Genomic DNA, 115,343 nt, shown 5'->3' on the forward strand with positions numbered 1-115,343 from the left:
ATTGCGCACCCTGCGGTTATCGATGTAGAAGATAGGATTGCCTTTGCCAAACACCTCATAACCTCCACCGGTGTAGGAAGTGCTCACTCCAGGCAAGAAGTTGATAAGCATTTCGGCTTTGGGTAGGTTCTGCAAGGTCGATTGCGCCACATTGGTACTGATGCGCGTACCCTTTTGTTCTAATATCGGGCGACGTGCCGTTACCACCACCTCGCCTAACTGATTGGTAGCAGGGGTTAAAACAACAGTGCCCAAGTTACTCCCCGAGGGTGTTAGCACCTTATCCTGATATTCCAAATGTGTGATTTTGAGGATTACTTTCTTACCCTCAGCGGGATTGGGCAGTTCAAACACACCGCGTTCATTGCTAATAGCCCCTTTCACGAGCGTAGAATCAGGTAGGGACATTAGGAGTACATTAGCAGCACTCACGGGCTGTTGGTCAGTTCCTACTAAAGTACCTTTAAAAGAAGATTGTGCGAAGCTACTTGCTGTTACTGCTAATAGCAGTGATAGGATAATCTTTTTCATTTTTATATGGTTTTTGGTTACTAAATGTAATCTAATTAATTTCTCGGTGCAAATATACAACAAACAAAGGTATTGTGCAATACAAAGTACCATTAAATTAGCGTTCTTATGCCATTATTTTCTCATTACACTGATTATCAATTATCTTTTCTTGATTATTTTTTGAGGAAGAAAGTCCATTTCTTCCTCTTTCCTCTCTATAAACGAAGATTTTTTGTAAAGGTTGGAATTGAGGTATAAACTTTGCCAAAGTTCTAATTGCTCGTCGTGCTACGACTTGCCTGTGTGGCTCGCACTGCCTGTCGTGCTACGACTTACTCATTGTTCTCCACCGTCTTATACGCCTCAATAATGCTCCGTACGAGTGGGTGGCGCACTACGTCCTTATCGTCGAGGTGTAGGAAGGCGATACCCTCTACATTCTGCAAAATGAGCATTGCCTCTTTGAGGCCTGAGGATACTTTGCGGGGTAAGTCAATCTGACCGGGGTCGCCAGTGATCATAAACTTGGCATTGCGCCCCATACGGGTGAGGAACATCTTCATTTGGGCGTGTGTGGTGTTCTGCGCCTCGTCGAGAATTACAAAAGCATTGTCAAGCGTGCGTCCGCGCATAAAGGCAAGGGGAGCAATCTCAATGATGCCCGCTTCGATAAAGGCGTTCAGCTTTTCACCGGGAATCATATCGCGCAAGGCATCGTACAGTGGTTGCATATAGGGGTCGAGTTTTTCCTTGAGGTCACCAGGGAGGAAGCCGAGGTTCTCGCCTGCTTCTACCGCTGGACGGGTGAGGATAATGCGGCGTACTTGTTTTTCTTTGAGGGCTTTCACCGCCAAGGCTACGCCCACATAGGTCTTACCAGTACCCGCAGGACCTACGGCAAATACCATATCGTTCTTGCGCATCAGCTCCACGAGTTTCACTTGGTTTTGGGTTTGCGGACGAATAATCTTACCGCTCACCCCGTGTACGATGATGTCCTCCTCGCGCACTTTTTCGGTTTTCTCAGCATCGGTAGCCGAGAGAATACTATCGATAGCGCGTTCATCAAGGCGGTTGTACTTAGCACAGTACGCAATGAGCTTTTCTATTTGCTTTTGGAAATCTTTCAGTAGCTGTTCTTCGCCAAAGGCAATGAGTTTTGAGCCCCGCGCTACGATTTTCAGCTTCGGGAATAGCGTTTTGATGTATTTGATATTGTTTTCGTCCTCGCCACAGAATACCTGTGCGCTCACGTCAGTAAGTTCTAATGTTAATTCGTTCACTTTATTTAGTTATTAGTTGAGAGTGATGAGTTAAAAATTTGGGCAAAGATACAACATTTTTGTCAATGAACCAATTTGTGAATAAGCAAGTCACTCGTTAGATAAGTCCGTCCCCTCTGCCCTGTCCGACAGCTCTCCCTAAGTCTCTCTCACTAATTTTCTAATCTATTAATTTTTCACTTCCCCTTTCCGTCGCTACATTCCCCCTTTGGAGGTCGCCAGCGACAGCTGGGTATGTGCACAGCGAGAGCAGAGTATGTGAATAGGGGGAGGTTTTCTCCATTTTTTTCTCGGATTCTCTCCATCACATCTCCCCCCTTGAGGGGGCAGGGGGGATGTTTATACAATACTAAAAAGATGTTTATACAACAATAATAACTGTCACAACCCTAACACCTCTTCCTCTTTCTTTCGCCTCGAAACCCCATTATTGGCATTTTTAGTATTATTGTATTACAGTATGAATCAATTACTTATATGCCCTTTGTATAACAATCGTCCAAGATTCGTATAAGCATCCTATAAGCTTTGTATAAGCTAACCATACCCATTTTACCTTTTACTTTTATCTTTTACCTAAAAACTCTCTTCCGAACTTCTTCGTTTTTTTCTACAACGCCAATATCCCATTTTCCATCACATACTCCCCCTCTCTGAGGGTTGTCCGCGATAGCGGAGTAAGTGAATTAGGGGGAGGTTATTTCCTTCAGACCCCCTCAGAATTTTTGAAACTTTCTCCAACAAGTCTGAAATGTCCGACTTGTCCGACTCCTCCAACCAATCTCCCCTTTACAGCCTGTCGTGCTACGACCTCGCACCGTGCTACGACCTCGCACCTTTGAATTATCTGAATTATCCGAAAAATCCGACAGCCCAATAACTATTTTTGACTCTTTTCATTTGCTCATTTCCTAATTACTTCCTACCTTTGCCAAAAAAACATCAATAATATGAAAAAAATATTTTTACTCCTCACCATCTTAGGTACTTTGCTATCACTCTCCTGTACCAAAACTAATAACTCTGAACCAGGAGGCTGTGTGCTCCCTGAGTTTCCTTCTTCTCCTTTAGACAAAAAAGCCCTCACAGGCACCTTTGTACAGCTTTTTGGCAAAGGCGATTGGAGCGAAGCACAATGGGATAGCTTCTTAGGCGAAATAAAAGACTTGGGTATGAACACCCTCATCGTGCAATACATAGGATATATAAATCCTTCTAATAACCTCACTTGGTTCGACTCAAACAATAACTTTACTACCACCAAAATCAAACCTACCCTACAACGCATTCTTGCTTCAGCTCAGCGCAAGGGCATAGAAGTACACATAGGCTTACTCTTTGATGAAAGTTATTGGCAACATCAAACCGATAGAGCGTGGCTACAAACTCAAGCCAACTATTGTATTGCCATTGCCACAGATATTCAGAAACAGTTTGGAGCTCACCCAGCCTTCAAAGGTTGGTATATCCCACACGAACCCGAGCCTTATGCCTATAATACCGATGATAAAATCGCTCTCTTTAGAGAAGTTTTTATAGATCCCATTTCCAATCATTTGCACCAGCTGAATAATAAGCCTGTTTCAATTGCTGCTTTTTGGAACAGTGCACTTTCGTCTCCCGAACAGTTACAGCATTTTATGGCAGAACTCGCTAAGAGTAACCTGCAAATCATAATGTTACAAGATGGGGTAGGGGCACAACACGTAACCCTCGAACGCCTTGCCAGCTATTATGAAGCTGCCCAACGCGGATTATTCGAGGAAAACAAAAACTACAAAGGCGTATTTTGGTCAGACCTCGAAACTTTTGCCTCTCCTAATGGCCAGGTACCTTTCTATCCCGCCACTTTCGATAGAGTCAAACAACAGCTCACCACCGCTCTTTCTATCCCCAAAGTAACCAAAGTAGTGTCTTTTGCTTACTTCGACGATATGTACACCCAAAGCCCCAATAAAACCCAAGCCGATGCCCTACGTGAAGCCTACAAACAATACATAAAAAGCAATTAATAATTTAATTATAAAAAAATGAAAATAGCCATAGGAAACGACCACGCTGGAGTCGATTATAAAAAAGCCATTGTAGCCAATTTGGAAAGCAAAGGCATAGAAGTATTGAACTGCGGAACTGATACTTCTGAAAGTGTAGACTACCCCGATTTTGGTCACGCAGTAGCCAAAGCCTTAGAAGAAAACAAAGCCGACCTTGGTATTGTGATTTGCGGTAGTGGTAACGGCATTGCAATGACGGTTAACAAGCACCCACACGTGCGATGTGCGGTATGTTGGACGAAAGAGCTCTCTGCTCTTGCCCGCGCCCATAACGATGCCAATGTGCTCAGTATTCCCGCACGCTTTACAGCCATTGAACAAGCCGTAGAAATAGCCAACACTTTTCTCAACACCCCTTTTGAAGGCGGTCGCCACGAAAGAAGAGTAAAGAAGATTTAGGAATTTATCTTTTACACAAATATTAGTGCTTAAAAAGAGTAAAAGCCCCTTATTATAAGCAGGTTTTTTTGAAGAAGTAAATAATACTTTGTTAAATAAAAAAGATTTTATACTTTTGCCGAAAAATAGTAGTATTATGAATACAATCACATTACAAGCAACTATCAAAGAAGCTGACTTTCCTACTTTCTTAAGTTTGTTCGAAAAGTTCAAAGTAAAAACAGTTCTTTTGAGTAAAAAAGAAGGAAAAAAGACATATCCTATTGAAACAGCTATTCCTAACGAGGAAACACATAACGCTTTTCTGGAGGTGAAAGAAAAAGGTCACCTTATGAAAAGATATAAAGATGTTAGACAGCTTTTTAAAGATATAGATGATGAACAGCTTTGAAGAAGAAGAAGAAATAATTTTTGATGTTGTAGCAACTGTAGCTTTCAAAAAAGACAAAAAAAGATATAACAATAGCTCTAAGAAGATTGAAAAAGTTCTTAGTGTAATTGATATTTTACAGAGGAAAGGAGTAGAAGGTATTCCTAATGATATGAAGCCTCATTATCTAAAAGGGCAATATAAAGGCTGTTTAGAGTGCCATATAGAAGGAGACTTTCTTATTATATGGATACAAGATAATGAAGAAAAAGTAATTTATTTGATGAGGCTTGGGAGTCATTCTGAATTGTTTAAAAAGTAAAAAGTGTACTTGCTTGCAAGTACAAAGTGAATTATAAGCCCCTTCCATTGCGATGGGGCTTTTTTTGAATATGAACAATAATTGGTTAGAACGTACAGAACTTTTAATTAAACAACAAGGCATCGCTACTTTGCAGAAAGCCCATATCCTTATTGTAGGCTTAGGAGGTGTGGGCTCCTATGCTGCCGAATTTGTAGCTCGTGCAGGCGTGGGCGCTCTTACCATTGTCGATGGTGATACCGTTGCCCTTTCTAATATCAATCGCCAGTTGCCTGCGCTTCATTCTACGGTAGGGCAAGCAAAGACCGAGGTAATGAGAGCTCGCCTTCTCGACATCAACCCCAAGCTGAAACTCACCGTCATTCACGAATTTCTCACCCCTGAGCGCGCTTGGGAAATCGTAGCCCCAGAGTTCGATTATGTCATTGATTGTATTGATAGTATTACCCCTAAGCTGAACCTTATACTTGCAGCTAAACGCAAACACGTAAAGCTCGTGAGCTGTATGGGTGCGGGGGGCGCTACCGATGTCTCTCAAATTAAAGTAACCGACCTTATGAAAACCTATAACTGTCCGCTGGCGAAGTTTATTCGTAAACGCCTCAAGAACGAGCGTATACACTCTGGTATCAAAGCTGTATTCTCTTCCGAAATCGTTTCTAAAGATACTATGCAACGCACCGAGGGTTTAGATTATAAGAAATCGTTTTACGGCACTATTAGCTTTATGCCAGCAGCTTTTGGATTACACGCAGCCGCTACTGCGGTAAATTACTTATTGGCAAAATAGCAAAGTTAAGGCTAAGCAGTGAGAAACTATCAACGTATAATACAAACAAGAGATTTTGTTTATAACGAAGCTCAGGTATCACTTTCTTTAAAACATAGAAGTCCTTTTTTATGCTGATTATGAAAACTTTACGCCTGTAGGTTTCATTTATTTACTAAAAATAATTGTTTTTTCAAAAAAAATAGTGTATTTTTGCCCCAAATATACAAAGTTCGCTGTTTGATGAGTGATTTAAAACAATTGGTAGCGTTATTAGAAGAAAAAGCTATTGCCTTACAAACCAAATTCAATAGTCTTAAGGATGAAAATGGCAAGCTAAAACACACCATTGATGAGCTTCGCAGTGAGAAACAGTCGCTTGAAGGCACTATTGCTACACTAAAGGAGAAGAACGAAACACTCGCCATCGCCAACCGTATATTGGGCAGTAAAGAACACAAGAGAGAAACCAAATTAAAAATCAATACACTCATTCGCGAAATAGATGCGTGTATTGCTCAGCTCACAAAACAATAGCAATGGAACAGGACGAATTGAGAATTAAACTTTCGGTAGCCGATAGGCTATATCCTTTAACCATTGCTCCACAACAAGAAGAGGGATTTAGAAAAGCCGCCAAGAAAATAAACGATATGATTCAAGAATTTGAAACAGTTTATGAATTGCGCGATAAACAAGATGCTTTAGCAATGTGTGCTATCGCTTTGGCAAGGCAAATAGAACAAGCCAAGCTAAATGAAACACACGAAGATGAAGCCCTCAAAGAAACCTTAAAGCAGGTGTATAACACCTTGAACCAAATAGGTTAAACACACGTTCTTTTACATAGAAAACTTACTGCCTATATTGATTGTCCTTTCGGTAAACTCAACATTAACATTTCACAAAAGGGTGAGTTGCAGCGGCTAAAGCGTGCCGGTCTTCGTAGCCGGATACTTGCCCCACTGAGTATCCCTAAACCTGTTTTTCAGAGTTTTACGTGAAACACTCTAATCAATATAGGCATTTTTTATATCAATATATTATTTTTTAAACAACAAAGATGGATAGTACAATTATTATAAGTATTGCAGTTTTTATCATTGCCCTAACCATAGGGTTTGTCATCGCCAAAGTGCTGGAAAAGAAGAATGCCTCAAAAATCATTCTCAACGCTAAGAATGAAGCCGACATTCTTCTGAAAAACGCTAAAGCTGAAGGCGAAAATATTAAAAAAGACAAAATTTTCCAAGCTAAAGAAAAGTTTCTCGAACTAAAAGCCGAACACGAAAAAACAATTAATGCCAAAGATAAGAAAATGGCAGAGGCTGAGAAACGTATCCGTGATAAGGAATCGCAAGTGTCTAATGAATTGGCACAAAATAAACGCCTAAAAGACGAATTAGAGACTAAAAACCAAGAGGCTGACCACCGCTTGCTTTCGCTCGACAAGAAACAAGAAGAAATAGACCGCTTACACAAAAGTCAGGTGCAACAGTTGGAAGTTATCTCAGGTTTGTCAGCTGAAGAAGCTAAAAAGCAACTCACTGATTCCTTGCGCAGTGAAGCCCAAGCCGATGCGATGGCATATATCCAAAATACCATTGAAGAAGCCAAACTCACCGCTCACCAAGAGGCGCGCAAAATCATCATCAACACCATTCAGCGCATAGGCACTGAAGAAGCGGTAGACAATTGTGTATCAGTATTCAACCTCGAATCCGACGAGGTAAAAGGTCGCATCATCGGTCGTGAAGGTCGCAATATCCGCGCTCTTGAAGCTGCTACTGGAGTGGAAATTATCGTAGATGACACCCCCGAAGCCATTATTCTCTCTTGCTTCGACTCGGTACGCCGCGAAATCGCTCGCCTTTCATTGCACAAACTCGTAACCGACGGCCGTATCCACCCTGCTCGCATTGAGGAAGTGGTAGAAAAAACTACCAAACAAATAGAAGAAGAAATCGTAGAAATAGGCAAACGCACCGTGATCGACCTCGGTATCCACGGTTTGCACCCCGAATTGGTGAAATGCGTAGGCCGTATGAAGTACCGTTCATCCTACGGTCAAAACCTCTTGCAACACTCACGCGAAGTAGCCAAACTCTGTGGCGTAATGGCTGCCGAATTGGGCTTGAACCCTAAACTCGCCAAACGCGCCGGACTCCTCCACGACATCGGGAAAGTGCCTCAAGTAGAAACCGAAACCCCTCACGCACTCCTCGGTATGGAATGGGCTGAGAAATACGGAGAAAAACCCGAAGTGTGCAACGCCATCGGGGCTCACCACGACGAGATTGAAATGACTTCATTGCTATCGCCTATCGTACAAGTGTGCGACGCTATCAGCGGGGCTCGTCCAGGAGCACGCCGTCAAGTACTTGATTCGTATATCCAACGCCTCAAAGACCTCGAAGATGCTGCCTTCACTTTCCAAGGTGTGAAGAAAGCTTACGCTATCCAAGCCGGTCGCGAGTTGCGCGTAATCGTAGAAAGCGAAAAAGTAACCGACGATAAAGCCGCTGAACTATCATTCAACCTTTCACAAAAAATCCAAACTGATATGACCTATCCTGGTCAAGTGAAAGTAACGGTCATCCGCGAAACCCGCGCCGTGAATATCGCGAAGTAATATGGACTATATACACAATTATCTATACCAAATTATCGCTACTGCCATTGCCTTGGTGGTCTTTACCGCCTTACGCTATTTGGTGAACTCTATCATTGAACGCTTTGGCAAACGCGCAGGATTAGGTGTGAACCGTACTCATTTGGTAAAGAAGTATATTGACTATTTTATCTATGCGTTGGCTGTTCTTACAATCGTTTCTATCTGGGGAATAAAAACCGAACAGCTCTTCCTGTTCGTCACTTCGGTGCTTACCGTTATAGGGGTAGCGTTCTTCGCCCAATGGTCGATACTGAGCAATATTACAGCTGGTATCATCGTGTTCTTCTCTTCTCCGTTTAGGATAGGAAATATAATTAAGATTTTAGATAAGGACTATCCTATTGAGGCTAAAATAGTAGATATAAAATCTTTTTATACCCTTTTGAAGACTGCAGAAGGTGAAGAAATTAGTTTACCGAACAATCTCTTGTTACAAAAGGGGGTTGTAATTGTCTCGGAAGAGGAATGGGGTACGCGGTGAAAATAAATCCCTAATACCACAGTAAATTAACTAAAACCTAAATAATATGCTAACCAAACACATCAAAAGTTCTGTGATTATTGCCATCGCTTTGGCGGTGAGCATCTTGCTCTATACGGTACTTCCTTATGAAGACCCTACTAACAAAGGTTTGGCTTTATTGACCTTTGTAGCGATTTTGTGGCTTACCGAAGCCATTCACATTACCATCACAGCACTCTTAGTGCCTGTGGCGGCGATACTCTTGGGCTTAGAAACCACTAAAAGTGCGTTGCAAGCCTTTGCCAACCCTACTATCTTCCTCTTCTTTGGAGGTTTTGCCATTGCTACAGCGCTTAGTGTACAGCAACTGGACAAGTACATCGCTCACAGGGTGATTGCCTTGGCGCGTGGTAACTTCCTCTTAGCGGTTTTCCTTCTCTTTTTGGTTACAGCCTTGCTCTCTATGGGGATTAGCAATACAGCCACCGCAGCTATGATTATCCCTTTGGCTATCGGGTTGCTCAAGAATATCGATTACGAGAGCAACAAGGGCACTTACGCCTTTGTGATCTTGGGGATTGCCTATAGCGCGAGTATAGGCGGGATGGCTACCTTAGTGGGCAGTCCGCCGAATGCTATTGTCGCTTCGCAATTACACATTACTTTTGCCCAGTGGTTGCGCTACGGGATGCCTACTTTCTTAGGTTTGTTCCCTTTGATGATTGGCACAATGTACGTGGTATTTCGCCCTAAACTGAACTTCAAAGTAGAAACCGAGCAGGTAAGTCAAAAGCTCAATACCAAGCAATATCTCACCATTCTCATTTTTGCCGTTACAGCCCTATGCTGGATTTTCGGTGACCCTATCAATGAGACGTTCACTTCGCTTGTGGGCATTGAAAAAATCAAAGATTTCGATGCAGTAGTAGCGATGATCGCTGCGGTGTTCGTGTGCTTATTTGGCGTAGCCGAGTGGAAACAAATACAAGAACACACCGATTGGGGCGTGCTAATGCTCTTCGGCGGTGGACTCTCATTAAGCGTTATCCTCACTCAATCAGGAGCGAGCAAAGCTTTGGTGGAATCAGTACAATTCCTCATCGCCGATAGCAATTATTTCATCATCGGTTTGGTAGTGGCTACTTTTATTATCTTCCTCACCGAGTTCACCAGCAACACGGCCAGTGCAGCTCTTTTGGTGCCTATCTTTATTTCGGTAGCCGAAAATATGGGACTCAATCCGCTGGGGTTGGCACTCATCATAGGTTTGGGAGCTTCGTGTGCCTTTATGTTGCCCGTGGCTACCCCGCCTAACGCAATTGCTTATGGCACTGGCAAAGTAGGACAACGCGATATGGTGAAAGCGGGCTTTGTACTGAATATATTAGCGGTTATTTTTATCTCGGTAATTGCCTTTTTCTTCTGGAAATAAAATAGAAATTACATAAAATAAATAGGCTGTCTAAAAATCTTAGACAGCCTATTTTTTATTATATTTAGGTTACCAACCTGGGTTTTGTTGCCATTTACCGTTTTCATTTTGAACATCATCAGGAGGAAGTGGCCAAGAGAGTTTGTAAAGTTGAGCATTTCCTGCTGGTACGTTCAGTTCGTATAGGTTTGTAGGGTCATCGTTTACTAAAAGATTGACGTTTTGAGGGGTGCCACGTACTATGCCCAATCCCCAACGTTTGATATCAATCATACGATAGCCTTCAAAGCAAAGTTCACGGCTGCGCTCGTTTTGTATTTCAGTCCACAAATCGCTATAGGTAACGCTACCGATACCGCGAGCGGTACGGAGTTGGTTCAAATAGGTTTGTGCATTGGTTTGGTCACCCAACCTATAAGCGGCTTCGGCGGCAATGAGGTATTGCTCGGCTACGCGGAAGATTTTAGGACGGTGCAAGTAGGAAGGGTCATCTCTTGGACTATTTTTCAAGACATCGTTATCGGGAAATTTATAAGCTAAATAGATGTTTGAATATCTGGTTGAGCCGTAGTTTGCCCACAAATCTTTTATATATACATTTTTCCTGATATCAGCAGAGTCGAAGAGATCTACAAAAGTTTGTGTAGGAATCATAATAGGGAAATAATTGACTACAAGCCCTGTGATATAGCTTTTTTCTTCACCTATATAGACATTCATCCTTTCAGGCAGTTCAGCTTCACTTCCTACAGCGTATCTTGCTACTAAAAGGGTAATACTTTCGGCAGAGCCGTCATTAGCCCATACGGTAGTAAGGGCGCTTTCGGTGGTGGTGAGGGGGTATCTGTTTGCGGTTATCAAGCTGGTAGCGGCAGCATAAGCACCTGCCCAATCACCTTTGTAGAGCATTACACGCGCTTTGAGGGCTGTTGCGGCATCTTTAGAAAAGGTATACAATCCAGGGGTTCCTGTTACGTTACTTAAGAGATTTTCGGCACGAGTGATATCGGCTAAGATAAAATCAAATGTTTCACTTACAGAGCTACGCGCGGGGAAATCACTTGTCATAAAGTGATCCATTATAGGCAATCCATAAGCGGAACTCTGGTCGTTAAAAAGGCAATAATGGGTGAGCAAATAGGCGTGATAGAAGGCTCTTCCTAAGTATAGTTCCCCCATATTGCGATTGATTTGAGCGGTTTCGGAGGCAGTATATTGTGTAGAGATAGGAATAGAAGGAATACCTTCAATAGCCATATTGATATCTTGTATTGCTCTAAAATATCTTTGCCAGATTGACAGAAGCGTAGCATTGGACGAGGTGAGTAGAGACCAGTTGTGCAAATCTCTTTGGATATCAGTATCGCCAGAGCGGCGTGCTAAATTCAAATAATCGGTTTGGATATCGGAAGCATACATAGCGCTTCCGTAGAAATTAGCTCTTAAATTATTGTACATTCCGTTAACCCAAAACTGAGCGTCTTGAGGGGTTTGGAATGAGTTTTTTTGGCTTAACTCTACATAAGGTTCTTGGTCGAGTTTGAAGCAGCTGGTTACAGAGAGTGTTACAGCTACCGCAAGGCATATTTGATATATTTTTTTCATTATTTTTTGTGTATTAAAAACTAAGTTCTACTCCTAAGGTAAATTGGCGTGAAGGAGGGTATCCGCCTAATGAAATTGCGCTTCCGAACTCGGGGTCGGCACCTTCATATTTGGTAAGAGTAAAGATATTACGAGCCGTTGCATAGAGGCGCAAACCTTGGAAAAGTTTAATTTGGTCGATCACTTCTTTAGGTAAGCGATAGCTGAGTGAAATGCTTTTGAGTCGCATAAACGAAGCGTCTTGAATCAATCAAGAGTCGTTAGATTGAACGAATATGCTGCTATTGATTCTTGGGAGGCGGGTGTCATCGCCTGCTTGTTTCCAATAGTCGAGGACATTACGACTGAGGTTGTAAGCGCCAAATCGGCCAGGGTTTTCTGTATACATTACGTCTTCATTTCTCATCCATTTGCCCAATGAGAAAGAGAAGGCCATATCTAAGGTAAAAGTTTTATAGCCTATATTCCAACCGAACCCACCATTGATAGGAGCCTGCATTTTCTTACCGGTAGTTTGTATCAAATTGGCAGCATTATAAGTACTGGTTACGTTGTTATCATCAGTTACTTGTTCCATACGGTCTTCGCCAGGCACGTAGTATTCAGTTTGACCTGTAGTGGGGTTTACACCTTTGCGGATCACAGCAGCCCATTCTAACGGACGTCCTAATTTATAACCAAGTCCACGCCCTGATGCTACAAACCATTCTCTATCGGTGAAAAGGGAGGTGAGTTCTTGTTTATTGTAATTGAGGTTAAAGTAAGGGCGAATGGAGAGGTCTTCATTAGGACTTTTATAAACCACTGATGACAAGGTAATATCGACACCACGGTTTCGCATTCCACCTGCATTATCAAAGAGCTGAGTAAAACCACTCACCGTATTGATTATTCGGCTGGTGAGCATTTCATAAGTTTCACGGTCATAGTAATCAACACTTAACGAAGTGCTTCGGTTAAACCATTGACACCTACAGAAGTTTTTCGCTGTTTTTCCCATCCTAAATTAGGATTTCCTAACCTGTAGATAGAGTAGGCAGTTTTTTGATCATAGTAATAGTCGGCCTCAATAGTAGTAAGGTGGTTGTAACTTCCTGCACCTGCGTTACCTGAGCTACCCGTACTGAAGCGCAAGTTCAAGTCGGTAAGCCATTTTACATCTTTGAGGAAGTTCTCTTGTTTGATTTTCCACATTGCCCCTATTGCCCAGAAATTACCATATTGGTTATTGCGACCAAAAGCTGATGAGCCATCACGGCGGGCAGATAAATCTAAGAAAAACTTACTGTCATAGGAGTACTCTAATCGGCTAAAGAAAGAGTTTAAAGTGCTCACAGTTTTGCTGTTGTCTATAGACTTATTTTTATTGCCGTGAGAAATCATAGAAAGTCCATCTGCAGGTTGTCCATAAGTAACTATTGAAATGCCTTCAGCACTATTTTCAACAGATTCTTGACCTAAGAGGGCATTGAAGCTATGATGTTTACCCAATCTAAATCGGTATTCTAAGGTATGGTGAGTGTTTTTCTCAGCGACCTATTGCTACTATAAGAGGTAGATGGATTGGTAATAGGTGCAGGATTGCGTTGGCGATAATTTATAAAAGAAGGCAATTCTTTATTTTCATTTTGGCTATAAGAGTACTGTATACCTCCTTGCGTTTTAAAAATGAGATTTTTAATAGGTTCAATAGTGAGGTACATACTGGGCAAAAAATCATCTCCTAAGCTAAAAGAGGGGTGCTTTTCAGCATAGTACTCAGGGTGATAAAATCCTGAAGAACTACTTCTTGTGATGTTAGAAATATAGTCTTTTCGAGTGCCATCAGGATTGGTAGGGGAGTACAAAGGTAAAGCAGTTACCCTTGCATTACTATCGTTACCACTTCCTTCGCGCTCGTTATGTCCTGCAGCAAATGATAGTCCCATTTTCAGCCATTGGGTAATTTGGGTATCAATGCTACCATTGAGGGTATAGCGCGTATGGTTAGAAGCTGGATTATTAGAACCTTCTTGAGTAAAATGGCCTAATGAAATGTAGTAGGAAGTGTTGTTAGACCCTCCTGAAACCGATACATCAGTACGGTTCAATGGCACAAAATCACGGAAGAAGATTTTATCCTAACGAGTGTTATAAGGGTTCTCGGCTAATATTTTTTCTACGGCAGCTTGAGTATCGGCCTCAGTAGTACCAGTAATTCCAGCTACGTTACGAACAGAACGAGGGTCTCTTTGCCCCCAAAATTCCAAATACTCACGAGGGGACATCATATTATCGAAGAACTTACGGCTGGCATTGGTAAGAGCTGAAAATCCTAACTGGTGACTGATAGTGACGTTCATACACGCTCATTTCTGCGACCTTTTTTGGTAGTAATGAGTATGACGCCATTGGCAGCACGCGCTCCATAGATAGAAGTAGAGGCAGCGTCTTTGAGTACGGTAACGCTTTCAAAGTCGTTAGCATTAAAGGTGTTGAGAGTGTTAGCACTTACAGCTACCCCATCCATTATCACTAAAGGATCTATATTGTTAATGCCTGTTTTTCCTGTAAAAGCTCCTTGGAAGTCATTGAAACCGTGAATAGTGATTTGGGAGCCACTACTGCTACCATTAGTATTATTAATCACCAAACCCGCAATACGTCCTTGCAAGGCATCGGTTACGTTGGCAGTAGGAGCTTGTGCAATGTCTTTGCCTTGTACTTGTTCTACTTGTGCTACAGTACGACTCGCGCTATCTTAGGAGCTCCATAGCCCGTAACCACTAACTCCTCAAGCTCTTCTACATCTTCTTTAAGCACTATGTTCAATTGCTTGGTTGTAGCGGTTACTTTCCGCTCTACCGTCTGCATTCCTAAGGTCGAAAAACTCAATGTTTCTCCCACTTTGGCTTGGATAGTATAATTCCCGTCCATATCTGCTGAGGTTCCTCTTTGTGTCCCTTTTACAAGAACAACAGCACCTATTATAGGCTCGCCTTTCTCATCTTTTATAGTCCCTGTGACTTCTATATTCTGTGCAATAACCGAGAGTGTTGCTAACAAGAAAAAAGCCCACGTATACAATAGCTTTATCATCTTTCTGCTTTAATTTTTTAGGGCGCAAAATTAGTAAAAAATTGCGAATTATGAATCACTAATAACAAAATCTTACAGATTGTTATATTTTTCTCGCCTTTCCTTATCTCTCATTCATCTTTATTTTGTACCTTTGCCCCGCTGTAACAAAACCGCCTAAATGTTTCTTTATGTCAAAAAAACTATTGATAGCTGCAGTCTCTCTATTATGCCTTGCTGGCTTTGCCTTTCTCTTTTTTAAAAACACTAATCACGAACCCTATACCCCCGTAGACGAAGTTCCTAACCAAGCTCCTCAAAGCTATGCAGCCTCAGCTTCCTGCCAGCAATGTCACGCGAAAGAATATACTGAGTGGTCACTTTCTGACCATCACAAAGCAATGCAAATCGCTAATGATACCACCGTGCTTGGCAACTTCAATAACACCTCTTACTCCGCCGACGGCATTACCTCTCGTTTCTTCAAGCGCAATGGCAAATTTTTTATTAATACACAAAGCGAAGATGGTTCTTACAAAGATTATGAGGTACTGTATACCTTCGGCTATTACCCCCTCCAACAGTATATCACCGATTTCCCTAACGGCAAAAAACAAGTATTCCGTCAGTCGTGGGACAGCCGTCAAAATAAATGGTTCCACCAATACGCCGGCGAGACCATCCCCCCTGATGATTACCTCCATTGGACGCAAGCAGGACAGAATTGGAACCTAATGTGTGCCTCTTGCCATAGCACCAACCTCCAAAAAAATCTCAACCCTTATACCGACTCCTATCACACTACTTATAGCGAACTCACCGTAGGTTGCGAGTCCTGCCACGGAGGAGCCAAAACGCACGCCCAAAGTAACGGAAAAACGCGCACATTCCCGCTCACCTCGCAAACACAAGAACTCAACGCCTGTATGCCTTGCCATACCCGTAGGGGAGAGGTAACCCAGCACCACGCTATGGTAACCGAGGTAATGGACGAATATCTCCCCGAAGTGCCCGTAACCGACCTCTATTTTCCCGACGGACAGGTGCTCGGCGAAAACTATAAGTATTCCTCTTTCTTGCAAAGCAAAATGTACCACCAAAACGTGCGCTGTACCTCTTGCCATTCGCCTCATACAGGCAAGCTCAAAGCCGAAGGAAGCAAAGTGTGCTTACAGTGCCACGCACCTAAGTATGCATCTGAAGCCCACACTTTCCACAAAGGCAACACCGCCGAAACCGATTGCCGTGTGTGCCATATGCCCACCCGCACTTATATGGGCAACGATGTGCGCCACGACCACAATTTCTACGTCCCTCGTCCCGATTTGTCCGCCAAATACAATACTCCCAATGCTTGTAACACTTGTCATACCGATAAAACTGCTGGCTGGGCTGCTCAAGCCGTTACCAAGTGGTACGGCAAACAGCGCAAACCGCATTTTGCCGAAAATTTTATTAAAGGAAGTAAAGGAAATATCACCGCACTCAGTAGCCTGTTAGAAGACAAAACTACCCCCGCCATTGTGCGTGCAGGAGCCATTCACTATCTCGGCAATCACCCTTCTGAAAAAAGCTTTACGCTTATTAAAAAAGAACTCCACAATGCCGACCCACAAACGCGTTATCGTGCCGTGGTCGCTATTAGCGAATATCCTCTGAACCTATATCAAAATGATTTGTTGCCCTTACTTACCGATAAAGTGAAGGCGGTGCGTATGCTCGCGGCTAATGCCTTGCTCACCCAAAAAGGATTAGAGGCTTGCAAGGTCTATAACGGATTTGAACAAGCGCACCAAGAGTATAAGGAGTTCGTGCTCTCACAGTCCGATTTTCCATTAGGTAGTGCTACCGCAGGCGACTATTTTGTCAAGATTAACGATACCGATAACGCCATTCGTTTCTACGAGCGCGCTCTGCAAAAAGACAAACAACTGAACTACTTGCGCCTAAACCTCGCGGTGCTTTACAACGGCAAAGCTCAAAACAACAAAGCCGAAAACATCTTAAAGGAAGCCTTGCAATACGAACCCAAAAACGCCCAAATCTACTACGATTTGTATTTGCTCTACAACGAACTTGGGCGCGAGGCTGAAGCTAAAACTGCGCTTAGTAAAGCCAAAGCCTTAGGAAGTAAGAGCCGCTTTTAATCTTTAAAGCACACCACTTACAATACTCCTACCACTCACAACCGTCACAACCTCCTCCTGTCTTGACCTCCGTCCGAAATTTCCGACCCCTCACAACCAGCCCTTCTCCGTCTCTTAATCATTGACCATTAACCATTAATCACTAAGCATTAACTCCTAATTGGTATATTTTTTGCAATTATCTTGTCACTAATCTGAATCAAGGTTTGAAAAACAATAATATAGGGTTTATAATGAGTTATGATGACCATCGCCACAACTCCCCCTTTGAAGGGGGGTAGGGGGAGGCTTTCTCACGTTCTCTTCATCGCATCTCCCCCTTTGAAGGGGGCAGGGGGGATGTTTCTCCCTTTTTTTCCGTCACTACACTCCCCCTTTGGAGGGGGTTAGGGGGAGGTTATCCCCCTTTGAAGATAGCCAGCGAGGGCGGGGTATGTGAATGAGGGGGATATTTATAGTCAATAAGTTAATTCAACCCTTGATTTACACTTGTAATAATTTTATCTTATGGAAATACAATTAAAACGCGTGTACGAAACAGAAAGCCCCGATGACGGCTTTCGCATCTTAGCCGATAGGCTCTGGCCTCGTGGTATCAAAAAAGAAACGCTTCATTTAGATTTTTGGGCGAAAGAAGTAGCCCCCTCCACAGCTTTGCGCAAACGCTATCATCAAGACGGCAAATTCGAAGATTTCAAAGCAGATTATACCCAAGAACTCTTGGTAAACCCCGCTTTTGCCTCCTTCTTGGAAATGCTCAAACCCCACAAAATCATCACCCTGCTCACCGCCTCCAAGCTCATCGAAAAAAGTGCCCTCCCTATCCTCAAAGACGCAATCTCCAAAAATCTCCTCAAAACCTCTTAAAATACCACCTTTATATCATCATCATATCATCATATTTTTCCTCTATTTTTTCGTCATACATCCTCTTAATATCTTCACTCGCTCCCTTTTCCCGCCACTACATTTCCCCCTTTGGAGATAGCCAGCGAGGGCTCACAGCTGGGTATGTGCACTGCGAGAGCAGAGTATGTGAATAGGGGGATGTTATCCTCTCTCTAAGGCTTATCAGCAAATACCGAGTAAGTGAGTCGGCGACTATACTCAGAGTTCTTCCAAATTTCTCCAAGTGCTCAAAGCCTCTCCTACTTGTCCGATTTGTCCGACAAGTTCCCCGTCGCTTTTGCATCGCATTTCCCCCTTTGAAGGGGGCAGGGGGGATGTTTATCCCTCTTTTCCCGTCACTACACTCCCCCTCTCAGAGGGGGCTAGGGGGAGGCTTCTGCACATTTTCCTCGTAATTCGTCCCTCGTAATTCGTCCATTTCCCCCTATTGCCTATTGCCTAAGGCCTAACACCTCTTCCTCTTTCTTTCGCCTCGAAACCCTATTTTCGGTATTATTGACATTATGGTATTACAGTATTAATCAATTACTTATACGCCTTTTGTATAACAATTGTCCAAGATTCGTATAAGCATCCTATAAGCTTTGTATAAGCTAACCATACCCATCTCACAGTCCATCTTTTATCTTTTACCTAAAAAACCTCTTTTGAATTCCTCCGAAACCTTTCTCCTTCCTCATCTCTCTTCTGAACCCCCCAGAATTTTCGATAGTTCCCCCAACAAGTCTGAAATGTCCAACTCGTCCCACTCGTCCAAACAAACCTAACCAATCTCCCCTTATTGCCCGTGCGGCTCGCACCGTGCTACGACCTCGCACCTCATTTTCAAAATTCTTAATTCCCAAATTTGCCTATTTTCCAATTAATTCGTATCTTTGCAAAATAAAGAGTTTTTTATACCACACTTCATTTAATTTACTTTCTGCTTACTCCTTTGAAAAATCAGACGTTAATAACTGTAATAAAACCCATTAAATCATATAACAAATGAAAAAAACAATTATCACTTTTGCCGTGGCACTCGCCACCATCATTACCGCTAATGCCCAAGAGTTTAAAGTAGGCGTTAAAGCGGGCTTTCTCTTGTCGAACCTTTCTTTTGCCGAAAGCCCAGTAGCCGAAGGTATAACAAGACAATATGAAAAATTCAATACCGCTTTTAAACCAGGTTTTCACTTCGGTGGCTTTGTAGAGTACGGGTTTAACAAACACTGGTTTGTTGAAGCTGGGGTAGACTACGCATTCCAAGGCGCTAAAATCAAATCATTAGAAATGATTGAAAAAGACAGCTATGGCGATGTAGTAAATACAAACGAAATGAACTTTAAAAATGCTAAGCTCAATGCCCAACAGCTCAACGTCCCTATTTGGGTAAAATACGATATCGCCGGGTTCCGCCCCAAAGTAGGCGTGAACTTAGGATTCCTTACCAAAACTGAGTTTAAAGGAGAATTAGAACAATACGCCGGTACAAGCTTAGACAGTTCTTTAACTCCTGATAAAAAGTTCGACCTAAGCTTAGGCTTTGGTGCCGAATACAATCTGCCCTTCGGTCTCTTCTTCGATGCTTCCTTCAATTTAGGACTCACCGAACTATCAAATAAAGGAGATGAAGAAAACAATGATAATTTAGTTTTTACCACTTCTGATAAATTCAAAAACCGCGTAATTCAAGTAGGCGTAGGGTATAAATTCTAAAAAACATTAAAATATATTACAAATGAAAAAAACACTTATAGCTTTTGTTGTGGTTCTTACAACCATCGTTACTGCCAGTGCCCAAGAGTTCAAAGTGGGTGCTAAGGCTGGCTTCCTCTTGTCTAATACTTCTGAACTTAAACATTCTGAAACAAACATCGTAGGAAATGTAGAAACCACTAAGTATAATACCGTTTTTAAACCAGGCTTTCATTTCGGAGGCTTTATAGAGTACGGTTTTAATAAACACTGGTTCGTTGAAGCTGGACTCGACTACGCTTTTCAAGGAGCTAAAATCAATTCCTATCAAGTAATAAGAGAAGATAAAAATGGAAATGTTTTTTCTGATGTTAAAACAGACCTTAAGGATAGTAGTAAATGGAATACCCAACAATTCAATATCCCCATTTGGATAAAATACGACATTTCCGGTTTCCGTCCCAAAGTAGGAGTAAATTTAGGCTTCCTTACCAAAGCTGAAGTAAAAGTTGAAGAGCAACAGTTTGCTATACATTCTTTTAAATATTCCTTAGACCCCAATAAAAAATTCGATATAGGTTTAGGAATCGGTGCTGAGTACAACTTGCCCTTCGGTCTCTTCTTCGATGCTACCTTTAATTTAGGTCTTACCGAGTTATCAACTAAGCAAAAACAAATATTTGAAGAAGGTGAAGAATTATTACCTTTCCCTTCTTTGACATTCAAAAACCGCATAATTCAAGTAGGTGTAGGTTATAAGTTCTAAAAACCCATTAAATCATATAACAAATGAAAAAAACAATTATCACTTTTGCCGTGGCACTCGCCACCATCATTACCGCTAATGCCCAAGAGTTTAAAGTAGGCGTTAAAGCGGGATTCTTAATGTCCAGCGTTTCCAACCCCCAAGCCTCAGTGTCAATAGGAGGAATTACAGGAACCGCCGAAATTACCACAGGGTATCGTCCAGGCTTTCACTTCGGAACTTTTATCGAATACGGCTTCAACGAGCAACTATGGGTCGAAGCAGGTCTCGACTACTCGTTCCAAGGTGCCTATATCAATTCTTTAACTGGCAATGTGAACAACATTTCCCTTGGTGAAGTTGATATTAAGGACGGTAAATTAAAAATCGAGCAATTAAACATCCCTCTTTGGATTAAATATGACTTCAACGGGTTTCGCCCTAAAATAGGACTAAACTTAGGCTTCCTATCAAAAGCTAAAGTCAGCGCTGAAGACAATTCTACCTACAAGATCATAAAGGTAGATGATGAATCTATAACGCTCGATAAAAAATTCGATTTAGGCTTAGGCTTAGGTGCTGAATATAACTTCAATTCAGGATTCTTCATCGATGCCACCTTTAATTTAGGTCTTACCGACTTATCTACTAAGCTGTATTCAGAAGGAGGTAACCTTCCTCCGTTAACATTCAAAAGTCGCGCATTCCAAGTAGGCGTAGGCTACAAATTCTAAGTGTACATCACACAACCATAAAAAAGGCTGTCTAATACTTTTAGACAGCCTTTTTTATCTCTTACCTGCTACCTGTTTCGGACTGCTACCAAACTTCTTCTTAAAAGCACTTGAGAAATGCGATACATAGTCGTAACCACAAGCGAGGGCTATTTCACCTATATTCTTATCGCTGTGGAGGAGCAGTTGCTGGGCAAGTTGCATTTTGTAGTCAAACAGATAGCCAAAAACGGTAGTGCCAAACACTTCTTTAAAGCCGTAACACAATTTCTTCTCATTCACTCCTACGGCGCGCGCCAGTTCGGCAATGGAGGGAGTAGCGTCCAACTGTGCCGTGATGCGGTCGCGCACTTCGTACATCTTTTGGATATCATTTTGGGTTTTGCAATACTGAAACACCTTTTCTTGTTGGGCTTCTATTTGTTGCAATTGCAAGAGGAGGAGTTCCTGCACTTTCAGGTCGGCGTACGGACGTGCGGCTTTGCCTAAGAGCGGGGCTTGTTGCAGTTGAGCTAAAGCCGTTTGCATCGCAAAGTTGATAGGCAACGAGTGCTCAGCCAGCACAAAATTACCCCCACGCTCATAGCGTTCATACCAATCCATAAAGGCTTCGGGATAAATGTTCGCCATTTGCAAAAACTGTTCTGCGCTAATAGCCAGCGTAATCACTTCTATAGTATCCCCTTGGTGCAACACATCTTTGCCCAAGCATTCTTCGCGCCCAAAAAAGATGTTGTGGGTGCCTGCTTTGGCAATATAAATGCGATCGTCAATGTCTATTTCTAAGCCTTTGCGAGTTTGGGTAACAAAATATAAGCGCAAAGAAGGAATATCCATACGCCCTTCAAAAACGACATCCTCTTTCATTTGCGCTTGCCACCTATAATAGGTATGGCTTCCCAAGCGCTGCTGTTCTAATTGAAATAGCGCTATCTGCTCATTAACCCCTTCATAATAGGTGCGTACATCTGCTTCATTTCTCACCAAGGGGAGGGTTATTTCGTTTGCCATAGTAGTCAGGCCACAGGCATTAGGCCATAGGCATTAGGTGCTAAAAATCTATTCAGATATAAATTTTTGCTAAAGATATTAAACTATCGTACTTCCTTTTTACTGTACTTTTGCTCTCGGAAACACGTTGTTTAGAACAAAAGTAAATAATATAATTGAATTGACCAAATATTTTTAGGAGACAGGAGATAGGAAATAGGGGATAGAAAGCAGTTAAACACTGATTATTAATGCGATAGACTTTGTCAAAGTTTGAGACTTTGACAAAGTGTACACACTCACTCCTAAAACCTGACGCCTAAAACCTAACACCTATGAGACACAAACTCTTTCTTTCATTACTACTTCTTTTTAGCGCTCCTTTATTCGCTCAAAACACCTATGAACTCCTTGGTACTGTTAGCGATAAAGCTACACGACAGCCTTTAGTGGGGGCTGATATTTATATCAAAGAATTGAAAAAAGGTACCAGTACTGATGCTCAAGGGCACTATCATTTGAAAGGTATTCCTGAGGGTAATTATACTGTGCGGGTGAGCTACCTCGGTTACCAAACTTTTAGCAAGAAAATCATAGTGAACGGAAAAGTGTACTTGGATATTTCTCTCAAAGAACAAGCCGAAGAAATAGGCGGTATAACGCTTTCGGGCAAGAGCATCGCTCACCAAAAGAAAGAAGAAAGTATGCCCATCACCGTGATTGATATGAGCAGTTTGCGGGGTACGGTGAGCAATGTGCAGGATATTTTGGTGAAAACGGTAGGCATTACCTTGCGCACTTCGGGGGGTGTGGGCAGCAGTTCGCGCATCTCGGTGAGAGGCTTGGAAGGCAAACGCATCGGTTTTTTTATTGACGAACTGCCCTTGAGCGAACAGACCGATTACATAGATATCAATGATATTCCTGTGGATATGATTGACCGTATTGAGATTTACAAAGGGGTGGTGCCCGCACGTTTTGGGGGGTCGTCTCTCGGCGGGGCTATCAACATCGTGATTCGCGAATATCCTGATAAGTACGCCGACCTCAGCTATGGCTACGAAAGCTATAACACTCACAAAGCACAAGGAGTCTTCAAACGCAACCTCAAGTCACGCGGACTCGTATTTGGTATCGGGGGTGGTTACACTACTTCCGATAACAACTACACCTTCGACTCTCCTTTCCGCGAAGGTTTGCGCATCACTCGCAATCACGATAAGTACAACAAATTGATCATTGGCGGGAGCTTCAAAGCTAAAAAATGGTGGTTTGACGAAGTGGAACTCGAACCCGTATTCGTCAAAACTTACAAAGAGATTCAAGGTATCGAGTACGACATACGTGAAGCCCACAGTCAGTCGCAAATGATAGGACTCTCTAACAAACTCGAGAAAGATAATTTCCTTACCGAAGGGCTCAACCTCGATATGTTCAACGGGGTAGTCCTTACACAAATGAACTTTATCGACAAAGCTACTCGTCGCTACGAATGGGACGGCTCATCATATCCTACCCCTTCGCATTACGGAGGTGAAGTAGGCTATAACTACCCCTCAGATTCCGATGACAAAAAGCTCACCTTCATCAATAAAACCAATTTAGAGTACATCATCAGCGAACGCCATTCTCTCAACTTTAACAGCGTCTTCTCAATGGCTAACGGTACGCCTAAAGACGAACTAAAAAAGTTAAGCCTCGGTAAACAAGTGAATTTTGATTCCCAAATGCGCAGTTGGATTAGCGGACTTACCTACGACTTTCGCACCCTTAACGATATTTTTCTCAACTCCCTCACCCTGCGTTATTACAACTACACAATGCACACCCAAATGGCGCCTCTTTTCGTGCCAGGGCAGTACGATGTGAACCTCAACAAAAGCAATTGGGGGGTGAACAATGCAATGCGCTACCGCTTTTTACCCTCGTTAATGGGCAAACTCTCCGTAGGCTATGAAGTGCGTATCCCCTCCGAAACCGAACTTCTCGGCGATGGCATTGCCGTGATTCCCAGTCCAGATTTGTTGCCCGAACGCAACCTCAGCGCCAATCTCGGCTTGTTGTTCGACCTTACCGGTAAGCACCCTACCAATGCCCAGATAGAAATGAACTTCTTCTATATGTATTTAGAAGATATGATACGTTACACCGCCGGACTCATAGGGGCGCAGTACCAGAACTTTGGCGAAATGCGCACCCTGGGAGTAGAGTTTGAAGCCAAAGCCGATGTGTTGCCCTCGCTCTATTTGTATGCCAACACCACTTATCAAGACCTGCGCGATACACGCCTCTACGAACCCCAAAGCACCGTGCCTAACCCCACTAAAAACAAGCGTATGCCTAATATCCCTTACCTAATGGCAAATGCAGGGTTAGAATTTCACCGTGAGAATCTCTTTGGCGGTACCGGGCAAAACACCCGAATCTTTGCCGATGTAGCTTTTGTCGAAGAATACTACTACGATTTTGAAATGACCCAGCTCCAGAAACGCCGTATCCCACGTAGCACTACACTTGATGTTGGCTTCGAGCACAGTTTTTTCAATAACAAAGTATACCTTTCAGGAAAAGTACGAAATCTCACCAATGAAAAGACCCTATCCGAATTCAACCGACCCCTAATGGGTATCAACGGAGGACTTAAACTGAGAATAATATTTTAAAAAGAAATACTAAAATCTCTCTTGTTCCGTTCGTTTAGTTTCGTATAGCATTGTCATTTCTTGAGTTTTACACCGGTGTAAGCTCTTGTAAATGAAGTGTATATAAACCTTTTGTATAACAATCGTCCAAGATTCGTATAAGGTTCGTATAAGCTTTGTATAAGCTAAGCATAAGATTTCTTCATCCAAAAGACATTTCTTTTAGTTGTTTAAGATTTCTTTTTCTTACCCTTAAAAAGGTAGTTACACAATTTCTTATGTCGAACACACATTAATAAGATGAATTAAGAGTTAAAAAGATAGCACTTGGTATAAAGTAAGTTATGACGTCCGTCACATCTCCCCCTTTGGAGGGGGCTGGGGGGAGGTTTATAATTAATATGTTAATTTGCCCTATTGATATAACATTAATTTATAACGATATGAAAAAAGCACTTATTTTAGGTTTCATAGCCTCGCTCATCACCTTTGCAGGTGATATGCTATTGGGGTACATTCAAGTAGAAAACCCCGAAAAATCACTGATGAATTTTTCTCTCTCCTTGCCTTTACCACGCATTTTATGGGGAGGTTTCTTAGGCGTGATAGGTATCCCTTTGCAGTGCATCGGGTATTGGCAAATTTACAAACTGATGAAAGACGGTAGCAAAACCCTTTCTAAACTCTATAAAGTAGGTATATTAGGTTGGCTCACGATGGCAACTTGTGGTGTACACCTAAACTGCGCTGTGGTGATGCTCATCTACAAACAGCTCTACACCACCGACGCTACCTTAGCTCACAATGTAGCCACTACTTTTGCCGATAGTATATTAGTGCCTTGCTATTACATTTTCATCGTCTTCTTCCTGTTGATGAACATCACTCAGTTTTTAGCTTTTGTAAGGAAAAAGACCGTTTACCCTCGTGTAGTAGCCCTTTGTAATATGCTGATAGGTATTGCTGTAATTTATTTTATAGCCTATTTACTACCCGATTCAGCTATCAAAAACGGACTAAATGTATCGGCTATTAGCTTAGGCAATGCCCTAATGTTTATAGGATTATTGCTTAGTAATCCGTCTCACTCATCAGACCAATCTAACAATTAATAATTAACAATTAATAATTAATATTATGTATTCAAAAGTATTTTTAACAGTGTGCTCATTAGCACTATTGAGCGTGGGTTGCAAGAAAGACGATAACAACCCCACAGAAAAAATCCTAAAAGGAGGTAGTGGTAAATATCTCTTAGAAACTTCCGTAAAAAATCCCGACGGTATGAGCGGTAGCTCTTACTTGCAGCTCTTTAACAAGCTATCGGGAAGCATTGATAATTTACAAGCCGAGCAGATAGAGTTTGGTTCATCAGTACAAGTGGAAGGTAACAACATCTATTTGTTTGATACAATGAAAGGGGTTGGTGGCGTAACTCACTATACTTACGACCCCACCACACAACGCTTTACTAAAGGAGCTAACCTCCCTACCCCTGCTAATTCAATGGTAGGACATCTCGAAATGATAAGCCCTACCAAAGCCTATTTGCCCCTCTATGCAATGGGAGAAGTATGGATTATCAACCCACAAACAATGCAAAAAACAGGAGCAATCAAACTCAATCAATACGCTCACGGTAATGGAGATAGCAGTCCCGACCCTGCTATGGGAATTGTTCACAACGGCAAGTATTACCTTTGCTTAAACCAAATCAACCCGGCAGCAGGTTGGCAACCATACGCCGATTATCAGCAAAGTGATGTGCTCATCATCAACCCTCAAACTGATGTAGTAGAAAAAGTAGTATCCGAAACTACTACAGGGCTCACTTTCCCCACCCGACCTATGGCGTATTGCAAAGATATGATTTTCACTACCGAAAACGGCGATTTGTATATGGCTACTGTGGGGTATTTTGGCTTTAACCCTGCAAATAAAAAATGTGGATTCCTCTGCATTCCTAAAGCAACAACCGTTTCAGCTACCGAGTTTGATAGCAGTAAGTCGTGGGATATCTCTACTACTACCATTCAAGGCACAAGCTATAAACCTGCAACTGTACTGAACACCGTCTACATAGGCAATGGTAAAGTAGCAGCCTATGTCGGTATTTCGGAACTGTATACCGCAAATGCCTACACCTCCAAAAGTGCGATGGCTGTCGTTATAGATTTGAATGCAAAAACTATCAACCAAATCAAGGAAGTACCTCTTACCGATGGTCATAGTGTAACAATTAGCAAGTGGAAAAACCAAATAGTGTTTGCCGCTTTTGGCAGTGATAAAATAGGGCTTTTTGCCTATAACCCTACTACTGGTCAAACAGAACAGATTTTGAACACCATAGGCAACCCTGCATTCTTTCACGAATTCTAATAAAAATGAACAAAATACCCGAAACAATGCTCATAACCTTATGGGCAAAAGCTACTGAAAACAAAGAGCCTAAGCCGCTCTTACGCGATGAAAAGGCCACTGAGGTCATCGGTAAAATCGATTATGATTTCAGTAAGTTTAAAAAAGCCAAATTCTCTCAAGCAGGTGTGTGCATTCGTGCTCATCTCATCGATGAAGAAGCGCGCACTTTCCTCAATGAGCATCCCGATGCAGTGGTCATCCAACTTGGCACAGGGCTCGATGCACGCTATGAGCGCTTAGGTTCCCCCGAGCTCACTCATTGGTACGACCTTGATTTGCCCGAAGTGATTGCTATCAGGCGGCAGTTCTTTGAAGAGAACGAAAAGCGCAGTTTTCTAGAAATGTCGTTGTTTGATAGTGCTTGGATAGAAACCGTAAAAGCGCATCACAAACCCATACTCATCATTGTTGAAGGTGTGCTGATGTACTTTCCTCCTGCTGAGGTAAAGAAATTTATGATACAGCTTGCCGAATCATTTGATGAGGCGACGCTCCTCTTTGATATGCTGGCTTACGCCTTAATAGGGCACGCTAAGAGCCACGATAGTCTCAGTGCAATGGAGAAAGACCGCCGTCCTGAGTTTCAATGGAGTGAGAAATACAGCGAGGCGATGCAACAGTGGAGTCCTAAGTTGCACATCGCGAAAGAGTACTTTATGAGCAACTACGACCAAGGTCGTTATCCTTTTATCTTTAGGATACTGTACAAGATTCCGTATTTCTATAGAAGGTTTAATCAGAGAGTGGTAAGATTAGTGATAAGGTAAAAATAAAATAAATGTTTGATATATAATATTTTAGATAATATATAGAAAATAAAAGTAATAAAAAAATTAGGAGATTAAATAATTATTATTACTTTTGTGCTTTCAAAACAGAAAATTTTAGTTATATACCTTATTTAATAAATATAAATGAGAACAATACAATTTAGAGAAGCTGTTTGCGAAGCAATGAGTGAAGAAATGCGTCGCGACGAGTCTATTTATTTGATGGGTGAAGAGGTAGCTGAATACAATGGTGCCTACAAAGCCTCTAAAGGAATGCTCGATGAATTTGGGCCTAAACGTATTATTGATACTCCTATCGCTGAAGGTGGTTTTGCAGGTATCTCAGTAGGGGCAGCTATGAATGGCAACCGCCCTATTGTAGAGTTTATGACCTTCAACTTTTCATTAGTAGCGATTGACCAAATCATTAACAACGCGGCCAAAATGCGCCAGATGTCAGGTGGGCAATTTAACATTCCTATCGTATTTCGTGGTCCTACTGCTTCTGCTGGTCAGTTGGCGGCTACGCACTCTCAAGCCTTTGAGAACTGGTACGCGAACTGTCCTGGATTGAAAGTAGTAGTACCTTCTACACCTTACGATGCGAAAGGACTCTTGAAGTCAGCTATTCGTGATAACGACCCTGTTATCTTTATGGAATCTGAGCAAATGTACGGTGATAAAGGCGAAGTGCCAGAAGAAGAATACACTATTCCTTTGGGTGTTGCCGATATCAAGCGTGCGGGTACTGATGTAACTATCGTTTCTTTTGGTAAAATTATTAAAGAAGCGCATAAAGCTGCTGATATTTTAGCTAAAGAAGGCATCGAATGTGAAATCATTGACTTGCGCACCGTGCGTCCGCTTGATTTTGATACTGTATTTGCTTCAGTTAAGAAAACAAATCGCTTAGTGATTTTGGAAGAAGCTTGGCCTTTCAGCAGTGTTTCTTCTGAAATTACTTACCAAGTACAAGAGCACATCTTCGATTATCTTGATGCGCCTGTACAACGTGTTACGACTGCTGATACACCTGCACCATTCTCTTCAGAACTTTTAAAAGAGTTTTTACCGAATGCAGACGATGTAGTGAAAGCGGTAAAAAAAGTACTTTATAAATAAGAATTTGCTATCATTTTTATTTTTTTTAAAAGTTATATTTTATTTTTTAGTCTTCGTGATTATCCTTATCACGGAGACTTTTTTTCGTTCAATAGCGTTAAACTTTTGTTAAACTTTTGTTGATAAAAGCATAAAGAAAAGTTACGCGTGTAACACAAATTAACGTCTTTAACAGCTGGGAATTATTAAGATATTGCCAAAAACACTTGTTTTAAGAGTCTTATATTAACAAAGGCTATCTGTTTAAAAGAAGAGGGGAGAGGTGCAATTAGTTTGTGAGGTATCTAAGTATTAAGAATTTTTTACTACCTTTGTGCGAAATTGTGAAGAGAATTACATATGCCATTAGAGAGAACCATAAATGTAGACAAAAAAACTGCCTTATACATTTGGGAGGTGACGGAGGAACTTGCTTTTTTGGAGCAGGAAACGCCTCTTACTCCTGAACAAAAAGAGGCATATGATGCTATTAGCAATGAGCGGGCTAAAAAGAACTTTTTGGCAACGCGTTTATTGTTAACTCAGTTAGGACACGCCCCTTCTTCATTGTATTACGATGATTATGGGAAGCCTTTTTTAAAGAAGAAGGATTTTATTTCGATTAGTCATTCGTTTGATAAAGTAGTGGTAATGATAAGCAACAAACCTGTGGGGGTGGACATTGAGAGGAAACGAGAGAAGATATTGCGCATTGCGCATAAATTCACTCAATGGGATTATCATACAGCGGATTACTCGATTCATAACATCATTCAGAAACTTACGATGGCGTGGTGTGCTAAAGAGGTGGGATTTAAAATACATAACGATCCTACGCTTACCCTAAGCAATGTGAAGGTAAGAGAGTTTTTCCCGAATGATAAACAGACGGATATCAAGATAGGGAACACTATGTATAAGGTCTTTTTTATTTTGATGGGAGATTTTGTGCTGGGGTATTGTAAAGGTGAAGAATAGGAATTTGATTATATGCAAAAACAAATGGTAGATTTTGTAGCTGTACAAAGTTTGCCATTTTTTTATGTTTGTGTGAATGGGAAAGAATAAAAATGAGGTCGTAGCACGGTGCGAGCCGCACGGGCATGTGCGAGGTCGTAGCACGAAGGCAAGTGTGAGGTCGTAGCACGACAGGCTGTAAGGGGGAGATTGGTTGGAGGAGTTTGGACGAATGGGACGAGTTGGACATTTCAGACTTGTTGGGAGAACTATCGAAAATTCTGGGGGGTTCAGAAGAGAGATGAGGAAGGAGAAAGGTTTCGGAGGAATTCGGAAGAGGGTTTTTAGGTAAAAGATAAAAGATGGGCTGTGAGATGGGTATGGTTAGCTTATACAAAGCTTATAGGATGCTTATACGAATCTTGGACGATTGTTATACAAAGGGCGTATAAGTAATTGATTCATACTGTAATACAATAATGCCAATAATACCGAAAATAGGGTTTCGTGACGAAAGAAAGGGGAAGAGGTGTTAGGCCTTAGGCAATAGGCAATAGGGGAGATGCGGCGGGGGACGAATGACGAATGGCGAAGAAAATGTGCAGAAACCTCCCCCTATTCACATACTCTGCTCTCGCGGACTTCCTCCAAAGGGGGAGATGCGACGGGGGTCGAATGACGAATGGCGAGGGAAAACTTCTCCCTATTCACTTACTTGGTAGTGGCGGACTTCCTTCAAAGAGGGAACAAGCATTGGTTATTTAGTTATAAATATAACAAAAGGTGTATTATAGAGCTTGTTTCTGTTTGATTTGGCATAGTTTTAGTAAGTTGGTGGATATGGTGTATTGGTGCAATTGGAAAATCTTTTGTACCTTTGCGCCCTGAAAAGTATCATTTTAAAAAGGAAATTATTATGAAAAGAATTATAGCGATTGCCTTATTGGCTACTACTGTTGCTTTTGGACAGAACCAAAAAAAGAACGGTTGGGAGCGTGCCAAATTAAATGGGAAGGTGAAGACTTTTGTGCAAACGGGCTTTCAAGTAACTGATGACGGGCAGGAAATCCCGATGAACTCAGAGCTTTTTACGCAGTTTAACAAAAAGGGGACTCCTGTGAAAATGTTATCGAAGCAACAAGGGATGACGATTAACTTTGTGGATGTGTATGACAAAGAGGGGCATATGTTAGAATCGGCTTCAAGAGATGATTCGAACACGTTGCTTTCTAAAAACGTATATGAATACGACGAAAGAGGAAATCTTATCAAGCACGATGTGGAGACTCCCGATGGAAGTATTTTCATCAGTAGGATTAGTGCTTATAATGATAAAGACCAGCTTGTAGAACGTACGGAGTGTATGGCAGGTAACTGTCAGGATAAGACGACTTATGTTTATAATCCTGAGGGGAAAGTATCGGAAGAGTCTAAATTTACTAAGGATGAACTTACCAGCAAAACGCTGTATACTTACGATGCTAAAGGGAATGTGATAGAGAAACAGGTGTTTGACAAGGATAACGTTTTGAAACAGAGGGTTACTTCGACCTTTGACAAGAACGATAATGAGGTGGAGGTGAAATACTTTGACAAAGATGGCAACGTTACTAAAACGGAGACTTATGAGTTTGTGTATGACAAGAAGAATAACTGGACGAAGAAAACGATGTTAGTAAACGGTAAGCGTGCAGTGATTTTCACACAGAAGCTAAAATATTATTAAGAGATAAATGTTTATTAAAAAACATAGGGGTTGGCTTGCGGAGGCGAGTCAGCCCCTATGTGCTAATAAGGAGGGGAATTTTATTTAATTCAAAATATTTTTGTATCTTTGCCCTGTGGGAGGGAATGCTTTAATGAGAAGAGATTAAATAATTATAGCAAGAGGGCTCATAACTCAAGAGTCGGTCGTAGCACGACAAGCAATAAAGAGTAGCAGGACAAACAATAAAGAGTAGCACGGCAGGCAATAAAGAGTAGCACGACAAGCAATAAAGAGTAGCGACACTTTACTAACGACAAATAACAAAAGACTAACGACTAAACATAATACCGTATGAAAAAAATACAAATGGTTGACCTACAAGGTCAGTATGAACGCATTCAAAACGAGGTACAAGCCTCTTTCAATGAAGTGCTTAGCACTACCGCCTTTATCAATGGGCCTCAAGTACACGCTTTCCAAAAAGAATTGGAAACCTATATGGGCGTAAAACACGTTATCCCTTGTGCCAATGGTACCGATGCTTTGCAAATAGCAATGATGGGGCTCGGACTCAAAGAAGGCGATGAGGTGATCACTGCCGACTTTACTTTCGCTGCGACTGTGGAAGTGATTGCCCTTTTGAAACTCACTCCTGTACTCGTAGATGTGTACGACGATACTTTCAATATCAACGTTGAAGCGATTGAAAAAGCGATTACCCCACGCACCAAAGCCATTGTGCCCGTGCACCTTTTTGGTCAGCCGGCTAATATGGAAGCGGTAATGGCACTCGCCAAAAAGCACAACCTCTTCGTAATTGAGGACAACGCCCAAGCTATTGGCGCCGACTATACTTTTGCCGATGGTCACAAACAAAAAGTGGGCACTATAGGTCACGTAGGAGCTACTTCGTTCTTCCCTTCAAAAAACCTCGGTTGCTACGGCGATGGGGGTGCTATCTTCATCAATGACGACGACCTTGCTTACACCCTCCGCGGTATCGTAAACCACGGAATGTACGTGCGTTATCACCACGATGTAGTGGGTGTAAACTCTCGCCTCGACTCACTCCAAGCCACTGTGTTGCGCGCCAAACTCCCTCATTTGAACGATTACAACGCTGCACGCCGTGAAGCGGCTCGCAAATACACCGCAGCTCTCAAAGGTCACGCACATATCATCACCCCAGTAATAGCCGAGGGTTACGACCACGTATTCCACCAATACACTTTGCGCATCACCAATGGCAAACGCGATGAACTCGCCAAAGCCTTTAGTGAAGCAGGCGTACCTTTCGGTATCTATTACCCCATCCCATTGCACGCTCAAAAAGCCTACACCCGCGATACTTATAAAGAAGCTGATTTCGTGGTTACAAACCAGCTCGTACAAGAGGTTATTTCCCTCCCTATGCACACCGAGCTCGACGACGAACAAATCGCGTTTATTACGGAGATTATTAAGAAAGTAGTATAAGTCGTAGCACGACAGGCAAATATTTATAGGGGCGAATAGCAATTCGCCCCTACAAAAAACAACAAGCTCTATGGCAAAAACAACCTTACAAATAACAGTTGAAGACGACGACCTTCCTATTTTTGAATCTATCTTTGAGAAATTTGAGGTAGAGAGTAAGGTGGTGGATAACCCTCTATTTATCATTACCGAAAGCGATGTGCAATTTGAGGCTCAAGAGCGATTAGGCAGGAATTTGAATGATGATGAATTGCTCATAGCTAAAAAAGGCTTAGAATGGGGATTACTTACAGATATTGATACTGTATATGGTGCTATTTTCAGCGAGATAAAATGAAAGAACTGACAACTGACATATTACACGGTGATAGTGCGGAAGTGCTCAAAACACTTCCCAGCAACTCTATTGACCTCATTGTAACCTCTCCCCCCTATGCCGACCAGCGCAAGAGTACTTATGGGGGCATTGCTCCCGATAAATATGTTGATTGGTTTTTGCCCATTGCTGAACAATTGCTCAGAGTGTTAAAACCTACAGGCACTTTCATCTTAAATATCAAAGAAAAAGTAGTAGAAGGCGAACGCAGTACCTATGTAATGGAACTCATTTTGGCAATGCGCCAACAGGGGTGGTTGTGGACAGAAGAGTTTATTTGGCATAAAAAGAACTCATACCCAGGTAAATGGCCTAATCGTTTTCGCGATGCGTGGGAACGCCTCTTGCAATTCAACAAGAACAAGAAGTTCGCAATGTATCAAGAAGAAGTAATGGTGCCTATGGGCGATTGGGCTAAAACCCGACTCAAAAACTTATCAGAAACTGATAAACATCGTGATAACTCTAAAGTAGGCAGTGGCTTCGGCAAAAATATATCAAATTGGGTAGACCGTGAAAAAGCTTATCCTACCAATGTACTACACTTAGCAACCGAGTGTAATAACAAAAAACACAGCGCTGCCTTTCCAGAAGAATTACCCGAATGGTTTATCAAACTCTTTACTAAAGAAGGGGACACCGTGCTTGACCCCTTTGCTGGTTCTGGCACTACCCTTTTTGTAGCTGAACGTATGGGGCGCAATGCCATTGGCATTGAGCTGATGGAAGAGTACTATCAAATGATAAAAGACCAATTAGAAGAACCTTATCAAACAATGTTGAGATTTGGATAATTATGAAAACATTAGATATTCAAAAAGTAGTTCAATACGTAGAAGAAAACATAGGTCTGTTTCATCAGAAGAGAATACAAAGCCTTGATAACTTGAAACTTTCACAGGTTTTGAAAAGAAAGAACCCTTATCTATTCAAAGCTAAGTATATGCAAACCTCTGAACAAATAATAAGAGGTATTGTAGATGCTCATATTTCTTCTAATGAAGAAACTATCTTTGGCAATTGGCTTGAAGGATTGGCTATTTTTATAAGTAACGAAGTATATGGAGGTTTTAAATCGGGTATAACAGGTATAGATTTAGAATTTGACAAAGATAATATTCGCTATATTGTTACTATAAAATCAGGGAATAATTGGGGAAATAGCTCTCAAATTAAGAGGATGATTTCCGATTTTAAGACTGCAAAGAAAACGCTTCGTACAAGTAACTCACAGATAAATGTAGTAGCTATAAATGGTTGTTGCTATGGTAAAGACACAAATCCTGATAAAGGAGATTACTTTAAATATTGCGGACAAGAATTTTGGGAGTTTATTTCAGGAAACAAAGATTTATATATTGAACTCATAGAACCCTTAGGACATCAAGCAAAAGAAAGAAACGAAGAATTTATGTTGTCATACACTCAAATGATAAACAAATTCACTCGTGAGTTTTCTAATAACTTTTGTAAAAGAAATGGAGATATTGATTGGAAGAAATTAGTAGAGTTCAATTCTAAAAAATAAAATTATTGTAAACAAATAGACTTTGTCAAAGTGTGTACTAACTCACTAACGTCTAACGACTAATTACTAACGACTAAACAATAACTAAAACAAAAATAATGAGTCATCAAATTCCTTGGCAAGAACGCCCCGACGGTTGTACCGATGTAATGTGGCGTTACTCCGAAAACCCTATTATCGGTAGGTACGATATCCCTACCTCCAACAGTATTTTTAACAGCGCCGTAGTGCCTTTTGAAGGGGGCTTTGCGGGCGTGTTCCGCTGCGATAACAAAGCGGTGCAAATGAACATCTTTGCAGGCTTTAGCAAAGACGGTATCCACTGGGACATCAATCACGAACCCATCGTGATGAAAGCTGGTAATACCGATTTTATCCCTTCCGATTACAAGTATGACCCTCGCGTGGCTTTCATTGAAGATCGCTACTGGGTAACTTGGTGTAACGGTTATAGTGGCCCTACTATTGGTATCGCCTATACCTTTGATTTCAAAGAGTTCTTCCAATGCGAAAACGCCTTTTTGCCTTTCAACCGCAACGGCGTGCTCTTCCCCGAGAAAATCAACGGCAAATACGCAATGCTCAGCCGCCCCAGCGACAATGGGCATACGCCTTTTGGCGACATCTTCATCAGCTATAGCCCTGATATGAAATACTGGGGGGAACACCGCTGTGTGATGAAAGTGAGTCCGTTTATGGATAGCGCTTGGCAATGTACCAAAATAGGGGCAGGAGCGGTGCCTATCAAAACCAAAGACGGTTGGCTATTGTTCTATCACGGGGTGATCAACACTTGCAACGGTTTCCGCTATTCAATGGGGGCTGCCTTGCTTGACCTCAGCGACCCCAGCAAAGTGATCGCACGCACCCAGCCTTACCTCTTGGCACCTGCAACCCTCTACGAAACTACTGGCGATGTGCCTAACGTGGTATTCCCTTGCGCTGCCTTGCATTCTATTGAAGAAGACAAAGTAGCCGTGTACTACGGTGCCGCCGATACTGTAGTAGGCGTTGCCTTCGGTCACATTTCTGAAATCGTAAAATTCACTAAAGGAAACTCATTGTAAACAAGTATAACTAATTTAAAAAGCGCAAACCATCGGTTTGCGCTTTTTTTATTGCCCTTTTTTTACTACCTTTGCGCCTTGTATCATCATTTGTCATTCGTAATTCATCATTAAAATGTATACCCTTTCCCTTTATATCATCAAGGCAATCCTCCCCTTCTTTGCCCTATTCAACAAAAAAATACGTCTCTTTGTAAGCGGACGTAAAACTGTGTGGTCTACGCTTACCGCAAAACTCAACCCTCACTCCCGCTATGTCTGGATACACGCCGCCTCTCTCGGCGAGTTCGAACAAGGCTTACCCGTCGCTAAAGCCCTCAGAAAACAAGGTTATAAGATATTCATTACCTTCTTTTCTCCCTCAGGCTACGAGGTGCGCAAAAACACTCCCGATGCCGATATAGTAGTCTATCTTCCTCTCGATACCCCCACTAATGCCCGCAAATTCGTGCAAATGGTAAATCCTGCAATGGTTATTTTTGTGAAATACGAGTTTTGGGTCAATTACCTTTCCGAGCTCAAAAAAGCACAAGTACCTACTTATTTACTCTCCGGTATTTTTCGCAAAAATCAAATCTTCTTCAAGCCTTACGGCGGAATGATGCGCCGAGCCCTCCATTCATTTACCCATTTTTTTGTCCAAAATCAGCTCTCTCAACAACTGCTAAACAAATTAGGCTTCACTAATGTAACCGCCAGTGGCGACACCCGCTTCGATCGCGTAGCCGAAATTTTAGAACGAGACAACCATTTAGATTTCGTAGAGCAATTCAAAGGCAACCACTTATGTATAGTCTTCGGAAGCTCTTGGCAAGCCGACGAAGAGGTTTACCTGCCGTACATCAACACTTGCACTGCCCCAGTGAAGTTCATCATTGCCCCTCACAATATCCACTCTGCCGAGATTGCCCTACTCAAAAACGACCTGCAAAAGTCAGATTGTAAAGTAGCTCTCTTCTCTGAAAAAGACACGCTTAACCTTGCCGATTACAACGTGCTCATCATCGATACCATAGGCATTCTCACCAAAGTGTACAGCTATGCCGATATCGCCTATGTAGGAGGCGGAATGGGCACTACAGGCTTGCACAATGTCTTAGAGCCCGCCGTATTTGGGGTACCTGTGATCATTGGTAAAAACTATGAAAAGTTCAATGAAGCAAAAGAGTTAGTCGCCTTAGGAGGCGTACTCTCAGTAAACAATAAAGAAGAGTTCGCCCAAACGATGAATAGTCTTATTGTTTCACCCGAAAAGCGTACCGCTATAGGCAACATCAATCGCCAATATATAAACGAAAAACAAGGTGCTACTAACGCATTTTTGCAAGCAATAACCACACCTTAGCATCGCCTTACCGTCACTAATTCCCCTCTTGAGGGGGGCTAGGGGGGAGGTTTCCCTCGTCATTCGTTCCTCGTCCATTTCCCCCTATTGCCTATGGCCTAAGTCCTAACACCTCTTCTCTTTCTTTCGTCTCGAAACCCCATTATTGGCATTTTTAGTATTATTGTATTACAGTATGAATCAATCACTTATACACCCTTTGTATAACAATCGTCCAAGATTCGTATAAGCATCCTATAAGCTTTGTATAAGCTAACCATACCCATCTCACAGTCCATCTTTTATCTTTTACCTAAAAACCCTCTTCCGAAACCCTCCGATATATTTCCTGTTTCTCATCTCTCTTCTGAGACCCCCCAGAGTTTTCCAGACTTTCTCCAACAAGTCTAAAATGTCCGACTCCGTCCGACCACCTCCAACCAATCTCCCCATTATTGCCCGTGCGGCTCGCACCGTGCTACAACCTCCCACCTAAAAACCACAAAATCATTACATTCATTTTTATTTCTTTCTTTTTAGATAAAAAAATTACAAAATAATTTGCATATTTATTCGTTTCTGTTTACCTTTGTAAGGTCTTTTGAAACCTAAAGGTCTTCCGAAAGAGAATATAATAATTTTAAACTGTATAATTAAGATGAGAAAAACATTATTATTCGTAGCCTTGCTATCGGTGATGGCAACTACATTCGCTCAAGAGAAAATCAAAGACGTAAGAACCAAACCCGACCTTTATTACTTACAAATAGGTGAGGTCGCTAACAGTCTTGAACTCCTACCTCCTCCTCCCCAACCAGGTAGCATTCTCTTCCTTAACGACGAAGCCCAATATCAGTGGGGCGTAATGCAACGCCGTACCCCTCGTGGCGACCAAGCCGTATCCGATGCCCGTGTAGAAGGCTCCGGCGTGCCTAACGCCTTCTCCGAAGCCTTCGGTATCAAGATTTCTAAGGAAACAACCCCCGAAATCTACAAATTAGTAGTTAATATGCGTGAAGATGCTGGCGACCTCGCTACTCGTGCTGCCAAAGAACACTATATGCGCGTGCGTCCATTTGCATTCTATGAAAAAGAAACTTGTAACCCCGAGCAACAAAAAGAACTCTCTACAAACGGCTCTTACCCATCTGGTCACACTTCCATCGGTTGGGCTACAGCTTTAGTGCTCGCCGAAATCAATGTCGATAGACAAAACGAAATCCTCAAACGCGGGTATGAAATGGGGCAAAGTCGCGTGATTTGTGGTTATCACTTCCAAAGTGATGTCGATGCCGCTCGCCTTGTAGCAAGCGCTGTAGTGGCACGCCTCCACGCCAACGACGCCTTTATGAAACAACTCGAAAAAGCTAAAAAAGAGTTTGAAGGCCTCGTGAAAAAAGGTAAAGTAAAGAAAAGTGAACGTATGACTAAATAATTTTAAAGCTATGAAAAAGATATATTTTATGATGCTCAGCCTAATGGCTGTGGGCTATACCTATGCCCAAGAAGAACCAACCACCGTTACCGATACCACCGAACCTATGCCACCCGCACCTGTACAAGAAGCTCCTAAACCCGAAGAAAAGTTAGAAGTAAAACCCTCAGGACGTATTTTACTCGATGCTGGTTATTTCAATGCTAATGAACAAAAAGATAAGTTTGTAAGTGGTGTAGCCATCCCCGATGTCCGTTTGGGTGTAGGTGTACGCTATGGCAATTGGAAAGGTAAAATAGATATAGGTTTTGCTTATGGCAAAATCTCCCCTAAAGATATCTTTATCGAATACGGATTCAGCAAACATACCCTCTTGCGCGGAGGTTATTTCGTACACCAATTCGGTATGCAAAGTGCCACAAGCTCTTCTTTCAAAATATCAATGGAAGAACCCCAAAGTAACGAAGCTTTCTTTAACTCTCGTCTCATTGGGTTGATGCTCTTGCACCAAAAGAACGACTTTATGGGTACTCTTAGTCTCTTTGCTGAAAATGAAACAATGAAACAAAGCACTGATAAAACAGGAGATCAAGGTATGGGTATGATGTCACGCTTGCTCTATCGCCCACAGCGTGAAGAAGGTAAAATCTTTCACGTAGGTATCTCAGGAGCTTTTGAAACACCACGTTATAACGAAGATGCCACACTTAATCATAATTCTTATGTGCTTAAAACACCATTCCCTACTCGTATCGCTAAGGTAACAGCCCAACAAGCAACCATCGATAACGCTACTTTCCTTTATAAGTTCTCACCTGAACTATTAGTAGCTCGTGGTCGCTTAGGTTTAGAAGCTCAATACTATTATGTAAACGTAAACCGCAAGAGTGGTTTCGATAACTTTAAGGCAAGTGGTGCTTATGGTATGTTGCGCGCTATCGTAAAAGGAAGCCCTTATGAATATACCGATATCGATGGGGGTATTGCTACTCCTAAACCAGGAGCTATGGAACTCGTAGCCGGCTATAACTATACTGACCTCTCCGACTCTAAAGCAAACATCTTAGGTGGTAGATTGAACGACTATTCGCTCACTTTCAACTATTATATCAATAAGTATATGATTTGGCGTGTACGCGCTTCCTACACCGGTGTAACTTACCGTGAAGGAGTAGCTAACACCAATCTAAGTCTTATCGAAACTCGTTTGCAAATCAAATTCTAAGTGTGAGCCCATAGGCAATTATACACTTTGCCAAAGTTCTAAACTTTGGCAAAGTTGAATAAATAATTATAATACCAAAAACAAATGAAAATAAGAATTATAAATATTGTCTTGCTGTTGCTATGTCCGCTCTTAGCAATGGCGCAACTCAACCGTTCCGAAAGCTTTAAAAACCAATACAAGCTGAAAGAAGTGGTCATTTTAAGCCGTCACAACATTCGCTCCTCTCTATCAGTGAATGGTAGCACCTTGCAAAAAATGACACCTCACCAATGGATAAAATGGAGTGCAGCTCCTAGCGAACTTACCCTTCGTGGGGGAGCTCTCGAAACCATTATGGGTCAGTTCTTCCGCAAATGGACGGTAGCCGAAGGCCTTTTCACCGAAAACGCTGTCCCTTCTGTTGATGAAGTAAATTTCTATGCCAACAGTATGCAACGCACAGTGGCTACTGCGCAGTACTTTTCATCAGGGTTTATGCCTTTAGCCAATTTGCATATCAACCATCGCTTTACCCCCAGCAAGATGGATCCCGTGTTCTTCCCTGCGCTCACCAAGAGTAGCGACGCCTTCAAAGCGCAAGCTATGAAAGAAATCGCTGCTATGGGAGGTAAAAAAGGAATTGTAGGCATCAATGAGGGGTTGAAAGAGTCTTACCAACTCTTGGAAAAAGTACTCGATTTGAAAAACTCTCCTGCGTGCAAGTCTGGCGAAGTTTGTGCCTTCAACGATTACAACACCCAGCTGAAACTCGAAAAAGGCGATGAACCTAATATGAAAGGCTCACTAAAGTTAGCCAACTCCGCTTCCGATGCTTTTATCTTGCAATATTATGAAGATAAAGACCCTGTACAAGCAGCTTTTGGTAATAAACTCACCACTGCTGACTGGGAGAAAATTGCTAAGGTAAAAGATGTCTATGGCGATGTGCTCTTCACCGCTCCTATTGTAGCTGTAAACGTAGCTCACCCGCTCTTGGTATATATGAAGGACGAATTAAACGCCAAAAACCGTAAATTTACCTTCCTTTGTGGGCACGATTCTAATATTGCCAGCGTAGGAGCTGCCTTAGAAATCGAAGAATATAGCTTGCCAAAATCTATTGAGAAGAAAACCCCAATAGGTAGCAAATTGGTATTCGAAAAATGGGTAGACCAAAGCGGTAAAGAATTTGTATCGGTAAATATTGTATATCAAACTACGGAACAGCTACGCGGGGTAGAACTCCTCGATATGGAAAATCCTCCTGTAGTATTCCCTCTAAAACTCAAAGGAGTGCAAGCCAACGCTGATGGACTTTATACCTTAGAGAGTGTAAACAACCGCTTCGATAAGGCGATTCGCGCCTACGAAACTATAAAATAGTAATAATAGCTATTAATACAACAAAAAGCTGTTCTATATGTAGAACAGCTTTTTTGTTTTTATGTTTGAAAAAAGGAAGATTTACTTCAATATATAAAATATTATATAGGGGTAATAGCACTATAAAAAAATCTAAAAAGAGGTGTTTTATTTATCATAATTACAGTGCTTGTAATCTATTTAACACGTACTCGTGAGGAGGCTACTAATGAAGCTAAAACTCCTAAAACTACAATGGTAGCAAAAACAATAGCTATGTTTAAAGCTGTGATAGTTACAGGGTAGGCTAAGGTAGGGCTGATCATTACAAACTCAAATTGCTGTTGCAAAACCACAATCGTCGCTCCTAATACAATACCTATAATGGCACCTAATACCGAAGCCATTGTGCCTTGCCAAAAGAAGATTTGTCGCATTTGGTGTTCGTTCATACCGAGGGCGTAAAGTGTTTGCAGGTCGTCTTTTTTGTCGAGAATCATCATAATGATAGCGCCTACAAGGTTGAAAAGCGCAATGATGAGCACTAAGATGAAAATCAGATATACAGCTATATTCTCGGTATTGAGCATACGGTAAAGCGCATCGTTTAGCTGTACGCGGTTTTTTACTACTACGGGTTGGTGAAAGAGCTGTGAGAGCTGTTCGGTTACTTGCTTTTCATCAGCATTGGGGGCTAATTTTATTTCTATGGCTGACACTTGTTCTTTCTTTAATCCCAACAGAAACTGTGCTTGGTCTAAAGATGAAAACACGTACTTCTTATCTAAATCTTCTGTAAGTTGATAAATACCTTGTACTACCGAAAAAGCTTGACGATAAGGCATAGGGTCGTTTAGGATACTGCCTTTACCTGCCTTGGGTACGACTATCTGCAAAGGAGAAGAGCCGTCGAGGAGATTTAAGCCGAGATTATTGAAAATGGTTGCCCCTACTATCACACTGGGGGGAGTGAGCTCCCAATTGCCCAGCACAAGAATACTATCGACATCGTTTACTTTGGGGTACTCAGTATCTACTCCCTTGATATAAGCGATGTGGTTCTTTTGGTTGTGGGTGAGAAATACTTGTTCTTCCAATACTTTAGAAAAGTGTGCTACCGATGAGAGTTGTTGCAGTTTCAGTGTATCTTCAGCAGTAAGTGATAGGTATTTACCTGTTTTTGGGAACACTTTTAGGTCGGGGTCGAAGGTGGAGGAGAAGGAGAGGGTAAAGTTCTTAAGTCCTGCGAAACCGGCGAGCACAATAAAAAGGGCAGCACCGCCCAGCACCACCACAAAAGCTGTAACCCTATTGATGATGTTGATAACGTTCTGCGAACTTTTGGCGAACATATAACGCCTTGCTATGTAGAATACTGAAGTCATTTTTAATGATTAATGATAAATGGTTAGTGGTTAATGAGAAATAGGGAAAAATTAACAAATTTAGGAATTAGTAAACTCTGAAATATTTCATCATTTCCTTGTAGTCGTCTTGAGCGGTAAGACAAGTATCGAGTAAGTAGCCTTCTATTTGTTGCCAATTTTGTAGACCGCGATAGTAGAACCATCGAAGTTGTTCGGTGATGATAAAGGGCACTATGTTATTCGCCAAGGACTCTTTAAAAAGGAGTAATCGACCTACGCGACCGTTACCGTCTTGAAAAGGGTGAATGCTTTCAAATTGCCAGTGAAAATCGACTAAATCGCGAAGTGTTTTGGTTTCTTTTTGGTGATAATTAGCTAAGAGAGCTGTCATTTCTTGAGCCACCTTTTCAGGAGGTGTAGTAGCGTTGCCTCCTACCTCGTTAGGCAGTTTTTTGTAGTTTCCTACAACAAACCAATCTTTTCTACTATTAGAAGTGCCTGCTTTGAGAATACTGTGAAAGGTTTTTATCATTTCTTGGGTAAGAGGTTCGGTAGCGCATTCCAACATCGCATCAAAAGCTTTGAAATGATTGATAGCTTCGAGAATATCATCAATTTTTACCGCTTGTTCGGTAATGCCAATGGTATTGGTTTCAAAGATATAACGTGTTTGCTCGTGTGTGAGCTGGCTGCCTTCAATATGATTGGAGTTGTAGCAAAAGTCTATTTGAGTGCGGTGATAGATACCGCCCTTGAGGTGAGATTCTTTTTCTTGTAATAATCGTTTTAAAAGCATTTTCAACTGACTACGTCATTTTTCGTTTATACAATAGCTCTCGGTTTTCGATGGGGTTTTCTTCTTCTTTGAGCGATTGCTCGATGCCTTCGATGTACTGCAATGAGTCATCAATATAAAAATACAATTCGGGCATACGGCGGAACTGATGTTTGGTGATTTGCGATAGCTCGTGCTTGATGAGTGGCGCATTAGAGGTTACGCCTTTGAGCACTTCAGCAGCTTGTGCCTCGGGGAATACGCTGAGGTACACCTTAGCTACCGATAAATCAACCGTTACGGTTACTTTGGTTACCGATACGAGTAGGTTTTGTTGCCCTGCATCGCGTATGGATTGCTGCAACACTTTGGCTAATTCTTCTTGAATAATGCCTGCTATTTTCTTTTGTCTGTTGTTTTCCATTGGTTTGTTTATTTATGGTGCAAAGATACGAAATAATACCATAATAGCAATAATGCCAATAATACTGGATAATGCCAATAATACTGATAATACCGATAATACTGATAATGAACTTTGCCAAAGGTTGTAGCACGACGGGCAAGTGTGAGCCACACGGGCGTTAATGGGGAGACTGGTTGGAGGAGGTCGGACGAGTCAGACATTTCAGACGAGTCGGACAGCTCAGAGGGTAGGAGCTTTCGGAAGGAAACGGAGAAGTTCGGAAGGGTGTTTTTAGGTAAAAGATAAAAGAGAAGAGGTAAAATGGGTATGCTTAGCTTATACAAAGCTTATAGGATGCTTATACGAATCTTGGACGATTGTTATACAAAGGGTATGCAAGTAATTGATTAATACCATAATACAATAATGCCAATAATGCCGAAAATAGGGTTTCGAGGCGAAAGAAAGAGAAGAGGCAATAGGCATTAGGCAATAGGCCTTAGGGGGAAATGCGACGGGGAAGATGCAAGAAATAAAGGACGGAGAGGGGATAACCTCCCCCTAGCCCCCTCGTGGAGGGGGAATGTAGGGACGGAAAAGTGAGAGAAACATTCCCCCTATTCACATACTCTGCTCTCGCAGACTACCCTCAAGGGGGGAATTAGTGACGGAAAAGTGAGAGAAGCCTGCTTCTATTCACTTAGTTGGCTATTGTGAATAGCCTCACAAAAGGGGAATGTAGAACGTGAGAGACTCACTAATAATGCTTATAGTTTGCTGATTAGGAAGTTTTTCTTTACTTTTGCACTCAAAATTCATAAAATATTATATTCTGATGAAAAAAGTTTTATTCAGTTTTGTGGCAATGGCAGCGCTTATAGGCTGTGGCAGTAAAGACGATGATACCCCTAATGGCGGTAATGGCAACGGCGGTAATGGTACTACTACCCCTACTACTCAAAACGAGTATTTACCTACTAAAAAAGTAAGAACAATTTCTTGTAACTTCATTGAAGTGGAAATAGACTACAAAGGTGGTAGTCCTGCACCTTCTCTTGAAAGTGTGTTAGAACCGACTCTCAACGGTCAAAAATTTGTAGCAAAAACTCTAACTTTTGCTTATGACTACGATGAAAAAGGAAGAATCAACAAGATTACCAGAAAGGAAGAGGGAGAAGAGGACAATGTAAAAACTTTCACTTATGGGGCTACCTCTGTAAAAATAAGCTTACCCAATGAAGATACAGGAGAGGTAGAAAATTTTGAAGTGGGACTTAATGCTGCTGGCAATATGTTGGGCATTGGTGCTTACGACAGCAAGCAACGATTGACAAATGTTTCCAGAATAGGTGATTTTGAGTGGACAAACGGCAATTTGACCAAGATCACTGAAAAGAAAAATTGGGGTGACAAAATTACTATCTTTGAAAATCAGCTTAGCTACAACAATAACTTGAATAAAAATAAGTTTTTGTTGTACAACTTTGAGGGGGATATTGTGGGTAGTTATATGCAATATTTTGATTTTCGAATAGGTTGGATACAAGGAGTGGCTCCTAAGAACTTGCTACAACAAATGGTTTTGACAGAAGATGGTACGGCGTTAAATTATACTTACAACTACACTTATACTTTTGACAACGATGGTTTTGTAAAGACTATCAACGAAACACGAAATGCAAGAGCAGGTATGCCTACAGGTTTTGGTGGTTTTGATGCTACCTATTTAACAACTTTAGAAACACTTATTAAGAACATTGAGAATGGCACTGAGAAAAACAGAAAGTACCAATTAATCAGTGATAAGGCTGATGAAAAAGTGTTTGACATTATAATCCCTATCAAAATAGAGAAAGATAAGAACGGAAAAACTATGAACTTAACTGTGAATAAGGTAGTTCGCCACACAATTAAGCTCAAGACTGAAAACGGAGAACAAGTGTTAGATAGAATTGGAATTGACTTAAGTTACAATAGTGATATGACTACTACCTATCAGTTGAATTACTAATATTCATTAAAAAAAGCGACTTTTGGGAGTCGCTTTTTTTATCTCTTACTTTTTAATATGAATCAAGGGTTAAATTAACTATTTGATTATAAACATCCCCCTATTCACATACTCTGCTTTCGCAGACTACCTTCAAAGGGGGAGATGTGACGCAAAGGCGACAATACACTGTATATCAGTAATAATTATTTTTCAACTCTTGATTCATATTCTTACCTCTTAGCTAAATTAAATCTTCACTTTCAATCCTACAAACACAGTGCGAGGTAGGGAAGGACCATAGATGTAATTGGCATCGCGTTCGGGACCTTTGTCAAAGTCTTTTTGATATTGGTTGAAGAGGTTTTTGACACCGCAACTCACTTCTAAGGGGAAGAAGTTTTGAAACTTGAACTCATAAGCGGTGTTTACGCCTATATCCCACATCGCGGGGGTAGTTTCTAAGCGCGTGGCGGGGATATATCCTTTTAAGTGGGTGGTTTTCATTGAACCAGTGTACACGGTTACAAGGTTGATATCCCAATTAGGTTGCGGTTTATAGGTTGCCATTAGGTTACCATACACATTAGGGGTACGCAAAATCTCATCGGTTTCTACATTCTCTTCGGGCGTTTGCACGCTGTTGTACTTAGCGCTTTGGATAGTAGTGGCAAGCTGTACCATAAATTTAGGATTGGGACTGTATTTTAATTCTATATTTATGCCTTTTACCACGGCACCATCGGAGTTTTGTTTCTCACGGATAGGCAAACCGTTCTCTAAACCTGCATCTTCATACGTAAAGCGGTTGTGCAAAGCGGTATAGAATCCTTCGAGCATCGCTACAAACTGGTGTGTGTCGTGAGTGTGGTTGTATTCAAAGGAAGCGGTAAAACTATCGGAAGTTTCTTTTTTAAGATCGTCGGCGAGGCGTACCCGACGAGCTTCACCACCTTGCAATTCGCTGTGTACATCTTCGGAATAGAAGAAAGGTGCACGGAAACCACGTGAGTATGACCCCCTTGCGATAAAGTTCTCGTCGATATTGTACAACACACTCGCACGAGGGTTGAGTGCTGTAACACTTTTCTTCATTATATCGGAACTTACATTGTCAAAACGCAATCCACCGAGTACTTTGATTTTGGGAGAAATACGCCAGTCGGCTTGCGTAAAGAGTCCGAAAGTATTGGCTTTTTGGTTTACGGCAAGCACATTAGGGTTCTGGCGCTTTTCGGCAATCTTGTCATATTGATATTCAGCCCCTGAGGTCCATTGCAAATTGCCGTTGTCAGTAGGCACATAAGCGGTATGTTGCCCGCCGAGTAGCCAGATGCTTTCTTTAGTAACGCCGTAATTACCTGAAGAAGCCTCTATATCAGTACCATCAAAACTACCGTAATAGTTATCGGCGCGAGTGCGTTCGGCACTGGTATAGACAGTGAATTTGTGGTTGTAAGCCGGTGAGAAGTAGTCGAAACTGGCATTACCTCCCATCATTTGAGTACGAATGCTCTCAGCAAGGTCGGCTAAATGTTCGGGTACATCGAGTTTGTTCCCTCCACGACGATTTTCGTTGCTCACGTTTAGTTCGGCGGTAAGTTTGTGGCGGTCGGTGAAATCGTTGAAGAGTTTTGCTCCAGCATTGAGGTTGCGCAAACGGGTAATTTCGGTAAAGTCATCATCATTGGCATCATACGCCTGACGTGTGCGCTGCATTGCGTGGAAAGAGATACCCCGCATATAGTTGTCGCTCACGAGCGAACCGTTGAATGAGCTCACCACATCGCCCGATTCGCCTCCGATGAGATGGCTCACGATGCTGGCTTGTGCCTCGTTTTTAGTAGGGTTCTTCGTAATCACATTGATAGTACCCGCAATGGCATTCGAGCCAAAAAGAGCAGAACCCCCGCCGCGAATCACCTCAATGCGCTCAATCATATTGGCAGGGATTTGATCTAAGCCATATACGCCATTAAGCGAACCGAATATAGGACGGCTATCGATAAGGATTTGCGAGTAAGCCCCCTCTAAGCCATTGATACGCACTTGCGACGTACCACAATTCTGACAATTTACTTCGGTGCGGAGACCAGGTTGGAACACCAGTCCTTCCATCAAGGTATGGGCTTTCACATTTACCAATTCGCGGTTGGTGGTTACGCTCACCAATACAGGAGCGTCCCTGCGGTTTTCTTTGGTTTTGGTAGCGGTAACGACTACTTCTTCCATTCCCACAACGTCTTCTTTAAGGGAGACGTCTTGAGAGAGGGTTTCGTCTTCAACAATAGTTACTTTGTCGTTATAAGGGATATAGCCGAGCGAACGTATTTTTAACCGATATTCACCGGCGGGTACGGAAAGGGAATACTGACCATTGCGGTCGGAAGTTGTCCATTTTTTGAAGGTTTTACCTTCGAGCTGGATAGTTACAGCCTCTAAAGGACGCCCTTCAGAAGTGATAGTACCTTTGATTGTTCCTTCTTGGGAAAAACACAAAGTACAGAAAGCTAAAGTAATAGCTAATAAAAAAGTTTTCATATACTAATAATATTGTTAATTCGGGGCAAAAGTAATATATTTTTAGATAATACAAAAACTTTTGGAAAAATATTTTTAGACAAAGGTAAAAACATATAATAGGCGGCGGCTAATAATTGACAAGCAGAAGTTATTATTTAGAGCTTGCGGAATATACATCCGCTGTAATTAGAAATTTATTAGTAATATATTATGGAGCGATTGAATGGAGTTTTTAGAAATAGGTTTTGAAAGATGGTGTGAGATTGTAGCACGATAGACTGGTAGACAAAGAATGAACGAACAAAGAGTAAAGGTAAGGAGAACGATGAGTGGCTCATCAGTGGCTCAACAGCGAAGGAAAGACGAACCTAAGACGAAGGAAGAACGAAGGAATGATGAACGAAGAGCGAAAGAAAGATGAACAAAGGACAAAGGAGAAGAGGCATATTGTAAAATATCAAAGATAGCAAAGATGTGCTTGGAGTATCGTGTAAAGGTAAAAGATACTTATTAAGAAGTAAAAAAAGACTGTTCAAAATATTTTGAACAGTCTTTTCAAATATGAAAACAACATTTTTTAATTTGTTTATATTGCTTTGCACTAATTATCTGTGCAACTCGCACTACTTTTGTTGTGCATCAATCACCGCAAGGGTGGCGAGGTTTACCATCTCATCGACGGTAGAGCCGAGGGTGGTGATATGAATAGGTTTACTTAAACCTATAATCACGGGACCTATGGTATCTAAATGTTGGGTTTCCTTGAGCAGTTTGTAACTGATATTTGCTGCTTCGAGATTAGGGAACACAAGCGCATTCGCCCCTTTGCCATTGTTGAGCTTAGAGAATGGATAGTTCTTAGCAATCTTATCGGGATTGAGAGCAAAATCGGCTTGGATTTCACCATCAACTACCAAATCGGGGTGGTGTTTGTGCAGATAAGCTACGGCTTCACGCACTTTGAGGCTACTTTCGGATACGGCAGAACCAAAATTAGAATAGGATAGCATCGCTACCGAAGGTTCTAAGCCAAAGAATTTCACGGCACGTGCGGTAAGCAAGGCGATGTTAGCCAACTCTTCGGCAGTAGGGTCGATATTAATGGTTGCATCTGAAAGGAATAGAGGACCTTGTTTGGTGAACATAATGCTAGTAGCGGCGATACGTTCTATCCCTTTGTCCTTTTTAATAATCTCTAATACAGGGCGAATGGCTTTTGGATAAGCGTGAGAGTAACCTGTAATCATTGCATCGGCTTGACCGGTTTCTACGAGCATCGTGCCAAAATAGTTGCGTTCGCGCATTAGGCGTTCGGCTACTTCGTAAGTGATGCCACGGCGTTCGCGCAATTTCCAATAGTGCTTAACAAACTTCTCACGGCGTGCTTTTTCGGCATCGCTTTTCGGGTCGATAACATCTACACGACCGTTGAAGCCCAATTGGTGTTTCAGCGCTTTGATCACGTCTTTATTACCCAAAAGCACTGGAATACCGATACCATCTTCATAGATGCGTTGGGCTGCTTTGAGCACTTCTAATTGGTCGGCTTCAGCAAATACTATGCGTTTAGGGTTGCGTTTGGCGCGGTCTTGCAAGAGGCGTATTTCTTTGCTCCCGACGCCTATTCTATCCATTAGTTCGCCTTTATAAGCTTCCCAATCGGTGATAGGTTTTTGAGCGACACCTGAATCGATAGCGGCTTTGGCAATAGCGGGGGGTACTTCGTATATTAAGCGAGGGTCGAACGGTTTAGGAATGATGTAGTTGCGACCGAAGGTGAGATTTTCGCCTCCATATACTAAGCTCACTTGCTGAGGTACGGGTTTCTTGGCTAATTCGGCAATGGCACGTACCGCAGCGAGTTTCATTTCCTCGTTGATTTTGGTAGCGCGCACATCGAGTGCCCCACGGAAGATATAAGGGAAGCCGAGCACGTTATTCACCTGGTTAGGGAAATCGGAGCGACCGGTAGCCATAATGATATCTTTGCGGGTTTTCACAGCCAAATCATAGTTAATTTCAGGGGTAGGGTTTGCCATTGCAAATACAATAGCGTCCTTATTCATTGAGAGAAGCATCTCAGGAGTGAGTACATCGCCTTTTGAAAGTCCGATAAATACATCAGAGCCCTTTACAGCTTCTTCCAAAGTGCGAAGATTACGGTCGGTTGCGAACTCAGCTTTTTGAGCGGTGAGGTTAGGAGCATCTTTGCGAATCACGCCCTTGCTATCGCACATCACAATGTTCTTAGGGTTGGCACCCAAAGCCACATAGAGGCGTGTACACGAGATAGCGGCTGCTCCTGCGCCGTTTACCACAATTTGGGCTTTGGCGATGTCTTTGCCTACGATTTCTAAGGCATTGACTAAGGCAGCTGCTGAGATAATAGCGGTACCGTGCTGGTCGTCGTGCATTACAGGGATATCCAATTCCTCTTTGAGACGACGTTCAATCTCGAAAGCCTCAGGAGCTTTGATATCTTCGAGGTTGATACCCCCAAAAGTAGGCGCAATAGCTTTTACGGTTTCGACGAACTTATCGACATCGGTGGCATCGACCTCAATATCGAACACATCGATACCAGCAAAGATTTTGAAGAGCAAGCCCTTGCCCTCCATTACGGGCTTAGAGGCATCGGCACCTATATCGCCTAAACCGAGCACGGCGGTACCATTAGAAATAACGGCTACGAGGTTGCTCTTGGCGGTATATTTATAGGCATTGCTTTTATCATCGGCAATTGCCAAGCAAGGTTCGGCTACTCCAGGGGAGTAGGCTAAGGAAAGGTCGTGTTGTGTAGAATGCTTTTTGGTAGGCACTATGGCAATTTTTCCAGGTTGCGGAAACTCGTGGTACTGCAGTGCCTCGTCTTTTTTTCTTTGATCCATTTGATTTAGGTAAAAGGTAAAAGGCAAAAGGTAAAGAGGTTGTTGAACTTTACTTATTTACCGGTTACTTGTTCAAAATGCAAAGGTAGAGAATAATTAGCAAATGAGCAAATTTGTAAATTAGTAAATGGCGTAAACGTAGGAAATTTTCTTTTAATAGTAGTCGGGGAGGGGGTTACAGCTGGGTATGTGAATGCCTAAAGGTATAGAAATTATAGTCTAACAAAAGGAATTTGAGAATAAGAAGGGTCGTTATAAAAGGGTTATTAAATACGCTGTGAGAAAGGGCGGGTTTGGCTTCTTTGGGCGTGCTTGAAATGGAAATACAAAATAGTGCCCAAAAGAGGGAATAGCAAAATAACAAAGAGCCAATAGGTTTTTACGGTTGGGTCTTTCTTATATAAGCGATAAAGAACGTCTGACAGTCCCCAGAGTGTTAAAAGGGAGAGCAGGATTAGAAAGATTGTGGTTAAAAATGATTCCATAATATAATGATTTAAAAAGTTTATCAAGAAAATAGTCCTACTGCACTTTGAAAAAAGTGTACTTGAGACAGGTAAGCCGTAGCACGGCAGGATTTTAAGAATCAAACAAATGAACAGCTTCGCTACTACTTTAAAGTCTCGCACAGATTACACGGAGAGCACGGATTTTTTAATTAATTATCACTTTTTGCACGAATTACTCACCTAAAGGTGAGAGATTTCACAGATGTACAACATAAAAGCGATTATAAATCAGTTTTTGTTATGTAGAACTGAGATAAAAAAAACTCTTATAAATAAAGAACATTGTATAGAAAAGGATAATCAAAAAGGAAATTAGCGACGGATAATATTTTGTTTTGTGGGGGCAAAGTAAGAGAGATTATTTCTAAATTCCAAATAAGAAACGTTAAACATTTGTTAAATAGTTTGCTTAGTCATCTATTAATAGTTACCTTTGTGGGGTATTTTGATTATAAAACGGAATTATTCATTTTAAAAAAGTATATATTATGAAACAAAGAGTACCTGTATCACAAATTATGAGTAAGGAGCTGGTTACACTTACTCCTTCTCAATCGCTTTACGATGCTGAACGCTTGTTTAAAAAGCACAATATCCGCCATATTCCGGTAGTGGAAGGTGATAGGCTGATTGGTATTGTGAGCTATTCTGACCTTTTGCGCATTAGTTTTGCGGATATGACTGATGGCGATGAGGAGGTTACTTCGGTGGTGTATGATATGTATACCATTCCGCAGATTATGGCTAAAACGCCTCTTACAGTAAGCGCGGATACGTCGATTAAAGAAGTGGCTGAGATTTTGGCTGACCAGAGTTTTCACTCTATACCTGTGGTGGATAACGGTAAGTTGGTGGGATTGGTGACCACTACTGACCTTATTAAATATCTTTTGGAACAATACTAAGTGCGAGGTCGTAGCACGGTGCGAGCCGCACGGGCAGGTGCGAGGTCGTAGCACGACAGGCAGGTGTGAGCCACACGGGCTGTAAGGGGGAGATTGGTTGGAGGTGGTCGGACGGAGTCGGACAAGTCGGACGTTTCAGACGAGTCGGATAGCTCAGAGGGTAGGAGATTTCGAAAAGAAACGGAGAAATTCGGAAGAGGGTTTTTAGGTAAAAGATAAAAGGTAAGAGGTAAAATGGGTATGGTTAGCTTATACAAAGCTTATAGGATGCTTATACGAATCTTGGACGATTGTTATAGAAAGGGTGTATAAGTGATTGATTAATACCATAATACAATAATACTAAAAATGCCAAAAACAGGGTTTCGAGGTGAAAGAAAGAGGAAGGGGTGTTAGGCCTTAGGCCATAGGCAATAGGGTTGTGACGGTCATTATTGTTGTATAAACATCTTTTTAATATTGTGTAAACATCCCCCCTGCCCCCTTCAAAGGGGGAGATGCGACGAGGGACGAGGGGCGAATGGCGAGGGAAACCTCCCCCTAGCCCCTCAGAGAGGGGGAATTAGTGACGGGAAAGGGAGAGAAACATCCCCCCTAACCCCCCTCAAGGGGGGAGATGCGATGGAGGACGAGGGGCGAATGACGAAGAAAACCTCTCTCTATTCACTTATTTGGCTATTGCCGAAGGGGAAGTGATGCAATGAAGAGGAGATAAATGTAGTTGTTATGGTGGTTTTTTGGTGGAGATAAATTAATTTTATACTTTTGCGCGCTGAAATTAGAAATACTAACTCATATGAAGAAATTTTTATTTGGGGCATTTGTTGCCCTTGCGACAATGATTTCGTCTTGCGGAAGTAAGGACGACGATACGCCTGCGCCTCCACAGAAAACTTCATCATTGATAGGTGCGTGGCAAATGGAATCGGCAACGCTTGATGGTAAGGAGCTAAAACTTTCGGAATGTTCTTTGAAAAATGTGACTGTTTTTACTGAAAACACCGTAGAAGAGCTTGTCTTTATGAAGTATGATGAGTATAATTGTACATATAAAAAACAAGGTGCCAAGCCTTATACAGTATCGGGGGCTACTATTACCGCTGAAGGTAAGAGGCTTACTTTTACTGTGACAGAAGATAAACTTGTGACAGAGGGGACGGAGTTAGATAAAGAAGGTAAAACGCATTCTTTTTCATATACCCATAAGAGAATTACCGACAGTGAATTGGCGGCACTTAGAGCGATGGAGTATAAACCAACAGCTCCTGATTACAAAAAACAACTGGTAGGGGCGTGGCAAGTGAGTGTTGTAATTATTGATAATAAAGAGCAAGAAATCTCTGACTGTGATAAGAAACAGACTTTTGTTTTTACAGAACAAACCGCTGAGGAACTGAACTTTGATATAGACACAGAAGGCAAGTGCACATATAAAAAATCTGTACCTCAAACTTATACTATATCGGGTACGACGGTTACTGTGACAGTAGGTTCTACCGCTCATACTTTTGTGATTGAGAACAACCAATTGGTGTACAATACTTTTGGTACAGACACAGATACAGGGGCTCAAAAGGCTGCGAGAATTATTTATAGAAAACTTTCTGATAGTGAATTGGCTGCCCTTAGGGCATTGGAATACAAAGCTCCTGAAACGATTACTGACCCTAAAGCTCTTGTTGGGGCGTGGCAAATGGAGAAGGCAAGCCTTAATGTAGTACAAGGAATATTGGAGCGTTGTGATGAAAAAGCGGTGGTAATCTTTACGGCTACTACTATACAGCACTATGATTTTGACTTTAACGACACTACTCAAAGATGTGAATTTGAGAGAGGAAGAGCCGTACCCTACACGGCATCGGCAGGTGTTTTTACATCGGCAGGCGATACTCCTGAGAATTTTTTTGTAAGAGGAAACAGGCTTACTGTATCGCTTATAGATGAAGACGAAGATGGTAATGAGGGTAAATACGAATATGTATACCGCAAACTTACTGCTGCTGAGCTGGCTGAAGTAGAGAAGCTAGAGAAGAAATAAAAATTGTTACTCATAGGTTGTTTATTTCAGCTACCTTATATTAAAAAGAAGAAAAAAATGCTTTCTAACGACTAATAGCTAACGCTTTAATTATTAGGTAATAAACAGAGGGAGAAGCGTTAAAGTTTTGTTAAACTTTGGAATTGTTTTGGTAATTCAAAAAAACGCCGTACCTTTGCAAACGCAATGAGGGTGGTAGCTCATTGTAAAACTTCAAATAATAGTTTTCATAATTTAAAGTTTTGGTTGGTTAATGGAAAAGTCCGATAGCAATATCGGGCTTTTTTTATTTTGCAGAAAAACTATTGTTATTTAAAAAAGATTTTATACCTTTGCAGTGGAAAAAGTGATATAGAGAATGACACCCATATACAACCAGTTGCTAATACCTTTTCTCATTGCAATGGCAGTAGCCATTACGATGGGGGGTAGTGGTACGGCTCCTGCATTCTCGGCGAGCTATGGTGCTAACGTGATTAGGAAGACTGTTATCCCGGGTTTATTTGGGATAATGGTGTTTATAGGAGCGTTTTTGGCAGGGAAGAAAACAGCGGGCACAATGGGGAGTGGTATATTACCTGCAGAGTATATGGATTTTATGGTGGTATCGATTGCTTTGTTCTCTATAGCGGTAACGATGCTTATTTCGAACATTGCGGGGATACCGCAGTCCACCAGTCAGGCGGCTGTATTAGCTTTAGCAGCACCGGCGTTATATTTTGAGAAGTTAGACACGAACAGGTTGTTTTTGGAGATTATACCTGCGTGGTTTATATTGCCTGTGATTGCTTATTTTCTGAGTTTTTTTGCGGGGAAGTATATTTACCAGCCGATGCGCAGACGTGGGCTGACAATACAGCGAGCGCAGAATGAGAACAAGAAACATATTTGGAATGTGGCATTGGTGATAATGGCTTTGTACGTATCGTTTGCGATTGGCTCTAACAACGTAGCGAATGCAGCAGGACCGCTATATACTATGACGATTAATGAGTTACACATTCGGGAGAGTGACCATATTGTTATCTTGATGTTGGCTACTTTGGTGGTAGCACCTTGTTTTGGGATTGGAGCATCGCTTTTTGGGCATAAGATACTGAAGAATACAGGGAAGGAAATAGTGCTCTTTGGGAAGTTTGAAGCGGTGATTATTGCGTTTATATCGGGGAGCTTGTTGCTTTTGGCTTCGGTTGTAAAAGGAATACCCACTTCGCTGGTACAGGTGAATGTAGCGGCTATCTTAGGGATAGGTGTAGCGAAGATGGGTCACAAGAATATCTTTCGCAAGACTCAAGTAAGGCGATTCTTTGCGATGTGGATGATAGCGCCTATCATAGCGTTCTTTCTGTCGTTGTTGTTGGTTTTTTTAGCCGATAGGTGGCAAATATTATAGACAAAATACTTAAAGAATTGTTAAAAAACGAGTGGTAATTCAAGGAAATGTGTAAAAAGGGAGAAGTGGTAAAGAGAGTGTATAAAACTATAAATCAACAATATATAAAAAATACACAAAAAATAGAATATTAATATATAGTTAAAATTGAGAAAAGATGATACTACATTAAAAAAAAGTAGTATCTTGCGCCCGAATTTTTATGCTAACAAGTGTTTTTACTATGAAAAGAAATTTATTAAAAGTACCTGTTTATATGGCCTTAGCAGGATTGTTGCTCGCAGGTTGTGGCAAGAAGACTGATAAGAACACATCAAGTGCGACAGGTTGGAAAATCAACGCGAAAGAAGGTGGTTTTCAATACAATACAGATTTTAAAGACCAAGAGACAGGTCCTGGTCTTGTGCTCATTGAGGGAGGTACGTTCACTATGGGTCAGGTGCAAGATAACATAATGCACGACTGGAATAACACGCCTACCCAACAACACGTACAGTCTTTTTATATGGACGAAACTGAGGTGACCAACAAGATGTATATGGAGTACCTTGATTGGTTGAAACGAGTATTCCCGCCAGATGAAGAGCAATATAGAAATATATACATAGGTGCTCTTCCTGATACTTTGGTATGGAGAAGCCCTCTAAGTGCTAATGAAGCAATGGTTAGCAACTACTTGCGTCACCCTGCTTATGCTGAGTATCCTGTAGTAGGGGTAAACTGGGTGCAAGCTGTACAGTTTAGTTCTTGGCGAACTGACCGTGTGAACGAGGCTATCTTGGAACGCGATGGTTATCTTGCAAGAGATGCTCGGTACCAAGTAGATGCTACAAGCACGTTTAGTACTGATACCTACCTAAACGCTCCATCACAAACTTACGGCGGTAAGATAGCTGGCGAAATGGGAGGTAAGAAAACTAATAAAGAAGGTGAAGCAACGTATGCTAAACAAACTAGCGGTATTTTATTGCCTGAGTATCGTTTACCTTCAGAAGTAGAATGGGAATACGCTGCTAAATCTTTAGGTGGTATTCGCGAATATAACTCATTGCAAGGTAGAAAGAAATACCCTTGGAATAGTCAATACACTCGTTCAACCAAACGCAGTACTCGTGGAGACCTCTTGGCTAACTTCAAGCAAGGTAAAGGTGACTACGGTGGATTGGCAGGTTGGTCTGATGACAAAGGAGATATTACTGTAGCTGTAAAAACATACCCACCTAATGACTTTGGTTTGTATGATATGGCAGGTAACGTAGCTGAGTGGGTAGCCGATGTATATCGTCCTATTGTTGATGATGAAATAACAGACTTCAACTACTATCGTGGTAATGTTTATATGAAACACGCTATTGGTGAAGATGGAAAACAAATAGTAGTAACTCCTGAGAATGTGAAGTATGACACTTTGATGAACGGTAAAATTATCGCTCGCAACTTACCAGGTAACCTTGCTACTATTCCTATCGATTCAAACGAAACTTACTTGCGTTATAACTTTACACACTCTGATAACCGTAGTTATCACGATGGTGATAAATCATCTACACGTAACTATCGCAACCAAAGTGAATTGATGACAGAAGATTCAGAGTATACAAACTCAATGTACAACGCTCCTCGTCCTAAAAAACCAGGAAGTGATATTAACGGTAAGGACTACGATACCTCTAACGACCGCACTTCACTTATCGATGATGAAGTACGCGTATACAAAGGAGGTTCTTGGAGAGACCGTGCTTATTGGCTTGACCCAGCACAACGTCGTTTCTTACCTCAGTACATCGCTACTGACTATATTGGTTTCCGCAACGCTATGAGCCGTGTTGGTTCAAAAGCTAAAAAGAACCATAAAACTCCTAAAGGGTAAATAAAATAAAATTTCTCATAGGCAGAAGAGCCTTCTTGAACTTTTCAAGAGGGCTCTTCTCTTTTTCGTAGAAAGTAAGAAATACTATTTGCGTAACTCAAAAAAACGCTGTAGTTTTGCACTGTAAATAATCTAATAGTTTATGATAGAAGAGCTTTATCAAAGATTTATAACATCATCGGGCGTAAGTACCGACACCCGCAATATAACACCAAACAGCATTTACTTTGCCTTGAGAGGATCTTCGTTTAACGGCAATACCTTTGTTCAAGAAGCACTCAATAAGGGAGCCTGCTTTGCAGTGATTGACGACCTTGCTTATTACATCGCCGATAAAACACTTTTGGTAGACGATGTCCTCACTACACTCCAGCAACTCGCTACGTATCATCGCAGAAAGTTAAAAACTCTCATTATTGGTATTACAGGTAGTAATGGCAAAACCACTACTAAAGAGCTTATCAAATCCGTATTATCGCAACAACTGAACATAGTGGCAACTCAAGGCAACCTAAACAACAATATAGGGGTACCTCTCACTTTGCTCACCATCAAACCAGAAACCGACGTTGCTATCGTGGAGATGGGAGCTAATCACCCTGGTGAAATTGCTTTTTTATGTGCTATTGCTGAGCCTGATTACGGCTATATTACCAGCATTGGCAAAGCTCATTTAGAAGGCTTTGGCTCTTTTGAAGGTGTGATTAAAACCAAAGGAGAGCTCTATGATTACCTTAAGGCGCACCATAAAACTATTATCGCCAATGCCGATAACCCTATTACCGAAGCACTCTTAGAAGACTATAACAATGTATACAGTTTTGGAGTAGGGGAGGGGGTGAACGTCTCTGTGCAATGTCTCAGCACTCAACCCGTGAAGATACAGTTTGCTGACTCGTCCCTACAAACCACTACAGAAGGAATCCCCGCCAATATAGAAGGCTTTAGTAATACCCCCACGGTGGCAACTTCTCATCTGGTAGGAAGCTATAACTTCACTAATATCGCCGCTACAGTAGCTTTTGGGCGCTACTTCAAACTCTCCACAAAAGCTATTCAGGAAGGCATAGAAAGCTATATTCCTCAAAACAATCGCAGTCAGTTGTTGCAATGGGGGAGTAATACTGTTTTGCTCGACGCCTATAACGCCAACCCTAGCAGTATGACCGCTGCTATCGACAATCTCCTTTCTATGAACACTTCTCCTAAAAAAGTGCTCATTTTGGGCGATATGTTTGAGCTTGGTGCTTACGCTACTCAGGAGCATCAAAGCATTGTCGATAAGCTCACAGAGCACCAATGGGCGGGCGTTTACCTTATTGGGAAGAATTTTAAACAAACTAACGCTCCTTATCCGCAGTATGAAACCTTTGAGGAGTTTCAAGAAGCATTCAAAAATCTTTCTTTTCAAAATAGCCTAATACTCATCAAAGGCTCAAGAGGAATGGCTTTAGAAAGGCTTCTGAGCAACTCATAAATCACACTAAAAAACAACAAAGGGCTGTCGGCAATGCCGACAGCCCTTTGTTTATGTCCTAATAACTACTGATTGTGTTTCTTCACATAATCAATAATCCTTTCTGTAAGATTGATATGGTCTGCGCCCCGCACACCGTGTGCGTGCATCGGGTAGATAAATAACTCTATAAAGTCGTTTTTCTTGATAGACTCACGTGTAATACTCATCAGGTGCTGAGGTACTACTACATCGTCTATACTGCCGTGAATAAACAGTAACGGACGCTTCAAATCCTTGAGGTATTTACCCACTCGGCTATTCTCGTAACCCTCTGGGTTTTCTTGTGGGGTATCCATATAGCGCTCGCCATACATCACTTCGTAATACTTCCAATCGGTTACAGCACCTCCTGCTACAGCCGTTCTAAACACTTCGGGGTGACGAGTAAGCAAGCTCGACGCCATAAATCCGCCGAAACTCCAGCCGTGTACTGCTATCCTATTGCCGTCTACATAAGGCAAACTCTTCAAATAATCTACCCCTTTAAGCTGGTCTTTTATCTCCACATCTCCTAAATGGCGGTGAATCACACTCTCAAAAGCAAAACCCCTGTTAGCACTACCGCGGTTGTCTAAAGTAAACACAATATACTGTTCGTTTTCCACAAAAGCGTGTAACCATAAGTAAGTATCTGCCAACCATTCATTCTTCACTTGTTGTGCGTGGGGACCTCCATAAACATAAATAAGCACAGGGTACTTTTTGTTAGGGTCAAAAGTCTTAGGTTTGTGTAACTTACCGTAAAGAGGCGTACCGTCTTCAGCTTTTAGAATTACAAACTCAGTCGTGCCTACCGCAATACCTTCCAGCGGATTCTTAGCCGTAAGCAAACGCTGCCGACTACCTTTGTCCGTTGCTACAAGGTCTATATTCTGCGGAATGCTAATACTACTGTAGCTGTCCAGCAAGTATTTGCCGTCACTGCTCAGATGTACGTTGTGAGTACCCGCTTCCGGAGTAAGAGCCATCACCTTCTTAGGGTTCTTAAGCTCTATTTTAAAAGCGTGTTGCTCACGGGGGTCAGCTCCTGTTCCGGTGATGAAAACATATTTTCCTTGCGCATCAAAACCTAAAATATCTTGCACTACCCAACGGAATTTGGTCACCTGTTTAATCAGCTTACCGTTCAAGTTGTACTGATAAACGTTCATAAAACCGTCCCGTTCGCTTAGCCATAAAAACTCATTAGCGTTGTTAGGCAAGAACACCGCTGGCTTTTCGGGCTCTACCCACTTGTCATTGCGTTCTTCAAAAATCGTATTCACCTTTTTGCCCGTATGTGCGTCATAACGGTTTAAGGCAAAATAGTTTTGCGCTCTATTTACTTCAGCCAATAAAATATACCGCTCATCAGGACTCCACGCCAAGTTAGTGAGAAAGTGTTCATCAGTAGTGTTGATGTCCAAATAAGTAACCTTCCCACTCTGTAAGTCGTAAATCCCTACCGCTGCCTGTTCGCTCGGCTGACCCGCCATCGGGTATTTAATCGCTTTAAGGGTAGCAGGCGTAGTGGTAATATCCACCAAAGGATAATCAGCCACCTTGCTCTCGTCTTTCTGATAAAAAGCTAAGTAATTGCCTTTAGGCGAAAAGAAAGTACCTTTGTCAATGCCAAACTCATTGCGGTGGATAGCCTTCCCCGCTACGATATTCGCATCGGTAAAAGCTGTAACCGCTTGTTTTTCGTTCTTTTCAGTAGCCAAATACAAATTATTATCTAAAGTATATGCCAATGCTTTAGCCAGCGAATTGTATTCAGCATTTTCAGCTCCTTTAGGTAATGTGACGCTACTGAGCACATTCTTGCGCTCGTAATTGTAACGGTAATAAGTATGATCCACTTTTAATACCATTTCCTCTTTACCAATATAAGTAATAGGAGGCAACGAACCATAGTTCCTCAAGTAGTTTTGCAACCCCTCAAACCCCATTGTAAACTCACTGCCAATAGCACCCACTTTCTCTCCTTTAGGGTTAAAAATCTCATACGTATCCCCTTTGCTGTACAGATACAGGTCAGTGCCCTCAATCCACTGCAAATTATCCAAAGTTTTAGGAGAGAGCAAACGGTATCCCATTTCTGCTGAAGGGTCTTGTACCGCGTGAAAAACCGCTTCGGCAACCGTCAGTTTACGGTCTTGAGCTAATACCGAAAGCGTAATAAAAGCTACAAATAGCGAAGTAATGACTCTTTTCATAATTCAGTTTTACTAATGTAATGAATTGTTTCTACCGTGCAAAAGTAAAACTTTCTCTGCAAATAGCCAAAGCCTATCAAAGTTATTTTCTCATTCTTTTTCTCGAAAAAGTTCATTATAAATTTGGTCAATTCATTTTTAAATACTACTTTTGCACCGTCTTAATAAAAAACAGACAGGTCTCATAGCTCAGCTGGTTAGAGCATCTGACTCATAATCAGAGGGTCGTTGGTTCGAGCCCAACTGGGACCACCCTCACAACAAAAGCACTTACAAACGTTTGTAAGTGCTTTTTTATTATACCCTAAGTTCTGTTTCTCTATTTACTATAGTATTGCCACACCGCACTTCTACTCTTGCAGGTTATTCGCATTTGTCGAGTAAGTGAATAAAAAGAAGTTTTATACACCTTTCCCGTCTTCACATTCCTCCCTTTTCCGTCGTCACAGTTCCCCCTCCACGAGGGGGCTAGGGGGAGGTTATCTCCATTTTTCCTTCACTCCCCCATCGCCACACTCTCCCCTCTTCGAGGGTAGTCAGCGAGCTGGCACAGCTGAGTATGTGTATTAGGAGGTGGTTATCCCCCTCTCTGAGGCTATTCACAATAGCCAACTAAGTGAATAGAAGCAGGCTTCTCTCACTTTTCCCGTCGCCACAGTTCCCCCTCCACGAGGGGGCTAGGGGGAGGTTTTCTTCGTTCCTCGCCCCTCGTCATTCCTAATTCGTCCCTCGTCATTCGTCCATTTCCCCCTAATGCCTATTGCCTAATGCCTAACACCCCTTCCTTTTCTTTCGCCTCGAAACCCTATTTTTAGTATTATTGGCATTGTTGTATTACAGTATTAATCAATTACTTATACGCCCTTTGTATAACAATCGTCCAAGATTCGTATAAGCTTCCTATAAGCTTTGTATAAGCTAAGCATACCCATTTTACCTCTTCTCTTTTATCTTTTACCTAAAAACACCCTTCCGAACTCCTCCGTTTCCTTCCGAAGGCTCCTACCCTCTGAGCTGTCCGACTCGTCTGAAATGTCCGACCTGTCCGACCACCTCCAACCAATCTCCCCATTAACGCCCGTGTGGCTCACACCTGCCTGTGTGGCTCACACCTGCTCGTCGTGCTACAACCTTTAGCAAAATTAATTAATAGTATTATTGGTATTATTGGCATTTCTGGTATTATTAAAAACATTTTGTTATTTCAATAAAAGTTTGTAATTTTGCTCGTCTAAAAATATATTTTGAATTATATAAACACCATATGAACCTTAACTTAGCCTCTCTTAAAATAAATCAAACCGCTGTTATTGCAGGTTTTACCCCCGATTGTTCCCAAGAAGTACGACAACGTTTGCTTGACTTAGGCTTTGTGCGCGGAGCAAAAATCAAGATAGAAAACATCAGTCCGCTGGCTGATCCTATTGCTTATACCATTCATCACACACAAATCGCCTTGCGCAAAACTGATGCCCAGTGCGTGGTAATTACGATAGAGGAAACGAACGAAATTTAACAGATAAAAGGAGTATGGCTAAAGCCATAAAAATTAAACAAAAATTTCTGAGGCTGTCTGAAAAGTTTTAAAAAGGTATATTTGCGGATTGTCCCCCTTTGGAGGGGGAACGGGGGAGGTTGATAGTTAAAGAATTACAACATAACCTTCTCCTAACCCCCTCAGAGAGGGGGGAATTGTAGCGATGTAAATGCAACTTTTCGGACACTCTCACCCCCTTTAACAGTGTAATTTTTAATTATTAATTCTGAATTGTCAATTGTGAAAAATATTTGTGATACTTGTGCCCTCAATCCTTCCGCTTCCCTAAAACCATTAGGCGAAGAGGCAGGTGCATCTCTCTATACTATTGCCTTGGCAGGGAACCCGAATACAGGAAAGAGTACGGTGTTCAACGCGCTTACGGGCTTGCGCCAACACACGGGCAACTGGCCTGGTAAAACCGTAACCCTTGCCGAAGGAAGCTTTTCTTTTCACGACGAGCGCTATAAAATCATCGACTTGCCGGGTACTTATTCGTTGCTCTCTACCTCAGAAGACGAGGAGGTAGCACGCGATTTTATCCTCTTTGGTCGTCCTGATGTAACGGTGATAGTCGTGGATGCGAGTAGGTTAGAACGCAACCTCAGCCTTGCACTACAAATCCTCGAAATTACCGATAAGGCGGTGCTCTGCCTCAACCTGATGGACGAAGCGCGCCGTCATCATATCACTATTGATACCCGTACGCTCTCACGCGATTTGGGGATACCCGTAGTGGCTACCTCCGCACGTACCAAAGAAGGTATTGCCGATTTGCTCTTTGCGATTGAAGAAGTGGTTACCGGCAAATTCCATACCGAGAAACGGACTTATATCGACCTCCCCAAACAAAATGCGGAAGCGGTTGCCGAACTCCAAAAAGCGCTCAGCGAACTCAATCCCGAATTGCCCAATACGCGTTGGCTTGCAATGCGCCTCATTGAAGGCGATGAGAGCGTACAAAAAGGTGTTATGGCAGGTACTTTTTCTGCTGAAAATAATCCTGAAAAGCAAGCACGCATCCTCCGCATTGCTGAGGAATACCACCATTTATTAGGCGATACTTACCGCAACGATTTGGTAGAAGCGATTTACGCTCAAGCGACAAGCCTTATCAACGCCTTAGTAAGCACCGACTTTTCTGCGCGTTCTTTCCGTATCGACCGTGCCATTGATAGAGTTGTTACGCACAAAATTTGGGGCTTCCCGATTATGTTCTTGCTCTTGGCAGGCGTGTTGTGGATTACCATTATCGGTGCCAATTACCCCTCACAATGGCTCTCCGATGTATTAGTGGGGTGGCTTTACCCGCTACTCAAAAGTGGTGCGGTGGCTATGCACTTCCCTTGGTGGCTCAGCGGTTTTCTCATCGATGGGGTGTACTTGGCAACGGTGTGGGTCGTTTCGGTGATGTTGCCCCCAATGGCGATTTTCTTCCCGCTGTTCACCCTGCTCGAAGATTTTGGCTACCTGCCTCGCGTGGCGTTCAACCTCGATAAGCTCTTCCGCAAAGCAGGCGCTCACGGCAAACAAGCCCTCACAATGAGTATGGGCTTTGGCTGTAATGCCGCAGGTGTGGTGGCTACACGCATTATCAACAGTCCGCGTGAGAAACTCATTGCGATTATCACCAATAACTTTTCGCTCTGTAATGGGCGTTGGCCTACCCAAATACTCATTGCTACATTATTCATAGGGGCGTTGGTGCCCAAAGAGTGGAGCGGTACCGTAGCGATGCTCGCCGTGATAGGCATAGCCGTGCTGGGGATTGTGTTCTCATTCTTCACCTCGTGGCTACTGAGCAAAACGCTCCTCAAAGGCGAATCATCGTTTTTTGTGTTGGAGTTACCCCCTTATCGTCCACCGCGTTTCTTTCAAACCCTCTACACCTCCCTCATTGATAGAACCCTCATCGTGCTATGGCGTGCGGTGGTGTTTGCTGCTCCTGCAGGGGCTGTGATATGGCTCATCTGCAACGTGCAAATCGCTCATCAACCCATTGCGTTGTGGCTCATTCAAGGCTTAGACCCCATAGGCGTGTTTATCGGACTCAATGGTATCATCTTGCTCGCCTACGTAGTAGCCATTCCTGCCAATGAAATCGTGATTCCTACCATACTGATGCTTACCACTATGGTATTGGGGCAAGCGGCTGTAGGCGAAGGAGCAGGCGTACTGATGGAAGCCAGCACCGCCCAAGTAGGCGCACTATTGCACGCGGGAGGGTGGACGCTACTCACCGCGGTAAACTTAATGCTCTTCAGCCTCTTGCACAACCCTTGTAGCACTACTATTTACACGATATACAAAGAAACCCACAGCAAGAAATGGGCGCTCATTGCTACCCTCTTGCCCGTGCTCTACGGAGTCCTCGTGTGCTTTTTGATTGCGAGATTGTGGTAATAAACGAAAAAACATTTGCTTTTTCTCTACAAACTCACTATCTTTGCCCAGATATTTTAATAAGCAATGATATGAAACGCTTCCTTTTGCTATTCACACTTCTAACCACTACAACCTATGCCCAACTCTCTTCTTACACCTATAAGCAAGAGCTCAAAGGTGTGAAGGGGAACACTTGGCACAAGCTCACTTTGCCCGACGAAACCTTTGCTCAATTCCAAAGCTATGGTAGTGACCTGCGTATTTATGGCGTATCAACTACCGATACTATCGAAGTCCCTTACACAGTAATTGATACCAATAATATCGTAAAACACAAGGTAGATTTCTCAGTGATAAACAGCAAAGAAACTAAATGCAGTTATATAAATTTCAGTCTGCCTCAAGCTCTCCGCCTTTGTAAACTGCGCATTCTCCCTCAAGCCTCTTATGATTATTATAGAAAACTAAATCTCGCTACTTCTGCAACCGAATCGTATGCGCAAAAGCGTTGCGATAGCTATTGTTCTTATACCTTAAAAGAAGCCCCTCTCAGTTCTAAAACCAATAATACCTTCTCTTTTGATGATGTCCTTGTCAAATACGGGCAAATAATAATAGAAAACGGAGATAATGAGCCACTTCCTATTAATGAAGTTATAGTGTATGCAGTGCGTTATACTTTGGCCGCTCGTTTTTTAGACTCCAATCGCACGTATTATTTAGCATATGGCAAAGAAGATGATTACACCCCCGAATATGATATAGAGCACTTTATAACCGATATCCCTAAACAACTCACCGAATTGGAATATGGCAAAGTAGTTAAACAAATTAAAACAGAGCCTTCGGTAAAGGAATCACCTGCGCCCGCTAAAAAATCTCATCAGGAACTCCTCTGGTGGGTGATGGGATTCATTGTAGCGCTCATTTTTATATTTTCAGCAAAGATGATGAAGAGATAGTCTTATACTCGCCTTTGTTCTAATACCCCAACCCTAATTTTTCAACTATTTTCTTCTTAAGTCTCTCTTTTAAAACTATTCACTTTTATGTGACATATAAAATAGAAAAAGCCGTTCAGACCCCTCCGAACGGCTTCTTCAAATCTAGTTAGTGAAAGAAATAATAATAATTTTACTTGTCTATAGACCCTACTACACGCTTCATAAAGCTGTTTAGGGCGCCTTTCTGCGAACTCCCTTGTTTGACCATATTGTCTACCTCAATGGCTCCGTAGAAATTCGAGAGCAGTTCACCAATTACGTCGAGTTCCTCATCTTTGAGTTGCTCGCATTCAATGAGGTTTTCAAGCGTTTCTATCGTCTCATTTACGTAATCTTGGTCGTTTGTCTCAATAAATTGAACGATGTGTTTAATTACCGGTAATCTCATCTACAAATTGTTTTAAGAGTTCGGCTTTATTTGTTTGAATTTGTTTTACCAAAGTACCGTTCTTAAAAGCAGCAAAAGTAGGTAAGTTATCTACCTTAGCCAACTTGCGAGACTCTGGAAACGCTTCTGCATCTACATACACAAAGGTAGCGTTAGGCGTTTCACTGGCATACTTTTTAAACTTTGGCTTCATTATCTTGCAGTTGCCACACCAGCCTGCGCCGTATTGCACAAACACAATAGGATTAGTGGCTACTACTTCTTGCAAATTATCTTGGGTAAGTTCTGTCATTATAAAAATAAAATAGTGATGAGTTTTTTAGTGGTAAGTTCCCCATTCTCGTACCCTCTCTCCTAAAAAGAAAGAGGGGGAGAATGAGTTCTTACAATGATCAAGTTACTTATTAAGCGTGTTGTTCATTTTTAGTGAGAAGCCAAATAATTAGCTACTCCTTTACGGTCAGCGTGCATAGCATCTTTGCCTTCTTCCCAGTTAGCAGGGCACACTTCGCCGTGTTGCTGTACGTGTGTATAAGCATCAACTAAACGCAAATATTCTTTTACGTTACGCCCTAATGGCATATCGTTAATACTTTCGTGAAACACTTTACCTGTCTCATCAATAAGATAGGTAGCACGGAAAGTCACATCATCTCCTTCAAGAAGGTAAGCATCTGCTACTTCATCGTAAATCTCACGAGAGTCAAGTATCCCTAATGTGCGCGCTAAGTTGCGGTTGCTATCAGCAAGAATAGGGTAAGTAACCCCTTCTATACCTCCGTCATCTTTAGCAGTATTTAACCAAGCAAAGTGTACTTCAGGAGTATCACAAGACGCACCTATTATTTTTACATTGCGTTTTTCAAATTCAGCAAGTGCCTCTTGGAAAGCGTGAAGCTCCGTAGGGCATACAAAGGTAAAATCTTTAGGATACCAAAAAAGGAGCACTTTCTTTTTGTTGTTCACTGCTTCTGAGAGCACGTTTATTTTGAATGTATCCCCAAGGTCGTTCATAGCGTTCACTTCTATATTGGGGAATTGTTTTCCTACAAATGACATATAATATTGTGTTTTATCTACAGGTGCAAAAGTAGGGCGTTTTTATGTATGAAGAATCGTTTTTTAATTGAAAGATTTTATATAAAGATAAGGAATAGTTATGCAAAGGAAAATACTGCTATTTCTTCTTGCGTATTTCCCGCCATACGTACACTATTTGCACTACTACCAAAAAGGCATTAGGCAATATCACAGGAATACTACTGATGAAATAACCGTATACTACAAAAAGAGCACACCCTACCAAATTAGTAAGGCGTATATACACAAGATTATCTTTAATCAAAAAACTCAGCACCACAAATAGTGAGGCTGCATAACCTATTATCTCAATCATTGTTTTTTACGTTTAAGTCGGGTTTGACGTCTGAACCAAAACATAGCTAAGGCTCCTAAAGCAAAGGCAATATACAGATACCACTGCGTGCGGTCTGCCGTACCCCACAAGTTATAAACCTCATAAGCGCAGTAAAGCGCAATTGCCAAATAAGCATATTCAAAAAATATACGTGCGTTCATATTATTATATTTTGTTATTCTTCTTCTTTGTCTTCAATAGCTAAGATTCCTGTAGTCTTATGGGCTTTTACAGTCGAAAATTTCTTGTCAAAATCCATTCCTATACCATTAGTAACCGTTCCCTTTGTCTCATCAGTAAAACTAAATTCTCTATCGGTGAAAATCCAATCCTCCTTCTGGTCCCAAAAGAGTTGCTCTGTTTTTAGTCGCTTCCCATCATAGGTCGTAAGCACTACATTATCGCGCAATTCTACCATATCTGAGCTCGGATAGATAATACCATAGTTAGCCTCTACAATGTTCTTATGTCTCGCTTGGTCGTAAAACTCTACCCTCACCCCTTCAGGAAACTCAGAGTACGGCATACGCTGATTCGTGAAATCTTTGTTTAATTTACTGGTAACCACAGCCACTACCTTAGTTGAATCCGTATATACAAGTTTAAAATCAAACGCTTCTCCCTGAGGAAACTTCTTTTGAATACTCAGCTGTTGGAGATTGCGCATATCGTTATTACACGAAAAAAGCATTGCCATACATAGTAGTACGGCAACACTTTTTACAATATTTAAATTCAATAACTTCATATATTACAAACGTGGCACTGTGATAGATTGCCCTATCCAGCATTTGAAAGTAATGTTTTTACCTGCTAAACCAGATTCAAATACATCTACTTTTGATGGTGCTAAAGCATCATATCGAGCAGCCAAACTTTCCAAACCTCCTTTGCGAGCAGTTCTGGCGGCTAACCAATATACAGCTCTCTTTTCAAATGGGGTGCTACCACATTCATTAGCTGAGCTTGCATAGGCGTGTGCCATAATACGGTAAGCATCTGAGTTCGAAGGGTTATAAGCAAGTGCTTTCTGTGCATATGATACCGCTTGCGCTTTGCTGTGTTTAGAGGCAATTCTAATAAGCAATTTTGATTTCTTAAAGTTATCTGTCTCTAAGTTTACTGACTCATTGTAGTACTGAATAGCTTTAGCTGAGTTCCCTGCTTTGTCATTCATTACCCCTAAATAGTAAGCCGAATTCGCTGATGGTTTTACATTGTGCAATGAGGTCACGATTTTTACGAATAGCGGGTCTTTAGTACAATCCTTATCCGACATTTTCCCTGCAGCACGACGCAACCACTCTTCATTGTTCTTGTTCGCTTCAAAATTCTTAGTGTAAAGTGGTATCAAATTCTTACAATCAGCAAGCTGACCAAGCTTAGCATCTACACTCTCCGCAATAGTCTCGTAGTTATCTACACGTTTACGACAACCATCTAAAAGCCTTTTGTCCTTCTCACTAAGAGTTCCTGCTTCCTCTTGTGCTAAGTACTTGTTGATAGTTTGTGAAAGCTCGTTCTTCTCGTCTTGAATTTTATCCGATACGTTATCATAAGCATCAAACACCTCTTGCAATTCTTTTTGCCCCTTTTCGTGTAAGGAAACTAATTCCGAAAAGTATAAGTACACCGCCTTTTCGTTTTTAAAGTTAGCTTTATCTTCAGTAAAAGCTTTGTGCAAAAGGTCGTAAATCTCCTTATCAGTACCTATCTTCTCGTCGAACATTAAAAGAGCTTGACGAATACGCATTTCAGTACCTGAAAGACGGGTAGGAAATGTCTTGTTATAATCAGTATAGAGCTGTAACAATTCTTTCGCATTTTGGGTCTTTTCTGCTCCTGTAGTGGTATTCATTCGGTCTTGCAAGATGCGTTCACCATAGGCAAAGGTAGCATAGTGCAAAGAAGGACATTGCGTATATACTTCCTTCCATACAGGATAAGCCTCTTTGTAATTTTTGGCTTTCGCATACTCACTAAATATAGAGAGTTTTTGCTTCAATTCTTCGTTGTTTTTGCAATCTTGTGCTTGCGCATAAGATGCGTAAAAGAAACTTGCAACTACTGTGGCTAATAAAATTTTTCTTCTCATTCTTTGTTTGTTTTTTATTGATATTTTGTTCGCTGGAACCACTTATCGTTTAAAGTGAATCCTATTTTTAAGTTGAAATAATTTTCCTTGACTAAACTGGCTGAGGTCGTCCCTCTTATCCCGTATTCTCCTACAAGCGTCAGATTTGAAAATCCTTTTACTGGTAAACTAAGTCCAAAAGACGTGCCAAAGTCATTTATACTTTTATCATTAAGCACTATCCCTGTGTTTTCATAACGCAACCCTATGCGGTAGGTCACTCTTTTCCAGTAACTTGAATACGAGTTGTAGTTAGGCACCCAAAAACCTCCTATGCCTATTTTATATCCATCAGTATAACTGACATTAGTGGTCGTAAGAAACGGATTCGAAAATGCCTTGGTGTTCGCATAAGTATACTCAATCCCTGCAAACCATCTTTGGTGTTCTCCTAACCCCAATCCAAACTCTATCTGTGTAGGTAAAGTCAGCGACGTGTTTTTAAGCCCTGAAGCTTCTAAATCCAACGCACGGGTTTCACGCACTACCAACTGTGCTGACGAGCGCAAGCTGCTTCCTGCTACATAACCTAAAGTAGAAATATTCCGTTCATTATCAGAAGATAATTTGCTCTCCGGCGAATATACCAATGAAGTATACAAACGCAAGCGGTGCTTCAATGTCTCTTCGTAATACAATCCCAAGTTAAAAGCTCCCCCTTTTAGGCGTGACTTGCTGAACTCTTGTGTGTAAAACTGAACATCTTTCTGTTGCAAAAGGTCTGTCATATCAATAGCCCCAAAGTTATATCGAAAAGACGCTCCTAAACTCAGCCCTCCATAAATCCTCACTCCTGACGAAAGAAAAAACTGATTCACATTCCCTCTCCCTTCAAACTGACTTACCGCTTGGTCGGTAGTATGCTTCAGTTTGTACCCTACTGATGAATAAGGTACTAAACCAAACGATACCCCAAAGTTCTCAAGAATAGGAAACCCAAGAGTAAAATAATCAAAGGCGGAAGATTTAGTCCCTACTTTTGTTTCATTTGTAACAATATTTTTGCTTTGCATTGTGAAACCAGCTGAAAAAGCAGTGAATTTTAAGTGCGAAAGTGAGGCTGGATTCTGCATATTGATGCGCGTCGAATCAGCATAAACACCAATTCCGCCCATTGCTCTCTCCTCAGCTATACCGTTAAAATTGCGCTCCCCTACCCCGTAAAATGAGTATGGCGACTCGGTAGTTTGCTGCGCAAAACTCACGTAAAAGGTTGTAAATAAAGCACTAATAAGTGTGATTAGTTTCTTGTTCATAAATATTTTCCAATATTAGTAACGTGCGCCCCTCACTCTTTTATTTGATATTCTAAGATGGCATTCAGCCCCTCAAGCAACACGTATGAGCCTGCAAATATCTGATTTTTTATTCTTTCTTGCAAATATTTTTGATTTCCCCCTGTTAAAATAGTGATAAGCGACGGAAATTTTGCTTCATATTTCTCAATCACTCCCTCAATTTCACACACCACATTATGGTAAACGCCCGAAAGCATACAACTTTCGGTAGTATTGCCAATAAACTGCTCTACGTCAAAATCCTGTTTAGACACTAAAGGTAGTTTCGAAGTGAACTGATGCATCGCTTTCAGTCGCATTGCTATCCCTGGGGCAATCGCTCCCCCAAGGTATTCTCCTCTATCAGTAACTATATCAAAAGTAATACAAGTCCCCGCATCAATAATCAGCACATTGCGCTTAGGAAAACGCGTAACAGCCCCCGCTACTAATGCCAAACGGTCAATACCCAATGAGTGAGGCGTCGCATACTTATTAACGAAAGGCACAGGGGTTTCTGTCGTAAAATATAATACCTTTGGCAGAAGTTCCTCTAAGAACGAAAAGCGCTCTTCAGCCCCTCTTACCACCGAAGCAATAAGGCAATGCATTACCCCCTCTAAAGGCACTTTCTTAAAAAACGATTCCTGAAAATCCTCTTTAGCAATCGAAAGGAAAAACGTCTGTACGCCTTTCTCAAACAACGCCACCTTTACAAGTGTATTCCCTTCGTCTATTATTAAATTCATCTTCAAATACCACTGAGTGTGTGATTCTCCTGCAATAATTGAGCCAAAAAATATCAGTCCTTGTCACCACTTCCTTGATTTTGCTTATCAGCCAAGAGAATACTCCCGTGATAACTGCTAATGTATTACACCATACATTTAGCTACCTCATATCCCTTACTGTCTAACCCCGCTTAAACTGTTCAGTGCGGTTCTTTCCTTCTCTCTCCAACTTGTCCAACTTTCTCCGTTTCTATCCTACTTATCAGATTTTATCCGATTTATCCGACCCCCGTCCATCTCCCCCTAATGCCTATGAACTAAGTCCTATTGCTTCTTCCCCTTTCTTTCGCCTCGAAACCTTATTATCGGCATTTTTAGTATTATTGTATTACAGTATTAATCAATTACTTATATACCCTTTGTATAACAATCGTCCAAGATTCGTATAAGGTTCGTATAAGCTTTGTATAAGCTAACCATACCCTTCTCACAGCTCATCTTTTACCTTTTACCTAAAAACTCTCTTTTGAAAATCTTCGTTTCTTTTCTATGTTCTGCCTACCGTACTACGGTTATTCGTTTATTCGTGAGTAGCTTTAAAACACGAATATACTATTTGTTTGATTTGTTTATTAATGTGAAGTTTCTAAGACATTAGCCTTATTTAGGATGAAGATAAGAACTGTATAAGGAAGAAAAACTTTCTCAAAATCGGTATGAGCTGTGCAGTAGTAAGATGTAACAATAATTATAATAAGCAAAAAGGCACATTGCAAAAGTTATTATACACCCTTTTCAGGCAACTATCGCCAAGCCTCTTGCTTATTGTTTTCTCTTGTTTATATCAAATTCATTGTTTTAAGAGGTTTGTTACTTTAGCATTGATAGTCTTCCTTTCCTTATCAAAAAACCAACCGTACTTATTGAAGTAATAGATAGCGGATTTGATATGGGCTTTCAATAATTTGATATTTTTATAGGATGCTTTTTGATATTCGTGTACAACAACGGCTTCGGGGAAGAAGATGGTTTTGTAGGCACGGTGGATGCGACGGTTGAGGTCGAAATCTTCCATATACATAAAAAATTGTTCATCAAATAATCCTACTTTCTCAAGGGCTTCGGTACGCAAGAACATAAAGCAGCCTGAGAGTATGGGGATATTCATTGTTTGGTTATAGCTAAAGTTGTGTAACTCAAAATGTTTGTTGCTTTTGTCTCTCCATTTTTTAAAAGGGATAAAACGCCTAAAAATGAGGTCGATAGGAGAGGGGAGGAGTTTGCAAAGGTATTGCAGTTGACCATCGGGATAGATGATTTTTGGCATTATATTGCCTACCTCGGGGTGCTCATTCATATAGAGAGTGAGTTTTTCTAAGGCACCTTCTTGTATTACAATATCAGGATTTAAGACTATGTGATAGGGTAGCCCTTGCTCCATAGATTTTTTGATAGCAATATTATGTGCTTTGCCGTATCCCATATTCTCGTTGTTGAAAATATAGTGTATTTCCTTATCGGGGTACATCGTTACTACGTTTTTGAGCACATCGGTAGGTGAGTTATCTACAAGGAACAACTGTAGTGCCTCACTTTTGCAAGCGAAGTAGCTATCGATGACCTTTTTGAGAGGTGTGGGGTCGGTTTGGTATAACACTATGGAGGCTGAGAGTTTCATTAGTTTTTGCAATATAGTTTTAAATATTGATTACTCATATTTTCAATGCTATAATCATCTATGGCACGTTTGTATATATTTTCAGCGTACTGTTGTTTATTATTAAAGGCTTTTGCAATAGCCTCGGATAGAGAGTCTATGTTATCTAATTCATAGAAAACTACTTCATTTTCATTGTATTGTTCTTTAAAAATAGCGATATTAGAACATACGGTAGGTAATTTGCATTGTCCTGCTTCAATAAGTGAGAGGCTAAACCCCTCGGAATAAGAGGTTGCAGCATATACATCAAAATACTTTAAGTAACTAATAGCATTCTTTTTGTAGCCTAAAAATAAACATCTATCGGCTACACTTTGTTCATTTGCTAATTTTTGTAAAGCTTCTTTTTCAGCCCCCTCTCCTATCACTATGAAAAAATAGTCAGGTAAATACTTTAGGGCTAATATCGTTTGGTGTACGCCTTTTATTTTGGTAACCATACAGTGAATGCCTATGATTTTAAACTGTTTTTTGATGGCTAATAGTTTTGAATGTTCTTCTACAGGGGCATTTATTATTTCTTTAGAAAAAGTTCTACCGTTATAAATTACGTTACTTGTTTTTTTTATACGATTTTTGTAAGTATGCTCCATTATATGAGTGAGATATACTATTTCGTCTTGTTTTTTAAGGGCATGTATCCATACTTTCTCAAAAAAGAATGCTATAAACCTATTATAGGTATTTTTTAAAGTTTGATAAATAAATTGATGTAGGGTGGAGACAAACTTACAATTATCAGTTTTTTTTCGGTGATACCATATATAAAGGTCAGGACGGAGCATATGGGTGTGCACTACATCATATTTATTGAAATCTATTTTCTGAAAGAAAGAAATTCTATAGGTATTGCAAGGGAAAGAAAGGGTGTTTTCTTTTTCATCAAAATAATATACATCTATTAAAGTCACTTTATCTATAAGTCCCTCAATAATATCTTTAGTGACAATCACGGGACCTTCATTGATAAGAGAGGGTATTATAAAGGCTATTTTCATTTTGCTATTAGACTATTATTGGATAAATTATTCTCCGGTTTACTACTTTTTATTTTAATAGAACTCATAAGTAGTAAATAAAAAAACATTCGTGTTATCAGAGGTTCTGACATCAGACATACTATTAAAATTATAAAAAACAACCATTTTTTTTCAAATAAACGTTGATGATATACTCTATATAATATAATTATAGCTAAAGGAATTCCAAAATAAAGGCATAACAAAATAATGGAATTGGTATTTCCCCGTTCAATAGTTAAGTTTTTTCCATTCACTTCAACAAAAGACAAGCCAGTTTCTTTTTTATATTTATCATTATCAATTCCAATTCCTGTGAAAGGATATTTAGAGATGATATAAAGCCCCATTAGAGCATCATAGGTTCTTAATTCTGAAGACTGTTGCCCCTTCCCCTTAAACTTATACTCTATATCATTCATTAAAATAGGAACAAAAGAGATTCCTACTAATACAAAAATAAAAAATTTTTTTATATCAAATTCTTTAATACTTTTAAGAGTAAAAAGAAAAGCAAAAAGAAATAGCCCAGTGGTAGAAGCTGTTGTTAATAGTATAAAAATTGGTAGTAATATATACTTTAATGATTTTTTTTCTTCAAATAAATAATAATAAACCAATATATTCATTATGACTTGAAGAACACCAGGTTCCCAAAAAATGCCTTGGTTTCTAAAGAAATTGATACCTGCTATTTGATAAGAGACTCCCAAATCATTGAAAATATAAAGAATAGTAAATACTTCATAAGAACTATCGTTAGCAATAGCTCTTACAAATAAATTTGGTAATAGAGATGTTAGAATAAAATTTATAAAAGCTAACCACATTACTATTCGGCAAGCCTTTATAAAATAATTCGCTACTTCCTTAGTACTTTCAAAAGAAGAAAGTATTAAAACACTCGAAAAAAGAGACATAAATATACCTCTATAATTGACAAATGAAACTTCATTAATATAAATAGAAACTATTAATATTGCATAGATTATAAGTAAGAAATATAGATATTTTTTCTTTATAAGAAAACGCCTTCTTAAAATAAAAAAAAGAATAGAAAGAGAGAGAATAGCTAATCCTAAAGGGATAGGGTAGAAAAAACTCAATACTCCTCCAAAATTAAGGAGTACTAAAAACATTATTGTTGTTTTTAATATAGAGTATATAAGCTCTTTTCTCATCTACATTTATTTATAAAATAGTTTTTAACCAATTATCTATATACAATTCATCTGTTACAGAGTTTTTTTCTTGTTTTTCAAAAGGAGATAATTCTATGTTATTTATGTCAAAAGTTTGAGCCCAACTTTTATTATATAGAGGGTCTTTTTCAATAGATTTGTTAGTTGTTAATAATTTTTTTCCTGCACCATAAGTTTCTGTAACTCTCATAGATAGTCCTGTCTGTGTAGAATGGTTGATATCTACTACTATATCACATTTGGATAGACAATCTATATATTCCTCACGATTCATAGGTGAAAAAGACAAAAGAGACTTATCTAAAGGGCAGCGCAATAAATACTTATACTTAAAAAAAGTACGATAGGGGAGGTAACAGAACTGTTTTACAGTTAAGTTGTTTTTTTTGCAATAACTTAGAACCTTTGCTATGGCTTCATACCGTTCCATAGAAAAAGAGTTGAAAAGGAAAAAGTTATACAGAGTAGAAACTTTAGTATCTCTTATTTTTTTGATATTATCGGTATAAAACAACTGTAAAAAGTGTAAATCATTTCTCTGTTCAAAATCTTTATAATCAAAAGTATATGTTTTGTCAAAACAAGGAATTAAGTATTCATAAGAATTGTTTTTTATAGAATCCCATTGATACATTGTGGTTCGTATATTAGGGAATTTCTTTTTTAATTTTTTAATAAAAGAAATAGGCATTTTGTACCCTCTAATCACAAAGAGGTCTGTGATATTTTCTTCTTTTTTTACTTGTTGCCATATAAAGAAGAAATATATTTTTTGATATAAATTGATTAGTTTAGGGTTTATGTTGTTTAGGATAGTATACAACCCATTGGTTTTTCGTTCGGGGAAAAAAAATGTTTCTCCAAACAACTCCCTTAACTTTTTTGTGATTATTTTATGGTAATCATAAAACTCAGGAGCAATAAATATTATTTTTCTTTTTTCCATACCTATTTATACAATCCTTTGGCTTTCATTTCGTCTATAGACTGTTGGTACTTATCTTCTTCTACTTCTTGAGTGTTTACCCAATCAGTGAATTGTTTTAAACCTTCTTTAAAAGATACTTTAGGTTCAAAGCCTAACAATTGTCTTGCTTTAGTGATGTCGGCGTAATTATGGCGGATATCTCCTAAGCGATAGTTGCCCGATATAGTGATAGGTACTTGTATGCCATAATTGTTTGAAAGCTCTTTTGCTACAGTGATCACATCAGTAGCTACTCCTGTTCCTACATTGAATACTTGGTTGTTAGCTGTTTCTTTTTCTATACCCAAAACGGTAGCATCTACTACATCGCTGATAAATACGAAATCGCGTGTTTCTTTTCCATCTTCAAAAATATTGATGCCATTGCCATTTTTTATTTGGGTAGAAAAAATGGAAAGGATACCTGTATAAGGGTTTTTAAGTGATTGACCTGGTCCGTATACATTTTGGTAACGTAAAGCAACCCCTGCAATACCTATAGTAGGACATACTGTCATTACCAATTGTTCTTGTACCTGTTTGGTGATGCCATATACCGAGGTAGGGTGAATGATTGCATCTTCGGTAGTAGCAACTAATTCAAGGACATCTGAATGATTTTGAGGGTCTTTTACTTCAAAATCTCCTCTTTGCATATCCTCATCGGTACGTTGTAGAGGATAAACAAAGGTGTTTTTAGTTTTGTTGTAATACTTGCCTTCTCCATAAATAGCACGAGAGGAAGCAACTACTACTTTTTTAACTGAGTGCTTTTCGTTAGTGAGAATATCCAAGAGTAAAGAAGTACCTCCTATGTTTACTTCAGTATATTTTTGGATTTCGTACATTGATTGCCCTGTACCTGTTTCGGCGGCTAAGTGCACAATTACCGTATTATCGGCAATAGCTTTTTGCAAGGTTTCGCGAGAAGCTACCGAACCTTTGATAAAATACACCTTATCCTTAATACTTAGGTATAAAGGAGAGGTTGTTTCAGGGTTTTTGCCGTGAATTTGTTCTGATAAGTTATCAAGAACGGTTACTTGGTGTCCTCTTTTGAGGAGCGTTAGAGCGAGGTTAGAGCCTATAAAGCCAGCACCTCCTGTAATAAGTATTTTTTCCATTAATCTATAAAATTACCATTGTTATCTGTTTTTCTCCATTTTTGTTGTTCAAAGCAATAGCGTTTTACTATTTTAGCAGGAGCCCCTACTATTACGCAATAATCGGGAAAATCTTTGGTTACTACTGAATTAGCGCCTACAACACAATTTTTACCTATAGAAGCACCCATCACACAAACATTTTCCCCTAACCAAGAGCCTTCGCCTATTTCTACTTCTTTTTTTTGTACAATAGGTTGTTTAATAACAGGAGTATTGATATCTTCATAACCGTGTAAATTATCAGAGATATAGACTTTATCAGCAGTTAGTACATCTTTCCTAATAATAATGGATTGGGTAGCATAAATGTGATTAAAATTTCCTATATGTACTCCATTTTCAATCATAAGTCTGCTTTTTTCTCTAGTGAGAGGCATAGCAGCTAACCAAGTTTTATAGGCTATAAACACATTATCACCTATTTCTATATTTTCGATTCCGTCTATTTTTAAAGGAGAATGTAGGTATGATTTTTTGCCAAAAGATTTGAACCTATATTTATACAATAAGGTTATAAATCGCAAATAGAAAGCTCTTGAGTATCTTAAAAGTATTCTTATCATCACATTAATAAATATATTTCTTCCTAATTTTAAAGTAAAAAAATAAAGATACTAAACATCTTGAGAAAAAATAAATATTGAAACAGATTATGAATGTTTCTAAAGACATAAATTTTTGGATATAGAACAACAACAAACTAATGCAATAAAGGGACAGAGAGATTAGTTCTGACCAAAAGATATAATTTAGTTTTACAATACTATTAAAGAACAGAGAAAAAGGATCTACTAATGTTCTAAAAAACAATCCTATTACAGATAGAAACACTAAATATACATAGGGTAAATGGTTAGGAAAAAAAAGTCCTACTAAAGGAGTTAGCAAAGTAAATAACAAAAGAGATCCTATAATATTGTATGCTATTATAATTTTGATATTGTTATGAATTGTTTTATTAAAATTTGGTTTATCACCCACGTCATAATATTTTATGGCTTTTGGGAAAAAGATATTACCAATAGAGTTAGGGATCAGTATCCAAAGGGTTATTATTATAAAAAAGAGATACATTTTTCCTAGTTCTTCATTTCCTAATATAAAAGAAACGCTCCAACGTTCTATTTGTGAATAAACTAAAGAAAAAACGCCTGCAATAAAAGGGATAAAACCAAAACTTAATATATATTGTAAATGCTTTACTTCTATTTCAAAATTAGTAAATTTAAAAGATTTATCTATTGATAAAATCATAAAAAACATAGGTTGTGCAAATAAACATATCAAAGCACCCACAAAACCAAAGTAATATACCAAAACAAGACAGAGCAAGGATATTATAGCACTCACTGAGTTAGCATAGTTTAGTTTTTGTAGTTTCCCACTTCCTATTAGCCGATTGGTAAACCAATTATTAAATAATAACAGGACACCGATAGTTATGCTAATAAAAGCTGTGGTATAGTCTTTTATTACACCTAAAAGGATTAGGATTGCAGTGATTATAAAAACACCTCCAGATACTACGATTAGAAAACTAAGTATATTATTATTAGTTTTTTCAATAGCTTTTTCGTGTCCTAAAGCTATGATACGATATCCACCATTGATAAGTCCTATTTGAAAAAGGGACAATAATGAGGCGGTAGTATTAACCATTGTTATCAGTCCTAATTCTTCAAAAACTAAGTATTTCATAAATGCAAATGAACGTACAAACCCTAAGCCTGCAGTAAGAACATTTATGAGCACAAAAGAAAAAGAAGCTCTTCTAAAAAAACTTAGAAATTTACTCATTTGTAATAAAATTGATCCATTTATCAAGAGAATTAGCTACTGTTTTAGCATTTTCGTCTAAATTGATATGTAATTTTTGGTGCATATTGCTATAAAAATCGGTAAATCCAGGTAATAAATTTTTAAGGTAAGCTAGAGTAAATCGATATAATTCATCGTCATCTTGATAGGATGGCTCTTTCAAAGAATAAAAAAGTTCTTTTAAATCGAAGACGTTGTCTAAGAAATTGACTCTTTTAGAGATTTTATAGAAGCTATTTCCGAATGTTATGACTTGTTTGTTAAGCATTAGGGCTTCAAATCCGCTGGTACCATTGATAGTTATTACTCCTTTACTATAATTGATAATTTCTTTTCCTGGTGTATTTGTTTTTAAAAGTTTGATATTAGGGATCGCTTTTAGGCGGATATAATCTTGTACGTCTCTATAACCAAAGAACAGTGGATGTTCTTTTACATATAGGAATTGATTAGGGGGCAGTTGAGCTGCAATATTTTCGATGAGTTTGATTTGGTGTGAGTATTTATTATTTCCCCAATAAATAACAACGGCCTCTGGTTCTATATGTATAGGATAATAGTAATACTCTTTTGATGTATCTAAATCATCAAAAGTAATTTGTTTATATTTTTTTAAATTTTGAACTCTTTTTTGTAATAAATTATCTTTATATATGAACAGATCGACATTATCGACGATAGGGTTGAAAGCTTTTGGCAGGATGGTTCTTTTAGCTTTTAAACAATAGAGTTTTAATTTCAAGAAAAGATATTGTTTAAGAGATATACCGCCATTTACTTTCATTTTTGAGAAGAAAGTGGCGTTATCCTGACGGATATTTTTAATAAAACTATCAATTCTATCTTTATTTTCGTCAATATCTTTTTTTGTAATTGAGAGGTATTCTTTTTCTAATGAAAAGGGGGTACCTATAGCTCCATCGACCATTGAAAAGTCGAAAGAGTTTTTATTTTCACCTATGAGTCTTATATGAGTTGCATAGATTGCTTTTTCTTTTTTACAGAAGCAATCGGCAATTTGTGTCATCAACAAAGCTACAGGTTCGTGTATAAAACAATCTATTTTATTTTGTGAGAAAATAGAATTCCAAACGATGTAGTATGTTTTTAAAAGGGTTATATTTTGTTCATAAGAGAGGAATTGACTAGTTCTATTTGCTGCTAAGGCACCATTGGCATTAAAATTCCCATCAGTATTTTGTAAAATAAAATTATCTATTTCTTCTAAAGTAATTTTAGAGATATCTTCATGGGCTATTTTTTCCATTTCTTTTTTAAAGATAATGGGGTGTTCAATTCCAAAAGATTCTTTTAATAGTTTAGCATCTTCATTATCATAGGCTATATGGATAAGGTTGTATTTATTTTTCAAATACTTATGAAGGCTTCCATATAGGTAGGTGAGTTCTGAACGGCTAAAAAAGCATAAATTTTTCATTTTTAAATATACCTACAGATTTTCAAATATACCTCTTCTATCATCTCTTTTTGTTCTTGTAGAGAACAAAATCGCTCTGTTTTTCCTTCGAGGAATGATTTTACTTGTAGATAAAGACCTGGTTTGAATTCTTTATCTAGAGTATCATCTATTTGGACTGGATTTACAGCTACAGATCCTATCTCTTGTATTTGTAGTGTTTCCATTGGTTTAAAGTATAAGCGGTGTTTAGGAGTTAGGATTTCCACACTCCACCTACCAGGGGCTTCCCAATTGGCGTGATATGAAAAGAGAGCATTTTTTTCTGTAATTCCTGCACCAGAAAAAATGCTTGCTGTAGGATGCCATTCTAAACCGCCTCGTTGGAATGTAGCTAATTCTTTTGGTTTTCCTCCTAAGAAAAAGGCTAAATCTACAACATGTGTGGAGTTACCAAGGAAAAAGTAGAAGTATTTAGTAGCGAGGGTTTCTTCATACATTTTTTTCAATATATGGCTCCATTCGGTAAATTCAAACAAGAAGGAAGAGACACCACCATCGGCCTCAATAATTTCTTGAGCTTTGAGGGTAGAGGCATAGAATCGGCGGTTATAAGCCAGCCATACATTTGCTTTTTTTTGTGAAGCTAGTTGTGTTACAGCTTGTATTTCGTTAGGGTGGCATATACCAGGTTTTTCTAAAAGAATATGTTTAATGCCAAAATTTAGGAGGACTTTAGTTGTTTCGGCTAAAGCTTCTATATTTACATCAATAATTACGTGAGAAGTTTTTTCGGGATTAGTTGCTATATAGGCTTCTACTCCCCCTATTATAGCGGGATGTCCTGTCTCTTCTTCGAATTTTTTTGCATTATAGCTACCTCTTCCTATAGCTACATAATCAACATTTAATGCATTGAGTACTTTTGCATAATCTAAAGCGATTGTTCCTAGACCTACTAACCAAACTTTACTCATAATCTTTTTTTAAGTAATTGGACAAATTTTGTTATTTACATTCTTTAGAATTTCTTGGTTATAGAAAGCTAATAATGATTTGATAAAAGGTAAATGTAACTTCATAGATTCATCAAAAGGAGTAAGTCTTACCTCTTTTTTTAGTAATACTTCTTCAATTAATATTCCTGTAAGTTGGCTTTGATAATAAAGATTAACTTTTTTTGTTTTCAACTCTTCGGCAGTGAATAGTGTATAAAAAGCCTTTGTTTCATCTACAACAATTGTTTTTTCTTTTGTTGTGATAGTCAATAGAGGGGGTATTTGAGAGTTTTTAGAAGAGTTGAGAATTAAAACATCGCCTCTGGGGGTAGTACCTAACAGTGTACCTGTAAATTCATAATATCCTTTTCGTTTGCTTTCATAAACTGTTTTGTCAAGGGCATTTGTATTTATAGTTATTTCTTTCTGATTAGTGATGAAGGAGAAACAGTCTATAAAGTGAATGCTATTACAAGCTAATCCCCAATCACTTCCTGAAACATTAAAAATGACAGTATCTTGGGTAATTATATTTTTAATTTCGTCATAAAAAGGAAACATTCTGCGTGGGCAATTCACCCAAGCATTGATATTGTATTTTTGAAAAATATTTTGAGCTTCATAATACTCTTCTTCTGTTTGGAAAAGTACTTTTTCTAATATAATATTTTTTACTTTTTTTGTTGTGACAAGTTCTTTTATCACTGATAATCGTACTGCTGCACTTGTAGCGATAATCACTAAATCTAAATTATTATTCATTTCTTGTATAGAGTTAAGATAATGAACTTCTTTAGAAAATTTATTTTCAGGTATTTCGTTGTAGTATTGTTTAGCTTTTTCTAAAGAATCTAAACTGCTATCTACTACATCAATTTTTAAATTTAATTGAGCTGTTTTTGCCCCTTGTAGGTGTCTACTCCCCAATTGACCAACACCTATAATTCCTATATTTTTTTTCATTGTTTATTATTTTCTACAATGTGAAACCATCATCTACTACTATATTTTGTCCGTTTACAAACTCTGATAAATCAGAAAGTAAGTATAGTACAGTGCCTGCAATGTCTTTAGCATTGAGCATTCCTTTGTTTAAACAAAATTCTTTATACGCTTTTAAGAAAGGCTCAGGTTGTTTATCCTCTATACCTCCTAAAGAGATTGTATTTACTCTAATATTTTTTCCTTTAAAGTATTTAGCCATATATTTGCTGAGGTGTATTAAGCCCGATTTAATAGCAGCATACTCTACAGGTGTGGTCATTTGGGTATTATTGTAAATTTGAAAACGAGGAGCTACGACGCCATAAATAGAGGCCAGGTTGATGATATTACCAAAGCCTTGCTCATAAAAATATTTTGCAAACAATTGTGAAGTAAGGAAATAACCACCTAAGTTCATTCCTAAATTTTCACAAAAGTCATCGTAAGTTACCTCAAAGAAGTGTTTTCCGTAGTTTTTGTTGCGTGGGTAAGCACTATTTACTAAAGCATCTATTTTACCGTATTTTTTGGAAATATTATTGATAAGAGCTTCAACAGAAGCTTTATCAGTAATATCGACTTGTGCAGGTACTATACAGGCATTTCCTAATGAAGTACATAGTTTCTCAGCTATGGCAATATCATATTCAGCTACCACAGCAATACCTCTATTATCAGCTATTGCCTGACAAAAAGTTCTGCCTAACAAACCAGCACCTCCAGTAACTATTACTACTTTATCTCTTACTAATTCGCTCATAGTATTTCTTTGTATAGTGTTATTTTTCTATCGTTTTTAACAGGAAATTCTGCTCTGTATTGAACTACTTCCTCAAGATTGAGTTCATATAGGGTTACCTCTTCTGAGAGAGATGTACCTTTCAGCACTTCACCGTAGGGTGACACAATATGCGATGAGGTTACATATAACAATCCATTGCCATCTCTCCCTATACGATTTACACCCACCATAAACACTTGGTTTTCTATAGCTCTTGCCTTGATAAGTGTCCACCAATGAGGTACTCTGCGCTCAGGCCAATTAGCTATATTTAGTATTACCGAGCAATCTTTAGAGTATGCTTGGTAAAGTTCAGGGAAGCGCAAGTCGTAACAAATGGTTAGGCCTATAGTAGCTCCTGCGATAGTTAGCTTTTTCAGTTCTTCACCTGCTTGGTAAAAATCATTTTCATTAGCATACGAAAAAGGATGTATTTTAGCATAAGTAGTTAGCAAGACACCTTGATTGTTTACTACAGCCAAGTTGTTAGTAGCTTTATCTCCTTTTGTCAGAACAACTCCGAAAGCTATAGACACATTATGTTTTTTAGCTTGTTCTTGAAAGAAAGTAATCGTTTCTGACGAAAATTCATCTTCCTTCACCTTTTGGCTTTCCATTGTAAAACCTGTGAGGGTCATTTCAGGATATACTACCAAATTGGTATCAGAGCAATATTCAGTAATAAGAGCTAATGTTTTTTCTACCTTTTGCTTATTCTCGGCTTTATTCTCCCAACTTTGGTTGAGTGAAACTAAGGCTATTTTCATTAGTTATATTTTCTAAATACAGGTTTGATAGTGTCGCCTACTAAATATTTATCTACACCTTCATTAAGAGCTTTTGCATACACTTGTAATGATTTTCTCACTGCCTCAAGAGTTCTGTTTAATTCTTTGTCAGTATGAGCATACGAAATAGCAATCCAAGGTATTAAAACACCATTTTTAATCATTTCTTGTGAAAAAAGTGTTCTAAAAGCCAATGATACTTCTTTATTAGTATCTTTTGTAATATAGTTAGGAGAACATTCAATTCCTGTAGCTGCAAAATAATCACTTATTTGTAATTCCTTTGCAATAGCATTCATTTCTGAGACTAATTTTTTACCATAGTTCCATAAATGATCTACCACTTTGTGTTCTTTATAGAATTTTATAGTTTCTACTAAAGCTCCTAAACCACACATTTCGGCGCCGTGAGTAGTAGAGGTTAAGAATACACGTTCAGCACCTAATTCTTTGATACCACCTATTTTCATAAACTCTCGTTTACCACATAGGGCAGCTACTGAAAATCCATTAGCCATACCTTTACCAAAAGTACAAAGATCAGGCTCTACATTATAGTAAGTTTGTGCTCCTTGCAAGTGCCAACGGAAACCAGTAATCATTTCATCGAGGATAAACAAAGCACCATTTTTATGACATAGTTCTTTTACTTTTTGCAAGAAGTTATCTTTAGGATGCTCCCCTGTGGCAGGCTCTAAAATTACACCAGCTACTTGATTAGGGTGTTGAGCAAACAAAGTCTCTAATGACTCTATATCATTATATTTAAAGTGTACTGTGTGCTCATAGTTTTCTTTAGGAATACCACGAGTAAGCACTGTATCACCGATAAACCAATCATCATAAGAAAAGAAAGGGTGGTCTAAGCAACGAATGATATATTTTCTACCCGTATAGGCACGTGCCATTTTTACGGCGGCAGAAGTTACAGTAGATCCATTTTTAGCAAATTTGACCATATCTACACTAGGTATAAGGTCTACCATCATCTCAGCAGCTTCTAATTCTATCACTGAAGCACGTGTAAGGTTATTACCCTTCCAAATTTGCTCAATAGCAGCATTGGCAACTCTTTTTTCGCCATAGCCTAAAGTAATAGCTCTCAAAGCCATACCATAGTCTAAGAATTCTTTCCCATCGGGGGTGTAAAGATAAGCACCTTCACCTCTTTCAAATATTTGAGGGGCATTTTCGGGGTATTGGTCGTCTCCTCTACTATAAGTGTGACAACCACCAGGGATTAGATTATTGAGTCGTTGACTATAATTCATTTTAGAAACCTCCATCTGATTTTTCTATTTGATTTAATAATTCTAGTACTTTTATATCGTCTTGAACTGTATTGGGATAGTGTTTAGGGTTTTCAATTCCCTTTATGAAGCTATTCACTTCATCAATATACATTTTCTCACCAATATTCTTGTTATATCCTGAAGCAGATTCAAATTGAGGTTGTTCAAAATGTATCCATCTGCCATTTTCTACTTCATACAAATGGAAAGCAGCCTCATCCCATTTCCATTGTATTTGGGCTTTTTCAAGATTAATTATCAAGTTTCTAACAGCATAACGAGAGGCTACATCTACAAGAATTGTACCTACCTTATCGGCGTATTTTAAAGTAAAAGCATAGGAATCTTCTATTTCACAACCAAAATCAATTGTTTTCTCAAAGACTCCCTTAGCTGAAATAGGCCAACCTATGGTATCTACTATCCAAGTTAGCTCAAAAGGTACAATTTCTCTTCCTCCCCCCATAATACGATTTGAAACGTAAAAATCATTTACTCCTTCCCAAGGATGCCAATCGGGTAGATATTGTCCTGAATGATATGAAAAGTTGGTTACTTTTCCATATTTTTCATTCTTTATAATCTTAGTAATATCCTTTATAACAGGGTGAAAACGAAGCGTACAAGAAGGGGCAATAAAAGTATTGTTTTGGTTGTAAGCAAGCATTTCTTTTACTTCTTCGATAATAACACTAGCCTCTATAAAAGCTGGCTTGTTATAATCAATTGCTATTTTTGCATAGTAGGTATGCAAATTAGGAGGAGTAGAAATAATAAAAGCATCAAAAGCAGACAAATCCTCAGTGTCTAAAGATTTTATCGTTTTTATATGAAACTTATTTTCTGCTTCTTTTCTTCGGTCTTCTCGGGGGTCAAAGCCTACTACATCAGTATATTGTAAGGCTTGCAAACATCTCACACGCCTTTTGCCCATTGATCCCAAACCAATTACTAAAAATTTCATAGTATATCGTTCTTTTTATAATTTAGAATTGTTTCTATACACAAAAAATCGTAGATATCATCTACTTCATAGTTTTGCCAACGTTCAATAAAATAAGGTTTAGACTTTTCACTATAAAAAAGTTTTTTTTCTTCAAAATAAGAGACTTCTACTAAATAGGCTACTCCATAAGGAAAATAGGCTTTAGATAACTCTTGTCTTTGGGTAATTTTTTTAGCACCTTCTATAAAAGGGCTTATTTTATTATCCTTTATTGTTTTTACTATGAAAGGATGTTCTGTATGCACTTCTCCTAAGCTAACTACTCCTACACTATCCTCTTCCAAAAGGGCAATACAATTATCTATATCTCCTTTTTTTCTTAAAGGAGAAGTAGGCTCTAATAGTAGTATGTAGTCAAATTCCTGTCCTTTGTTACGATAATATGCTATTGTATGTAGGACAAATGCTGAGGAGGGAGAAGTATCTGTTGCTAATTCTGAAGGTCTTAAAAAAGGTACTTTTATACCAAAACTCTCAGCTACAGTAGCTATTTCACTACTATCAGTTGAAACAAATATTTCATCAATATACTCACTTGCTTGGGCTTGCTCTATACTCCACCCTATTAAAGGTTTACCGCATAGAGGCTTTATATTTTTGCCTGGCAGCCCTTTGCTATCTCCTCTTGCAGGGATAATAGCCAATATTTTTTTATTATTATACATTATTTAGTGGTCTAAATGTTTAATAAACTCTTGTGCGTGTTCATAGTCTACAGTTTTACCGATGTCTATCCAATAGCCTATGATGGGGTCGTATACCAATTTGCCCCCTTCAGTAACTAATTGTTCCATTACATCGGTGATGTCGCAATACTTGCCTTTTTCTATTTTAGCAATCAAGGAGCGTTTTAGTATATAAATACCAGCGTTTGAGTGGTATATAAAACTCGGTTTTTCTTTAAAGTTAGTTATCCTTCCTCCTTTAGTTTCGAAAACTGCATAAGGTATATCTACTTTGTACTCAGTAGAGGCTACTGCCATATCAGCCCTTTCATTGATAAGTTTTAGGTAAAGAGACTCGAAGTTTACATTGGTAAACAAGTCGCTGTTCATCAACAAAATATGCTCAGTGCTTAAGTTATCTATCAGAGCTAAAGCACCTGCAGTACCTAAAGGTTCATCTTCCCAAATATACTCTATAGTAATACCTTTTTGGCTACCATCGCCCAAATAATCTACTATTTGCTGTCCAAGGTATTTTACTGATATATAAATTTTTTTGATACCAAAACTAATGAGCCTATCTATGTTGTGTTCTATGATAGGTTTGTCGCCTAATCGCAACATTGGTTTAGGCATAGTATCAGTGAGTGGACTGAGGCGTTTGCCACGCCCTCCAGCCATAATCACTGCTTCTAAAGGAAGTTGAGCTTTGGTATATTCTAGATCTATCAAATCTACCATTTTTTCTTCCCGATTGAGGATAGGTAGGATTTTTATATCTAATTTTCTATACATCTCAAAACTTTGGTAAGAGTCCGTTTGGTATAATCGTTTGAAATCTGGGTTTGCAATCTCTCCCAGAGTTTTCTGTAGATTTTGTTCGGCGATGATAGACCTGCGTATGTCACCATCTGTGACAGATCCTACAACCTTCTCATTATCATCTACTACAAAGAGAATAAGCCTACTCAAATTACGCAATTCGTTAAGGCGCTGTAACCCCTCTACCAAGTTTTTGCTTTTATGTATTAAAATGTCAGTTCTCATTATTTATCAATATATTTGATAAGCTGGAAAGCCTCTGCATATTCTACACCTACACTTGCACCACGGAAAGTAGCTAGGGCTTCTATATTTTTTAAACTTCTAGGGAAAGGATGCTTTCCAAGTTCAGACTCATATATTTTCATTAGATTCATTTTTTCTTCTAAAAAAGAAGAAATATCTACAAAATAATTAGGTATGAATACTTTTTCGGGCAATTGAGGAGCGAATTCTGTTTCTGAAATGCATTCATACATAAGTACTTGTTTTATAAAAGGATATCTAAAAGATTTGGTGCAAGCCATTACAGCATCGAATGTAATTCTATGATCTGAATGAGCGTCCGAACGATTCAAACAATATACTATCTCAGGTTCAATTTCAATAAAGATTTTTGATATTTTTGGTACCATCTCAATGAGAGTGCTTGTAGAAAGGGACATTGTAGGATAGTTTAACATAAAGACCTTTTCTACACTCAATGCTTCAGAAATTTTTTTAATTTCTTTTTGTCGGTTACTAATGCGTTGCTTGGAAAAACCTTGGTTTTCAAATATATTGGTAGTAATAAGCCAATATATTTTATCTCCATTTTTCTTGTGTTTTAGTAAGGTGCCACCAACTCCTAAAATCTCATCGTCGGGGTGTGCTGAAATGACTACAATATTTCTCATAAGTATTGTCCTTTTTTTGGGAGTTCAGAGAACTCGTGTTCTACAATTTGAATTGCTCCATCATAAGTTTTTACAAGAATTTTGTTGTCCTCGACATCTAAAACTTTTCCTGGTTCGCAGTTTGCAAAGTTACAACTTTTTTTAATTACTTTCCAAATTTTCACCTCTTTTTCATCACTTAGTATAAGATGCACCCCTACATAAGGATGAGTTAAAGCTCTTACTAAATTATAGATAGCCTCAGATGACATTCTAAAATCAATTTGTCCATCTATTCTCCCTCGTTTTCTCCACGAATTTCCTGCTGTTATATCTTGCTTTCTCCTCTCTATATCATTGCCCTTTAACTCAAATTCTTTAGAAAAAGATATAATTTGTTTTATAGCTACATCAGTTATTTTTTTATAAAGAGTAGCTGCTGTATCGGACTCCTCTATAGTTACTATTTCTTGTGAAATAATATCTCCTGTATCTGCCCCTTCATCCATTATGAAGAAGGTGCTTGCGGTTCTTTTTAATCCTAGGAAAATAGCCCATATTAAGGGGTGACGACCTCTGTTGTTAGGAAGTTCGGCAGGATGAAATCCTACTACTCCATATTTTGGAATAGACAATATCTCGGCAGGGAGTATATGAGACCAACCAAAACAATAAATTACATCAGGATTTTTTTCTTTTAAAAAAGAAATAATGTCTTCTTCATTATCTTTTTTTCTAAAAAAAGTAGGGATATGATATTTTTCTGTTAATGGAGTTAAATCACAGAAATCAGCATTAAAGTCTGATTTCTTTTTAGTAATGACCCCTACTATGTCAAACCCATTTACTATCAATGCTTCCAAAGCTTGATATGAAAAATCAACAGTACCGATAAAAACTATTTTCATTTGTTACAAATCATAAAACTGTTTTTTAAGTATATCATTTAAATCTACACTTTTTAAAACTTCTACTATTTCTTTTGAAGGATTTTCTATTCCTTTATACGGGTTTTTTACAGTCCTTAACAGCTCTTTAAATCCACTTGAAATTGCTTTATTAATAGCCGCTTCAATATCTTGAGATGAGTTATTACATTGTATCACACTTTTAGCCATTATTCTACCTCTTTGTCTATCACCTATATTTATAGTTGCGATTTTAAAACTAGGCGCTTCAAGTAATCCACTTGAAGAATTACCTATTACAGCATCTACATATTGTAGAGCTGAAAGATAGCGTAGTTGCCCCAGGGAAGTAAAACAAACTGTCTTTAAAGTATTTTTAGCTACATATTCATCAATCATTTGGTTTACAATTCGCCCATCGGTGTCGGAATTTGCTTTAGTGAATATAATTTTGCAGTTTTCAATCTTGTCCAAAGCGTCCAATAGTTGTTGCACTTGTTCAGATGAAGTTGACTTTTCAAGAGTAACAGGATGAAAAGTAACTAAAAAGGCGTATTTTTTATCTAACTTAAAATTAATAGAGGCTTCAAAATCTTCTTTAGATAAGAGTTTCAGTTTAGAAATATTTTCAAGCCCTAAAGCTCCTACATTAAAAACCTTAGTAGGGTTTTCACCTAATTGTATAATTCTTTTTTTATATTCCTCTGTAGCACAAAAGTGTGTCTGAGACATTTTTGTTATACTATGCCTAATTGCCTCATCTATTAATCCCTCTGTTGCTTCTCCCCCGTGACAATGTGCAACTGGAATACGAGCTATCATAGCTGCACTTACTGCTGAAAAGATTTCAAATCTATCCCCTAATACTAAAATGATATCAGGTTTCAGTTCAGCAAAAGCTTCTGAAAAAGAAATCATTGCCAACCCCATACTTTTGGAAATCCCTATAGGAGTATCGGAAGAGAGGAGGATTTCTATCTTTTTATCAATGGTAAATCCTGCTTTTTCAATTTCTTTATAAGTTAAGCCAAATTCTGGGGAAAGATGCATTCCTGTTGCGATCAACTGCAGTTGCAAATCTTTGTCTTCTTCAATTGCTTTTATAGTACAATATAACAAGCCAAATTCGGCTCTTGTTCCGGTTATGACACAAATCTTTCTCATAGTTCAATCAAATCGTCTTCTTCAAAGTCTTTTTTAGCTGTTTTACCTATTACTTCATCCCATTGCATAGGAGAAATGCCTGTGCCAGGGCGTTTTACTGTTAAGTTCTCAATGGTAAAAGACTCTCCTTTCACTATTTTTTTAGCAGCTACAATACTCTTCCTCACAATAGGTTTGTTTTTAGCTTCAGATTTTGAAACTTCTTTCAGTTCTGAACCTCCTATAGCTTTTTCTATATTGCGAATGGCTATTACCATAGCTTTTAGTTCCTCAGGTTCAAGTGAGGCTTTATGATCGGGACCAGGTAAGGTTTTATCCAAGGTAAAGTGTTTTTCAATAACCATAGCTCCTAAGGCTACAGCTGCAATGGGGACTTCTATCCCTAAAGTATGGTCAGAATAGCCAACTGCTACCCCTAATTCTCGCTGGATATGGAGCATAGCTTTTAGATTGACATCCTCCATAGGGGTGGGATATTCTGTATTACAATGCAATATTGTTATATTATCTTTAGTGATACCATTATCTATAAGGACTTTTACAGCATCTTTTATTTCTTGAATAGTAGCCATTCCTGTAGAGAGAATGACTTCAGTAAAAAGAGTTGCTACTTTTCTTAAATAGGGCAGGTTGGTAATTTCACCTGAAGGAATTTTAGCGATGGTAATTCCTAACCCAGCTAAGAATTCTAACGATTCGAAATCAAAACCTGTAGAAAGGAATTGTACGCCTTTTTTTGTACAATAGTCAATTAACTCTTGATGAACGGTCTCGGAGAGCTCTAATTTTTTGAGCATTTCATACTGAGAGTCTTTGTCTTGTGTATTTTTATCTTGATAAGCCGCGCGTTTTGCTTGTTTGGTTACCAAGTTACCAGCTTTAAAGGTTTGGAATTTTACAAAATCCACACCAGCTTCAGCTCCCTTATCAATAAGGGCTTTGGCTTTGGCGATATCGCCATTATGATTTACACCTGCTTCGGCTATGATAAGAGTTCTTTTCATCTTTTTACAAATGTTCCTGCTGATATAATACTATTAGGTGGAATGGTTACCCCATTAGAAATAGTAGCATTACTACCTATAAAAGTACCTCTGCCTATCACACAATCTCCATTGACTATTGCTCCCGTAGAGATATGACAAAAATCGTCTATCACTACACCGTGTTCGATATTTGCTTTGGTATTGACAATACAGTTTTTTCCTATTTTAGCCCCTGCATTCACTAAAGCGTGATGCATTATAATTGTACCTTCTTCTATAATAGTGTGTTTTGATACATACGCCAAAGGAGAAATCACTACAGGCAAATGATAGCCTATTGCTTTCAACTTTTGGGACAAGTGCACTCGCAAAACATTACTTTTTATTTGTCCTACTGAAATTATAGCATTAGGGCAAGTAAAGTATAATTTTTCTAAATCATCATCAGTAGCTATAATTTTATATCCTAATACTTCTTTTCCTAAATGCTCCTTAGTATCAATAATTCCTTTGATGAGATATTTTCCTTCTTGTTCAATCACATCTATCACCGAGGTGCAATGTCCTCCACCTCCTACAAGGATGATATTAGGCTTTTCTTTTTTCATCTCACTCCACTAGGTATATTCACTACTCTTGCTTCTAACCATTCGGCATTGCTGAGGTCTGCTTTAGGACAATCTTTAAACATCGGTAGTCGGTTCATTAGTTGCCATATTGGACGGCTCATTACACCCTTTGCATTTGTTTCGGTAAGGAAAGTGTCGCGCTCTTCTTTATTGTTTAAGATAATGGCATTGAGCCAATAGTTACATTTTTCGTATTCACGTTCGGCAAAAAAGGTAATACCTTGTTTTTCAAAATAGGCTTTATAGGCTTCGGCTGTAGCGCGTTTGTTGGTTAAAAAGCCTTCTAACTGTTCTAATTGGGCTACCCCTAAGGCAGCATTGATATTGGGCATACGATAATTATAACCTATTTCATCGTGTACGAATTCCCAAGCGTGAGGTACTTTGGCTTGGGTAGTGAGGTGTTTGGCGTGTTTGCCTATAGTCTCATCATTGGTGAGTATCATACCGCCACCTCCTGTAGTAATGGTTTTATTACCATTGAAAGAGATACCTCCTATTTTGGCGAATGTGCCCAAATGTTTGCCTTTGTAATAACTACCCATAGCCTCGGCAGCATCTTCTATTACTTCTATATGATAACGATCGCAGATAGCTATAATTTCTTCTATACGACAGGCGTGTCCAAAGGTGTGTATTGGCATACACGCTTTGATACGTCGGTTTGTTTGTTTATGGTAGCATTCATTCCCTCGTAGTTCGGTATTTTCTTTTAAAAAGTGCTCTAAAGAGGTAGGAGAGAGTCCCATTGTATCTTTATCGACATCTACGAATACGGGTACAGCTCCTGCATATACGATAGCATTAGTAGTAGCTATAAAGGTTAGCGGTTGAGTGATTACCTCATCACCGGCTTCTACCCCACTGAGCTTTAGGGCTATGTGGAGGCCATTGGTGCCATTTACGCATACTACAGCATATTTGGCTCCTGTATATTCAGCTATTTTTTGTTCGAAGAGGTCTACAAATTTTCCTACGCTTGATACGAAAGTAGTATCAATGCACTCTTCTAAGTATTTTTTTTCGTTCCCTGCAAAAGTAGGGGCGTGTAATGGAATAAAAGCCTCTTTCTCATCGTAAAGGTCACGTATAAAGGATATGGTTTCAGCGATATTCATTGCAATATTTAAATGATTTGGTAAAATATAAATTTTCTTAATCAAAGAGTTTTAAAAACTATGATTGATTTTTATATTTTGAATTTATCATAGCTTTCTACTTTTCTTTTTTCAAGAGAATCTAAAACTTTTTTTCTAATTTCTTTTTCATTTCCTCTTTTTTTAAACTCCTTGTCTAGATTTATTTCAATTGACATTTGAAATTCAGAAGATTCATCTTTAGATTTGATATAATCCGGAAAACCTATATTAACCGAAGTAAGACCTTTTATTCCATTTATATTAAAACTATACTTTAGCTTAATTGTTGCAAATATTAATTTAGGATAGTATTCTTTATTAGTTACCAATATATGCTCTTGTAATTCTCTCCCATTTAGTTTCAAATTATCAAGTTTATCTAAAAAATCTTTTATATCTTTATGACTTTCTATATTTTCATCAAAGTATAAATTTATGTCTGTTATAGACTTAAAACTCATATATATAGAAAAATCTTGAATAAAAGAATAGAAAAACTGGATTCTATTTACATTATCAAAATTATTAAACTTTATGGTTATGATATCATTATTTGAATTAATTATAGAATTATCCTTAAGTTTTTTCTTTAGACCGCCTATTAAAATATCATTAACTTCAAGGGTTTCTTTTGTTGTGAAATTATGTTGTATAGAAACTTGTATTTCATTATCACTAATCTTTCTTTTATTTAATATAATAGAGCCTTTATGAGTAGTTTTGCTATTATACATATCTGATAAAAGATTCTCTCTTTCTATTAAATAATCTAATACTGCTGTATTGAGATCATTCTCATAGTAAAAATTAGGTTGCCCTATAACTGAATAATTTGGTTTATAGGTATGATTATTTACTATAAGTTTATTAATATCAACGTTATCTATTATATCAGGCCAATCAAAATCTCGAGAACACTTTATAGAAATTGTTCTATATTTTATGGTGTCTTCTTTTTTCTTCTGAATTTCAGAAAGAAAAAAGAAATCTTTTGGAGAGATTATACTTTTCATCAAAAGAGGAACAGAGACATTTTTATCTCCAACAGAAAGAAAGACTCCTTTCTCTCTTAATAATGAATTAATGCTTGCTTCACTTATACTTGATTTGGCTAATAGTTGCCTTAATATATCTCCTTGAGGTATGATATTGTTCATTATTTAATATTTCTAAAGTTAATAGGGAAGCCTTTTACTTCTACCCTTTGTGAAAATTGAGATAAATGTTCTTCTAAAGAGTTATCCAATTGCCCATCATATTCTTTATAGTATATAATAGTTTTATCTAAGGTTTCCAAATAGTCAAATTGTTTTATAAAACCGATTAATAAATTAAAAGATTCTGTATCAAATAACTCATTAACATAAATATGAAATTCAGTATTTTTTTCATTAGTTATTCGCAATAATATAATATTTGAATAAAGGTATTGTATAGGGAAATCTTTTCCAAACATCTTTCCTTCTTGTTGTCTGGTAAAATTAAGTCCTGTGTTATGATATACAAAGTCAATATTATCAGCACCATAGGCCAGTTTACTTCTATAAATACTTTCAAATAAAAAATTTAATCTATTATTGTCTAATAATATTATTTTATCAAAGAACAATTCATTCCCTATATGAATATTACTTATTTTTGAAACCAAATCAAATGTTAAATCATCACCCAAAGAAAGCCATACTAATATACCTATTGTTTCTGTCTGTTTTACATTAGAAACAGAAACATTTTGATTAATTAATGATTTCATTCTTGAATTATTAAAACATTCTAAAGTTTCTGCTAAATCTTTTATATACTCTTTTAGAGTTTCAGCAGAATTTTTAGGATATGGTTTTGATGTACATTTAGAAGAAATAACTCCTATGTCTAATATATAATCTTGTAAAGGACTTACATAGTATATTAACCCATCTATTCCATGCGTTGTTCTATCTGATTTTGCGGCTATTCGTTTATGTTCTTTTGGTCTATTACAATCAATAGGGAGATTATGTGAGATTTTAAAGTTTAAAATTTCTCCAAAAATAAAATCAACTATCTTTTCTCCCTTATCGCCTATTTTCTTAGAAAATTCTCCAGCCATATTTCTTAGTGTTTAATGATATTGATAATTTTTTTAAATATTTATTTGTATTACATTTTGCTATCCAAATACTTTCCTGTTTCTTGGTGGTCGAAATTTACTAAGAATGTTTTCATCAGCAGGGTAATGTCTTTTTTCTCAGTAGTAGGATTATCGAATAGTAGGGTTAGCTTATCTATAAAACTTTCTATTTCAGTTATTTTTTTAAAAGATTGTAGACTAATCACTCCTAAAGAAGTGTATTTATCTAATGTTACTTGTTCTCCTTCAGTATAAAATTCCTCGTAGGGTTTTTCGCCTGTGGTATCACTTGTTGAGAAATAAACGGGATACCATTTATCAGTTTCTTTTCGGCTTTCAGCCTTAGCAATAGCTTCAGCTTCACTCTTGCATTCCAGAGGGGTATATCCTAAGTCTTTTAATAGCTGGGAGGCTATTTCGGAGAAAGTAAGTACTTGTTCTTTCTTCAATTTGGGGAAGTATATTTGTCCTGTAGTGCCTAATATACAAGCCATTAAGCAAATTTGTCCACTTTCTTCGGGAGATACAAAGTAACGAGTTACATCAGAAGGGGCTGATAATGGTTGGTTTTTAGCAATACGCTCTAAAAATCCTGCTGGCAATGAGCCATTAGAGAAAGCTACATTGGCAAAACGTGCTGTAGTTACGGGGAACTTATGAGCATAAGCCATTATCATATCTTCCATTATTTTTTTGCTACCTCCCATTATATTTACAGGGTTAGCAGCTTTGTCGGTCGATACACAGAAGAAATGTTCAGGAGGATAGTCACACAATAAATCTAAGAATTTTTTAGCGTTTACAACATTGTTTTTGAGTAAGGCTTCTACCGAATATTTATCTTTTTCGCTTCGTACATGCTTGTGAGCTGAAAAGTTAGCTACTATATCAAAACCGTCACGAGCTTTGAACATTTTTACAAAAGTATCATCGGCGTAATTCATAGGATAAGTTACGTAATCGGCAGGTAAGGTAAAGGCTGAGGAGCTACGGAGTTCGCGGGTGAGTTCGGTCAAACCGTTTTCATTGATATCAACCACTACGAGACTTTTTGGCTGGAAAGGCAGTAGGGCTTTGATAAAAGAACTGCCAATAGATCCAGCGCCGCCAATGACCAAAACGCTTTTGCCTTGAATAGCTTTTGTTAGTTCATTTTGATGAACGAGTAAATCGCCATTGAACATACTTTCAGGGCGCTTCGTAACGTGTTTTGCTATGAATTGAGTGATGTTTAACATAATAATTAATCTTTTTACACTCCAATTTGTACATACTTCCAACCTTTGCTCGGCAAATTGAAAGCATTATATTGGTTCCTACCATCAAAAATAACTTTTTCTTTCAAAAGTTTGGCTATTTCATCAAAGTCGGGTACACGAAACTCTTTCCACTCGGTAAGCAACAATAGGGCATCTGCGTCTTTGAGCGCTTCGTACTTGCTTTCTACATAGGTTACAGGTACATTTTTCAAATAACACTCTTTTGCTTCGTGTATGGCTTTAGGGTCGTAGGCTTGTACTTTGGCGCCTCGCTTTACTAACTCTTTGATGATATATATCGCGGGAGCTTCGCGCATATCGTCGGTTTCGGGTTTGAAAGAGAGTCCCCATACGGCAAAAGTTTTGCCAGTAAGATCTTCGCCATATTTATTGACTACTTTTTGGGCTATCACGTATTTTTGCCGGTTGTTCACATTATCCACTGACTCAATTAGCTCTGCTTTGTAATCTACTTCTTCCGCTAACTTTTTAAGCGCCAACACGTCTTTTGGAAAACAAGAACCTCCGTAACCACAACCAGGGTATATAAAGCTATAGCCAATACGACTATCGGAGCCTATCCCGATACGCACTTTGTTTACATCGGCTCCTACGCGTTCACAGATGTTAGCAATCTCGTTCATAAACGAAATCTTGGTAGCAAGCATCGTATTGGCTGCGTATTTGGTCATCTCAGCTGAACGGATGTCCATCGTGATAAAGCGTTCGTGTTGCAAGAAAAAAGACGAGTACAGAGCTTTCATTTTGGCAAAAGCCTCCTCGCTATCAGCCCCTATTACCACGCGGTCAGGTTTCATAAAGTCTTGTATTGCCTTACCTTCTTTGAGGAACTCAGGATTCGAAACCACGTGAAACTCGTAGTTCAATCCGCGTTTATCTAAAGCAACTTGTACGGTAGCACGCACCTTGTCAGCTGTGCCTACCGGCACGGTCGATTTATCAACCACTATTAGGTCCCCTTGCATCGTTTCGCCTATCCGTTCTGCTACCGATAGTACATACTGTAGGTCGGCTGAACCGTCATCACCCATAGGGGTTCCTACCGCTATAAAAGCTACCTCAGCGTCTTTGATTGCCTCAGATAGATCTGTGGTGAAAAATAGCGTTTTAGCTATATTACTCTGTACCATTTCTTCCAAGCCTGGTTCATAAATAGGAATAACTCCCTGTTTAAGCTTGCTTATTTTTTTAGTATTCACATCTACACAAGTCACCTTGTTGCCCATTTCAGCAAAACAAGCCCCTGACACCAAACCTACATAACCAGTTCCTATGACTGCTATTCTCATTATCCTTTCTTATCTAAAATTTCATATTCTGAGTTATTACTTCTAAACTCCTTTACTATTTGTTTTAATAAACGCACCACTTCTGTTTTATCTTTTTCGGAAGTCACCTTATACATTTGGGTAGTGAGAGCTTCTATCTCGGCAAAAGACATTGATGGATCTTTGCTAATCATTATTTTTTTATGATGTGTAGGCATCGTCTTAGTGCTATCGCTTAGTAACTCTTCATACAACTTTTCCCCTGGTCGTAAGCCTGTATAAGCTATTTTGATGTCTACATTAGGTTCAAAGCCCGATAGCTTGATCATACGGGTAGCTAAGTTCAGTATTTTAACAGGTTCCCCCATATCAAATACAAAAATCTCACCTCCTTTACCCATTGTGCCAGCTTGTAGCACCAACTCACACGCTTCAGGTATCGTCATAAAATAACGTACAATATCAGGGTGAGTAATGGTTACAGGACCTCCTTTTTCTATCTGTTTTCTAAAATAAGGGATTACCGAACCATTAGATCCCAAAACATTGCCAAATCGAGTAGTGATAAAAGCTGTTTTATTACCTTCTTTATTTTGTAAAGCTTGTACAAAAAGTTCTGCTACCCTTTTTGAAGCGCCCATTACATTAGTAGGATTCACAGCTTTATCGGTAGAAATCATTACAAAATGGGGAACTTCATATTTGTTAGCCAAGAGCGCTACGTTTTTAGTACCTTGAATATTCACTAAAGCAGCCTCGTGAGGATTGTCCTCTATCATTGGCACGTGTTTATAAGCTGCAGCGTGATATACTACAGAAAACTTATGTGCTTTAAACACACTCTCTAAGCGTTCATTATTGGTGATATCAGCTAAAACAAACTCAAAAGCTATATCAGGAAAAGTTTCTTTGAGCTCTAACTCTATATCATATAAAGGCGTTTCTGCTTGATCAAGTACCACTACCAAGGCTGGTGTAAAGGTAGCTATCTGCCGTATCAACTCACTACCAATAGATCCGGCACCTCCTGTTACCAAGATATTCTTATGGTAATGTTTTTCACGCACCTCTTCATTATCTAAAACTATTTGTTTTCTTCCTAAAAGATCTTCTATCTGTATTTTATGAAGGTTAAATCCTTCCTTTTCTGGACGTAACTTCTGTAAGGCAGGAGTTTTAAGTATTTGCAATCCCTTGTCTAAGCACAAGTTTACCCAAAAAGTCATTTCCTCTTTAGAAAGTTGATTTTTATTGATGAGCACTCCATCAACTTCTAATTCGTCTTTCGGGATATCCTCAAATTTATCTTTTGAAATAATGGGTCGCCCTAATAAAGTGGCTTGTTTAGGGTTGGTCCGTCCTGTGAGGAATCCTACTACCGAATAAGGAATTACTGCATTACCTATAATCCCATTGGCTATAGCTACAGCTTCATCATTAATCCCTAATATCAAAATACGCCTTTTAGAAGTGCGCCTACTGATTTCCTTTATAAGATAAAAAAATTCTTTTACCGACAAGCGAAATACAAAAAGTACTATAAACGATATTGTAAAGTAAATAAATAAAATGAGGTTTAGTAATACTTTTTCACCAATCGTGTGCATACTAATTTTGTTAGCAACAAATATCACTATTACTGTACAACCACTCGAAAGCAAAATACGAAACAAATCTCTAAAAGTAGAGTAACGTATAATCCCTGAGTAAGTACGAAAGATAAACATAAAGAAAATGTTCACTCCAATAACCAATAAATAGCGCTTGTACATCGGAATACTATTAGGGATATAAACTCCTAATCGCTCCACTACAAAAAAGGAAAAAAATAAAGCTATAAATAGCAAAAGCACCTCCATACACACCACTATCCAACGTGGGGTGTAACGAGCAGTAGCTAAGTTCACCAAAGTACTATCACTATATGTATGTGCTTGAGGCATTGTTTAATATAAATGGGAAATTTTGTACAAAGATATAAAATTCTTTTTAATTCTTTTATAGAGACACTTTATATTTTCTTAAAACATCTTTTATTCTCTCTCGGTCTCCATCAGTAAGATTAGAACCTGAGGGCAAACATAACCCATAGTCAAACAGGTGCTCACAGGTCTTTTCACCGTAGTAAGGAGCTGTGGCAAACACAGGTTGCAAGTGCATAGGTTTCCACAAGGGGCGCGTTTCAATATTTTCTTCCAAAAAGGCTAATCGCAAGTCTTCTCTATCAAATCCTGTTTTAGTTTTATCAATGGTAATAGCCGAAAGCCAATAATTACAAAAGTAATCTTCATTGGGCTCTGTAAGTAATTTTATCCCTTCAATTCCTTCGAACAAATCGGCATAAAAAGAGTGCATCTTTCGGCGGGCTTCAATGCGCTGTGGCAAAACCTCCATTTGTCCACGACCTATGCCTGCCGTAATATTGCTCATACGGTAGTTATATCCTATGTGCGAATGCTGGTAGTGAGGCGCATTATCGCGCGCTTGGGTGCTCAAAAAAACGGCTTTATCTTTCTCTTCTTGGCTGTGACATACCAAAGCTCCCCCTCCTGAGGTGGTAATAATCTTATTCCCGTTAAAAGACAAGACCCCAAATTTACCAAAGGTACCGCAAGGCTTGCCTTTATAAGTACTCCCTAAGGCTTCGGCAGCATCTTCCACTAAGGGTATTTCGTACTTATTACATATTGCTAACACTTCATCTACCTGAAAAGGCATTCCGTAGAGCGATACAGCAACTACAGCTTTAGGCTTTTTACCCTTTGCAATGCGGTCTTTAATGGCTTCTTCTAAGAAAACAGGGGAGATATTCCAGGTGCTCTCTTCCGAATCTACAAACACGGGCGTTGCTCCTTGGTATACAATAGGGTTAGCCGAAGCTGAAAAAGTCATCGATTGACATATGACCTCATCACCAGCCTCCACCCCACACTCTATCAAGGCTAAGTGCAGGGCAGCCGTTCCCGATGAAAGAGCAGAGACTTTTATTCCATTGCCTAGGAAGTGCTGTAAATCTTCCTCAAAGCCGTTTACATTAGGACCTAAGGGGGCTACCCAGTTTTCATCAAAAGCTTGATGGATATATTTCAGTTCATTTCCTCCCATATGGGGAGAAGAAAGCCATATTTTTTCTTTCATAACGTGTGTATAAGTTCTTTTAATTCTGTCATAATATAGGTAGGTTGTTGTTCAGAGGCTACCTCGAAATCCTGCGGGTGTATATTCCATCCTTTATTGAGCAAACAGTAACTCGTCCATCCCAATATATTTGGAGCTATAAAGTCTTTTGTAGGATTGTCCCCTATATAGCAATACGCCTTAATATCTTCTTCTGTAAACACTTCATAGTTGCGTAAATCAGGTTTACTACTACCGAATTCTTCCGAAATAACAATTCTATTAAAAAGGGTTTCTATCCCTAAAGCTCTCAACTTATTGCGCTGTGTAACTGATCGTCCATCGGTAATAAGCCCTATTTTATAGTTTTGAGCTTTACAATAAGCTAAAACTTCTTGTGCTCCTTCATTTAAAGATATCTTAGGGAAATGATTTCTATATACCCACAATAATTGTTCCATACTGAAATGCGGGAAACGTTTTATCACATAGTCAAAAGTATTTTGCCTTTGCCGATATTCGCTGAGCATTTCTTGATAAAACAATTCAGCTTCAGTTTTCTCAGCGCAAACTAAAAAAGCTATTTCCCGATAAGCCGACTTGAGATAGTCAATTTCATACATCAACGTATCGTCTAAATCAAAAATAATATACTTCCTCATAATGGCTTACAAAAACTGCTTCATCATACCGAAGCATCAATAAATGGTCTTCCCAATCATTATTTATAGGTATTTCTCTGCCTAATAAGTATTCTTCTATTAAGTACTTCGGATAATTAGCTCCAGCTGCGTAACTAAGCGGAAAACCTCCTCCAAAACGTGGATTGATTTCGATTCCTATTACTTTTTTTGTCTCTTGATTTAAAAAGAATTGCATTGTCAAGCACCCTTTAGCTCCTTCAATATGAGCCAGATGTTCTGTAACAAATGGTACTAATAAGTTCTTTTTGGTAATACCTTTGTTGATTTCTCCTGCACGTACAAAAATGCGTTTGCGAGGTACCACACATTTCAAATCTCCACTGCGGTTGTAATAAGTATCTACAGTATATTCATCGTGCGCTTGAGGGTCTATGTATTCCATAAAAAGCAACTCAGGATTTTCAAGGTGATAAGAAGTAAGCTCTTCTGCTTTGCGTATCAAAAAGATATCTTTGCTAAGTGAACCATTATAAGGTTTTATAAACAAAGGGAAGGTAGGGTGTTTTTTGTCAATAGCTCGCGGTATGGCAATACCTCTTTCTTGAAAAAAAATATTGATAAGACGTTTATCTCTACATTGTTGTACAAACTCTAATGAAGAAACTACAGGAGTAATACCGTTGTCTAAAAACAATTGTTTGTTTTTAGCGAGTATAAGCAGTTCAGTGTCAATGGTAGGAACAATAAGTTTTACCCCCCATTGCAAACATTGTGCTAACAGAGCTTGTGGATAATTATCATCGGTTGCTCTACATATAGGGGCATACCCATCGGCTATCTGGCAAGCAGGTGAGAAGCGAGGATTCATATCCACGGCATACACCTTCCCCTCAGGGAATACAGCTTTCAATTCCCTCTGAAAAGATCGTAACAACGACACCCGCTGCCCTGCTGAAGTAATTAATATGTTATTTTCTCCTTTCACTTTTCTCTTTTAAACTCTTAACTTTTAACTTCCCCCCTAAACTCCTCCATCGTAGTTTGTCCTTCTTGCGATATCCCTTCGCGTATGAACACTTTCTTCACCGTAAGCAGCAGTATTTTAAGGTCTAACACAAACGACAGATGGTCTACATACCACACGTCTAACTCAAATTTCTTTTCCCAACTAATAGCATTCCTACCGTTCACTTGCGCCCAACCTGTAATACCTGGTTTTACCTCGTGACGCCTGCGTTGCGTTGCATTGTACAACGGCAAATACTTTACTAATAACGGACGCGGGCCTATAAGCAACATATCTCCTTTGAGTACATTCAGCAGTTGCGGAATCTCATCAAGTGAGGTCTTACGCACAAAAGCTCCTATTTTGGTGAGTCGTTCAGCATCGGGCAAGAGTTCACCTGTAGCATCGCGGCGGTCGTTCATCGTTTTGAACTTGATAATCTTAAAAATGCGTTCGCCTTTCCCAGGTCGTTGTTGGTAGAAAAACGGCTTCCCATCATTAGCAAACCACAAGCCAATCATCACTATTAGAAAAATAGGACTCAATAACAGAAACACTATCAGTGCTGTAAGAAAGTCAAACGTCGGTTTTATAATATTCTTATACATCTATTTTCTCTAAAAGATAAGTAGATACCCACTCTGGGACAGTTTCTAAGTGCATTTTTACTTCATTTCCTTCCTTTTCAAGTAGTAAAACCTACTATTAGAAAGTGTATTGTCAAATATATAAGCTCTATCCACTAACAGAAAAGCCTCTGCTAATTGTCCCATTGAACGATAGTATCTATGAGTTACTTTATCAGCCAAAACGCTATGCCCTCCCTTCGACACTCTCAAGCCCACCCGTTCTATATTGATGGAGGGGTCTTGTGTCCCTACAAAATACAAGTAAGTTTTAAATCCTTGAGCTTTTGCTTTCTTTAAAAAATCTACTTTCGAAGGGTGAGACATTACTGTTTCAAATGAAAAAGTACTTTCTGTTTGCAACAATCTATTTCTAAAGAAATCAGCAATCACAGCTGCTATATAACTATTAATAGTAGTAGTACTTACCAAAATGTCATCTACAATGCGAAGTCCTTCAAGGTCTGATAGTTCTATCTCCTTATTCTCAATAGTTGTTGTTAAAAAGCTAAACCATTCTTCTTGCGTAACTTTAGTGGGTAAGAAATCCTCACAATTTATAAAACCTTTTGTTTTTAATTGTGTCTCAATGATATCAGCATTAATAAAGTATCCTATATGGCATACCTTTCTCACATCTTCTATCAAAGTAGATTTCCCCGACCCATTAGGCCCTGCAAACATTCTAAAACGCTTCATTACTATTTCAAAGTAAATCTTTTTTTCTTTACTTTCACCATTCCAAAACGAGGTTTCCTACCCAAATATACTATAGTACCATCGGGTTTTTCTTCTACTAACTCTCCGTCTTTTACTGTGAGGTTACTCAGCCCTAAAGCTCTGTTTTCACGAATAGCTCTTTCCACTGCCTTATGAAAAACATCATTTAAAGCACTACTTGATATTTCTTGCTTCATAGTCTTATTTTAACATCAAATTGATATAATATAACACTGACTTACAATCATTTTTGCGTTACACACTTTATCAAAGGCTCACATCCGCCCGTGTGGCTCACACCTGCCTGTCGCACTACAACCATTAATCATTAACCATTAATCACTAACCATTAACCACTACCTTAAACAGCGTATGACTATTGCCACTGCCTAAATTATCGTAAATCGATTCTACTTTCAAGCCAGCGCGTTCTACGCATTTTATCATATCGCCCGAATAATACATCTTGCTATTGCCGTTAGCCATTGCCGTAAAATACACACTTATCTGGTTGAGGCAATAAGCCCCCGTTTCGTGCTCTTGTCTGTCCCAATAGGCTTCCAAAATATACAACTCACTATCCGCATCCATCGCAGCAGCAGCCCTACTCAGGATACTCGTTACTTCCTCTTCCGAGAAGCAATCCAAAAACTGACTCATCCATATCACGTCAAAACCTTTAGGGAAAGGCACTGAGGCATCAAGCAAGTTAGCAGGATAGCCCTCAATACGGTCAGCCCCCTCTTTACCCGCAATTTGAGCTTTCATTAAACCGAGTTGTTGAGGTAAATCCATAATAGTTACTTGCACATCGGGGTTAAAGCTCACCGTCTTTAACGCAAAGCGACCAGTGTTGCCTCCTACGTCTAAAAGCGTCTTCACAGGACGTTTAAAAATAATGTTCAGCGCATCTTCAAACGAGTAATCAGAGTAGTAATGGTCAAAAGCAAACCACTTTTCTTGCGCTTTTGTAGGTAATTGCGAGAGCCCTTCGTAGATTGTAGGCCACTCTCCAAACACTTTTAGTCCCGCAGGTTTTCCTTCTTTAAGCGCCTCTTCAAGATGAAACAAACCTTCATAACACACCTCCTGAATAAAATCCATATTCACACGGGTCGTCTTGTCGCGTAGCAAAAACCATCCTACCTTCGATATCACAAAGCGGTCACCTTCTTTTAAAAGCACCGTGCCTATCGAAAGCGACGATTCTAAAAGTATTTTCACAGCATAGTCGCTCAGCTTTGTTTCAGTAGCTACCTCTTGCATTGTAAGTCCTTCGGGCGCGTTACACAAAGCCTCAAGCACGCCTAATTTCACCATCAAACGCGATATCTGGAAAACCACAGGCGCAAAGGCAATCTCTTGAGCCAAGCGCTGTGCTTGCAAAGCTGTTAATTGTTCAGTAGTGTATTGTTTTCTGATTGCTGGTGTTAAATTCATATGATTAAATATCTCAATTCCCTAAATAATACTAATTAAATTATTTGCCTGCCGTGCTACGACCTCGCACCCGTCCGTCGTGTTACGACCTCACACCTGAGGGTGCAAATATACGGATTTAATCGCAAATAACAATAAAAAGATTTTTTTTACCCCCTCTTCACCTCTTTCGTTTCTCGGCTTTTTTCTTTATCACTCCTTTGTTTTATTAACACTTCTTTAACGCGTGACACTCAATTAATTAACGCCTTTTGTATAACAATCGTCCAACATTCGTATAAGCTTCCTATAAGCTTTGTATAAGCTAAGAGCACTATTCTTGTTTGCTCATTCGCTAATTATTTCTTACTTTTGCCGTCGTAATTAACCCATTTCATTTTGTATACCTTTCCAAAAACTGAAAAACTCTGTAAGCGTGAAGCCATACAACAACTCTTTACACAAGCGGAAGCACTTACCTGCTATCCGCTCAAAATGCTATATACTACTATCAATTCCTTAGAAGCTCCTTACCAAGTACTTATCAGTGTGCCCAAACGCACTTTCAAGAGCGCTGTACATCGCAATTTACTCAAACGCCGCCTGCGCGAAAGCTACCGACTCCAAAAACACCTATTGCCCCTAAAAACTGAAAAGTATGCCCTCGCCTTTCTATATATAGGAAAAGGACTCAGCAGTTACACCACCATTTACAAAGCCTTAAACCAACTATTAGAAGATTTTTCTCACCAATTCACCCAAGAATAACCCATCGCTTTTGCGTTACATTTCCCCCTTTGGAGGAAGTCCGCGAGAGCGGAGTATGTGAAGGGGGGGATGTTTTTAATGACTTTATGAAAAAAATCATCATCTTTGCCTCAGGTTCAGGCTCCAATGCCGAACGTATCGCTACCTATTTTTATCAAAAAGGCACTGCTCAGGTAAGCCTTATACTCTCCAATAACCCTCAGGCAGGCGTACTCACGCGTGCCAAACGCTTAGCCATTCCCTCTTTAGTCTTCAACCGACAAGCGTTCTATGAGTCAGATATCGTCCTCAATATCCTTAAATCCCAGCACCCCGACCTTATCGTGCTGGCAGGTTTCTTGTGGAAAGTACCTGCTTATCTCACAGAGGCTTATCCTCATAAAATCATCAACATACACCCTTCTCTTTTGCCCAAATACGGCGGAAAAGGAATGTATGGCGCACACGTGCACGAAGCTGTTATTGCCAATGCCGAAAAAGAAAGTGGCATCACCATTCACTATGTAAACGAACATTACGACGAAGGCAATATCATTTTCCAAGCCCAAACCCCCGTACTACCCACCGATACTCCCGAAACCTTAGCTGAAAAGATTCACTTATTGGAATATGAGCATTTTCCAAGCATAATTGAGAAGCTATTAGTTTAAACAGAAACTAAATAACAAATAAAAAGGAAATTTTTCATTGCTAAAAGAAAATGTTTTCGTATGTTTGCACCATAAAAAGAAATATATAAAAATTATAACTTTATGGATACATACGTATTAGTATTGGAGTTCCTTTTCCTCTTAGTAATGCTCTATATCGGTAGCCGTTACGGAGGAATTGGCTTAGGAGTCATCTCAGGAGTGGGTCTCATCGTTGAGGTCTTCATCTTCCGTATGCCTCCCGCATCTGCCCCTATTGAGGTAATGCTCATCATTTTAGCAGTAGTTACCTGTGCTTCTATTTTAGAAGCCGCTGGCGGACTTAAGTTTATGCTTCAAGTAGCCGAAAGGATACTTAGGAAAAACCCTAAGAAAATCACTTTCTTAGGACCTATTGCTACTTACACTCTCACCTTTATGCTCGGTACAGGGCACGCCGTCTACTCACTGATGCCTATCATTGGCGATATTGCCCTAAAGAACAAAATCCGCCCTGAGCGCCCTATGGCAGTGTCTTCTATCGCTTCACAGTTAGCGCTCACTGCCAGCCCTATTTCGGCAGTAGTAACCGTCTATCTCGGTAAAGAGCTTCTCGACCTCTTTCACTTGCAAGGGGGGCACAACCTCACTTTGGTAAACATTCTATCGGTAACCATCCCTGCTACTTTCATCGGTATGCTCGCAATGTCACTCTACAGTTTGCGCCGTGGTAAAGAATTGGAGGACGACCCTGAGTACCAACGTCGCCTCAACGACCCTGTCTATCGCGACCAGATACTGAACAGTAGCAAGACCACTCTCAACGAAGTGATTCCTCAATCATCTAAAAATGCAGTGTATATCTTCCTATCGTCCATTATAGTGATTGTTGCTTTAGCACTAATTCCCGAAGTCCGCACTTTTAACATTATAGGAAAAGATGGTAACCCAGCCGAATATGTCGTCCTATGGGAGTGATTATCCAAATGATAATGCTCTGTTTTGGAGGCTTTATATTAATACTGTGCAAAACGCCCGTGAAGTTAGTCCCCGAAGGGGTAGTGTTTAAATCAGGAATGGTAGCCTGTATTGCCATTTTCGGGATTGCTTGGATGAGTGATACGTACTTCTCCTATGCAATGCCTTATTTCCGCGAAGGAATTACCTCTATGGTACAAGCCTACCCGTGGACGTTCGTATTCGCACTCTTTGCCGTATCAGTAGTGGTGAACAGCCAGGCAGCCACCGCCAAGATGATGTTACCAGTAGCCATTGCGATGAACTTGCCAGTGCCACTGCTCATCGGTATTATGCCTGCAACTTACGCTTATTTCTTTATACCTAACTACCCATCCGATATTGCCACTGTGAATTTTGACCCTACAGGTACCACCAAGATAGGGAAATACTATTTCAATCACAGCTTTATGGTGCCGGGGCTCATCGCCGTCACGGTCGCCTGCTTAGTGGGCATAGGCTTAGCTGAGATATTGATACGATAATACAAGATGGTTTTTAAGTTAATAATAGAAAAAGCCGTTCAAACAATTCTGAACGGCTTTTTTGTATTTATGATAAAAAGCTAAATATAAAGAGGTTAAAGTTATTAGAGCAAAAAAATGCTCAATTAAGTTATACTACTTTTAGAGTAAACCTCCCCCTCCCCCCTCAGAGAGGGGGAATGTAGCGATACTTATTATACCTTGATAATTAGCTACATTTCGAAATTCGGGGCATAATTACAACAAATATTCGAACTGACCAAATAAATCGAGGGTTTTCTTTAAACGGTAACTAATAACTAAATATATTTAACAAATGAAAAAGTTTTTTATCGCAATTGTAGTAGCTTTCGCTACTATCACCACCGCTAATGCCCAAGAATTTAAAGTGGGTGCTAAAGCTGGCTTCTTGTTGTCTAATGTTTCTATGGATAACTATTCAAATTTAGAAACTAATTATTTAAGTACTGTTGAATACAAAACTGCTTTCAGACCAGGGTTTCATTTTGGAGCTTTTGTAGAATACGGCATTAATGAAAAATTGTGGGTAGAAGCTGGCGTAGACTACGCTTTCCAAGGAGGTAAATTGAAATCTGCAAAAGCTACTGGTATAGACTTAAGAGATGGTTCTGTAGATATCTTTGAGGAAAGAAACATCAAAAATGGTAAGTGGGCAACACAGCAACTTAACATTCCTCTTTGGGTGAAATATGATATCAATGGTTTCCGACCAAAAATAGGGGTAAATTTAGGTTTCTTAACAAAAGCTAAGGTTAAGGGAGAACTTGAAAATGAACCAAATTCAAAAGGAAACGAGTCATTAACTCCCGATAAGAAATTTGACTTTGGAGTAGGTTTAGGTGCTGAATACAACTTACCTATGGGTCTTTTCTTCGATGCTACTTTCAACTTGGGACTTACTAAATTATCTAATAAAGTAAAAACAGACTCTGATGGAGACCTAGTAGCACCTCCAATGAACTTCAAAAACCGTGTATTCCAAATAGGAGTAGGCTACAAATTCTAAAAATCACACCCATAATAACAAATCAAAAAGAGGTTGTCTAAAAGTTAGGCAACCTCTTTTTGTTAATTAACAATTGTCAATTATCAATTATTTTGTATCTTTGCAAAAAATATTGAGACTATGGAAGCAAGTACTATTACATTCCAATCGGAAATACAAGCCGTAGACTTCCCTTTTATTGAAAGAATTTTAAAGAGTCTAAAAGCTACTAATACAAAGGTTATTAAAGAAGAAAAAGATGAAACTTTGATGACCCAAGAGGCTTTTTTTGCTAAAATAGACCGCGCAAGGGCTGGTAAAAAAATACAAATGAGTAGAGAAGAACTCAGAAAATTGATGTTTAACTAATGGAAGAAAAACAACCAACCTTTGAGATTATTTATTCAGAAGAATTCCTAAGTGATTTAAAAATCCATAAGCAATCGGGTAATAAACAAGTGCTTAAAAAGATAGATTCTTTTTTAGATGAAATAGAAGAATCTCCTACAAAAGGTACTGGGCAAACTGAAGCTCTAAAAGGATATGCTGAAAGAAATGTATATTCCAAACGAATCAATGGGAAACATCGCTTTATATACGAAGTTTTTGAAGAAGAGAAAAAAGTAGAAGTACTTTCTGCTTTTGGCCATTACAACGATAAATAGTGTGAGTTGCACACACACTAATAACAAATTATCAAAAAGAGGTTGTCTAAAAATTAGGTAACCTCTTTTTCGTTAATTAACAATTGTCAATTATCAATTATTTTGTATCTTTGCAAAAAATAAAGAATATTATGTATACAAATGCCATTCCTTTAAGAGAAAAATTAGACTTTCAGCAATATCAAAGAGCTGTAAAAGCATTATTAGATATTGGTATAGAAATAGCAGAGCCTGAAGAAGATGATTTTTATTATGAATTGTCTTCCGAAGAAATTGAAAGACTAAAAAAATCTGAACAACAAATAAAAGAAGGTAAAACAATCAGCAGTGAAGAACTGTTTCAAAACTTAAGAACTAAGTATGCAAATTAGGTGGACAGAAGAAGCTTCTGAAAGTATAGAGCAAACCCTTGACTACTGGTTTAGAAACAATGGTTCATTCACTTATTCGGAAAAGATTCTCAACGAAACTGAAAAAGTACAGAAAGAGATATTGAGTAATCCGTATAGCAAACAATATAGTGACATTTTAGATGTATATAGGAAATCTTTCTTCAAAGGTAAGTTTTCTCTTTACTACAAAATAGATGAAGTAGAAGAAATTATCTGGATAACAGATTTTAGAAGTAATAAACAAAGACCTTTATTCTAGAGGTTGTCTAAAAAATAGGCAACCTCTTTTTTACTGACTTCTATTTCCTAATTCCTAAATTTAGATAATCAGAAAAATGTTAATGTTTCTTAAATCACTGCGAATTTTTTAATGTTTTGAAAATAGAATACTTGGCGCTCTTTTGTGGGTTTAAAATTGTTAAAATATTGCTTATCAATAAAATAAAAAGAATGCCTTCTTTGTCGTTTAATAGGAGCTTGACCGAAGGAAGAGCGAAGCTAAGACGAACCTATACCGAAGCTAAGGCGAAGGAAAGACGTTAGTATGTTGAATATCAGTAGAAGAAATGTGCTTTTTGAATTATTGAATAAAAAATCACAAAATTGCGTTTTTAACAAATAAAACGCAATATTTTTGATTCTTTACTCCGAACCTGTATTAATTTAGAATTTGGTTAATTGGCTAATATGCTGATTTCATAATTCACTAATTCACAAGATTTTATCTTTTATCTTTTACCTTTTATTGTTACTTTTTTGGTCAATTCAAATATTTGTTGTAATTTTGCGCCCTAAAAATAAAAGTGTCGTTTGATGACACTATAAGGAATGTTTAATTTTTAATAAAAATCACAAAGAGTGGACACATTAAGCTACAAAACCATCTCTGCCAACAAAGCCACTGTTAATAAAAAGTGGGTATTGGTAGATGCTGACGGACAGACATTGGGTCGCCTTGCTTCTAAAGTAGCCAAACTACTTCGCGGTAAGTACAAACCCGATTTTACCCCTCACGTTGATTGTGGCGATAACGTAATCGTTATCAATGCTGAGAAAATCAACCTTACAGGGAACAAATGGGAAGATAAAACCTATCTTCGCCACACTGGTTACCCAGGCGGGCAACGCACTACAGGAGTAAAACAACTCCTCGAAAAACACCCAGAACGTATCATCGAAAAAGCTGTAAAAGGTATGTTACCAAAAACAAGATTGGGTGCAGCAGTTTTACGTAATTTAAAAGTGTATGCAGGTACTGAGCACAAACAAGAAGCGCAACAACCTGTTACCATTAACTTAAACGATTTGAAATAATGGAAGTAATTCACACTATCGGTAGACGAAAAACCGCCGTAGCGCGTATCTACCTTAAAGCTGGTAACGGTACTATCACCGTGAACAAACGCGAACTCAACAATTATTTCACTACCCCTACATTGCAGTACAAAGTAAAACAAGCCCTCGCTCTTGTAGGTGCTGAAGATGCTTACGATGTGAAAGTAAATGTATATGGTGGTGGTATCACCGGTCAAGCTGAAGCCGTTCGTTTGGCTATCGCTCGCGCTCTTTGCGAGCTCGACGCTGAGAACCGCGCTGTATTGAAACCCGAAGGGCTTTTAACTCGCGACCCTCGTATGGTAGAACGCAAGAAATTCGGTCAGAAAAAAGCCCGTAAGAGATTCCAATTCTCTAAACGTTAATATCAATTTGCTCCTTAGTTTAGCATCCAAATGGCTCAGGCGGTTATATTTATTAAAGAAACAACCTCTCCAAGCTATTGCTAATATTAGGAACGTAAACTATTTAAAAAGAAATGGCAAATAACATAGAAATTAAAGATTTATTAGATGCAGGCGTACATTTTGGTCACCTTACACGCAAATGGAACCCTAATATGGCTCCCTACATCTATATGGAACGCAACGGTATCCACGTAATCAACTTGTACAAAACCGCTGCTAAAATTGAAGAGGCTGCTGAAGCCCTTAAAAAAATCGTAGCTTCAGGCAAAAAAGTGCTTTTTGTAGCTACTAAAAAACAAGCTAAAGATGTTGTCGCTGAAAAAGCAACATCTGTAAAAATGCCTTACATCACCGAACGTTGGCCTGGTGGTATGCTTACCAACTTCGTAACTATCCGTAAGGCAGTAAAGAAAATGTCGTCTATCGATAAAATGAAAAAAGACGGTACTTTCGATACCCTTTCAAAACGTGAAAAACTACACGTAGAACGTATGCGCGAAAAACTCGAAAAGAACTTAGGGTCTATCGCCGATATGTCTCGCCTCCCTGGTGCTCTATTTGTAGTCGATACACTCCGTGAACACATCGCTGTAAGAGAAGCGCAAAAATTAAACATTCCTATTTTCGCAATGGTAGATACGAATTCCGACCCTCGTGAGGTTGATTTTGCTATCCCTGCCAACGACGACGCTTCAAAAGCTATCGAAAAAGTACTTTCTTACATTACTGAAGCTGTAAACGAAGGTCTTTCAGGTAGAACAGCTGAAGCTAACAAAGAAGCTGAAAACAATGATTAATACTTAAATGATTAATGGTTAATAGCGTTTAGCCATTAATCATTTAAACATTCGGTTAATCATTAATCACTAATCATTAAACATTAATTAAAAATGGCAAACATTACCGCCGCAGACGTAAACAAACTTCGCCAAGCTACCGGCGCGGGTATGATGGACTGTAAAGCTGCCCTCATAGAAGCCGATGGTGATTTCGATAAAGCAATTGAAGTATTGCGCAAAAAAGGTCAGAAAGTAGCCGCTAAACGCGCCGACCGCGATTCTAAAGAAGGTGCAGCTATCGCTCAAGTAAACGCTGACCACACCGTAGGAGCTATCATCTCTCTCAACTGTGAGACCGACTTCGTAGCTAAAAACGCCGATTTCGTAGCCCTCGCTAAAGATTTAGCTGATCTCGCCCTTACTGTAAATAGCAAAGACGAACTTCTTGCCCTTAACTACAAAGGCATTACCGTAGCCGAAAAACTCCTTGAACAAACAGGCGTTATCGGTGAGAAAATAGAACTTGGTGCTTTCGAAAAAGTAGAAGCGCCTT

General features: G+C 39.3%; 107 protein-coding genes, 1 tRNA gene and 1 pseudogene (2 of these 109 cut by a window edge). 54 read left to right on the forward strand and 55 right to left on the reverse strand.

Going from position 1 to position 115,343, the window contains the following annotated elements:
- Together RCZ04_RS03780 and RCZ04_RS03785 are read right to left on the reverse strand one after the other, a co-directional pair.
- Positions 1 to 531, reverse strand: the start of a protein-coding gene (locus tag RCZ04_RS03780) for a TonB-dependent receptor domain-containing protein (RefSeq protein WP_460484623.1). 1,788 nt of this gene lie to the left of the window's left edge; the window shows 531 of its 2,319 coding nt (coding positions 1-531); the start codon lies at positions 529 to 531; the stop codon falls past the left edge of the window.
- A gap of 314 nt (positions 532 to 845) precedes the next feature.
- Entirely contained in the window at positions 846 to 1,796 is a 951-nt protein-coding gene (locus RCZ04_RS03785; RefSeq protein ID WP_460484624.1) for a PhoH family protein, read from the reverse strand.
- Between the two features lie 950 nt (positions 1,797 to 2,746).
- On the opposite strand from RCZ04_RS03785, the gene RCZ04_RS03790 reads away from it, so the two are divergent.
- From RCZ04_RS03790 to RCZ04_RS03835, 10 genes are all read left to right on the forward strand, one after another.
- On the forward strand, positions 2,747 to 3,808 hold the full coding sequence (locus RCZ04_RS03790; RefSeq protein ID WP_460484625.1) for a DUF4434 domain-containing protein: 1,062 nt from the start codon (positions 2,747 to 2,749) through the stop codon (positions 3,806 to 3,808).
- A gap of 18 nt (positions 3,809 to 3,826) precedes the next feature.
- Complete coding sequence (rpiB, locus tag RCZ04_RS03795) at positions 3,827 to 4,249, forward strand: RpiB/LacA/LacB family sugar-phosphate isomerase (RefSeq protein WP_460484626.1); 423 nt, start codon at positions 3,827 to 3,829, stop codon at positions 4,247 to 4,249.
- A gap of 136 nt (positions 4,250 to 4,385) precedes the next feature.
- Positions 4,386 to 4,640: an antitoxin gene (locus RCZ04_RS03800; protein ID WP_460484627.1), complete on the forward strand. Its 255-nt coding sequence runs from the start codon at positions 4,386 to 4,388 to the stop codon at positions 4,638 to 4,640.
- Complete coding sequence (locus tag RCZ04_RS03805; protein WP_460484628.1) at positions 4,627 to 4,941, forward strand: type II toxin-antitoxin system YafQ family toxin; 315 nt, start codon at positions 4,627 to 4,629, stop codon at positions 4,939 to 4,941. Before RCZ04_RS03800 ends, RCZ04_RS03805 begins: the two co-directional genes overlap by 14 nt.
- A 70-nt stretch (positions 4,942 to 5,011) precedes the next feature.
- Positions 5,012 to 5,731: a tRNA threonylcarbamoyladenosine dehydratase gene (locus RCZ04_RS03810; RefSeq protein WP_460484629.1), complete on the forward strand. Its 720-nt coding sequence runs from the start codon at positions 5,012 to 5,014 to the stop codon at positions 5,729 to 5,731.
- A 222-nt stretch (positions 5,732 to 5,953) separates the two neighbouring features.
- Positions 5,954 to 6,247 (forward strand): hypothetical protein, encoded by a 294-nt coding sequence (locus RCZ04_RS03815; protein WP_460484630.1) that lies wholly within the window; start codon positions 5,954 to 5,956, stop codon positions 6,245 to 6,247.
- Between the two features lie 2 nt (positions 6,248 to 6,249).
- Positions 6,250 to 6,540 carry a cell division protein ZapA gene (locus RCZ04_RS03820; RefSeq protein ID WP_460484631.1) on the forward strand — a complete coding sequence of 97 codons (291 nt, stop codon included), beginning with the start codon at positions 6,250 to 6,252 and terminating at the stop codon, positions 6,538 to 6,540.
- A gap of 233 nt (positions 6,541 to 6,773) precedes the next feature.
- Entirely contained in the window at positions 6,774 to 8,342 is a 1,569-nt protein-coding gene (gene rny, locus RCZ04_RS03825) for a ribonuclease Y (RefSeq protein ID WP_460484632.1), read from the forward strand.
- 1 nt (position 8,343) lies between these two features.
- The gene (locus RCZ04_RS03830; protein ID WP_460484633.1) at positions 8,344 to 8,865 is read left to right on the forward strand and encodes a mechanosensitive ion channel domain-containing protein; all 522 of its coding nucleotides are present in this window, start codon (positions 8,344 to 8,346) and stop codon (positions 8,863 to 8,865) included.
- Between the two features lie 46 nt (positions 8,866 to 8,911).
- Positions 8,912 to 10,279, forward strand: a complete 1,368-nt coding sequence (locus RCZ04_RS03835) for an SLC13 family permease (RefSeq protein ID WP_460484634.1) — start codon at positions 8,912 to 8,914, stop codon at positions 10,277 to 10,279.
- Between the two features lie 69 nt (positions 10,280 to 10,348).
- Here RCZ04_RS03835 and RCZ04_RS03840 read toward each other — a convergent pair whose 3' ends face one another.
- A complete protein-coding gene (locus RCZ04_RS03840) occupies positions 10,349 to 11,884 on the reverse strand; it encodes a RagB/SusD family nutrient uptake outer membrane protein (RefSeq protein WP_460484635.1) in 1,536 nt (511 codons plus the stop codon).
- A gap of 13 nt (positions 11,885 to 11,897) precedes the next feature.
- Positions 11,898 to 14,962, reverse strand: a pseudogene (locus RCZ04_RS03845) (SusC/RagA family TonB-linked outer membrane protein).
- A 170-nt stretch (positions 14,963 to 15,132) separates the two neighbouring features.
- Between RCZ04_RS03845 and RCZ04_RS03850 the strand changes: the two are divergent.
- The 5 genes from RCZ04_RS03850 to RCZ04_RS03870 all read left to right on the forward strand — a co-directional run bounded on the left by RCZ04_RS03850 (position 15,133) and on the right by RCZ04_RS03870 (position 21,153).
- Positions 15,133 to 17,088, forward strand: a complete 1,956-nt coding sequence (locus RCZ04_RS03850) for a multiheme c-type cytochrome (protein WP_460484636.1) — start codon at positions 15,133 to 15,135, stop codon at positions 17,086 to 17,088.
- 507 nt (positions 17,089 to 17,595) lie between these two features.
- Complete coding sequence (locus RCZ04_RS03855) at positions 17,596 to 17,955, forward strand: DUF488 domain-containing protein (protein ID WP_460484637.1); 360 nt, start codon at positions 17,596 to 17,598, stop codon at positions 17,953 to 17,955.
- Between the two features lie 1,029 nt (positions 17,956 to 18,984).
- A complete protein-coding gene (locus tag RCZ04_RS03860) occupies positions 18,985 to 19,695 on the forward strand; it encodes a porin family protein (protein ID WP_460484638.1) in 711 nt (236 codons plus the stop codon).
- 22 nt (positions 19,696 to 19,717) lie between these two features.
- Complete coding sequence (locus tag RCZ04_RS03865) at positions 19,718 to 20,440, forward strand: porin family protein (protein ID WP_460484639.1); 723 nt, start codon at positions 19,718 to 19,720, stop codon at positions 20,438 to 20,440.
- A gap of 23 nt (positions 20,441 to 20,463) precedes the next feature.
- Complete coding sequence (locus RCZ04_RS03870; protein WP_460484640.1) at positions 20,464 to 21,153, forward strand: porin family protein; 690 nt, start codon at positions 20,464 to 20,466, stop codon at positions 21,151 to 21,153.
- A gap of 54 nt (positions 21,154 to 21,207) precedes the next feature.
- Here the strand turns inward: RCZ04_RS03870 and RCZ04_RS03875 are convergent, their stop codons facing one another.
- A complete protein-coding gene (locus RCZ04_RS03875) occupies positions 21,208 to 22,164 on the reverse strand; it encodes a helix-turn-helix transcriptional regulator (RefSeq protein WP_460484641.1) in 957 nt (318 codons plus the stop codon).
- A 314-nt stretch (positions 22,165 to 22,478) separates the two neighbouring features.
- Between RCZ04_RS03875 and RCZ04_RS03880 the strand changes: the two genes are divergently transcribed.
- The 16 genes from RCZ04_RS03880 to RCZ04_RS03955 all read left to right on the forward strand — a co-directional run bounded on the left by RCZ04_RS03880 (position 22,479) and on the right by RCZ04_RS03955 (position 41,538).
- The gene (locus RCZ04_RS03880; RefSeq protein WP_460484642.1) at positions 22,479 to 24,806 is read left to right on the forward strand and encodes a TonB-dependent receptor; all 2,328 of its coding nucleotides are present in this window, start codon (positions 22,479 to 22,481) and stop codon (positions 24,804 to 24,806) included.
- A 422-nt stretch (positions 24,807 to 25,228) separates the two neighbouring features.
- The gene (locus RCZ04_RS03885) at positions 25,229 to 25,897 is read left to right on the forward strand and encodes a DUF6796 family protein (RefSeq protein ID WP_460484643.1); all 669 of its coding nucleotides are present in this window, start codon (positions 25,229 to 25,231) and stop codon (positions 25,895 to 25,897) included.
- Between the two features lie 25 nt (positions 25,898 to 25,922).
- Positions 25,923 to 27,164, forward strand: coding sequence for a hypothetical protein (locus RCZ04_RS03890; RefSeq protein ID WP_460484644.1), 1,242 nt, complete (start codon positions 25,923 to 25,925; stop codon positions 27,162 to 27,164).
- 5 nt (positions 27,165 to 27,169) lie between these two features.
- Positions 27,170 to 27,973, forward strand: a complete 804-nt coding sequence (locus RCZ04_RS03895; RefSeq protein WP_460484645.1) for a class I SAM-dependent methyltransferase — start codon at positions 27,170 to 27,172, stop codon at positions 27,971 to 27,973.
- Between the two features lie 147 nt (positions 27,974 to 28,120).
- Entirely contained in the window at positions 28,121 to 29,098 is a 978-nt protein-coding gene (locus tag RCZ04_RS03900; RefSeq protein ID WP_002674221.1) for a pyruvate dehydrogenase complex E1 component subunit beta, read from the forward strand.
- Between the two features lie 339 nt (positions 29,099 to 29,437).
- Complete coding sequence (locus RCZ04_RS03905; protein ID WP_460484646.1) at positions 29,438 to 30,055, forward strand: 4'-phosphopantetheinyl transferase family protein; 618 nt, start codon at positions 29,438 to 29,440, stop codon at positions 30,053 to 30,055.
- Positions 30,056 to 30,950: 895 nt separating this feature from the next.
- Complete coding sequence (locus tag RCZ04_RS03910) at positions 30,951 to 31,760, forward strand: type IV secretion protein Rhs (protein ID WP_460484647.1); 810 nt, start codon at positions 30,951 to 30,953, stop codon at positions 31,758 to 31,760.
- Between the two features lie 333 nt (positions 31,761 to 32,093).
- On the forward strand, positions 32,094 to 33,218 hold the full coding sequence (locus RCZ04_RS03915) for a DegT/DnrJ/EryC1/StrS family aminotransferase (protein WP_460484648.1): 1,125 nt from the start codon (positions 32,094 to 32,096) through the stop codon (positions 33,216 to 33,218).
- A gap of 70 nt (positions 33,219 to 33,288) precedes the next feature.
- A complete protein-coding gene (locus tag RCZ04_RS03920; protein ID WP_460484649.1) occupies positions 33,289 to 33,555 on the forward strand; it encodes a hypothetical protein in 267 nt (88 codons plus the stop codon).
- Positions 33,552 to 34,388: a DNA-methyltransferase gene (locus RCZ04_RS03925; protein WP_460484650.1), complete on the forward strand. Its 837-nt coding sequence runs from the start codon at positions 33,552 to 33,554 to the stop codon at positions 34,386 to 34,388. Before RCZ04_RS03920 ends, RCZ04_RS03925 begins: the two co-directional genes overlap by 4 nt.
- A 2-nt stretch (positions 34,389 to 34,390) precedes the next feature.
- Positions 34,391 to 35,122 carry a PmeII family type II restriction endonuclease gene (locus RCZ04_RS03930; RefSeq protein WP_460484651.1) on the forward strand — a complete coding sequence of 244 codons (732 nt, stop codon included), beginning with the start codon at positions 34,391 to 34,393 and terminating at the stop codon, positions 35,120 to 35,122.
- A gap of 98 nt (positions 35,123 to 35,220) precedes the next feature.
- Positions 35,221 to 36,189, forward strand: a complete 969-nt coding sequence (locus tag RCZ04_RS03935; RefSeq protein WP_460484652.1) for a glycoside hydrolase family 130 protein — start codon at positions 35,221 to 35,223, stop codon at positions 36,187 to 36,189.
- Between the two features lie 115 nt (positions 36,190 to 36,304).
- Positions 36,305 to 37,534, forward strand: a complete 1,230-nt coding sequence (locus RCZ04_RS03940) for a 3-deoxy-D-manno-octulosonic acid transferase (RefSeq protein ID WP_460484653.1) — start codon at positions 36,305 to 36,307, stop codon at positions 37,532 to 37,534.
- A gap of 637 nt (positions 37,535 to 38,171) precedes the next feature.
- Positions 38,172 to 38,948, forward strand: coding sequence for an acid phosphatase (locus tag RCZ04_RS03945; RefSeq protein ID WP_460484654.1), 777 nt, complete (start codon positions 38,172 to 38,174; stop codon positions 38,946 to 38,948).
- Between the two features lie 10 nt (positions 38,949 to 38,958).
- Entirely contained in the window at positions 38,959 to 40,173 is a 1,215-nt protein-coding gene (locus RCZ04_RS03950) for an OprO/OprP family phosphate-selective porin (RefSeq protein WP_460484655.1), read from the forward strand.
- 84 nt (positions 40,174 to 40,257) lie between these two features.
- Entirely contained in the window at positions 40,258 to 41,538 is a 1,281-nt protein-coding gene (locus RCZ04_RS03955; protein ID WP_460484656.1) for a histidine phosphatase family protein, read from the forward strand.
- Positions 41,539 to 41,714: 176 nt separating this feature from the next.
- On the opposite strand, the gene RCZ04_RS03960 is transcribed toward RCZ04_RS03955, so the two are convergent.
- The 3 genes from RCZ04_RS03960 to rbfA form a co-directional block, all read right to left on the reverse strand.
- A complete protein-coding gene (locus RCZ04_RS03960; RefSeq protein WP_460484799.1) occupies positions 41,715 to 42,869 on the reverse strand; it encodes an ABC transporter permease in 1,155 nt (384 codons plus the stop codon).
- 100 nt (positions 42,870 to 42,969) lie between these two features.
- Positions 42,970 to 43,680, reverse strand: a complete 711-nt coding sequence (locus RCZ04_RS03965; protein ID WP_460484657.1) for a Fic family protein — start codon at positions 43,678 to 43,680, stop codon at positions 42,970 to 42,972.
- Between the two features lie 10 nt (positions 43,681 to 43,690).
- Complete coding sequence (gene rbfA, locus RCZ04_RS03970) at positions 43,691 to 44,083, reverse strand: ribosome-binding factor A (protein WP_460484658.1); 393 nt, start codon at positions 44,081 to 44,083, stop codon at positions 43,691 to 43,693.
- An 817-nt stretch (positions 44,084 to 44,900) separates the two neighbouring features.
- Between rbfA and RCZ04_RS03975 the strand changes: the two genes are divergently transcribed.
- A complete protein-coding gene (locus RCZ04_RS03975) occupies positions 44,901 to 46,076 on the forward strand; it encodes a DUF4595 domain-containing protein (protein ID WP_460484659.1) in 1,176 nt (391 codons plus the stop codon).
- 228 nt (positions 46,077 to 46,304) lie between these two features.
- Here the strand turns inward: RCZ04_RS03975 and RCZ04_RS03980 are convergent, their stop codons facing one another.
- The 3 genes from RCZ04_RS03980 to RCZ04_RS03990 all read right to left on the reverse strand — a co-directional run bounded on the left by RCZ04_RS03980 (position 46,305) and on the right by RCZ04_RS03990 (position 51,951).
- Entirely contained in the window at positions 46,305 to 48,596 is a 2,292-nt protein-coding gene (locus RCZ04_RS03980) for a TonB-dependent receptor (protein WP_460484660.1), read from the reverse strand.
- Positions 48,597 to 49,201: 605 nt separating this feature from the next.
- On the reverse strand, positions 49,202 to 51,466 hold the full coding sequence (locus RCZ04_RS03985) for an NADP-dependent malic enzyme (RefSeq protein WP_460484661.1): 2,265 nt from the start codon (positions 51,464 to 51,466) through the stop codon (positions 49,202 to 49,204).
- A gap of 266 nt (positions 51,467 to 51,732) precedes the next feature.
- Positions 51,733 to 51,951 carry a PLDc N-terminal domain-containing protein gene (locus RCZ04_RS03990; RefSeq protein WP_460484662.1) on the reverse strand — a complete coding sequence of 73 codons (219 nt, stop codon included), beginning with the start codon at positions 51,949 to 51,951 and terminating at the stop codon, positions 51,733 to 51,735.
- 512 nt (positions 51,952 to 52,463) lie between these two features.
- Between RCZ04_RS03990 and RCZ04_RS03995 the strand changes: the two genes are divergently transcribed.
- From RCZ04_RS03995 to RCZ04_RS04015, 5 genes are all read left to right on the forward strand, one after another.
- Positions 52,464 to 52,880 carry a CBS domain-containing protein gene (locus RCZ04_RS03995; RefSeq protein WP_460484663.1) on the forward strand — a complete coding sequence of 139 codons (417 nt, stop codon included), beginning with the start codon at positions 52,464 to 52,466 and terminating at the stop codon, positions 52,878 to 52,880.
- A gap of 796 nt (positions 52,881 to 53,676) precedes the next feature.
- A complete protein-coding gene (locus RCZ04_RS04000; protein WP_460484664.1) occupies positions 53,677 to 54,918 on the forward strand; it encodes a lipocalin-like domain-containing protein in 1,242 nt (413 codons plus the stop codon).
- A gap of 358 nt (positions 54,919 to 55,276) precedes the next feature.
- Complete coding sequence (locus RCZ04_RS04005) at positions 55,277 to 56,311, forward strand: inorganic phosphate transporter (RefSeq protein WP_460484665.1); 1,035 nt, start codon at positions 55,277 to 55,279, stop codon at positions 56,309 to 56,311.
- A 223-nt stretch (positions 56,312 to 56,534) separates the two neighbouring features.
- Positions 56,535 to 58,181 (forward strand): gliding motility lipoprotein GldJ, encoded by a 1,647-nt coding sequence (gene gldJ / locus RCZ04_RS04010; protein ID WP_460484666.1) that lies wholly within the window; start codon positions 56,535 to 56,537, stop codon positions 58,179 to 58,181.
- A 142-nt stretch (positions 58,182 to 58,323) separates the two neighbouring features.
- Positions 58,324 to 59,658 carry a UDP-N-acetylmuramoyl-tripeptide--D-alanyl-D-alanine ligase gene (locus RCZ04_RS04015; protein WP_460484667.1) on the forward strand — a complete coding sequence of 445 codons (1,335 nt, stop codon included), beginning with the start codon at positions 58,324 to 58,326 and terminating at the stop codon, positions 59,656 to 59,658.
- Positions 59,659 to 59,723: 65 nt separating this feature from the next.
- Here RCZ04_RS04015 and RCZ04_RS04020 read toward each other — a convergent pair whose 3' ends face one another.
- Entirely contained in the window at positions 59,724 to 61,898 is a 2,175-nt protein-coding gene (locus RCZ04_RS04020) for a S9 family peptidase (protein ID WP_460484668.1), read from the reverse strand.
- A 178-nt stretch (positions 61,899 to 62,076) separates the two neighbouring features.
- On the opposite strand from RCZ04_RS04020, the gene RCZ04_RS04025 reads away from it, so the two are divergent.
- The 4 genes from RCZ04_RS04025 to RCZ04_RS04040 all read left to right on the forward strand — a co-directional run bounded on the left by RCZ04_RS04025 (position 62,077) and on the right by RCZ04_RS04040 (position 66,782).
- A tRNA-Ile gene (locus RCZ04_RS04025) sits at positions 62,077 to 62,150 on the forward strand.
- Between the two features lie 1,012 nt (positions 62,151 to 63,162).
- Complete coding sequence (locus RCZ04_RS04030; RefSeq protein WP_460484669.1) at positions 63,163 to 63,414, forward strand: FeoA family protein; 252 nt, start codon at positions 63,163 to 63,165, stop codon at positions 63,412 to 63,414.
- 261 nt (positions 63,415 to 63,675) lie between these two features.
- Positions 63,676 to 65,838: a ferrous iron transport protein B gene (gene feoB / locus RCZ04_RS04035; protein ID WP_460484670.1), complete on the forward strand. Its 2,163-nt coding sequence runs from the start codon at positions 63,676 to 63,678 to the stop codon at positions 65,836 to 65,838.
- Between the two features lie 71 nt (positions 65,839 to 65,909).
- Complete coding sequence (locus RCZ04_RS04040; RefSeq protein WP_460484671.1) at positions 65,910 to 66,782, forward strand: hypothetical protein; 873 nt, start codon at positions 65,910 to 65,912, stop codon at positions 66,780 to 66,782.
- 172 nt (positions 66,783 to 66,954) lie between these two features.
- Here the strand turns inward: RCZ04_RS04040 and RCZ04_RS04045 are convergent, their stop codons facing one another.
- The 43 genes from RCZ04_RS04045 to RCZ04_RS04255 form a co-directional block, all read right to left on the reverse strand.
- Entirely contained in the window at positions 66,955 to 67,212 is a 258-nt protein-coding gene (locus RCZ04_RS04045; RefSeq protein ID WP_460484672.1) for a DUF6952 family protein, read from the reverse strand.
- The gene (locus tag RCZ04_RS04050; protein ID WP_460484673.1) at positions 67,193 to 67,504 is read right to left on the reverse strand and encodes a thioredoxin family protein; all 312 of its coding nucleotides are present in this window, start codon (positions 67,502 to 67,504) and stop codon (positions 67,193 to 67,195) included. The genes RCZ04_RS04045 and RCZ04_RS04050 overlap by 20 nt, the downstream gene beginning before the upstream one ends.
- Before the next feature lie 131 nt (positions 67,505 to 67,635).
- Positions 67,636 to 68,271: a peroxiredoxin gene (locus RCZ04_RS04055; RefSeq protein ID WP_460484674.1), complete on the reverse strand. Its 636-nt coding sequence runs from the start codon at positions 68,269 to 68,271 to the stop codon at positions 67,636 to 67,638.
- Positions 68,272 to 68,389: 118 nt separating this feature from the next.
- On the reverse strand, positions 68,390 to 68,608 hold the full coding sequence (locus tag RCZ04_RS04060; protein WP_460484675.1) for a uroporphyrinogen decarboxylase: 219 nt from the start codon (positions 68,606 to 68,608) through the stop codon (positions 68,390 to 68,392).
- The gene (locus RCZ04_RS04065) at positions 68,605 to 68,790 is read right to left on the reverse strand and encodes a hypothetical protein (protein WP_460484676.1); all 186 of its coding nucleotides are present in this window, start codon (positions 68,788 to 68,790) and stop codon (positions 68,605 to 68,607) included. Before RCZ04_RS04065 ends, RCZ04_RS04060 begins: the two co-directional genes overlap by 4 nt.
- A 14-nt stretch (positions 68,791 to 68,804) precedes the next feature.
- Positions 68,805 to 69,377 carry an LPS export ABC transporter periplasmic protein LptC gene (lptC, locus tag RCZ04_RS04070; protein WP_460484677.1) on the reverse strand — a complete coding sequence of 191 codons (573 nt, stop codon included), beginning with the start codon at positions 69,375 to 69,377 and terminating at the stop codon, positions 68,805 to 68,807.
- A gap of 3 nt (positions 69,378 to 69,380) precedes the next feature.
- A complete protein-coding gene (locus tag RCZ04_RS04075) occupies positions 69,381 to 70,724 on the reverse strand; it encodes a hypothetical protein (protein WP_460484678.1) in 1,344 nt (447 codons plus the stop codon).
- A gap of 14 nt (positions 70,725 to 70,738) precedes the next feature.
- Positions 70,739 to 72,019, reverse strand: coding sequence for a hypothetical protein (locus tag RCZ04_RS04080; protein ID WP_460484679.1), 1,281 nt, complete (start codon positions 72,017 to 72,019; stop codon positions 70,739 to 70,741).
- 32 nt (positions 72,020 to 72,051) lie between these two features.
- Positions 72,052 to 72,789: a type III pantothenate kinase gene (locus tag RCZ04_RS04085; protein WP_460484680.1), complete on the reverse strand. Its 738-nt coding sequence runs from the start codon at positions 72,787 to 72,789 to the stop codon at positions 72,052 to 72,054.
- 832 nt (positions 72,790 to 73,621) lie between these two features.
- A complete protein-coding gene (locus tag RCZ04_RS04090; protein ID WP_460484681.1) occupies positions 73,622 to 74,449 on the reverse strand; it encodes a glycosyltransferase family 2 protein in 828 nt (275 codons plus the stop codon).
- Positions 74,449 to 75,489 carry a glycosyltransferase family 4 protein gene (locus RCZ04_RS04095; RefSeq protein ID WP_460484682.1) on the reverse strand — a complete coding sequence of 347 codons (1,041 nt, stop codon included), beginning with the start codon at positions 75,487 to 75,489 and terminating at the stop codon, positions 74,449 to 74,451. The genes RCZ04_RS04090 and RCZ04_RS04095 overlap by 1 nt, the downstream gene beginning before the upstream one ends.
- Positions 75,486 to 76,691 carry a hypothetical protein gene (locus RCZ04_RS04100; RefSeq protein ID WP_460484683.1) on the reverse strand — a complete coding sequence of 402 codons (1,206 nt, stop codon included), beginning with the start codon at positions 76,689 to 76,691 and terminating at the stop codon, positions 75,486 to 75,488. The genes RCZ04_RS04095 and RCZ04_RS04100 overlap by 4 nt, the downstream gene beginning before the upstream one ends.
- A 10-nt stretch (positions 76,692 to 76,701) precedes the next feature.
- Complete coding sequence (locus RCZ04_RS04105; RefSeq protein ID WP_460484684.1) at positions 76,702 to 77,658, reverse strand: hypothetical protein; 957 nt, start codon at positions 77,656 to 77,658, stop codon at positions 76,702 to 76,704.
- 2 nt (positions 77,659 to 77,660) lie between these two features.
- Positions 77,661 to 78,803: a Rossmann-fold NAD(P)-binding domain-containing protein gene (locus RCZ04_RS04110; protein ID WP_460484685.1), complete on the reverse strand. Its 1,143-nt coding sequence runs from the start codon at positions 78,801 to 78,803 to the stop codon at positions 77,661 to 77,663.
- Positions 78,803 to 79,408, reverse strand: a complete 606-nt coding sequence (locus RCZ04_RS04115) for an acyltransferase (protein ID WP_460484686.1) — start codon at positions 79,406 to 79,408, stop codon at positions 78,803 to 78,805. The genes RCZ04_RS04110 and RCZ04_RS04115 overlap by 1 nt, the downstream gene beginning before the upstream one ends.
- A gap of 4 nt (positions 79,409 to 79,412) precedes the next feature.
- Entirely contained in the window at positions 79,413 to 80,642 is a 1,230-nt protein-coding gene (locus tag RCZ04_RS04120) for an MATE family efflux transporter (protein WP_460484687.1), read from the reverse strand.
- On the reverse strand, positions 80,635 to 82,101 hold the full coding sequence (locus tag RCZ04_RS04125) for a capsular polysaccharide export protein, LipB/KpsS family (protein ID WP_460484688.1): 1,467 nt from the start codon (positions 82,099 to 82,101) through the stop codon (positions 80,635 to 80,637). The genes RCZ04_RS04120 and RCZ04_RS04125 overlap by 8 nt, the downstream gene beginning before the upstream one ends.
- 2 nt (positions 82,102 to 82,103) lie before the next feature.
- Positions 82,104 to 83,057: a Gfo/Idh/MocA family oxidoreductase gene (locus RCZ04_RS04130; protein ID WP_460484689.1), complete on the reverse strand. Its 954-nt coding sequence runs from the start codon at positions 83,055 to 83,057 to the stop codon at positions 82,104 to 82,106.
- A 9-nt stretch (positions 83,058 to 83,066) separates the two neighbouring features.
- Complete coding sequence (locus RCZ04_RS04135; RefSeq protein ID WP_460484690.1) at positions 83,067 to 84,041, reverse strand: Gfo/Idh/MocA family oxidoreductase; 975 nt, start codon at positions 84,039 to 84,041, stop codon at positions 83,067 to 83,069.
- A 13-nt stretch (positions 84,042 to 84,054) separates the two neighbouring features.
- Positions 84,055 to 84,822 (reverse strand): flagellin modification protein A, encoded by a 768-nt coding sequence (locus RCZ04_RS04140; protein WP_460484691.1) that lies wholly within the window; start codon positions 84,820 to 84,822, stop codon positions 84,055 to 84,057.
- Positions 84,819 to 85,610, reverse strand: coding sequence for a carbon-nitrogen hydrolase family protein (locus RCZ04_RS04145; protein ID WP_460484692.1), 792 nt, complete (start codon positions 85,608 to 85,610; stop codon positions 84,819 to 84,821). Before RCZ04_RS04145 ends, RCZ04_RS04140 begins: the two co-directional genes overlap by 4 nt.
- Positions 85,610 to 86,902 (reverse strand): glutamate-1-semialdehyde 2,1-aminomutase, encoded by a 1,293-nt coding sequence (locus RCZ04_RS04150; RefSeq protein WP_460484693.1) that lies wholly within the window; start codon positions 86,900 to 86,902, stop codon positions 85,610 to 85,612. Before RCZ04_RS04150 ends, RCZ04_RS04145 begins: the two co-directional genes overlap by 1 nt.
- Position 86,903: 1 nt before the next feature.
- A complete protein-coding gene (locus RCZ04_RS04155) occupies positions 86,904 to 87,887 on the reverse strand; it encodes a Gfo/Idh/MocA family protein (RefSeq protein WP_460484694.1) in 984 nt (327 codons plus the stop codon).
- Positions 87,884 to 88,594 (reverse strand): acylneuraminate cytidylyltransferase family protein, encoded by a 711-nt coding sequence (locus tag RCZ04_RS04160; RefSeq protein ID WP_460484695.1) that lies wholly within the window; start codon positions 88,592 to 88,594, stop codon positions 87,884 to 87,886. Before RCZ04_RS04160 ends, RCZ04_RS04155 begins: the two co-directional genes overlap by 4 nt.
- Before the next feature lie 3 nt (positions 88,595 to 88,597).
- Entirely contained in the window at positions 88,598 to 89,641 is a 1,044-nt protein-coding gene (locus RCZ04_RS04165) for a nucleotidyltransferase family protein (RefSeq protein WP_460484696.1), read from the reverse strand.
- Entirely contained in the window at positions 89,641 to 90,312 is a 672-nt protein-coding gene (locus RCZ04_RS04170; protein ID WP_198475498.1) for a PIG-L deacetylase family protein, read from the reverse strand. The genes RCZ04_RS04165 and RCZ04_RS04170 overlap by 1 nt, the downstream gene beginning before the upstream one ends.
- Complete coding sequence (locus RCZ04_RS04175; RefSeq protein WP_460484697.1) at positions 90,309 to 91,199, reverse strand: formyltransferase family protein; 891 nt, start codon at positions 91,197 to 91,199, stop codon at positions 90,309 to 90,311. The genes RCZ04_RS04170 and RCZ04_RS04175 overlap by 4 nt, the downstream gene beginning before the upstream one ends.
- Positions 91,200 to 91,202: 3 nt before the next feature.
- Positions 91,203 to 92,363 (reverse strand): UDP-N-acetyl glucosamine 2-epimerase, encoded by a 1,161-nt coding sequence (neuC, locus tag RCZ04_RS04180; protein ID WP_460484698.1) that lies wholly within the window; start codon positions 92,361 to 92,363, stop codon positions 91,203 to 91,205.
- A complete protein-coding gene (neuB, locus tag RCZ04_RS04185) occupies positions 92,360 to 93,367 on the reverse strand; it encodes an N-acetylneuraminate synthase family protein (RefSeq protein WP_460484699.1) in 1,008 nt (335 codons plus the stop codon). Before neuB ends, neuC begins: the two co-directional genes overlap by 4 nt.
- The gene (locus tag RCZ04_RS04190; RefSeq protein WP_314473717.1) at positions 93,364 to 93,957 is read right to left on the reverse strand and encodes a NeuD/PglB/VioB family sugar acetyltransferase; all 594 of its coding nucleotides are present in this window, start codon (positions 93,955 to 93,957) and stop codon (positions 93,364 to 93,366) included. The genes neuB and RCZ04_RS04190 overlap by 4 nt, the downstream gene beginning before the upstream one ends.
- Positions 93,954 to 95,096, reverse strand: a complete 1,143-nt coding sequence (locus tag RCZ04_RS04195; protein ID WP_460484700.1) for a LegC family aminotransferase — start codon at positions 95,094 to 95,096, stop codon at positions 93,954 to 93,956. Before RCZ04_RS04195 ends, RCZ04_RS04190 begins: the two co-directional genes overlap by 4 nt.
- A 71-nt stretch (positions 95,097 to 95,167) precedes the next feature.
- Positions 95,168 to 96,274 (reverse strand): GapS4b family protein, encoded by a 1,107-nt coding sequence (gapS4b, locus tag RCZ04_RS04200; protein ID WP_460484701.1) that lies wholly within the window; start codon positions 96,272 to 96,274, stop codon positions 95,168 to 95,170.
- Positions 96,274 to 97,206 carry a hypothetical protein gene (locus RCZ04_RS04205; protein ID WP_460484702.1) on the reverse strand — a complete coding sequence of 311 codons (933 nt, stop codon included), beginning with the start codon at positions 97,204 to 97,206 and terminating at the stop codon, positions 96,274 to 96,276. Before RCZ04_RS04205 ends, gapS4b begins: the two co-directional genes overlap by 1 nt.
- Positions 97,207 to 97,256: 50 nt before the next feature.
- The gene (locus RCZ04_RS04210; RefSeq protein ID WP_460484703.1) at positions 97,257 to 98,465 is read right to left on the reverse strand and encodes a UDP-N-acetylglucosamine 4,6-dehydratase; all 1,209 of its coding nucleotides are present in this window, start codon (positions 98,463 to 98,465) and stop codon (positions 97,257 to 97,259) included.
- A 14-nt stretch (positions 98,466 to 98,479) separates the two neighbouring features.
- On the reverse strand, positions 98,480 to 99,796 hold the full coding sequence (locus RCZ04_RS04215; protein WP_460484704.1) for a UDP-glucose dehydrogenase family protein: 1,317 nt from the start codon (positions 99,794 to 99,796) through the stop codon (positions 98,480 to 98,482).
- Positions 99,796 to 101,718 (reverse strand): polysaccharide biosynthesis protein, encoded by a 1,923-nt coding sequence (locus tag RCZ04_RS04220; protein WP_460484705.1) that lies wholly within the window; start codon positions 101,716 to 101,718, stop codon positions 99,796 to 99,798. The genes RCZ04_RS04215 and RCZ04_RS04220 overlap by 1 nt, the downstream gene beginning before the upstream one ends.
- 55 nt (positions 101,719 to 101,773) lie before the next feature.
- Entirely contained in the window at positions 101,774 to 102,913 is a 1,140-nt protein-coding gene (locus RCZ04_RS04225; RefSeq protein WP_460484706.1) for a DegT/DnrJ/EryC1/StrS family aminotransferase, read from the reverse strand.
- Complete coding sequence (locus RCZ04_RS04230; protein ID WP_460484707.1) at positions 102,910 to 103,554, reverse strand: HAD family hydrolase; 645 nt, start codon at positions 103,552 to 103,554, stop codon at positions 102,910 to 102,912. The genes RCZ04_RS04225 and RCZ04_RS04230 overlap by 4 nt, the downstream gene beginning before the upstream one ends.
- On the reverse strand, positions 103,532 to 104,521 hold the full coding sequence (locus RCZ04_RS04235; RefSeq protein WP_460484708.1) for an ATP-grasp domain-containing protein: 990 nt from the start codon (positions 104,519 to 104,521) through the stop codon (positions 103,532 to 103,534). The genes RCZ04_RS04230 and RCZ04_RS04235 overlap by 23 nt, the downstream gene beginning before the upstream one ends.
- Positions 104,522 to 104,538: 17 nt before the next feature.
- Positions 104,539 to 105,150, reverse strand: a complete 612-nt coding sequence (locus tag RCZ04_RS04240) for a sugar transferase (RefSeq protein WP_460484709.1) — start codon at positions 105,148 to 105,150, stop codon at positions 104,539 to 104,541.
- Positions 105,151 to 105,207: 57 nt separating this feature from the next.
- Positions 105,208 to 105,867: a hypothetical protein gene (locus RCZ04_RS04245; RefSeq protein WP_460484710.1), complete on the reverse strand. Its 660-nt coding sequence runs from the start codon at positions 105,865 to 105,867 to the stop codon at positions 105,208 to 105,210.
- Between the two features lie 2 nt (positions 105,868 to 105,869).
- Entirely contained in the window at positions 105,870 to 106,085 is a 216-nt protein-coding gene (locus RCZ04_RS04250) for a hypothetical protein (protein WP_460484711.1), read from the reverse strand.
- Between the two features lie 145 nt (positions 106,086 to 106,230).
- Positions 106,231 to 107,328, reverse strand: coding sequence for a class I SAM-dependent methyltransferase (locus RCZ04_RS04255; RefSeq protein WP_460484712.1), 1,098 nt, complete (start codon positions 107,326 to 107,328; stop codon positions 106,231 to 106,233).
- 378 nt (positions 107,329 to 107,706) lie between these two features.
- Between RCZ04_RS04255 and rnpA the strand changes: the two genes are divergently transcribed.
- The 13 genes from rnpA to tsf form a co-directional block, all read left to right on the forward strand.
- Complete coding sequence (rnpA, locus tag RCZ04_RS04260; protein WP_460484713.1) at positions 107,707 to 108,075, forward strand: ribonuclease P protein component; 369 nt, start codon at positions 107,707 to 107,709, stop codon at positions 108,073 to 108,075.
- Between the two features lie 86 nt (positions 108,076 to 108,161).
- A complete protein-coding gene (gene purN / locus RCZ04_RS04265; RefSeq protein ID WP_460484714.1) occupies positions 108,162 to 108,725 on the forward strand; it encodes a phosphoribosylglycinamide formyltransferase in 564 nt (187 codons plus the stop codon).
- Positions 108,726 to 108,827: 102 nt separating this feature from the next.
- Positions 108,828 to 109,682: a transporter permease gene (locus RCZ04_RS04270; protein ID WP_460484715.1), complete on the forward strand. Its 855-nt coding sequence runs from the start codon at positions 108,828 to 108,830 to the stop codon at positions 109,680 to 109,682.
- A complete protein-coding gene (locus RCZ04_RS04275) occupies positions 109,673 to 110,206 on the forward strand; it encodes a transporter permease (RefSeq protein WP_460484716.1) in 534 nt (177 codons plus the stop codon). Before RCZ04_RS04270 ends, RCZ04_RS04275 begins: the two co-directional genes overlap by 10 nt.
- A 316-nt stretch (positions 110,207 to 110,522) precedes the next feature.
- Positions 110,523 to 111,233: a porin family protein gene (locus RCZ04_RS04280; protein ID WP_460484717.1), complete on the forward strand. Its 711-nt coding sequence runs from the start codon at positions 110,523 to 110,525 to the stop codon at positions 111,231 to 111,233.
- Positions 111,234 to 111,353: 120 nt separating this feature from the next.
- The gene (locus RCZ04_RS04285; protein WP_460484718.1) at positions 111,354 to 111,581 is read left to right on the forward strand and encodes a hypothetical protein; all 228 of its coding nucleotides are present in this window, start codon (positions 111,354 to 111,356) and stop codon (positions 111,579 to 111,581) included.
- Positions 111,581 to 111,877 (forward strand): Txe/YoeB family addiction module toxin, encoded by a 297-nt coding sequence (locus RCZ04_RS04290; RefSeq protein ID WP_460484719.1) that lies wholly within the window; start codon positions 111,581 to 111,583, stop codon positions 111,875 to 111,877. The genes RCZ04_RS04285 and RCZ04_RS04290 overlap by 1 nt, the downstream gene beginning before the upstream one ends.
- A 131-nt stretch (positions 111,878 to 112,008) precedes the next feature.
- Positions 112,009 to 112,248 carry a toxin-antitoxin system, antitoxin component gene (locus tag RCZ04_RS04295; protein ID WP_460484720.1) on the forward strand — a complete coding sequence of 80 codons (240 nt, stop codon included), beginning with the start codon at positions 112,009 to 112,011 and terminating at the stop codon, positions 112,246 to 112,248.
- Entirely contained in the window at positions 112,238 to 112,528 is a 291-nt protein-coding gene (locus tag RCZ04_RS04300) for a type II toxin-antitoxin system RelE/ParE family toxin (RefSeq protein WP_460484721.1), read from the forward strand. Before RCZ04_RS04295 ends, RCZ04_RS04300 begins: the two co-directional genes overlap by 11 nt.
- A gap of 599 nt (positions 112,529 to 113,127) precedes the next feature.
- Positions 113,128 to 113,583 (forward strand): large ribosomal subunit protein uL13, encoded by a 456-nt coding sequence (gene rplM, locus RCZ04_RS04305; RefSeq protein WP_460484722.1) that lies wholly within the window; start codon positions 113,128 to 113,130, stop codon positions 113,581 to 113,583.
- Complete coding sequence (gene rpsI / locus RCZ04_RS04310; RefSeq protein ID WP_460484723.1) at positions 113,583 to 113,969, forward strand: 30S ribosomal protein S9; 387 nt, start codon at positions 113,583 to 113,585, stop codon at positions 113,967 to 113,969. Before rplM ends, rpsI begins: the two co-directional genes overlap by 1 nt.
- A 113-nt stretch (positions 113,970 to 114,082) precedes the next feature.
- Positions 114,083 to 114,808 carry a small ribosomal subunit protein uS2 gene (rpsB, locus tag RCZ04_RS04315; RefSeq protein ID WP_460484724.1) on the forward strand — a complete coding sequence of 242 codons (726 nt, stop codon included), beginning with the start codon at positions 114,083 to 114,085 and terminating at the stop codon, positions 114,806 to 114,808.
- 93 nt (positions 114,809 to 114,901) lie between these two features.
- Positions 114,902 to 115,343, forward strand: the start of a protein-coding gene (gene tsf, locus RCZ04_RS04320) for a translation elongation factor Ts (protein ID WP_460484725.1). It continues 521 nt past the right edge of the window; 442 of the gene's 963 nt are visible here — the first part of the coding sequence; its start codon is at positions 114,902 to 114,904; its stop codon lies off the right edge, out of view.

It is taken from the genome of Capnocytophaga sp. HP1101 (genome assembly GCF_054772415.1).

Bases quoted from the DNA above. Each gene is read 5' to 3' on its own strand.
- RCZ04_RS03935 (WP_460484652.1), top strand. From the start codon at position 35,221: ATGAGTCATCAAATTCCTTGGCAAGAACGCCCCGACGGTTGTACCGAT.
- RCZ04_RS04005 (WP_460484665.1), top strand. From the start codon at position 55,277: ATGACACCCATATACAACCAGTTGCTAATACCTTTTCTCATTGCAATG.
- RCZ04_RS03915 (WP_460484648.1), top strand. From the start codon at position 32,094: ATGAAAAAAATACAAATGGTTGACCTACAAGGTCAGTATGAACGCATT.
- RCZ04_RS04195 (WP_460484700.1), bottom strand. From the start codon at position 95,096: ATGAATATCGCTGAAACCATATCCTTTATACGTGACCTTTACGATGAG.
- rpiB (WP_460484626.1), top strand. From the start codon at position 3,827: ATGAAAATAGCCATAGGAAACGACCACGCTGGAGTCGATTATAAAAAA.
- RCZ04_RS04250 (WP_460484711.1), bottom strand. From the start codon at position 106,085: ATGAAGCAAGAAATATCAAGTAGTGCTTTAAATGATGTTTTTCATAAG.
- RCZ04_RS04300 (WP_460484721.1), top strand. From the start codon at position 112,238: ATGCAAATTAGGTGGACAGAAGAAGCTTCTGAAAGTATAGAGCAAACC.
- RCZ04_RS04015 (WP_460484667.1), top strand. From the start codon at position 58,324: ATGATAGAAGAGCTTTATCAAAGATTTATAACATCATCGGGCGTAAGT.
- RCZ04_RS03830 (WP_460484633.1), top strand. From the start codon at position 8,344: ATGGACTATATACACAATTATCTATACCAAATTATCGCTACTGCCATT.
- RCZ04_RS03805 (WP_460484628.1), top strand. From the start codon at position 4,627: ATGAACAGCTTTGAAGAAGAAGAAGAAATAATTTTTGATGTTGTAGCA.
- RCZ04_RS04030 (WP_460484669.1), top strand. From the start codon at position 63,163: ATGAACCTTAACTTAGCCTCTCTTAAAATAAATCAAACCGCTGTTATT.
- RCZ04_RS04075 (WP_460484678.1), bottom strand. From the start codon at position 70,724: ATGAGAAGAAAAATTTTATTAGCCACAGTAGTTGCAAGTTTCTTTTAC.
- RCZ04_RS03985 (WP_460484661.1), bottom strand. From the start codon at position 51,466: ATGGATCAAAGAAAAAAAGACGAGGCACTGCAGTACCACGAGTTTCCG.
- RCZ04_RS04175 (WP_460484697.1), bottom strand. From the start codon at position 91,199: ATGAAAATAGTTTTTATCGGTACTGTTGATTTTTCATATCAAGCTTTG.
- RCZ04_RS04045 (WP_460484672.1), bottom strand. From the start codon at position 67,212: ATGAGATTACCGGTAATTAAACACATCGTTCAATTTATTGAGACAAAC.
- RCZ04_RS04100 (WP_460484683.1), bottom strand. From the start codon at position 76,691: ATGAGAAAAGAGCTTATATACTCTATATTAAAAACAACAATAATGTTT.
- RCZ04_RS04230 (WP_460484707.1), bottom strand. From the start codon at position 103,554: ATGAGGAAGTATATTATTTTTGATTTAGACGATACGTTGATGTATGAA.
- RCZ04_RS04135 (WP_460484690.1), bottom strand. From the start codon at position 84,041: ATGAAAAAAAATATAGGAATTATAGGTGTTGGTCAATTGGGGAGTAGA.
- RCZ04_RS04155 (WP_460484694.1), bottom strand. From the start codon at position 87,887: ATGAAATTTTTAGTAATTGGTTTGGGATCAATGGGCAAAAGGCGTGTG.
- RCZ04_RS03980 (WP_460484660.1), bottom strand. From the start codon at position 48,596: ATGAAAACTTTTTTATTAGCTATTACTTTAGCTTTCTGTACTTTGTGT.
- RCZ04_RS03900 (WP_002674221.1), top strand. From the start codon at position 28,121: ATGAGAACAATACAATTTAGAGAAGCTGTTTGCGAAGCAATGAGTGAA.
- RCZ04_RS04170 (WP_198475498.1), bottom strand. From the start codon at position 90,312: ATGAGAAATATTGTAGTCATTTCAGCACACCCCGACGATGAGATTTTA.
- RCZ04_RS04125 (WP_460484688.1), bottom strand. From the start codon at position 82,101: ATGAAAAATTTATGCTTTTTTAGCCGTTCAGAACTCACCTACCTATAT.
- purN (WP_460484714.1), top strand. From the start codon at position 108,162: ATGAAAAAAATCATCATCTTTGCCTCAGGTTCAGGCTCCAATGCCGAA.
- RCZ04_RS03905 (WP_460484646.1), top strand. From the start codon at position 29,438: ATGCCATTAGAGAGAACCATAAATGTAGACAAAAAAACTGCCTTATAC.
- RCZ04_RS04270 (WP_460484715.1), top strand. From the start codon at position 108,828: ATGGATACATACGTATTAGTATTGGAGTTCCTTTTCCTCTTAGTAATG.
- RCZ04_RS04085 (WP_460484680.1), bottom strand. From the start codon at position 72,789: ATGAATTTAATAATAGACGAAGGGAATACACTTGTAAAGGTGGCGTTG.
- RCZ04_RS04160 (WP_460484695.1), bottom strand. From the start codon at position 88,594: ATGTATAATAATAAAAAAATATTGGCTATTATCCCTGCAAGAGGAGAT.
- RCZ04_RS04255 (WP_460484712.1), bottom strand. From the start codon at position 107,328: ATGAATTTAACACCAGCAATCAGAAAACAATACACTACTGAACAATTA.
- neuC (WP_460484698.1), bottom strand. From the start codon at position 92,363: ATGAGAAAGATTTGTGTCATAACCGGAACAAGAGCCGAATTTGGCTTG.
- RCZ04_RS04020 (WP_460484668.1), bottom strand. From the start codon at position 61,898: ATGAAAAGAGTCATTACTTCGCTATTTGTAGCTTTTATTACGCTTTCG.
- RCZ04_RS03975 (WP_460484659.1), top strand. From the start codon at position 44,901: ATGAAAAAAGTTTTATTCAGTTTTGTGGCAATGGCAGCGCTTATAGGC.
- RCZ04_RS03950 (WP_460484655.1), top strand. From the start codon at position 38,959: ATGAAAAAGATATATTTTATGATGCTCAGCCTAATGGCTGTGGGCTAT.
- RCZ04_RS04215 (WP_460484704.1), bottom strand. From the start codon at position 99,796: ATGAGAATAGCAGTCATAGGAACTGGTTATGTAGGTTTGGTGTCAGGG.
- RCZ04_RS03960 (WP_460484799.1), bottom strand. From the start codon at position 42,869: ATGTTCGCCAAAAGTTCGCAGAACGTTATCAACATCATCAATAGGGTT.
- RCZ04_RS04150 (WP_460484693.1), bottom strand. From the start codon at position 86,902: ATGAATTATAGTCAACGACTCAATAATCTAATCCCTGGTGGTTGTCAC.
- RCZ04_RS04055 (WP_460484674.1), bottom strand. From the start codon at position 68,271: ATGTCATTTGTAGGAAAACAATTCCCCAATATAGAAGTGAACGCTATG.
- RCZ04_RS04050 (WP_460484673.1), bottom strand. From the start codon at position 67,504: ATGACAGAACTTACCCAAGATAATTTGCAAGAAGTAGTAGCCACTAAT.
- RCZ04_RS03910 (WP_460484647.1), top strand. From the start codon at position 30,951: ATGAAAAGAATTATAGCGATTGCCTTATTGGCTACTACTGTTGCTTTT.
- RCZ04_RS03965 (WP_460484657.1), bottom strand. From the start codon at position 43,680: ATGCTTTTAAAACGATTATTACAAGAAAAAGAATCTCACCTCAAGGGC.
- RCZ04_RS04115 (WP_460484686.1), bottom strand. From the start codon at position 79,408: ATGATAAGAATACTTTTAAGATACTCAAGAGCTTTCTATTTGCGATTT.
- RCZ04_RS03890 (WP_460484644.1), top strand. From the start codon at position 25,923: ATGTATTCAAAAGTATTTTTAACAGTGTGCTCATTAGCACTATTGAGC.
- RCZ04_RS04140 (WP_460484691.1), bottom strand. From the start codon at position 84,822: ATGAGCGAATTAGTAAGAGATAAAGTAGTAATAGTTACTGGAGGTGCT.
- RCZ04_RS03850 (WP_460484636.1), top strand. From the start codon at position 15,133: ATGTCAAAAAAACTATTGATAGCTGCAGTCTCTCTATTATGCCTTGCT.
- RCZ04_RS04205 (WP_460484702.1), bottom strand. From the start codon at position 97,206: ATGGCTGGAGAATTTTCTAAGAAAATAGGCGATAAGGGAGAAAAGATA.
- RCZ04_RS04220 (WP_460484705.1), bottom strand. From the start codon at position 101,718: ATGCCTCAAGCACATACATATAGTGATAGTACTTTGGTGAACTTAGCT.
- RCZ04_RS04130 (WP_460484689.1), bottom strand. From the start codon at position 83,057: ATGAGTAAAGTTTGGTTAGTAGGTCTAGGAACAATCGCTTTAGATTAT.
- RCZ04_RS03815 (WP_460484630.1), top strand. From the start codon at position 5,954: ATGAGTGATTTAAAACAATTGGTAGCGTTATTAGAAGAAAAAGCTATT.
- rny (WP_460484632.1), top strand. From the start codon at position 6,774: ATGGATAGTACAATTATTATAAGTATTGCAGTTTTTATCATTGCCCTA.
- RCZ04_RS03820 (WP_460484631.1), top strand. From the start codon at position 6,250: ATGGAACAGGACGAATTGAGAATTAAACTTTCGGTAGCCGATAGGCTA.
- RCZ04_RS03875 (WP_460484641.1), bottom strand. From the start codon at position 22,164: ATGGCAAACGAAATAACCCTCCCCTTGGTGAGAAATGAAGCAGATGTA.
- RCZ04_RS03800 (WP_460484627.1), top strand. From the start codon at position 4,386: ATGAATACAATCACATTACAAGCAACTATCAAAGAAGCTGACTTTCCT.
- RCZ04_RS03810 (WP_460484629.1), top strand. From the start codon at position 5,012: ATGAACAATAATTGGTTAGAACGTACAGAACTTTTAATTAAACAACAA.
- RCZ04_RS03835 (WP_460484634.1), top strand. From the start codon at position 8,912: ATGCTAACCAAACACATCAAAAGTTCTGTGATTATTGCCATCGCTTTG.
- RCZ04_RS04120 (WP_460484687.1), bottom strand. From the start codon at position 80,642: ATGAGTAAATTTCTAAGTTTTTTTAGAAGAGCTTCTTTTTCTTTTGTG.
- gapS4b (WP_460484701.1), bottom strand. From the start codon at position 96,274: ATGAACAATATCATACCTCAAGGAGATATATTAAGGCAACTATTAGCC.
- RCZ04_RS04280 (WP_460484717.1), top strand. From the start codon at position 110,523: ATGAAAAAGTTTTTTATCGCAATTGTAGTAGCTTTCGCTACTATCACC.
- RCZ04_RS04275 (WP_460484716.1), top strand. From the start codon at position 109,673: ATGGGAGTGATTATCCAAATGATAATGCTCTGTTTTGGAGGCTTTATA.
- RCZ04_RS03930 (WP_460484651.1), top strand. From the start codon at position 34,391: ATGAAAACATTAGATATTCAAAAAGTAGTTCAATACGTAGAAGAAAAC.
- RCZ04_RS04105 (WP_460484684.1), bottom strand. From the start codon at position 77,658: ATGGAAAAAAGAAAAATAATATTTATTGCTCCTGAGTTTTATGATTAC.
- RCZ04_RS04095 (WP_460484682.1), bottom strand. From the start codon at position 75,489: ATGAAAATAGCCTTTATAATACCCTCTCTTATCAATGAAGGTCCCGTG.
- RCZ04_RS03990 (WP_460484662.1), bottom strand. From the start codon at position 51,951: ATGGAATCATTTTTAACCACAATCTTTCTAATCCTGCTCTCCCTTTTA.
- RCZ04_RS03925 (WP_460484650.1), top strand. From the start codon at position 33,552: ATGAAAGAACTGACAACTGACATATTACACGGTGATAGTGCGGAAGTG.
- RCZ04_RS03955 (WP_460484656.1), top strand. From the start codon at position 40,258: ATGAAAATAAGAATTATAAATATTGTCTTGCTGTTGCTATGTCCGCTC.
- RCZ04_RS03860 (WP_460484638.1), top strand. From the start codon at position 18,985: ATGAAAAAAACAATTATCACTTTTGCCGTGGCACTCGCCACCATCATT.
- RCZ04_RS03940 (WP_460484653.1), top strand. From the start codon at position 36,305: ATGTATACCCTTTCCCTTTATATCATCAAGGCAATCCTCCCCTTCTTT.
- RCZ04_RS04225 (WP_460484706.1), bottom strand. From the start codon at position 102,913: ATGAAAGAAAAAATATGGCTTTCTTCTCCCCATATGGGAGGAAATGAA.
- RCZ04_RS04145 (WP_460484692.1), bottom strand. From the start codon at position 85,610: ATGAAAATAGCCTTAGTTTCACTCAACCAAAGTTGGGAGAATAAAGCC.
- lptC (WP_460484677.1), bottom strand. From the start codon at position 69,377: ATGAAGTTATTGAATTTAAATATTGTAAAAAGTGTTGCCGTACTACTA.
- RCZ04_RS04245 (WP_460484710.1), bottom strand. From the start codon at position 105,867: ATGAAGCGTTTTAGAATGTTTGCAGGGCCTAATGGGTCGGGGAAATCT.
- RCZ04_RS03880 (WP_460484642.1), top strand. From the start codon at position 22,479: ATGAGACACAAACTCTTTCTTTCATTACTACTTCTTTTTAGCGCTCCT.
- neuB (WP_460484699.1), bottom strand. From the start codon at position 93,367: ATGAAAAGAACTCTTATCATAGCCGAAGCAGGTGTAAATCATAATGGC.
- RCZ04_RS03895 (WP_460484645.1), top strand. From the start codon at position 27,170: ATGAACAAAATACCCGAAACAATGCTCATAACCTTATGGGCAAAAGCT.
- rbfA (WP_460484658.1), bottom strand. From the start codon at position 44,083: ATGGAAAACAACAGACAAAAGAAAATAGCAGGCATTATTCAAGAAGAA.
- gldJ (WP_460484666.1), top strand. From the start codon at position 56,535: ATGAAAAGAAATTTATTAAAAGTACCTGTTTATATGGCCTTAGCAGGA.
- rpsI (WP_460484723.1), top strand. From the start codon at position 113,583: ATGGAAGTAATTCACACTATCGGTAGACGAAAAACCGCCGTAGCGCGT.
- RCZ04_RS04000 (WP_460484664.1), top strand. From the start codon at position 53,677: ATGAAGAAATTTTTATTTGGGGCATTTGTTGCCCTTGCGACAATGATT.
- RCZ04_RS04190 (WP_314473717.1), bottom strand. From the start codon at position 93,957: ATGAAAAAAGAAAAGCCTAATATCATCCTTGTAGGAGGTGGAGGACAT.
- RCZ04_RS03870 (WP_460484640.1), top strand. From the start codon at position 20,464: ATGAAAAAAACAATTATCACTTTTGCCGTGGCACTCGCCACCATCATT.
- RCZ04_RS04285 (WP_460484718.1), top strand. From the start codon at position 111,354: ATGGAAGCAAGTACTATTACATTCCAATCGGAAATACAAGCCGTAGAC.
- RCZ04_RS04210 (WP_460484703.1), bottom strand. From the start codon at position 98,465: ATGTTAAACATCACTCAATTCATAGCAAAACACGTTACGAAGCGCCCT.
- RCZ04_RS04065 (WP_460484676.1), bottom strand. From the start codon at position 68,790: ATGAACGCACGTATATTTTTTGAATATGCTTATTTGGCAATTGCGCTT.
- RCZ04_RS04080 (WP_460484679.1), bottom strand. From the start codon at position 72,019: ATGAACAAGAAACTAATCACACTTATTAGTGCTTTATTTACAACCTTT.
- RCZ04_RS03995 (WP_460484663.1), top strand. From the start codon at position 52,464: ATGAAACAAAGAGTACCTGTATCACAAATTATGAGTAAGGAGCTGGTT.
- RCZ04_RS03945 (WP_460484654.1), top strand. From the start codon at position 38,172: ATGAGAAAAACATTATTATTCGTAGCCTTGCTATCGGTGATGGCAACT.
- RCZ04_RS03920 (WP_460484649.1), top strand. From the start codon at position 33,289: ATGGCAAAAACAACCTTACAAATAACAGTTGAAGACGACGACCTTCCT.
- RCZ04_RS04110 (WP_460484685.1), bottom strand. From the start codon at position 78,803: ATGGAAAAAATACTTATTACAGGAGGTGCTGGCTTTATAGGCTCTAAC.
- RCZ04_RS03865 (WP_460484639.1), top strand. From the start codon at position 19,718: ATGAAAAAAACACTTATAGCTTTTGTTGTGGTTCTTACAACCATCGTT.
- RCZ04_RS04290 (WP_460484719.1), top strand. From the start codon at position 111,581: ATGGAAGAAAAACAACCAACCTTTGAGATTATTTATTCAGAAGAATTC.
- RCZ04_RS04295 (WP_460484720.1), top strand. From the start codon at position 112,009: ATGTATACAAATGCCATTCCTTTAAGAGAAAAATTAGACTTTCAGCAA.
- RCZ04_RS04090 (WP_460484681.1), bottom strand. From the start codon at position 74,449: ATGAAACTCTCAGCCTCCATAGTGTTATACCAAACCGACCCCACACCT.
- RCZ04_RS04060 (WP_460484675.1), bottom strand. From the start codon at position 68,608: ATGATTGAGATAATAGGTTATGCAGCCTCACTATTTGTGGTGCTGAGT.
- RCZ04_RS03885 (WP_460484643.1), top strand. From the start codon at position 25,229: ATGAAAAAAGCACTTATTTTAGGTTTCATAGCCTCGCTCATCACCTTT.
- RCZ04_RS03855 (WP_460484637.1), top strand. From the start codon at position 17,596: ATGGAAATACAATTAAAACGCGTGTACGAAACAGAAAGCCCCGATGAC.
- RCZ04_RS03790 (WP_460484625.1), top strand. From the start codon at position 2,747: ATGAAAAAAATATTTTTACTCCTCACCATCTTAGGTACTTTGCTATCA.
- RCZ04_RS04240 (WP_460484709.1), bottom strand. From the start codon at position 105,150: ATGTATAAGAATATTATAAAACCGACGTTTGACTTTCTTACAGCACTG.
- RCZ04_RS04165 (WP_460484696.1), bottom strand. From the start codon at position 89,641: ATGAGAACTGACATTTTAATACATAAAAGCAAAAACTTGGTAGAGGGG.
- RCZ04_RS04040 (WP_460484671.1), top strand. From the start codon at position 65,910: ATGAAACGCTTCCTTTTGCTATTCACACTTCTAACCACTACAACCTAT.
- RCZ04_RS03840 (WP_460484635.1), bottom strand. From the start codon at position 11,884: ATGAAAAAAATATATCAAATATGCCTTGCGGTAGCTGTAACACTCTCT.
- rpsB (WP_460484724.1), top strand. From the start codon at position 114,083: ATGGCAAATAACATAGAAATTAAAGATTTATTAGATGCAGGCGTACAT.